Raw genomic sequence first — 115,343 nt, forward strand, 5'->3', positions numbered from 1 at the left:
TCATCTTCACGGAACATCTCGCGGGTGCCGAGGTTCAGTTTGAACTTACCAAAGGCGATAATCGCCTCTTCCTGCGAAGGCGCGCCGGGCAGTTCGTTGGCCTGACGGCGCAGCACCGCGCGGATACGCGCCAGCAGTTCACGCGGGTTAAAGGGTTTAGGGATATAGTCGTCCGCGCCAATCTCCAGCCCGACGATGCGATCCACCTCTTCGCCCTTGGCCGTGACCATGATAATCGGCATCGGATTGCTCTGGCTGCGCAGACGGCGGCAGATAGAGAGTCCATCTTCGCCCGGCAACATCAGGTCGAGCACCATCAGATGAAAAGATTCACGGGTTAACAGACGATCCATCTGCTCGGCGTTAGCGACACTGCGCACCTGAAAGCCCTGCTCGGTGAGATAGCGTTCCAGCAGTGCACGCAGACGCATATCATCATCGACGACCAGAATTTTGTAGTTCTCTTGCATTTTCAACTCCCAAAGGCGCTATTGCCTGAGCCAACATTGTTAAAAAAAGATGCCTTATAGTGACAGTCATTAATGGTTTATATTCTAGCCAAAATTGTTACAAAGCATATTAAACAGCAGCTTATATTTAACCTGAGCCGATTTCAGGCCGGTTATCACGCTTTTTAACAGGATACGCGACGGTTACGGCAAATCTGAAAAAAAGGCCCGTTTTCTTTCTATCGCTGGCGTTACAGATGTGCCAGTTTTTATTCGATGAGTAAATTCAGCAAGTTAACAGACAATTTGACTTAATGATCAGCCATCACCGTGGATAAGCTCCAGATAATCTACCTCATCCGCTGAAACGCAGCACAATATTCCAGCGAAACCGCTTAACGCCCCACGCCTCTCTCGGATTAGTTTGAGAGCCGCCACCAGTGAGGCCAGACGAAATTAAAGCCCTATAAATCAATCAGTAAAGCCAACTTTTCCCCTGCCTCGTTTTCAACCAGACTGCTCAGGCACCATTCGACGTCTCAACGGGGATTACACCATGAAAAAAACGATTTTACTGCTGAGCGCGCTGGCCTTAGGCAGCGTTAGCCCAGGTTATGCTGCCACTGCCACTGGCGAAGCAGCCGGTGCGGCGGCGACCACCACAGCACAAGGCAACTCCAACGCCATCGGCGTCGGCGCTGTTGCCGCGGTTCTGGGCATTGCTCTGGCCACTATGGGTGGCGGCGGCGGTGACGGACACAGCAGCACCTCGACCACCACGGCGACCCACGCCGGAAAATAAGTTTCAACGCATCTTTACTGGCTTCAGACGACTATTCAGCAGCAACCCTTTCGCCGCCGGGGAAAGTCAACGTGGGTTTTTAGCCTTTAAAAACCCTTTCCCCGACTCTTTTTTGCCGCGCCCCCTTTGCCTTACACTGTTGCCCTTTGCATCTCTCTGGCCGGTATAGCATGAAAACCCGACTGATTACCCGCGAAGGCTTCGATAAGCTGAAAGCGGAACTCGACTTTCTCTGGCGCGAAGAGCGACCGGAAGTGACAAAAAAGGTCACCTGGGCCGCCAGTCTCGGCGACCGCAGCGAAAACGCCGACTACCAGTACAACAAAAAGCGGCTGCGTGAAATTGACCGCCGCGTCCGCTATCTGACCAAAAGCCTTGAACAGCTGCGTATCGTGGATTACTCACCCCAGCAGGATGGCAAAGTCTTCTTTGGTGCCTGGGTGGAAATTGAAAACGATGCGGGCGACCTCAAACGCTTTCGCATCGTCGGCTATGATGAGATTTTTGGCCGTAAAGATTACATCTCAATCGACTCGCCGATGGCGCGCGCGCTGCTGAAAAAAGAGGTGGGCGATGCCGCCACTGTTGAGACGCCAGCAGGTCCGGCGCTGTGGTATGTCAACGCCATTGACTATGCGCAATAGCGATTCAGAATATCGCTGAAAGCCGCCCGCATCTCTGGCAATTTCAACCATCAATCCGTATAACTGTCGGCTATTTCTCAACCCGGAAAGCAAGACAGTCCTGATGATGAACGTTCTGAGCCAGATTATTGCCAGTGAGCTACAGGCACGTACCGAGCAGGTTGACGCCGCCGTTCGCCTGCTGGATGAAGGGAATACCGTGCCGTTTATCGCACGCTATCGTAAAGAGGTAACCGGCGGGCTGGATGATACCCAACTGCGCCAGCTGGAAACCCGCCTCAGCTATCTGCGTGAACTTGAAGAGCGCCGTCAGTCGATTCTGAAGTCGATTGACGAGCAGGGAAAACTCACTGACGACCTCGCCCGCGCCATCAACACCACCCTCAGCAAAACCGAGCTTGAAGACCTCTACCTGCCCTATAAACAGAAACGCCGCACCCGTGGTCAGATCGCTATCGAAGCGGGTCTGGAACCGCTGGCGGAGACGCTGTGGCAGGACCCGTCGCACCTCCCTGAACAGCTGGCTGAGCAGTATGTCGACGCCGATAAAGGCGTGGCCGACGTGCGCGCCGCGCTGGATGGCGCCCGCTACATTCTGATGGAGCGTTTCGCCGAAGATGCGGCGCTGCTGGCGAAAGTGCGTCACTATCTGTGGAAAAACGCCCATCTGGTGTCACGGGTGGTGGAAGGCAAAGAGGAAGCGGGCGCGAAGTTCCGCGACTACTTTGATCACCACGAAGCGCTGAGCAGCGTGCCGTCGCACCGCGCGCTGGCGATGCTGCGTGGCCGCAACGAAGGCGTGCTGCAACTGTCGCTGAACGCCGACCCACAGTTTGATGAAGCGCCGCGGGAAAGCTACGGTGAAACGCTGATTGCCGAGCACCTGAACCTGCGCCTGAATAACGCCCCGGCGGACAGCTGGCGCAAGGCGGTGGTGAGCTGGACCTGGCGCATCAAGGTGATGCTGCATCTGGAAACCGAGCTGATGGGCACGGTGCGCGAACGCGCGGAAGATGAAGCGATTAATGTCTTTGCCCGTAACCTGCACGATCTGCTGATGGCGGCTCCGGCCGGGATGCGCGCGACGATGGGGCTGGACCCCGGCCTGCGCACCGGCGTTAAAGTGGCGGTGGTCGACGCCACCGGTAAAGTTGTGGCGACCGATACCGTCTACCCGCACACCGGCCAGACGGCGAAAGCGGCGGCGACGGTCGCGGCGCTCTGCGTCAGGCATCAGGTTGAGCTGGTGGCGATTGGTAACGGCACCGCTTCACGCGAAACCGAGCGCTTCTTCCTCGATCTGCAACAGCAGTTCCCGCAGGTCACCGCGCAGAAAGTGATTGTCAGCGAAGCGGGTGCCTCGGTCTACTCCGCCTCGGAGCTGGCGGCCCAGGAGTTCCCGGATCTCGATGTCTCACTGCGCGGCGCGGTGTCGATTGCCCGCCGCTTGCAGGACCCGCTGGCTGAGCTGGTGAAAATCGACCCGAAATCGATCGGCGTCGGTCAGTATCAGCATGATGTCAGCCAGAGTCAGCTGGCGAAGAAACTCGACGCGGTGGTGGAAGATTGCGTCAACGCCGTCGGCGTGGACCTCAACACCGCCTCAGTGCCGCTGCTGACCCGCGTGGCGGGCCTGACGCGCATGATGGCGCAGAACATTGTCGGCTGGCGCGATGAGCATGGCCGCTTCCAGAACCGTCAGCAGCTGCTGAAGGTGAGCCGTCTTGGACCAAAAGCCTTTGAGCAGTGCGCCGGCTTCCTGCGCATCAACCACGGCGACAACCCGCTGGATGCCTCCACGGTGCACCCGGAAGCCTATCCGGTGGTGGAGCGCATTCTGGCCGCGACCGAACAGGCGCTAAGCGATCTGATGGGCAACGCGGGCAGCCTGCGTCACCTCAGCGCCCGCGACTTCATTGATGAGCGTTTTGGTCTGCCGACCGTCACCGACATCATCAAAGAGCTGGAGAAACCGGGCCGCGATCCGCGTCCTGAGTTTAAAACCGCCCGGTTCGCCGAAGGGGTTGAGACGCTGAACGATCTGACGCCGGGCATGATCCTTGAAGGTGCCGTCACCAACGTCACTAACTTCGGCGCCTTTGTCGATATTGGCGTGCATCAGGATGGTCTGGTGCATATCTCTTCCCTCTCTGACCGCTTCGTGGACGATCCCCATCAGGTGGTGAAAGCGGGCGACATCGTCAAGGTGAAGGTGATGGAGGTCGATCTGCAACGCAAGCGTATTGCCCTGACCATGCGTCTTGATGAGCAGCCGGGTGAAGGCAATGCCCGCGGTGGCGCGAAAAACGGTGCGCCGCGCGAAGAGAAACGCCAGGCCGCGAACAAAGGGCGTCCGCGTCCGGTCAGTGCCGCGGCGGGCAACAGCGCGATGGGTGATGCGCTGGCCGCGGCGTTCGGTAAAAAACGCTAAGTTTTTCAGGGGGCCAGCGCCAGGCCCCCTTTTCACGCCGCCCTCCCTGGTTGAAAATCCCTGTCATAACGCTACGCTAAAAAGACGCCTGTCATAAAAACAACACCTGCTGTGGCACCCAACTCACGATGGAAACGATCACCGATCTAATCGATAAGATTTATGCTGGTAGCTTTCCTCAGGCCACCTTTGCCCGCCTGCTGGCGGATATTGACGAGGCCCGCGCGGCGATCAAGCTGCCGCGCAAGCCGCACTGGGATGAGCAGGATGTGGTGCTGATCAGCTACGCCGATCAGTTTCGCGAACCGGAGCAGCCCACGCTGCGCACCTTTTCCCGTTTCTATCAGCAGCACCTGCAATCCACTTTTCCGCTGGTGCACCTGCTGCCGTTTTTTCCCTGGTCGTCGGACGATGGCTTCTCGGTGATCGATTACCATCAGGTCGATCCGCTGTGCGGCGACTGGCAGGATATTGCGCATCTGCATCAGGAAACCCGGCTGATGTTCGACTTCGTCTGCAACCATATGTCGGCGCACAGCGCCTGGTTCCGCCATTTTCTGGCGCAGGACCCCGGCTGGGACGATTTCTTTATCAGTATGCCGCCCGCCACCGACCTCAGCGCGGTGACACGCCCGCGCACCTCGCCGCTGCTGACGCCGTTTAAGATGGCGGATGGCGATACCCGTTTTATCTGGACCACCTTCAGCGCCGACCAGATTGACCTGAACTTCGCCAATCCTGAGGTGCTGCTGCGTATGGTCAATGTGCTGCTCGACTACCTGAAACGCGGTGCCGACTATGTGCGGCTCGACGCGGTCGGCTATATGTGGAAAACCCCTGGCACCCGCTGTATTCATCTGGAAAAAACCCATCAGCTGGTGAAGCTGTTCCGCGCCATCGCCAATGTGGTTGCCCCTGGCACCGTGATCATCACCGAAACCAACGTGCCGCATCAGGATAACATCCGCTATCTGGGCAATGGCCACGATGAGGCGCAGATGGTCTATCAGTTCTCACTGCCGCCGCTGGTGCTGCATGCCATTCACACCGGCTCGGCGCGGGCGCTGCGCCAGTGGGCCAGCACACTGGATCTCAGCAGCAACGACACCACCTTTTTCAACTTCCTGGCTTCACACGACGGCATCGGGCTGAATCCGGCGCGCGGCATATTGTCGGAGGTGGAAATCGTGGCGCTGGTGCGCGATCTGGCGCTGGAGGGGGCGCTGGTCTCCTATAAAAACAACCCTGACGGCACCACCAGCCCCTATGAAATCAACGTCACCTATCTGGATGCGTTAAACCAGGAAGCGGACGATGACACCACGCGCCTGAAGCGCTTTTTACTGGCTCATGCGATTCTGCTGGCCTTTCCTGGCGTGCCCGCCATCTATATCCAGAGCATTCTGGGCGGTCGTAACCATTATGATGGCGTGCGGGCCGCCGGACATAATCGGGCGATTAACCGTCAGAAGTATGATTTGCCGCAGATTGAGGCGGCGCTGGCGGGCGGTGACTGGCTGCGCCAGCAGATCTACACCCGGCTCGGCCAGCTGATTCAGCTGCGGCGTCGCCAGCCCGCGTTTCACCCCGACAATCCGATGACGCTCTATGAGAGCGAAAACGCCGTGCTGCTGCTCAGACGGTATCAGGCCGAAAGCGACGAGGGGCTGCTGTGCCTGTTTAATCTCAGTGGGCGAACGGTGGAGACGCGGTTGCCGGTGACGCAGAAGATGCAGGATGTGGTGAGCGGAGAAAAAATTGATGGCACCCAGCCGGTGAAGCTGGATGCCTGGCAGTTTATGTGGCTACGCTAATTATTTATAGACGTCAGCCGTGGCGCTGAATTTACCGTGTTCACGACCGGCGATCACCAGGTAGTATTTACCGCCTTTCTCATCAGCGAGCTGCGACAGCACTTTTTTAGCATCCATTGGCGAGGTGGTTTCCGCCGTGGTGTTAACGGTGCCGATTTTTTGCAGGTTCATTGATTTCACTTCTTCTTTAGTGACTTCTTTCGCTGCCATCGCAGAAAATGAAATCGCGCCCATCATCATTGAAGCCACAACCCATTTTAAAACCTTCATTATGTTTACCCTCATTCATGATCCATTGTGAGATGTAAGCAGCCGCTAAACGCGTAAGGCAGTATGGAACGGCATAGTCATTTCCGTGACTAATCACATAAAATTGCAGCGGCCTTGCTCACAGAAAGAAGTATTGCTGCTGTCGGCGATTTTGCCAACAGAATGCGTCATTCTCCTGGTAAATCGCTGATAAAATTAACAAGGTGCTGACAAAACAGCTCAGGATGCGAAATAAAAGGCGCATGTGCTGCCTTATCTATCACCCATGAAGGGGAATCTGGCAACATCTCATCCAGTTCAGCCGCAATCCGGCGCGGCACCAGCCCATCCAGTGCGCCATAGAGTCGCAGGAACGGCAGCGTAATCGCCGGTAGCGCGTCGCGCAAATCCACCTCATGCAGGATCGCCAGTCCGCCCTCCAGCACCGCCACCTCCGGCATCGGCTGCGACAGCACCACCTGCTTCAGCTGCCGCGCATCGGCACGGGCGGTTTCGGTGCCCAGCGTCTGCAAGGCGAGAAAGCGCTCTACCGTGCGCTGAAAATCGCTGCTGAGCAGCTGCTGAAAGTTTTGCAGCGTCTCCGGTTTAATCCCCGGCCAGTTTTCCGTGGCGGTGAAACAGGGAGATGAGGCCACGGTGATCAGCGCCGCCACTTTTTCCGGCGCGCGCAGGGCCAGCTGCGTCGCCACCAGCCCGCCCAGCGACCAGCCGACCACGATCGCCTGGGGCGGCAGCGCCGGCAGCAGCCGCTCCGCCATCTCATCCAGCGTCAGCGCACCGAAATCGTGGCTGCGCCCGTAGCCGGGCAGATCGACCAGATGCAGCCGATAATGCGCGCTGAGTCGCGGAACAATGCTTTGCCACACTTCGGCATTCAGCCCCCAGCCGTGCAGCAGCACAAGATCCCGTTTTCCTTCTCCGCAGGTGTGCCAGTAAAGCGAGGTCATCAGTTACTATCCCGAAAATGATAAGGAGGTCGCTATGCTACCAATGCCTGCCCGCTGTTGGCTATGTCGGCTGCCGTTGCGGTTCGCCCGTCACGGCCTGTGCAGCCTCTGTCTGCGCGGCTTACCGCCGCTGCCGCGGCTCTGTCCGCGCTGTGGCCTGCCCGCCGGATCGGCGCTGGTTTCCTGTGGCCGCTGCCAGCTCACCCCGCCGCCCTGGCAGGCGCTGGTCTGCGTCAACGACTACAGGCCGCCATTGAGTGAGTGGGTTAATCAGCTGAAGTTTTCTCACATAACCGCACTCAGGGTGATGCTGGCGCGGCTGCTTTTGCTAAGCTGGCTGGATGTCTGGCGGCGCGGCGTGGTGCCGCGTCCCGATCTGCTGCTGCCGGTCCCGCTGCATCAACGGCGTCGCTGGCGGCGTGGCTACAACCAGACAGTGTTGCTGGCGGCACCGCTGGCGCACTGGCTGGGATGTGAATGGCGTGAAGGGATCAGTCGTCAGCGTCAGGGCGCGTTACAGCATCAGCTGAGCGCCCGTCAGCGCCGCAGCAACTTGCAGGGGGCGTTCCGTCTGGAAATGGCGGTGCAGGGACGGCATATCGCCCTGCTGGACGATGTGATCACCACCGGCAGTACCGTAGCCGAAATCAGTCGTCTGTTACTGGCGCAGGGGGCGGCCAGCGTGCAGGTCTGGTGCCTGTGCCGTACCTTGTAGAGCGTCGGTGATGGGCGTATAATAACCAACTAAATTAGTCAACTATTGAGCAATCGACATGATCCGAATTACTGATTCTGCCCAGGAACATTTTTCTAAACTGCTGTCTAAACAAGAAGATGGCACCCAGATTCGCGTATTCGTGATTAACCCGGGTACGCCAACTGCTGAGTGTGGCGTCTCATACTGTCCGCCCGATGCCGTTGAAGCTACTGATACCGAACTAAAGTTTGAAAAACTCTCCGCCTACGTGGATGAACTGAGCGCGCCCTATCTGGAAGACGCGGAAATTGACTTCGTCACCGATAACCTCGGCTCACAGCTGACGCTGAAAGCGCCGAACGCCAAAATGCGTAAGGTCTCTGACGATGCGCCGATGGCTGAGCGGGTTGAGTATCTGTTACAGGCTCAGATTAACCCACAGCTGGCGAGCCACGGCGGTCGCGTGTCGCTGATGGAGATCACCGAGGATGGTTTCGCCATCCTGCAATTTGGCGGCGGCTGTAACGGCTGTTCGATGATTGACGTGACCCTGAAAGATGGCATTGAGAAAGAGCTGCTGGCCGCCTTCCCGGAACTGAAAGGCGTGCGGGATATTACCGAGCATCAGCGCGGTGAACACTCGTTCTATTAATGAATAAGCGCGACAGCCCGGCTGCCGCGCTCCTCTCATCAGTCTGACTGACTCTGCTCGCTGACCACCTTCAGCAGCGCATTCACTTCCTTATCCGCGAAGATCTCCTCCAGCGTTTTGCTCAGTTTGCGCCGCCAGTTGGGGTACTGCTCCACCGTGCCCGGCACGTTGACCGGCGTGGTCATACCGAGCCAGTCCTCGGGTTGCAGGCCAAGCAGCGCGCTGTCGGTCGCGGCGAGGAAGCGATGGATCGCCCGGTTCAGCGCCGGGGTCATCGCCAGCTTCTCCGCCTTCTTCTGGCTGCGCGCTGGCAGTGCGCCCGCCTGATGCAGCGCATCCAGCAGCGCCTGCTTCTGGGCGGCACGCTGCTGATGTAACGCTTTCACCGCGTCGCCGGGATAGAGACCAATCTTCTCGCCCAGTTCCAGGTCGCCCTGCTCCCAGAAACCGGTCAGGGTCGGCAGGTCATGGGTACTGGCGCTGGCGATCGACTGGCGCGGATAGTCCTGCGGCGCGCGATAGCGCTCATCCTTCTCCTGCTCAAACCACAGCACCTTCCATGAAAAGACGCCGCTTTTGCGCAGCAGGCTGACAATCTCCGCTGGCACGGTGCCGAGGTCTTCACCAATCACCATACAGCGCAGCCGGTGGCTCTCCAGCGCCAGGATCCCCAGCAGGTCGTTGACCGGATAGGCGACATAGGCACCTTTATCCGCCGTCTCCCCGGCCGGTACCCACCAGAGACGCAGCAGCGACATCACATGGTCGATGCGCAGTGCGCCGCAGTCGCGCATATTGGCGCGCAGCATGTCGATAAACGGCTGATAGCCGCGCGCCTGCATCACATGCGGGTCCATCGGCGGCAGGCCCCAGTTTTGCCCCAGCGGACCGAGGCGGTCAGGTGGCGCGCCGACTGAGGCTTTGAGCCGGTAAAGCTCCGGGTCGTGCCAGGTTTCGGCACTCCCTTCCGCCACACCCACCGCCAGGTCACGATAGAGACCGACGCTCATGCCCAGCGCCTGGCTGTGCGTCCAGCAGCCGGAGAACTGCTGCTGCGCCAGCCATTGCAGCCACTGCCAGAAGGCGATCTCCTCTTCATGCTCCTGACACCACTGCTGCACCTCCGGCAGCTGGCTGTTGCGCCAGCCTTCCGGCCAGGCGGGCCAGCCACCCTGCTGCGTCTTGTCTGCCTGCCGCGCCAGCTGAATGCCGTCATAGGCGGCCTGATACCGCAGGCTGTCGCCGCCTGCACGCACAAAGGCCGCAAAGGAGTGATGCTCTTCGCTTTCGCTGTCGCGTGCCTGAAAGTGCGCCCAGGCGTGGCGCAGTGCCGCCAGCTTCAGCGCCATGACGGCTTCGTAGTCAACCAGATCCGCCGCACGCGCTTTGCTCAGCGCCTTCTGGGTTTTGGCGCTTTTCCACCACTTCTGCGCCGCCGCGCTTTGCTGAAAATCGGCCACCTGACTGACGTCGATATAAATCACGTTCAGCCAGCGGCGTGACGACGGACTATAGGGGCTGGCGAAACCGGCGCTGGCGGGATAGAGCGCATGTAGCGGGTTGAGGCCGACGAAATCGCCGCCGCGTTCAGCCAGCTGCACCAGCAGTGTGTCCAGGTCGCCAAAGTCACCGATGCCCCAGTTCTGTTCAGAACGCACGGTATAGAGCTGCACCAGCGCGCCCCAGCGTTTTTCCCCCGCCTCCAGCGCCGGTGGCAGATAACAGCGGCGTGGCGTGACGATAATCCACGTCTGCCAGCTTTTCTTTCCTTTAGTCAGCGTCAGCTGGTGATAGCCCTGCGCCAGCGGCCCCGGCAGGGTAAAAGGCTCACCCGCGGTCAACTCGCCGCTGAGCTGTTTGCCCTTTTCGGTCTGCAACTGCCAGCGATAGACGCCACTGCCCTGTGGCGTCAGCTGGCGTTTGCCGCTGCCGCTGAAGACCGCGACCGGTGGCAGCGGTGATTTTTTGTCCTGTTGGGGATGGCTCATGACCGCCAGCAGCGCGCGCTTAGTCTCATCGCCGATCTCTGCTTTTTTGCCGTTTACATCGATGTAATCCAGTGAAATCCCCGCGTCACGGGCGGCCTGGTCGAGTGAAGATTGCTTCATTGCTGCTCCTTAGCGCGGTGCCTGCCAGATACGTTGTTGATAGTCATGAATTGAACGGTCCGAACTGAAGATGCCGGTCCGTGCCGTATTGAGGATGGCGGCGCGCGTCCAGCCTTCCGGGTCGTGCCACAGGGTCTCCACCCGCTGCTGCGCCTCGATATAGGCCTGGAAGTCGGCCAGTACCAGCCAGGGATCGCCCTGCTTCGTCAGGCTCTCCAGCAGCAGATTAAACGCCTGCTTATCCCCGCCGCTGAATTTGCCCTTCTCCAGCGATTTCAGCAGATCGTCCAGCGGCTTATTCTGCTTACGCACCTTTTTCGGATGGTAGCCTTTGGCCTTCAGCGCCTTTACCTCCTCCACGCTGTGACCAAAGATAAAGATATTCTCCTCACCCACCTGCTCAGCAATCTCGACATTCGCCCCATCCAGCGTGCCGATAGTCAGCGCGCCGTTTAACGCCAGCTTCATATTACCGGTGCCGGAGGCTTCATAACCGGCGGTGGAGATCTGCTCGGAGAGATCGGCGGCCGGGATCATCATCTCCGCCACGGTGATGCGGTAGTCAGGGATAAACACCACTTTGAGCCTGTCGCCAACCCGCGGATCGTTGTTCACCACCTCCGCCACCTTGTTAATGGCGTAGATAATATTTTTCGCCAGGTAGTAGCCGGGCGCGGCTTTGGCTCCGAACAGAAAGACCCGTGGGGTAAAGGTGAGATCGTCCGGGTTGTGACAGAGCCGCTGATAGCAGTAGAGAATGTGCAGCAGGCTGAGATGCTGGCGTTTGTACTCATGCAACCGTTTGATCTGCACATCGAACAGCGCCGCCGGGTTAACGATAATGCCGGTGTGCCGGGCGATATACTCCGTGAGCTGCGCTTTGTTCTGCTGCTTAATGCTGCGATAGCGCTGCCGGAACGCCTGATCGTCGGCGTACGGCTCCAGACCGCTTAACGCCTCCAGGTTGTTAACCCACTCGGTTTTCAGCGTCTCATCAATCAGCCCGGCCAGTGCCGGATTGCACTGCTTCAGCCAGCGACGCGGCGTAATGCCGTTGGTGACGTTATGGAATTTTTGCGGCCAGAGCTGGTGATACTCCGGGAAGAGATCGCTCACCACCAGGCGGGAGTGCAGCGCCGCCACGCCGTTAACCGCAAAGCCACTGACCACGCAGAGATTGGCCATCCGCACCTGTCCGTCCGCCACCACCGCCAGCTTGTGCCACATCGCTTTGTCGCCCGGCCAGCGCTGCTTCACCTGCTTTTTCAGCCGCTGATTGATCTCTTTGATGATCAGCATGTGACGCGGCAGCAGGCTGCGCATCAGCTTCTCATCCCAGCGCTCCAGCGCTTCCGGCATCAGGGTGTGGTTGGTGTAGGCGAATAAGCGGCTGGTGATCTGCCACGCCGCATCCCAGCTCAGCTGATGCTCATCCAGCAGCAGGCGCAGCATCTCCGGGATGGCGATGGTGGGATGGGTGTCGTTGAGCTGGATCACTTCGAAGTCGGGCAGACTATGAATGCTGCGTCCCGCCAGATGGTGACGGCGCAGAATATCCGCCACCGCACAGGCGCACTGAAAATATTGCTGCATCAGGCGCAGCCGCTTCCCGGCCTGATGATTGTCATTGGGATAGAGCACTTTGGTCAGTTTTGCCGCCTCGATGCCGGGCTGCTCAGCCTGGAGGAAGTGACCGTCATTAAACGCGGTGAGATCGAAAGGCTGAATCGCGGTCGCCTGCCACAGCCGCAGCGGCAGCGTAACGCCGTTGCGATAGCCGATAACCGGCAGATCCCAGGCCTCGCCGCGCAGCGTGAAATCGGGCTGCCAGTGCACGCCGCCCGTCTCCAGCTTCTCGACCCGACCGCCCATCGCCACCGTCACATCCAGCGCCGCGTTGTGGCGGAACCACGGATAGCGATCGCGCTGCCACTCATCGGGCGCTTCAATCTGCTGTCCCTCCAGGAACGACTGGCGAAACAGGCCATACTGATAGTTGAGCCCGTGGCCGGTGGCGGACTGGCCCACCGTCGCCATCGAGTCCATGTAGCAGGCCGCCAGCCGCCCCAGCCCGCCGTTGCCCAGCGCCGGATCGACCTCCTGCTCCAGCAGTTCGGTTAAGTCGAGCTGCTGCTCCGCCAGCACCGCTTTCACCTCATCATACCAGCCGAGATTGAGCAGATTGTTACCGGTCAGGCGGCCGGTGAGAAACTCCATCGACAGATAATTGACGTGACGCTGCCCCTCGGCAGGACGCGGGACGGGCTGCGCGGCCAGCAGTTCCGCCAGTGCGGCGCTGACCGCGTGCCACGCCTGATGCGCGGTCATCTGTTGGGGGGAGGAGAGGCTCAGCTGCTGCCACTGGCGGGTTAACGCGGCGTTAAAACGGGCTTTATTAAATTTTTGCTGCGGCATATTACTCCCTTCTGTTACGCAATAAGGTGAAGCAAAAATAGCAAGCGCACGGGCTGGCAACGGGTTGTCAGCAACCGATTAAGTAAAGACGGGAGTAGGGGAAAAAGCGACAACTATCAAAGAAAAACGCCAGCCGGGCGGCTGGCGTGGCAGAAATCAGCAGAGTTCGAGATGAACCTCATGCTGTTCAATCACTTTCATCACGCTGGCAGGCGGCATCTTGTCGGTGTAGAGGTAGTCCAGCAGGCTCATGTTGCCGAGGTTGACCATCGCATTGCGGCCAAACTTCGAGTGATCCACCACCAGCATCGCGCAGCGCGAATTTTCGATAATCGCCCGCTTGGTGCGCACTTCGTGGTAGTCGAACTCCAGCAGCGAACCATCCATATCAATCCCGCTGATCCCGAGGATGCCGTAGTCGAGCCGGAACTGCGAAATAAAGTCGAGCGTCGCTTCGCCCATCACCGCCCCATCGCGGGTCCGCACTTCGCCGCCCGCGATAATCACCCGGAAGTCGGGCTTGCCCATCAGCAGCATCGCCACGTTGAGGTTGTTGGTGACCACCCGCAGGTCGCTGTGGTTAAGCAGCGCATGCGCCACCGCTTCCGGCGTGGTGCCAATGTCGATAAACAGCGTGGCCCCATCCGGGATCTGGCTGGCCACGCGCTGGGCGATGCGCGCTTTCTCCGCTGACCACATCATTTTACGATCGTGCCAGGCGGTATTCTCAGAGCTGGAGGGAAGCGCCGCGCCGCCGTGATGGCGCTGAATTTTGTTCTGATCGGCCAGATCGTTCAGATCGCGACGAATGGTTTGCGGGCTGACCTCAAAATGATCCACCAGCTCCTCGGTACTGACATATCCCTGACGACGGACTAAATCGATAATCGCATCATGACGTTGCGTCTGCTTCACGTTCCTCTCCTGTTAACCCGCTTAATGCTGCCAGGCCGGTGCTAACGGCGCCTAATATTGCGCGTGTCCACCAGCGCCATCGCCAGTCCCACCAGCAGACCCGCGACGTGCGCCGCGTTAGCAATAGCCAGACCCAATACGCCAAACCAGCCGATTACCAGCCAGACCAGCGCAAAACCGATCAATCCCCGCTCCAGATAAATGCCGCTGTCGGGGTCGCGTTCACCGCGCAGCCAGCAGTAACCCATCAGGGCATAGACCACCCCCGACAGGCCGCCAAACCAGATGCCGCTGAACTTCGCCTGCATCCAGCCGCTGAGCAGCGCCGAAATCACCATAATCACAAACAGCTTGCCGCTGCCGAGCCGCTTCTCCACCGCGCCGCCGAGATACCACCACCACATCAGGTTGAACAGGATGTGCAGCAGAGAGAAGTGCAGCAGCGCATGGCTGAACCAGCGCCAGACCTGAAGATGCTGGTCAGCATCCGGCCAGGCGAGCCACGCCATCACGGTCTGATCGCCCATCACCTGCATCAGAATAAAGACCGCGATACAGAGCAGCATCACCGTCATGGTCAGCGGGCCGGCGCGCTCACGAATATTCGCCCAGATATTGCTGCGCTCATAGCGCAGGCCGCTGTCGGTTTTACCGCTGTGCCAGCTGGCGGCCTGATAGCGCGGATGGTTGGGGTCCTGCATAAACTGCTGAAGTTCGTTTTCGACCATCGGCAGCTGACTTTCATCATCCAGCATGATGACGTAGTGGTTTTCATGCTCAATACGCAGCGTCACGCCGCGCGTGGCCATGTAATCCACAAAGGCCTGCGCCATGCGCGGCTGATTAAATTGGGTAATACGCATCAGTCACTCTTCCTGTGGCGGGCAGCGGGTTATTCACTGCCCTGCGCAACCTGCTGCGGGAACGCGGCACGCCAGGCGTCAAAACCGCCATCAATGCTATAGGTGGCGCTAAAGCCCTGTTGCAGCAGATATTGCGCCGCACTTTTACTGCTGATGCCGTGATAGCACATTACCAGCACCGGCAGGCTGCGATCCGCCTCGCTGACAAACTCGCTGAGGTTGCTGTTGGTCAGATGAAGCGCGCCCGCGGCATGGCCCAGCGCGAAACTTTGCGGATCACGAATATCCACCAGCAGGGCGCCCTGCGTCAGACGCGCCTGCGCCTGCTGCACATCAATACATTCGAACGTTTCCATCGGGTCTCTCATCTGTCGTCACAATGGCAGCTAGTGTAACCCGAGAATCCGCGCCGATAACCCGACAATCGTTACGGCTATCTCTTTTTTTGGTGGAGATAATGTTAGCTATATCACGCAAAATTGTTTTTAGCTGGTTAAATGCTGGCGTAAATGTTGGTTTGCGATTATGATTATGCTCGAAAACGAACATTAGAGAACTATTCCGAACATCGGAGGAGATGACGTGGAAACCAAAGACCTGATCGTGATCGGCGGCGGCATCAACGGTGCCGGCATTGCAGCAGACGCTGCAGGACGCGGACTGTCGGTGTTAATGCTGGAGGCGCGGGATCTGGCTTGCGCGACCTCCTCTGCCAGTTCAAAACTGATCCACGGCGGCTTGCGCTACCTCGAACATTACGAGTTTCGTCTGGTCAGCGAGGCGCTGGCGGAGCGTGAAGTACTGCTGAAAATGGCCCCGCACCTGGCGTTCCCGATGCGTTTCCGCTTGCCGCACCGTCCGCATCTGCGTCCGGCATGGATGATCCGTACCGGCCTGTTTATGTATGACCATCTGGGCAAACGCACCAGTCTGCCAGGCAGTAAGAGCCTGCGTTTTGGCGCGGATTCGGCCCTGAAGCCGGAAATCACGCGCGGATTCGAATATTCCGACTGCTGGGTCGATGACGCCCGTATGGTGGTACTGAACGCGCAGGAAGTGGTGAAGCGTGGCGGTGAAGTGCGTACCCGTACCCGCGTGACCCGCGCCTGGCGTGAAGGCGGTCTGTGGAAGGTGGAAGCGGAAGATGTCGACAGCGGCAAAACCTATACCTGGCAGGCCAAAGGCCTGGTCAACGCTGCGGGCCCGTGGGTCAAGCAGTTGTTCGACGACAGCCTGAAGCTGAAATCACCCTACGGTATCCGTCTGATCAAAGGCAGCCACATTGTGGTGCCGCGCGTTCACAACGAGAAGCAGGCCTATATCCTGCAAAACGAAGATAACCGCATCGTGTTTGTTATTCCGTGGATGGATGAGTTCTCCATCATCGGTACCACCGACGTGGAGTACAAAGGCGATCCGAAAAACGTCCACATCGATGACAGCGAAACCGACTACCTGCTGAAAGTGTTCAATGGACACTTTAAAAAGCAGCTGACCGCTGACGATATTGTCTGGTCCTATTCCGGTGTGCGTCCGCTGTGTGATGATGAGTCTGATTCACCGCAGGCGATCACCCGTGATTACACCCTGGATGTGCGCGACGATAACGGTCAGGCCCCGCTGCTGTCGGTGTTCGGCGGCAAGCTGACCACCTATCGCAAGCTGGCGGAGCATGCGCTGGAGAAACTGGCGAAGTACTATCCCAACGCCGGTCCGGCCTGGACGAAAAACTGCGTGCTGCCGGGCGGCAATATCTCTGGCACCCGTGAAGATTACGCGGCCAGCCTGCGTCGCCGCTATCCGTTTATCAGCGAAAATATGGCGCGTCACTTCTCACGCACCTACGGCAGCAGCACCGAAACCCTGTTAGCCGGGGCGAAAAGTGTGGATGACCTGGGTGAGAACTTTGGTCACGAGTTTTATGAAGCTGAGCTGCGCTACCTGGTGCAGCATGAGTGGGTACGGGAACTGGATGACGCTATCTGGCGTCGCACCAAACAGGGCATGTGGCTGACCAAAGAGCAGCAGGCGCGCGTGGCCGAATGGCTGGCGGCGAAAGCAAAACCGGCGCTGTCGCTGGCGTCATAATCTGGCGTGATCGAATAAATCAGAAAGCAGGCTTCGGCCTGCTTTTTTTATTGTTATTAAACACACTCCCTCCCCACTGCCACCCTCTCTGCGGTCTGACTCTATACTCAACGTTTGCTCCCTGCTCGCTTCGTCCCGCTGCCACGCCATTGTTACCTTAAACATAACGTTTCGTTTTTTTGCTTAATTGAACCACCTATTAAGAAAGCACAGACTTCACTCAGCATAAACGAAACAACAGCTGTTCTAATCAGGAGGTTGAAATGAACACAGGCCAAACGCCTGCCCGGGAATGGAACACACGCCGCAGTGAAAAAGCGCGTCGTCTCGCTTCCTTCCCCCTTGATGGCAAAGTCATTCCTGTAGAAAGAGCCACAGAAGCACTGGAAAAATTAATTGCACCGGGCGACCGCGTGGTGCTGGAAGGGAATAACCAGAAACAGGCTGACTTTTTATCCCGTACCCTGGCGGAGGTTGATCCGGCCAAAGTTCACGACCTGCATATGATTATGCCGAGCGTCGGCCGCAGCGAACACCTCGATATTTTCGAAAAAGGCATTGCCCGCAAACTCGACTTCTCTTTCTCCGGCCCGCAGAGCCTGCGTATGTCTCAGCTGTTGCAGGATGGTCAGCTGGAAATTGGCGCGATCCACACCTATATCGAACTCTATTCCCGTCTCTATGTTGACCTCTGCCCGAACGTGGCGCTGATTGCCGGTTATAAAGCGGACCGCAAAGGCAACCTCTACACCGGTCCGAGCACTGAAGATACCCCGGCGCTGGTGGAGGCCGCCGCGTTCCGTGACGGTATCGTGATAGCCCAGGTCAATGAACTGGTCGATGACGAGACCGACCTGCCGCGCGTCGATATTCCCGGCTCCTGGATCGACTTTATCGTGGTGGCCGACAAACCGTTCTTTATCGAACCGCTGTTTACCCGCGACCCGCGCCTGATCAAGCAGGAGCATATCCTGATGGCGATGATGGCGATTAAAGGCATCTACGCTGAACATCAGGTGCAGTCGCTGAATCACGGTATCGGGTTTAACACCGCCGCAATTGAGCTGCTGCTGCCCACCTACGGCGAACAGCTCGGTCTGAAAGGTAAAATCTGTAAGCACTGGGCACTCAACCCGCATCCGACGCTGATCCCGGCGATTGAGAGCGGCTGGGTGGAGAGCGTGCACTGCTTCGGCGGTGAGCTGGGGATGGAGGAGTATATCCGTGCCCGCCCGGACATCTTCTTTACCGGCAGCGACGGCTCAATGCGCTCTAACCGCGCCTTCTGTCAGCTGGCAGGCCAGTATGCGGTCGATATGTTTATCGGCGCGACCCTTCAGGTTGATGGACTGGCGAACTCCTCTACCGTGACCCGTGGCCGTCTCTCCGGCTTCGGCGGCGCGCCAAACATGGGACACGATCCCCACGGCCGCCGTCACGCCACGCCCGCCTGGCTGAATATGATCACCGAGCCAGACCCGATGCAGCGCGGCAAAAAGCTGGTGGTGCAGATGGTCGAGACCTTCCAGGCCGGGGCGAAACCGACCTTCGTTGAAACCCTTGATGCGGTTGAAGTCGCGAAATCCTCCGGTATGCCGTTGGCGCCGGTAATGATCTACGGCGATGACGTGACGCATGTACTGACCGAAGAGGGCATCGCCTATCTCTACCGCGCCGAGAGCCTGGAAGAGCGTCGCGCCATGGTCGCCGCCGTAGCCGGCATCACCGACATCGGGCTGGGCGTGGACGCGGCACGGGTCGCCGCCCTGCGTAAAAGCGGCAAAGTGGCCTACCCGGAAGATATGGGTATCCGCCGCTCCGATGCCACCCGCTCCCTGCTGGCGGCAGGCAGCGTGGCTGACCTGGTCGAATGGTCAGATGGCCTTTACAACCCGCCCGCTAAATTCCGGAGCTGGTAATGAAACTCCTGTCACAGACCCAAAGCGAGGCGCAGGCCAGTCAGCTGGCAATCCTTGCACGCGATTGTCTGCTCGATGAAGCCCGCCTGAGTCCAAAGCCGGGTCTGGTAGACAGTCGGGGAAACGGCGCGCATCAGGATCTGACACTGGCGCTGATGGAGCGTTCCGCTCACAGCCTGGTGCCGGCCTTTCTGGCGCTGGCCCGCCATAGCTGGCTGCGTCCCGCCGATATTGCCCTGCGTGAAACCGTGGGTCGTCTGGGCCGCGACGGTGAGCAGCAGATGATGGCGGCCACCGGCGGCGTCAACACCCATCGCGGAGCCATCTGGGCGCTGGGGCTGCTGGTCAGCGCCGCCGCGATGCACGGTGGCACTGCCCGTCCCGATCAGCTGACCGCCACGGCGGCAGCGCTGGCCAGCCTGCCCGACCGCGCCGCGCCAAAGCTGTTCAGTAAAGGGTTGAAAGCGACGCACCGCTATCAGGTGCCCGGCGCACGCGAAGAGGCGCAACAGGCGTTTCCTCACGTGATGAAGCTGGCGCTGCCGCAGCTGCTGGGCAGCCGGGCGGTGGGTGCCAGCGAAAGCGAAGCCCGGCTGGATGCGCTGATGGCGATCATGACCTCGCTCAGCGATACCTGCGTCCTCTCCCGCGCCGGCATGACCGGACTGGAGACCATGCAGCAGGGGGCGCGCGCCGTATTACTGGCGGGCGGCTGCCGCACCGTGAACGGCAAGGTGGCGCTGGCAAAGCTGGACCAGCGTATGCTGGCGCTTAACGCCTCGCCCGGCGGGGCCGCCGATCTGCTGGCCGCGACGCTGTTTATCGACCGGGTCTGTTCGACACCCAACCATTCTTTTTTTTAGAGGTCGTTATGGAACACATCACATTATCTATACCTGCCGGTCGCCTGCTCAGTGGCAGAGCGCTGGCCGGGGTTGTCGGTTCCGGTGATATGGAAGTGCTCTACACCGCAACGGAAGGCGACACACTGCGCATTGAGATCACCACCTCACTGGATAACAGCGAAGCCCGCTGGAAAGCGCTGTTTGACCGCCTGAATTTAATCAACGGCCTGCCCGCCGGAGAGCTGGTTATTCACGATTTTGGTGCCACGCCCGGCGTCGCACGCATCCGTATTGAACAGGTTTTTGAAGAGGTGAGCCATGCGTAACGATGCCAGCTTTATTGAATTACGGGCCCGTGAACGCGCCCGGACGCTGCTGGATGCGGGCAGCTACCGCGAACTGCTCGACCCGTTTGAGGGCATTATGTCGCCGTGGCTCGCCCCGCAGGGCGTGGTGCCGCAGTCCGATGACGGCATGGTGGTGGCGCGCGGTACGCTGAACGGCCAGTCTGCCGTGGTGATCGCGATTGAAGGCACTTTCCAGGGCGGCAGCATGGGGGAAGTCTCTGGCGCGAAAATGGCGGCGGCGCTGGAACTGGCGGCGGAAGATAACCGCAACGGCATCCCGACGCAGGCGGTACTCTGCCTGGAGACCGGTGGCGTGCGGTTGCAGGAGGCGAATCTCGGCCTGGCGGCGATAGCCGATATTCATGCCGCGATTGTCGATCTGCGTCGCTATACCCCGGTTATCGGCATTATCAGCGGCACCGTCGGCTGCTTTGGCGGCATGTCGATCGCCGCCGCGCTGTGCAGCTACCTGATTGTGACCCGTGAAGCCCGTCTGGGACTGAACGGTCCGCAGGTGATTGAGCAGGAAGCGGGAATTGAAGAGTATGACTCGCGCGATCGTCCCTTTATCTGGAGCATGACCGGCGGCGAAATCCGCTACGCCAGCGGCCTGGTCGACGCGCTGGTTGACGACGGCATCAACGCGGTGAAAACCGCCATGAACCAGTGCATTGCGCAGGGCGTTCCGGCCCAGCACCGCAGTGATAAATATGCTGATTTCCTGCCCCGCCTGAGCCAGTTCGACACCCGTTTACAGGCCGACACGGCGCAGATTAAACAGCTTTTCGCCCGGGAGGAGAAATAATGAGTCAGACAAACAGCCGCGGTGCAACCTGGCTGGAAAAACTCGCACCCAACGCGCAGCGTCTCAGTGGCCTCTGCGCCTCGGTTCAGGTGGCTGACGGTCAGCTCAATGGCGAAAGCGTACGCTTTATCGCCGTGGTGCCGGACGCAGAGAATCACTATCCCCGCGCCGCCCGCGGTGAAGTCGGCCTGCTGGAGGGCTGGACGCTGGCGAAAGTGGTGAATGAAACGCTGGAAGAGGACAAAAACAGCGCCGTGAAACGCCCGATAGTGGCGGTGATCGACGTGCCGAGCCAGGCCTATGGCCGCCGTGAAGAGGCGTTCGGCATTCATCAGGCGCTGGCCGGTGCCGCCGGTGCCTATGCCAAAGCACGGCTGGCCGGTCATCCGGTGATTGGTCTGATTGTCGGCAAAGCGATGTCCGGTGCGTTTCTGGCGCACGGCTATCAGGCTAACCGTCTGATTGCGCTAAACGATCAGGGCGTGCTGGTGCATGCGATGGGCAAAGAGTCCGCGGCGCGGATCACCCTGCGTTCCGTGGAGGCGCTCGAGAAGCTGGCCGCCACCATTCCACCGATGGCCTACGACGTGAATAACTTCGCCACCCTGGGTCTGCTCTCCGATCTGCTGAATGTGGCGGATCCCGACGCCCCTTCCGACGCCGATCTGGCGATGGTGGAGATTGCCCTGCACAAAGCCATCAGCGATGCGCGTCAGGACCCTACGCTGAAAAACCGCCTGGGTGCCACCAACCGTCACAGCTCCTCCCTGGTGCGCGAGCGGATGCGCGCGACCTGGTAATTAAATAATAAAAAAACCTGCCGAAACCGGTCTGACGGGGCGCGTGTAACCGCGCGCCTCGCAGCAGTGGCCGCTTTCAGAATTATAAAAAATCGCTGTTAGTAGAGAATTCTTTCTTAAATACAGGTGATTTATGATTTATATAATTGTTCATGCTCTTGCTCCAATCTTTGTGATTATGCTGCTGGGTTTCTGGGCCGGTAAGGCCGGAATGGTCAACAATAAAGACGTTTCACTGCTGAATATTTTTGTGATGGATTTCGCCCTGCCCGCCGCGCTGTTCAGCGCCACGGTTCAGACGCCGTGGGCGGGTATTGTGGCGCAATGGCCGCTGATTGTGGTGATTACCGGCGCGATGTGGATCACCTACGCGGCTATCTATTTTATTGCCACCAAAGTTTTCAAAAAATCACCGCAGGATGCGGCCGTGCTGACGCTGACCGTGGCGCTGCCCAACTACGCCGCGCTGGGCCTGCCGATTCTGGCCAGCGTGCTGGGTGAAAATGGGGCGACCTCGCTCTCGGTGGCGGTGGCTATCGCCTGTGGCTCAGTGCTGCTGACGCCGTTTTGCCTGCTGATCCTGGAACGCGAAAAAGCGTTTGCCGCCGGTAACCAGCACGGTTCCACGCTGGCTATGCTGCCGGTGCTGATGTGGCGCTCACTGAAAAAACCGATCGTGATGGGACCGTTGATCGGCGTGGTGCTGTCGGCGCTGGGGGTTAAAATGCCCGACCTGCTGCTGGCCGCGATTAAACCGCTGGGCCTGGCCGCGACCGCTGCGGCGCTGTTCCTGACCGGCGTGATCCTCTCGGCACGCAAGCTGAAATTCAATGCGGTGGTGGGCCTGGGTACGGTGACCAAACTGCTGATTCAGCCGCTGATCGCCTGGGGTCTGGTGCTGGCGCTGGGTCTGCACGGTTCAGTGGCGATTACCGCGATTATGATGATTGCGCTGTCGGCCGGTTTCTTTGGCGTGGTGTTCGGCAACCGCTTTGGCGTTCAGTCGCCAGATGCTGAAGCCGTACTGCTGTTAAGTTCACTGTTGTGTATTTTATCGTTACCTCTGTTCATTACGCTGACATCAGGACTCTGATATGACCTCTGCGCCGCGCCCCCACGATCTGCTCTGGCTGCGTAACAGCAACGCCTTAGCCGCCATTAGTGAGCCCTGGGTCAGCGAGATCTGGCATCCCGGCCTGCCGGTGGTGGTGCGGCGCGACAGGAGTGAAACCGGACTGATTCCGGTGGGGGTTCGCGGTGAGCGACGCGAACAGCGTGCCGCCGGATGGGTCGATGTCGCCGCTGTCGTTCGTGTTTTCACCCCGGAGAGTCTGGCCGCGCGCGCGCTGTTGCTGGCGTCACCGTTTAGCGCTTATGCGCCGGTCAGCGCGGCGCTGGCGCTCAGCGAGCGCCGCTGGCCGTGGCGCTGGGGCATCACCGGCAGTACCGGTTATGCCCTGGCGACGCAGCAGCCCACGCTGCATAGCGCCAGCGATCTCGATTTAGTTATTCGCGCGCCAGAACCACTGGCGCGCGACGCACTGCAACAGTGGCAGAGAGAGACCGACGCCCTGGCCTGCCGGGTCGATACCCAGGTGGAAACGCCGCTGGGCGCTTTCGCACTCAGCGAATGGCTGCGTGCGAGCCGGGTACTGGTCAAAACCGCCACCGGACCGATAGTGACCGCTTCACCCTGGAGCAGGGAGCCGCAATGAAAATACTCTTTACCTTTCCCGGCCAGGGCACTCAGCGTCCCGGCATGTTGCAACAGCTGCCCGACGGCGAGGCGCTGTTAAGCCGCGTGCGGGCGGTGCTGGGCGATGAAACTGACCACCTCGACAGCGCCGACGCGCTGCGCCATACCCGCGCGGTGCAGCTCTCTCTGCTGATCTGCGGCGTCGCCTGGGCGCGTGAGCTTATCCGCCGCGGGCTGAAACCAGACATCGTCAGCGGCCTGTCGATTGGCGCGTTTCCCGCCGCGGTGATCGCGGGTGCGCTCGATTTTAGCGACGCCCTGCGGCTGGTCGCGCTGCGCGGCGATCTGATGGAGCAGGCTTATCCGCAGGGATATGGCCTGACCGCGATCGCCGGCCTCACGCTCGGTCGTCTGGAGAAACTGCTGCCCGGCAGCAACATCTACATCGCCAATCTGAATGCGGAAACGCAGATCGTGATTGCCGGACGGGATGAGGATATGGCGCGGGTGGCGCAGCGGGCGCTGGAGGCCGGTGCAAGTAAAGCGGTTAAACTGGCGGTGAGCGTGCCGTCGCACTGCGCGCTGCTGGCGAAGCCTGCCGCCAGGCTGGCCCAGGCGTTTGCGTCGGTGCGCCTCACCCGCCCCACCTGCGCCTATCTCAGCGGCTCAACCGCGCGGGTTATCTGGCAGCCGGAGAAGATCGCCGACGACCTGGCGTTTAATATGGCGCGCACCGTGCAGTGGAACGATGCCATCGTCTCCGCCAATCAGCGCGACGCCCGGCTGGCGATTGAGATGCCGCCCGGCAATGTGCTGACCGGCCTGACGCTACAGGCTGGCTGGCAGGGTGAAGCGATCTGCCTGGAGCGCAACAGCGTTGAGGTGGCGCTGCATCTGGCTAAACGGCTGAGTCAGTAAGGCTGCGGGCATACATCCGCCCTTCCGCCGCCAGTGCCAGCAGGTCAGCATCGCGTTCGCGGCGGTGCGAGTAGACAATCGAAATCTGCTGACGCATCTGGTAAGGCTCCGCCAGCGGCAGCAGCTGAATACTGGTTTCATAGACTTTCTTCATCCGGCCGGGGATCAGCGCCAGTCCCATGCCCGCCTGCACCAGACTGATCATCGAGAAGATGTCATTCACCCTGGTGACCACCTGTGGTTCGAACCCGGCCACCTGAAACGCCTCCTGAAAACCTGCGTAGGTGGCAAATCCCTCCGCCAGCGAGACAAAATCGCGCCCGGCATAATCACGCAGATCGACCCCGCAGGTTCTGTCGAGCGGCTCCCCGGCGGGTGCGGCCAGAAAGATATTGTCGTCAAACAGCGGGATCACGTCGAAATGGGCGTCGCTGAGTTCACCATCGTCAGTGGCGATCAGAATCGCATCCAGCGCGTCATCCTCCAGCATGTTCAGCAGCATCTGATTCGACCCCATCGTCAGATCCAGCTCCAGCGTGGGGCGGCGCAGCTTCATGCCCATGATCAGCCGGGGGATGGTCTCCAGGGTCAGCGAGTAGAGCGTGCCGAGCCGCAGGCGACCGCAGCCGATGCCCGCGATCTTGCGCGCCTCTTCAATGCCTTTGCCCATCAGGGCGGTGACGTCACGACAATACTCCAGCAGCGTCCAGGCCGCAGGCAGCGGCACCAGATTGCGCCCTTTGTGGATAAACAGCGGGCATTCGATGCCCTCTTCCAGCGTATGCAGGGCGCGATGGACGCTGACGCTGCTCAGTTCCAGCGCTTCCGCGGTGCGGGCGATATTGCCTTTCGCCATAAACATCATAAAAACGCTGAGCTTACGGAAGGTAATTTCCTGGTTGATATTGTCACTCATCTGCTGCGCGGTGCCTGTAGGGTGAGGTGGCTTTCCCGCATGATAGCCATTATCTGAGTGCGGGGGTAATGATCTGGCGCGCAGGGATGAGACTCAGAGGGTATTGCGGGCGGAGAGAACGGCAGAAAAAGCGGCGGCCGGATAAGACCGGCCGCCGCGAGAGGTGATGATCACCGGCGATCAGCCGCGCGTTACAGTCTTACCGGCGAGATATTCCAGATCTCATCGGCATACTCCTGAATGGTGCGGTCTGACGAGAAGTAGCCCATGCCAGCGATATTCTGAGCCGCACGGCGTTGCCACTCTTCCGGTTTGCGGTAGAGCGCGTCCACTTTATCCTGGGTGTCGATATAGCTGCGGTAATCCGCCAGCACCTGGTAGTGATCGCCAAAATTCACCAGCGAATCGAACAGGTTACGGTAGCGGCCTGGGTCCTGCGGGCTGAAGACGCCGGAGGCGATCTGGGTCAGCACCTGATGCAGCTCCTCGTCGCCCTCATAGTAGTCGCGCGGGTTGTAGCCTTGCTGACGCAGCGCTTCGACCTGCGGCGTGGTATTACCGAAAATAAAGAAGTTCTCTTCGCCCACGTGCTCCAGCATCTCGACGTTAGCCCCGTCCAGGGTGCCGATGGTTAAGGCCCCGTTCAGCGCAAACTTCATGTTACTGGTGCCGGACGCTTCCGTACCGGCGGTAGAGATCTGCTCCGAGAGATCGGCCGCCGGAATAATGATCTGCGCCAGACTCACGCTGTAGTTCGGGATGAAGACCACTTTCAGCTTGTTCTTCACCTGCGGATCGTTGTTGATCACCTTCGCCACATCGTTGATCAGATGAATAATCTGCTTGGCGACGTAGTAGGCGGAGGCGGCCTTACCGGCAAAGATATTCACGCGCGGCACCCACTCCGCCTGCGGATCGGCTTTGATGCGGTTGTAGCGGGTGATCACATGCAGCACGTTCAGCAGCTGGCGTTTGTACTCATGGATACGCTTGATCTGCACATCGAACAGCGCGTTCGGGTCGAGTACCACATCCAGATTCTTCGCCACCCAGTCCGCCAGCCGACGCTTGTTCTGATGCTTGGCGATAGCGATTTTTTCAATAAAGGCCGGGTAGTCGAGCTGCGCTTTCAGCTCGCTCAGCTGGCTGAGATCGGTACGCCAGTTGCGGCCGATCTCCTCGTCCAGCACCTCTGACAGCGCCGGATTGGCCAGCGCCAGCCAGCGACGCGGGGTGACGCCGTTGGTTTTGTTGCAGAAACGGCCGGGGAAGAGTCGGGAGAAGTCGGCAAACAGCGACTGCACCATCAGATTGGAGTGCAGCTCTGACACCCCGTTCACTTTGTGGCTGACCACCACCGCCAGCCACGCCATGCGCACCCGACGCCCGTCGTTCTCGTCGATGATCGAAATACGCGACAGCAGATCCCAGTCATCCGGGTAGTAGTCCTGGATGGTTTTCAGGAAGAAGTCGTTAATTTCAAAAATGATGCTGAGGTGGCGCGGCAGGATCTTGCCGATCATATCGACCGGCCAGGTCTCCAGCGCTTCGCTCATCAGCGTATGGTTGGTGTAGGAGAAGACCTGACAGCAGACGTCAAAGGCGTTATCCCAGCTGAATTTATGTTCGTCGATCAGCAGGCGCATCAGCTCCGGGATCGCCAGCACCGGGTGGGTATCATTCAGGTGAATGGCGATCTTATCCGCCAGGTTGTCCCAGGTCTGGTGCATCCGCCAGTGACGATTGAGAATGTCCTGCACGGTGGCGGAGACCAGGAAATATTCCTGGCGCAGACGCAGCTCACGACCGGAGTAGGTCGAGTCATCCGGGTAGAGCACCCGCGACACGTTTTCAGAGTGGTTTTTATCTTCCACCGCCGCAAAGTAGTCGCCCTGGTTGAACTTACCGAGGTTGATCTCGTTACTCGCCTGCGCGCCCCACAGCCGTAAGGTGTTGGTGGCGTCGGTATCGAAGCCGGGAATGATCTGATCGTAGGCCATCGCCAGAATCTCTTCGGTCTCCAGCCAGCGCACCTTCGCACCTTCGTGCTGCACCCGGCCGCCAAATCGCACTTTGTAACGGGTGTTGAAACGCTGGAATTCCCACGGATTACCATACTCAAGCCAGTAATCCGGTGACTCTTTCTGCTCACCTTCCACAATGTTCTGTTTGAACATGCCGTAGTCGTAGCGGATGCCGTAGCCGCGACCCGGCATACCCAGCGTCGCCAGTGAGTCGAGGAAACAGGCCGCCAGGCGACCGAGACCGCCGTTGCCGAGCCCCGGATCGTTCTCCTCTTCCATCAGCTCGGCCAGATCCAGCCCCATCTCATCCAGCGCCTGGTTGAGATCGTCATAGATCCCCATCGCCAGCAGCGCATTGCCGAGGGTACGCCCCATCAGGAACTCCATTGACAGGTAGTAGACCTGCCGGACATCCTGCGACAGCTGGGCGCGGCTGGAACGCAGCCAGCGCTCCACCATGCGGTCGCGCACCGCCAGCAGCGAGGCGTTGAGCCACTCATGCTTATTGGCGATCGAAGGATCTTTACCGATGGTAAACATCAGCTTGTAGGCAATCGAATGCTTTAAAGCATCCACCGTCAGCGTTGGCGAGGCATATGTGAAAGGTGCATTCATATCCAGTATCCCAGTCCGTTACATCAAACGTTGGTAGAGATCGCGGTAGGCTTGTGCCGCCACCTGCCAGCTAAAGTCCATCCCCATCGCCTGGCGCTGAACGTAACGCCACAGCGAAGGACGGGACCACAAGACAAACGCGCGCCGGATCGCCCGTAACAGCGACCAGGCGTTGGCATCTTCAAAGCTGAATCCGCTGGCGATGCCATCGGCGAGGTTCTCCAGCGAGCTGTCGTTGACGGTATCAGCCAGGCCGCCGGTACGGCGTACCAGTGGCAACGTACCATACTTCAGGCCATAGAGCTGAGTCAGGCCGCAGGGCTCGAAGCGGCTCGGCACCACAATCACGTCAGCACCACCGACAATGCGGTGTGAGAACGCTTCGTGATAGCCAATCTGCACGCCGACGCTGCCCGGATGCTCCGCCGCCGCCGCCAGGAAGCCCTGTTGCAGTTCGGCGTCGCCCTGTCCCAGCAGCACCAGCTGACCGCCCTGCGCCAGCAGGCCCGGCAGCGCTTCCAGCACCAGATCCAGCCCTTTCTGTTTGGTCAGACGGCTGATGACGCAGAATACCGGCGCCTTGTCGTCGACCTTGAGACCCATCGCCACCTGCAACTGGCGTTTGTTTTCCGCTTTGGCTTCCAGGGTATCACGGTTATAGCGGGCGTTGAGCAGCAGATCGTGGGCCGGGTCCCAGATAGAGGGATCGACGCCGTTCAGGATGCCGCTGAGGCGGCCTTCCCGCATCCGCTGCGCCAGCAGGGTTTCCATGCCGTAACCAAATTCGGCTGAGGTAATTTCATGGGCGTAGGTCGGGCTGACCGCCGTCACATGATCGGCGTAATAGAGTCCCGCCTTGAGGAAGGAGATCTGACCGAAAAACTCCAGTCCATACATGCTGAAGAAGGACCACGGCAGGCCAATCTCATCCATGTGGTGCGCCGAGAACAGTCCCTGGTACGCCAGGTTATGCACGGTAAACACCGATTTTGCCGGACGGCCACGCGCTTCCAGATAGGCGCAGGTCAGACCGGCGTGCCAGTCGTGGGCGTGGACAATATCGGGACGCCACATAGAGTCCATACCGCACGCCAGTTCACAGCCCACCCAGCCCAGCAGCGCGAAGCGCAGATAGTTATCGACATAGGCAAACTGCGACTCATCGTGGTATGGGCTACCCGGACGGTCGTAGAGCGCGGGGGCATCAATCAGATAGATGCCCACACCGTTAAATTCACCAAACAGTAATCGCACGTGACCAGCAAACGTTTCCCGCTCGGTCACTACCTGAAGATCAGGTATGCCTTTGCGCAATGCGGGGAAAGCGGGCAGTAACACCCGCGTATCCGTGCCACCCGCAATCTGTGCCTGAGGTAATGCCCCGACTACATCAGCCAGTCCGCCCGTTTTAAGCAGCGGAAAAAGTTCTGAACAGACATGTAAAACCTGCATCCTCGACCTCATTAAGTTATCCGGCACGCTCCGCGTGCCGATTGCGTAAGTTCCGCTTATCGCTTACAGCCCCGCTTTGGCTAATTTAGCCAGCATGGCGCGGGTTACCAGTACGATCCCTTCTTCCGAACGGTGAAACCGGCGACTGTCTTCATCCGGGTTTTCGCCAATCACCATGCCTTCTGGTAACTCGCAGGCGCGATCAATCACACAGCGACGCAGACGGCACGATCTGCCGACTACCACATCGGGCAGCAGCACGGTCGAATCAATATTACAAAAGGAGTTCACGCGCACCCGCGGGAACAGCACCGAATTGACCACCACCGAACCGGAGATGATGCAGCCCCCCGAAACCAGTGAGTTCATGGTCATCCCGTGACTGCCGGAACGATCCTGAACAAACTTGGCGGGCGGCAGCGGCTCCATGTGAGTGCGGATCGGCCAGCTGACGTCATACATGTCGAGTTCCGGCATCACCGAGGCCAGATCGAGATTGGCACGCCAGTAGGCTTCCAGCGTGCCGACATCGCGCCAGTAAGGCGGTGCATTGTCGTCATTCTGCACGCAGGAGAGTGCGAAGGAGTGGGCATAGCCCTCACCGCGCGCCACAATTTTCGGCAGAATATCTTTGCCGAAGTCGTGGTTAGAGCCTGGCGTCTGGAGATCTTCTTCCAGCAGTTCGTAGAGATAGTCCGCGTTGAAGACGTAGATGCCCATGCTGGCCAGCGCCTGGGTATCATCACCCGGCATGGTCGGCGGCTGCGCCGGTTTCTCGACGAAGTCGATCACCATGTTCTCTTCATCAACGGCCATCACGCCAAACGCGGTGGCTTCATGCACCGGCACCGGTAAACAGGCGATAGTACATTTCGCCTCATTCACCACGTGGTCCAGCAACATGCGCGAATAGTCCATTTTGTAAATGTGGTCCCCGGCAAGGATCACGATGTATTGCGCCTGGTAGCGGCGAATCACATCAAGGTTTTGCGTTACGGCATCCGCCGTCCCGCGATACCACTGTTCGGTGGAAAAGCGCTGCTGCGCTGGCAGCAAATCCACAAACTCATTCATCTCTTCATTGAAGATCGACCAGCCACGCTGGATATGCTGAGTCAGGGTGTGAGACTGATACTGAGTAATCACGCCAATCCGTCGGATACCGGAGTTGACGCAGTTGGAGAGGGCAAAGTCGATAATGCGGAACTTGCCGCCGAAATGCACCGCCGGTTTGGCACGTTTAGCCGTTAAATCGACCAGTCGCGTGCCGCGTCCGCCGGCGAGGATCAGAGCAACCGTCTGTGTAGGGAGCTGGCGAGCCAGCATCAGGTGATCTGTTCTATCTAACTTAACCATGTCTGACTCCTTATGATTGCTTTTGGAACACGCACACACCGTGTGCGGGACCATGCCAGACAGTCAGCAGGATGGGGTTGTCGTCCCCGGCGAAAGGAGGAAGGGCACGCCATTCTCCGTCTGGTAACACGATGTCGTTCACCGTATCCGTGGCGTTTATTGTTATTAACCAGTGGCCGGACAGCAGGATCTGCAATCTGTGCACCCCCTCTGTCCATTCATCGTATTGCAGTGGCAGGCCACGATTATTGAGCCACTGCACATTACCGTCACCCTCCTGCCACCAGCGATTGGCAATAAGTGCCGGAATACGCTGGCGCAGAGCAATCAGTGCGGCGGTAAACCCGACTAATCCCCGCTCATCGGCCTGCCAGTCGAGCCAGCTCAGGGCGTTGTCCTGACAGTAGGCGTTATTGTTGCCGCGCTGCGTGTGGCCACGCTCATCACCGGCCAGCAGCATGGGCGTGCCCTGCGACAGTAACAGTGTGGTCAGCAGCGCCCGCACGCTGCGACGGCGACGCTCAATCACGTCATGGCTGACGTTGAGCCCCTCTTTGCCGTGGTTATGGCTGTAGTTATCGCCATGCCCATCGCGGTTATCTTCGCCGTTCGCTTCGTTGTGTTTCCGCTCGAAGCTCACCACGTCCCACAGCGTAAAGCCGTCGTGGGCGGTGATCAGGTTGATGGTGGCGTGTGGCGGCCGGTCATCATGCTGGTAGAGATCGCTGGAGGCGGCGAAGCGGCGGGCAAACTCGCCGTTGCTTAACCCGCCGTGCAGCCAGTAGCGCCGCGCGGTATCGCGAAACTGATCGTTCCATTCGGCGAACGGTGGCGGAAAGCGGCCCACCTGATAACCGTCAGGCCCGATGTCCCACGGCTCAGCAATCAGCTTGACCTGAGAGAGCATCGGACAGGCGCGTATCGCCTCAAACAGCGGCGCATCCCGCCGGTAGTCGGGCGTGCGGCCCAGCACCGGGGCCAGATCAAAACGGAAGCCGTCGACGTGACAGACCCGCACCCAGTAGCGCAGCGCCTCTAAAGTCCAGGCCATCACCTGCGGGTGGTGGATATTCAGGGTGTTGCCGCAGCCGGTCCAGTTCTGGTAGCCGCCCTGCTCATCCAGCCAGTAGTAGCTGGCGTTATCGATGCCGCGCATCGACACCGTCGGGCCAATTTCATCCAGTTCGGCGGTGTGGTTGAACACCACATCCAGCAGCACCTCGATCCCGGCGGCGTGCAGGTTCTTCACCGCCTGCTGAAACTCCTGCAACGGCGTGACGCCAGGCTGACCGGAGGCGTAACGCGGGTCGACCGCCCAGAGCGCAAAGGGGTTGTAGCCCCAGTAGTTGCTGAGACCCATCTGTAACAGACGCGGTTCACTGGCGAAGTGGGCAATCGGCAGCAGTTCAATGGCAGTAATACCGAGACGACGCAGGTAATCCACCATAACAGGATGGCCCAGCGCCGCGTAAGTCCCGCGCAGCTTTTCAGGAATTTCCGGGTGTCGCTGCGTCAGACCGCGCACATGCGCTTCGTAAATGACCGTTCTGCCCCAGGGCGTGGCGGGGGCAACGTCGCCCTGCCAGTCAAAGTCTTCCGCCACCACCACAGATTTAGGCGCAATCGCGGCGTTGTCGTGGGGATCAGGCGCACTCTCACCGCCCTGAAACAGCGGATCGTCCGGGATGTCGCCCTCAACCGCGCGGGCGCAGGGATCGACCAGCAGTTTCGCCGGGTTGAAGCGGTGTCCCTGCTGCGGTGCCCAGGGGCCATGCACCCGGTAGCCGTAGCGCTGTCCCGGTTTTAACGCCGGAACATAACCGTGCCAGATATCCCCGCTGCGGCCAGGCAGATCGGCGCGCTGCTCCACGCCCTGCTCATCAAACAGGCAAAGCTCAACGCGCCCGGCATGCTGTGAGAACAGGGTGAAGTTAACGCCTTTGCCATCATAACTGGCACCCAGCGGTTGAGGATCTCCGGCGGTGATGGTCATTCGGCCTCCCGCACCAGCCAGACGGTCGCCAGCGGCGGCAGGTTCAGACTCAGCGACTGAGGCCGGCCGTGGCTGTGCTGCTCATCGGTATGCACGCGCGGGTTGCGCACGTCGCTGCCGTGATAGTCATGCTGGTCGGTGTTCAGCACTTCGCGCCAGATACCCGGCTGGTTAACGCCAAAGCGATACCCCGGACGCGGCACCGGCGTAAAGTTACTGACCACAATCACCTCATTGCCTTCGCGGTCGCGGCGCACAAACGCAAACACCGAATGCTCGGCGTCATCGACCACCAGCCACTCAAATCCATTGGGATCAAAGTCCAGCTGATGCAGCGGCGTGTAGTACTGATAGGTGTGGTTGAGATCGCGCACCAGCCGCTGGACGCCGTGGTGCCAGTTGTCACCGCCCTCCAGCAGATGCCAGTCGAGGCTGACGTCGTGGTTCCATTCGCGGCCCTGAGCAAACTCGTTGCCCATAAACAGCAGTTTTTTGCCGGGGAAGGCCCACATCCAGCCGTAGTAGGCACGCAGGTTGGCAAACTTCTGCCAGGCGTCACCTGGCATGCGGTCGAGGATTGAGCGCTTGCCGTGCACCACTTCGTCATGCGACAGCGGCAGCACAAAGTTTTCGGTGTAGTTGTACATCATGCCGAAGCTCATCAGGTTGTGATGGTGCTTGCGGTAGATAGGATCGACCTGCATGTAGTCGAGCGTGTCGTGCATCCAGCCCAGGTTCCACTTGAACCAGAAGCCCAGCCCGCCGCCTTCGGTCGGACGGGTCACGCCAGGATAGTCGGTAGACTCTTCAGCCATCGTCACTGAACCGGACGCCACCGTGCCGAGGGTGCGGTTGGTGTAACGCAGGAATTCGATCGCCTCCAGGTTCTCGCGGCCACCGTACTGATTCGGCACCCACTCCCCTTCGCTACGGCTATAGTCGCGGTAGATCATCGACGCCACCGCATCGACGCGCAGGCCATCGATGCCAAAACGCTCCGTCCAGTAGAGCGCATTGCCCGACAGGTAGTTGCTCACTTCCCGGCGGCCAAAGTTGTAGATCAGGGTATTCCAGTCCTGGTGAAAGCCTTCACGCGGATCGCTGTGCTCATAGAGTTCGGTGCCGTCAAACTTCGCCAGACCAAAGTCATCGCTGGGGAAGTGGCCTGGCACCCAGTCGAGCAGCACGTTCAGACCGGCGTCATGGGCCGCATCGATAAAGGCGCGGAATTCATCTCGGGTGCCGAAGCGACGGGTTGGCGCATACATACCCAGCGGCTGGTAGCCCCAGCTGCCATCAAACGGATGCTCGTTGATCGGCAGCAGTTCAATATGGGTAAAGCCCATCTCTTTGACGTAGGGCACCAGCTGTTCAGCCAGCTCTTTGTAGCTCAGCCAGAAGTTGTTGTCGGTGTGACGTCGCCAGGAGCCGAGATGCACTTCATAGATAGAGATCGGCGCGTCAAAGCCGTTGGCGGCCTTGCGCTCCGCTTTCATCTCGACCGGTTCAGGCAGGCCACAGATCATCGAGGCGGTTTGCGGCCGCATCTGTGCTTCAAAGGCGTAAGGGTCCGCTTTGATGCGCAGCTCGCCGTTAGCATCAATGATCTCAAACTTATAGAGCTGGCCGTTGACCGCACCCGGCACAAACAGCTCCCAGATGCCCATTTCCAGTCGCAGACGCATCGGATGACGACGGCCATCCCAGAAGTTAAAATCGCCGACCACCGAGACGCGCCGGGCGTTCGGGGCCCAGACACAGAAGCGGGTGCCGGTGACGCCGTCGATCACCGCGCCGTGTGCGCCCAGCGTCTCGTAAGGACGCAGATGGGTACCTTCAGCCAGCAGCCAGAGATCCATCTCCTGCAACAGCGGTCCGAAGCGATAGGCATCATCCACCAGGTTTTGCTGGCCATGCCAGTTGACCGCCAGCTGGTAGCGGAAAGGATTTTTACGACGCGGGATCACCCCGCTGAAGAAGCCGCGGGCATCTTCACAGGCCAGCTGGGCGAGTTTACGCCCGGTGGAGGTTTCGATAACCCACACCTCAAGCGCTTCGGGAAGCAACGCCCTGACTTCAAGGCCCTGCTGAGTTCGGTGCATCCCTAGTAACGAAAAAGGGTCGGCATAATTACCCGCAAAAAGGGCATTGATCGCCTCGCGATCGGGAAGCTCTGACATGACTTTCTTCCTGTGATAATTGGCAGCCGAAATGAACGCGACACAACCTGTCGCGCTTCACCTGCGCTGCTCTTCATTGAGCCATACGTACGACGACAAAAGATGTCAGGCCATTCCATGGAAAAAGTGTTTTTGCCGTGTACCACAACCAGTTAGTCCGAAAAGCAAAAGAGTCACCTGTGGCGCATCATTGTTAAATCATAGCTTGGTCGCGGCAGATGCCATGGCTGAAAGCAAAAATTTATTCACCGACCGGCAAAAAGAGGGAAGCCGATCACTGCGTAAGCGAAACGACAGACTGTTTAGTGTACTGCAAACACAAAAAAGGCCGGATAAATCCGGCCTGAGAAGAGATAAACGGGTTAGTCGATTAACAACCGCAGCATGCGGCGCAGCGGTTCCGCCGCCCCCCACAACAGCTGGTCGCCAACCGTGAAGGCGGAGAGATATTCCGGCCCCATATTGAGTTTACGCAGACGTCCCACCGGCGTAGTCAGCGTGCCGGTGACGGCGGCTGGCGTCAGTTCACGCATCGTCAGCTCACGGTCGTTTGGCACCACTTTGACCCACTCATTGTGAGAGGCCAGCAGCTGCTCAATCTCCGCCAGCGGCAGATCACGTTTCAGCTTCAGGGTAAACGCCTGGCTGTGGCAACGCAGCGCACCGACGCGCACGCATAAGCCATCAACCGGAATGACCTTAGAGGTGGCGAGGATCTTGTTGGTCTCCGCCTGGCCTTTCCACTCTTCGCGGCTCTGGCCGTTCTCCAGCTGTTTGTCGATCCACGGAATCAGGCTGCCCGCCAGCGGTACGCCGAAGTTATCGGTCGGCAGCGTGCCGGAACGGGTGAAGTCCGTGACGCTGCGTTCGATGTCGAGGATCGCGGAAGCGGGATTCTGTAGCGCCGGTGCGACGTGGTCGTGCAGCATACCCATCTGGGTCAGCAGTTCGCGCATGTGGCGCGCACCGCCGCCTGAGGCCGCCTGATAGGTGGCGACCGAGGCCCACTCCACCAGATCCTGCGCAAACAGACCGCCCAGCGACATCAGCATCAGGCTGACGGTACAGTTGCCGCCGACAAAGGTTTTAATGCCGCGGTCGATACCCTGACGGATCACCGCGTGGTTGACCGGATCAAGGATAATGATGGCGTCATCTTTCATGCGCAGCGTGGAGGCCGCGTCAATCCAGTAGCCCTGCCAGCCGCTGTCACGCAGCTTTGGATAGACGTCACTGGTGTAGTCGCCGCCCTGGCAGGTGATAATAATATCCAGCGCACGCAGCGCCTCAATATCAAACGCATCCTGCAATGTGCCCTGCTGTTTGCCTGCAAACGCAGGAGCCGCCTGACCATGCTGCGACGTCGAGAAGAAGACCGGATTGATTGCATCAAAATCGCGTTCTTCGCTCATGCGGGACATCAGCACTGAGCCGACCATACCGCGCCAACCAACAAAACCTACATTCTTCATGTCGTGTCCGTCTCAGGCAGTTTTACACCTGCTTTTCATTTCAGAGGAGAGAGCGTCATGCTATTTTCACGCCGCTCTGCGTAATAATAAGATTTACCTGTGGCTACTCACTCTACAAAATGCAGGCCCGCTGGCAAGTGAATTAATTCGATTACGCTAACTTTTTCAGCAGCGTAACTAATAACGGCTCTTTTTCGAAACGGGATGACGTAACTCCGATGACTGAAATGATCTCAGCAACCATATTATTGTTGTTAATTATGGATCCACTGGGCAATCTGCCGATTTTTATGTCGGTTTTAAAGCATCTGGAGCCGAAACGACGGCGAGTGGTGCTGATCCGTGAAATGTTGATCGCCCTGATCATCATGCTGCTGTTCCTGTTTACCGGCGAACGCATTCTGGCCTTTCTTAATCTGCGCACCGAAACGGTGTCGATTTCCGGCGGCATCATCCTGTTTCTGATCGCCATCAAAATGATCTTCCCCTCCACCGAAAGCAGCAGTACCGGCTTACCGGCGGGCGAAGAGCCGTTCCTGGTGCCGCTGGCGATTCCGCTGGTTGCCGGCCCCTCGCTGCTGGCGACGCTGATGCTGCTGTCGCATCAGTATCCGAATCAGATGTCGCATCTGGTGGGCGCGCTGCTGCTCGCCTGGGGCGTGACGGTGGCTATCCTGCTGTTGTCTGGTCTGTTTCTGCGGCTGCTGGGCGATAAAGGGGTCAATGCGCTGGAACGGCTGATGGGACTGATTCTGATTATGCTGGCAACCCAGATGTTCCTCGATGGGATTCGGGCCTACCTGAAGCTCTAGGTTATCCGCGCTTCCCCACTGAACGGGGAAGCGCGGATGTGAAATATCCTTTAAACCTCACTCCGCCGGTACATCCGTCGCGGATGGCCAATTTTTCCATAGCGCATCTCTACCCGCAAAAAGCCGGCCTCGACACAGTGTTCCAGATAACGCCGCGTGGTGGTTTTGCTCAGCCCCGTGTTACTGACCACCTCGTCGACGGAGAAGCTGACTCTGTCACTTTCATTAAAGAAGCGCTGCACCCGTGCCAGCGTATTCTCCTCGATGCCTTTGCTGCCATTATCCTGCCGGTAGTTTTTCGCCTGCAACTGATAGAGTAAATCTACGTTTTGCTGATCGACAATTTTCCAGGTCCGCTGCTGTTCAGCAAATTGCACAAAGCGCTCCAGTGACTGGTTCAGCCGCCGCCAGGAGACGGGTTTGAGAATGTAATCAAACGCACCGTTGCGGATCGCCAGACTACAGGTGTCCATATCACTGGCGGCGGTGATAAAAATAACCGAACAGTTAGCGTGCATCAGCAAGGAATCACTGAACAGAGCAAGCCCTTTACCGTCGGGCAGGTAATTATCCAGCAGCACCAGCTGCGGCTTTACGCTGGTCATTAAGGTTTGTGCCTCGGCAAGTGAAGCGGCAATGCCCACCAGCCGAAGACGTGGGTGTTTATCGATAAGCTCGGCATGAAGCTGTGCCAGCTCTTTCTCATCTTCAACAATAAGTACATCGATAGATTCATGTTGCATAGTTGTTCTCTTCCATTTCCTGAGAGAGGTGCCGCGCGGCCCCGGTGACAGGAATAAAAAGCGAGAAAATAGTACCCCGGGGTGTGTTATCAGCGACTTCAATCAAGCCACCTGCATGGGTGACATAGCGCTCAATCAGGTACAGGCCAATGCCGTGATCGCCCTGTGTTTTCGTGGTGATGCCACGCTCAAATATTTTGTCGCGAACTTCCGGCCGGATACCTGTGCCCTGATCCGCGACCTCAATGATCAGTTCGCGCGCGTTGAGTTTTATCAGTATCTCAACAGGCTGATAGGGGAGCGGAGCGCGCTGGGTCGACTCAATCGCGTTATCCAGCAAATTTCCGATAATCGAGACCAGCTCGGCTTCCGGCATGGCAGTGAAAGGTTGATCCAGCTGGCAACCGGGATCAAAGTGCAACTCGACGCCTTTCTCCCGGGCCTGGGCGGTTTTTCCTGACAGCAGGCCACACAGCATCGGTGAACAGAAGCGTGACGAGATAAAATCCAGCAGCTCCTGCTCATGCGCCGACAGCGCCTGAATAAAGCCTATCGCCTCCTCATAGCGTCCCATGTGCAGCAGACCCGACAGTATTGTCATGAGGTTAAGCTGTTCATGACGCATCACCCGCAGATTATCAACGTAGCGCTTTACCTGACTGAGCTGGGCGCTGAGGGTGTCGATTTCGTTGCGATCGCGAAAGGTGATCACCCAGCCCTGTAGCGAATTTTCCAGCATGATTCTCACGCGGCTGGCAATTACCGTCAGGTCGTTAAAATGGCACACCTCATCGTGGGTATCTTTGCTGAGCATGGTTGAGGAGCTGAAGAAGGAAACGGGGCGAATCACCTGGCTTATCAACTGACCCCGCAATGCCTGCGCGGTTTGGGGCAACCCCAGCAGCTTGCGTGCCGCCTGATTAATCACCTCAATCTGTAAGTCACGATCGATAACGATGACGCCTTCGTAAATTGATTCCATCATGGCTTTTTGCTGGCGTACCAGTAATCCGATCTCACGCGGCTCCAGCGAGAAGATCTGTTTCTTGATACTGCGGGTGAAGAACCATGAGAAAACAAACAGGGCAATCAGCAACAGCACGGCAGCAATCAGAATGTTTACCACCTTGCTGACGGTGATGGTATTGAGATAGCTGGTCAGATAGCCGACGGAAACGATCCCCACAACCTGCCCGGCCGCATTAAAGACAGGCGCTTTACTGCGCAGTGAAATACCGAGCCCGCCTTCGCGGATGGTCGTGATGCTTTTTCCCTGCAACACCGCGTCGTTATCGCCCCCTACCAGGGTGGTGCCGACCCGCTCGCCGAACACCGAATGAAACAGATGTATTCCTCTGTTATCGCCAATCACAATAAAGCTGGCGTCACTGTGCGCGGCGATTTGGGACATAAACGGACGGATTGCCGCGCTATTTTTTTCCTCCACCGCTTTACGCAACTCAGGAATAAGTGCGATTTCCTCCGCCTGTATTTTCGCCCGGACGCTGATTTCTTTATACAGCTCCCGCGCGACATCGAAATAATAATAGCCTGCCAGCAGCAGAAAAAGGCCGGAGAAAAATATCACCAGTGAAATAAACAACTTTATCTGGAATGAAACCTTCATCTGAAAAGAGATTCTCATCACTGCCACGCAGGGTATCAACGGGAGTGGCAAATATATCATCTTTTCGCCGCGTAATTAGCGAATTAAATGAAAGTTGCGATCCCTTGCACAGAGCCAATTTCAGAGAGGACAATAAAAACAATCTTGAAAAGAGATAAAATAAGAAATGTTATGTAGTTGTTCAGCAATGAAAAAAAACCATTAAGACCACAAGAATAATTAGAAGCAAAATCACATTAAACTAAAAAAACCTTTAAAACCATACAGACCATAAAAACTTCAATTTTATTATAGTTCAGCCTCACAAAAATTAAATTTCTGAGAATTTAAACTTAATCCCTCACTAATTAAGAGGCTTACTTATGAGTACAACTGACGATACGACCCCAGCCATTCATGACCCGACAAATATCAGGCAACCGTCACTCAAAGAGCGCTGGTGGCACATTATGGACACCTGGAAAGTGGGCATTATTCCGCTGCCCCTGTTTGTATTAGCGGGTGTGCTCATCGCCATTGACTGCATCAGCGGCAAACTACGCAGCGACATCGTGGTGATGGTGGCGACGCTGGCCTTCTTCGGCTTCGCCTGTGGTGAGTTTGGCAAGCGCCTGCCGGTTATCGGTAAAATCGGCGCGGCGGCCATTTGTGCGACCTTTATTCCGTCGGCAATGGTCTATTATGGCCTGCTGCCTGATGTGGTCGTCGAGTCCACGACCCGTTTTTACAAATCCACCAATATTCTCTATCTCTACATTTGCTGCATCATTGTCGGCAGCATTATGAGTATGAACCGTACCGTCCTGATTCAGGGTTTCCTGCGCATTTTCTTCCCGATGCTGTGCGGTGAAATCGTCGGTATGCTGGTTGGCATGGGCGTGGGTATCGCGCTCGGTCTTGAGCCCTTCCAGATCTTCTTCTTTATCATTTTACCGATAATGGCGGGAGGCGTCGGCGAAGGCGCCATTCCCCTTTCAATCGGCTACGCGACGCTACTGCACATGGATCAGGGCGTTGCGCTTGGCCGCGTACTGCCAATGGTCATGCTGGGCAGCTTAACGGCCATTATTATCTCCGGCTGCCTGAACCAATTCGGTAAGCGCTTCCCGCATCTGACCGGTGAAGGCCAGCTGATGCCAGACAGTGCAAACGTGGAAGCGACCCCTGCTCAGCCCACCCTCTCTGGCAAAATGGATGTCACCACCATTGCCTGCGGTGCGCTACTGGCGGTGCTGCTCTATATGCTGGGGATGCTGGGCCATGAACTGATCGGCCTGCCAGCCCCGGTTGGTATGCTGTTTATAGCCGTACTGGTAAAGCTGTGCAATCTGGTGTCACCGCGCCTGCTGGAAGGCTCACAGGTGGTGTACCGGTTCTTCCAGACCTCAGTCACCTACCCGATTCTGTTCGCGGTGGGCGTGGCAATCACGCCCTGGCAGGAGCTGGTCAACGCTTTCACTATCAGCAACCTGCTGGTGATTGTCAGCACCGTCTCTGCGCTGGTGGCGACCGGGTTCATGGTGGGGAAAAAAATCGGTATGTACCCGATTGATGTTGCCATCATCTCCTGTTGCCAGAGCGGGCAAGGTGGTACGGGCGACGTCGCCATTCTGACCGCTGGCAACCGGATGAGCCTGATGCCTTTCGCCCAGATTGCCACCCGTATCGGCGGCGCAATTAACGTCTCCGTTTCTTTGCTGATTTTGGGCAACTTCCTCGTTTAAGTCTTCAGGAGATCACCATGAAACTTGCAAGCTATATCCATAAGGGTAAACGCAGCTACGGCATTGTAAAAGCCGAAGGTGTGGTGGATTTGGGCCAGCGGCTGGGCGATCGCTATGTCGACCTGAAAGCACTGCTACAGGAGAACGGGCTCAGCGAAGCGATGCGCTACCTCAGCGCTACCGGTGACCTGCCAGCAGATGAAATCACCTTTTTACCGGTTATCGAAAATCCAGGGAAAATCCTCTGCGTGGGCATGAACTACGCCGCAAAGCGCGAGGAGTTTGACCAGCATAATCCGGCCCCAACGCTGTTTGTCCGCTTCCCGGACTCTCAGACCGGCCATAAATCACCGGTGCTTAAGCCACCCCACTCCAGCGAGTTCGATTACGAAGGCGAGCTGGCGGTAATCATCGGAACCGGTGGCGAAAACATCCGTCGCGACGTCGCGCTGAACTATGTGGCCGGGTATAGCTGCTACATGGATGGTTCTGTGCGCGACTGGCAGCATAGCTGGTATACCGCCGGAAAAAACTGGCGTCAGACCGGCGCATTCGGTCCCTGGATGGTGACGACAGATGAGATCCCCGATCCACAACAGCTGGCGATCCGCACCTGGCTCAATGGCCGCCAGGTGCAGGAGGACAACACCAGCAGCATGATCCACACCGTCGCTGAACTGATCGAATATATCAGTACGTTCACTCACCTGAGTCCGGGGGATGTGATCATCACCGGATCGCCCGGCGGCGTAGGTAAAAAGCGTAACCCACCGCTGTTTATGCAGGCAGGCGATTGCATAGAGGTCGAAATCGAAAAAATTGGCCATCTCAGCAATATGATCATGGAAGCGCCAGCCAGTCTGCTGACGACTGCGCATTAGGTCACACCTTATGGACAGACAACCTACTCCCGATTTTCGCCTGACGATGGTGGCAAAACACCCGGAGCGATTAACCGCGATCTGCCGTTTACTGGCAGAGAGCGGCCTGGAACTGGACCAGGATGTCACGCTGTTTGTTGAGGCCTGGTGCGGTACGCAGCTGGTGGGGTGTGCAGGCCTGGCGGATAACGTGATCAAGTGTGTGGCGGTCAATGAACCGCTCAGGGGGATCAATCTCAGCAGTCAGCTGCTGACAGAAGTCGAAAACGCCGCGCTGGCGCGTGGCCATTTTCACCTCTTCCTTTGCTGCCGACTGGCTAACAAAGAGCGTTTTTCACACTGCGGTTTCTGGCCGATTGCGCAAAGCGGTAACGACGTGGTGCTGATGGAAAACACCCCGCAGGGAATCAGGCGTTACTGCCGTTCGCTCCGCGCCCTGCGCAAACAGGGGAACAGTATCGGGGCGATTGTGATGAATGCGAATCCCTTTACCCTGGGACATCGCTACTTAGTGGAGCAGGCGGTAAAGCAGTGCGATTGGTTGCATCTCTTTGTGGTGCAGCAGGACGCCTCATTTTTCTCGTTTGCTGACCGGATGAAGATGGTGCAGGCCGGTGTTGCACATCTGCCGAATGTCTCGGTGCACCCAGGCTCTGAATACATTATTTCCCGCGCCACCTTCCCGGCCTATTTCCTGAAAGAGAGCGGCAAAGTACAGCAGGCGTGGAGTGAAATCGATGTCCTGATCTTTCGTGATTATATCGGCCCCGCACTAGGCATTACCCGGCGTTTTATCGGCTCAGAGCCGTTCTGTGAAGTTACCCGTCACTACAACCAGACCCTGCATCAGCTGCTCTCTTCGCACATCAGGGTCGTTGAAATTGAGCGGCTCAGGGTAAATGACAACGCTATTTCAGCGTCCGAAGTCCGTCGACGACTCAGGGCAGAACAGTTTTCCCGCATTCAGGAACTGGTTCCGCAATCCACGCTGGCGTACCTCAAAACGCACTCTGGTCCGCGTAAAGAGACAGCATAATTATCAGGAAATTAAGATGAATATTGTAAGAGAAGCGCTAGCCGGTACCCAGGAGTCCAGCGATCTGATGGTGAAGATCGCCCCGGCGGCTGGCGAGCTGGAAATTATCATCAACAGTGAAGTCATCAAGCAGTTTGGTGAGCAGATTCGTCAGGTCGTAGAGGAGACCTTACACAGCCTCAACGTGCGCGAAGGGCTGATTATCATTCAGGATAAAGGCGCACTGGACTGCGTGATTCGTGCCCGTCTGCAAAGCGCGATTGTTCGCGCAGCAGACGAACCCTCCCTCGACTGGAGGAAAATGCAATGAGCCAGCTCCGTCGCAGCATGCTGTTTTTGCCGGGTGCCAATGCCGCCATGCTTTCTACCGCTTTTATCTATCATCCCGACGCCATCATGTTTGATCTTGAAGATGCTGTCGCCCTGCGCGAAAAGGACAGTGCGCGCCTGCTGGTTTTCAATGCACTGCAACATCCGATGTACCAGGAGATTGAAACCGTGGTGCGGATTAATCCGCTGAATACCCCCTTTGGTTTACTGGATCTGGAAGCCGCCGTCTGGGGCGGCGCGGATGTGATCCGTCTGCCAAAAACGGATACGCCTGAAGAGATTGCTGAGCTTGAAGAACATCTGGTCCGTATTGAACGCGAATGTGGCCGTGAGGTGGGATCGACGCGCGTGATGGCGGCCATCGAATCTGCCACTGGCGTGATTAACGCCGTGGCGATTGCCCGCAGCACCCCGCGCCTGATCGGTATCGCACTGGCTGCGTTTGATTATGTGATGGACATGCAGACGGAGCGTGGTGATGGCAGCGAACTCTTTTATGCCCGCTGTGCCGTGCTGCACGCCGCGCGTGCCGCCAGAATTGATGCCTTTGATGCCGTGTGGTCGGACGTCAACGACGAGGCTGGCTTCCTGCGTGAAGTGGAGCTGATCCGCAAAATGGGCTTCAACGGTAAATCACTGATTAACCCTCGCCAGATCGATCTGCTGCATAACGCTTATGCGCCCACCCAGGCAGAGGTCGACCACGCCCGGCGGGTGACAGAAGCGGCCAAAGAGGGTGAACGCAATGGCCTCGGCGTCGTGTCACTCAACGGCAAAATGGTGGATGCACCGATTATTGAGCATGCGCAAAAGGTACTGGAACGCGCGGCTGCCTCAGGCTTACGTCGTTAAGGATTTCACATGAATCAGACAGAATTACTCCATACCCGCTTTCCCCGGCTGCGCAGCTTAACCGCGTTTGATAGCGCTTCTCGTCACACCCCGTGGCTCGCTGACGCTGAAGCGAAAAAGCGCCACAAACTCTGTCACTCCCTGGAAGAAGCCGTCATCCGTAGCGGCTTGCAGGATGGGATGACCATCTCCTTTCATCATGCCTTTCGTGAAGGCGATCGGGTCATTAATGGCGTGGTTGCCCTGCTGGCCGGGATGGGTTTCAAAAATCTGACGCTGGCTTCCAGCTCACTGATGAGCTGCAATGAAAGCCTGATTGAAGCCATCCAGAATGGCGTGATCAGCCGAATCTATACCTCAGGCATGCGTGGCAAACTTGCCGATGCTATCTCGCACGGGCTGATGGATGAACCGGTGCAGATTCACTCACACGGCGGGCGCGTAAAACTCTTACAGGAGGGAGAGCTTCAGATCGATGTGGCGTTCCTGGGCGTCCCCTGTAGCGATGAGCTTGGCAACGCTAACGGTATTCACGGTAAATCCTGCTGTGGCTCACTGGGCTATGCCATGGTGGACGCCCACTTTGCTAAAAAAGTCGTACTACTCACTGAAGCGCTGGTCCCCTTTCCCAATATCCCCGCCAGCCTGGTGCAGGATCAGGTGGATTACATTGTAGAGGTTGAAAGCGTGGGCGATCCGGCGAAGATCAGCGTGGGCGCCGCTAGGGTCACCCGCAATCCCAGAGAGTTGATGATTGCCCGCTACGCGGCCGAGGTCATTGAATTTTCAGGCTACTTTAAACCCGGCTTTTCGATGCAGACCGGCTCTGGCGCAGCCGCAACCGCCTGCACCCGCTTTTTAGGCGATAAAATGGAACGCCAGGGAGTCAAAGCGCGTTTTGCGCTGGGGGGCATCACCGGCAGCCTGGTGGATCTGCATAAAAAAGGGCTGATCGAAACGCTGCTGGATACGCAGTGCTTTGACAGTGAAGCGGCGGCCTCGCTGGCAACCAGCCAGAATCATATTGAAATCTCCACCAGCGTGTATGCCAATCCGGGCAGCAAGGGCGCGAGCTGCGACCGGCTTGATGTGGTGATCCTCAGTGCACTGGAGATCGACACAGATTTCAACGTGAACGTAATCACCGGGTCAGACGGGGTGATGCGTGGCGCGTCTGGTGGCCACTGCGACGTCGCCGCGGCGGCAAATCTCACCATTATCGTCGCGCCATTAGTGCGAAGCCGAATACCGACGGTAGTGAAACGGGTGACTACGCGCCTGACGCCAGGGGAAAGTGTTGACGTGTTAGTCACCGATCATGGTATCGCCGTGAACCCGGCGCGCCCGGAGATCCGTGAGCGGCTTGAGGCGGCGGGTTTAAACATTGTGACGATAGAGACGCTGTATGCCCTGGCGACTTCGCTGGTCGGCGTACCGACACCGATTGAGTATACCGACCGCATCGTGGGGGTGATTCGCTACCGGGACGGCAGCGTGATCGACATCGTCCGACAGGTGAAGGAATAACCGTCATGTCGACAGAGAAACCGGCATCAGCAGCCATCAGCCTGGAGGCGCTGCTGACGGCACGAGAGCAGCGCGCAGCGCGCCAGGCTGACTGGCTCAGGCGCTATAAACAGCCCCTTATTTCCCTGACGCTGGTCACACCCGGTGCCGTCAAAGACGGCCAGCGCTATCGCAACTGTATGGGCGTGGCGCTGCAAATGTGCGATCAACTGCTGCGACAGCATCACTGGCGAGTGTCTGACCATCAGGTTCTGTGGCTGCCAACCGGACCGGAGGCCCTCTGGTCTGTGGCTCATCCCGCGGCAGAAATCAAAGCCCACTGCGCTGAACTGGAACAGACTCATCCCCTTGGCAGACTGTGGGACCTGGATGTGATCTGCCCGGTCAGCGGACACGTCGGACGACGCTCTTTGGGAAGCAATCTGCGCCGCTGCCTGATATGTGACCAGCCCGCGCATGTCTGTTCCCGCGCACGGCGGCATCCGGTTGATCAGGTCGTCACTTGCGTGGAGAAGATCATTAATGACTGGTTTTCTCGCGACTGAATCCTGCGCTCCTGACGTAGCCGGGCTTGCGGAAGAGGCGTTATGGCTGGAACTGGCGCTTACGCCTAAACCAGGGCTGGTAGACCGGCTTAATAACGGTTCGCATCGGGATATGGACCACGCGATGTTTGCCCGCAGTATTATCGCCATCGCGCCCTGGTTTCCACGGTTTACCGAGCTGGGGTATGAGCATGCCGATAAACCCGCAGAGCAGCAGCTCCGGCTGATTCGCCCGATGGGAATCGCCTGTGAACAGGCGATGTATGCAGCCACCGGCGGCGTGAATACCCATAAAGGCGGAATATTTGCCCTGGGGTTACTCTGCTTTGCCGCCGGACGAGTCTCTTATCCGAATGCCCGCCGGCTCTGCACAGAAGTCAGTCGTCTGTGTCAGGGTCTGGTCGCGCGCGAACTCGCCAGCGGCAGCGGGCTGGCGACAGCAGGCGAGCGGCAATATCAGCAATTTGGATTAACCGGTGCACGCGGCGAGGCGGAGAGCGGATTTGCCACGGTACGCCAGGTGCTGGCCTGCTGGCAGGGAGGGACGCTTCATGAACTGTTGTTACATCTGTTAGCCGTGAATCAGGATACCAATCTGGTAGCGCGTGGCGGCATGGAGGGGCTGCGCTACGTGCAGGGGTATGCTCGTCAGCTATTGGCTCAGGGCTGGGATCGGCAGGCGCTGTCAGAGATGGACCAGGCACTGATTGCGCGCAACCTGAGTCCGGGAGGCAGTGCGGATTTACTGTCGGTAGGCTGGGTTCTGGCAGGCTGCGGATGATCGCCCGGCGGCTGGCTGAACGAGTGCAGCCGCATCATAAGCGTGCCGAAACAGCGTGTGAGGTGAGCAAGCCGCCCTGCTATACAGGGACGGCTTTGCCTCGGTGGCAATATGATGAACAGTGAAAGCGGCTGGGTGCCCGGTGCAGACTGGCCGGGCACGCTCCCGTTCGCCGCGCGGTTAAGACAACAGCGTAAAGGCGATCATCCCCACCACCGCGCCGACGGTGCCGAGAATCGTCTCCATCAGCGTCCAGGTCTTCAGCGTTTCCGCTTCGCTGGCCCCGGTGAAGCGACCAAACAACCAGAAACCGGCATCATTCACATGACTGATAATGATGGAACCACCGCCGATGCAGATCGACAGCGCCGCCAGCTGGGCGCCGCTGTAGTGCAGCGGCTCAATCACCGGCATGATCAGGCCAACCGTGGTCAGACAGGCGACCGTGGCCGATCCCTGAATCACCCGCACCGCGCCCGACAGAATAAAGCAGGCCAGCGCAATCGGCAGTCCCGCGCCGATCAGCGCGTGGCCCAGTACCGGACCGACACCGGAATCCACCAGCACCTGCTTGAAGACGCCACCGGCACCAATCACCAGCAGAATAATCCCGGCTGGTTGTAGCGCACTGCCGCACACCTGCATCACCCGCTCTTTATCCATGCCCTGACGGTAAGCCAGGCCATAGATCGCCACCAGCAGCGCCAGCAGAATCGCGGTAAAGGGGTGACCGATAAACTCCAGCCACTGATAGAGGGAGGTGCCTTCAGTGGTAAAGCGCGCGCCGATGGTTTTCAGGCCGACCAGCAGCAGCGGGAAGAGGATCAGCGAGAGGCTGAAGCCAAAGGAAGGCAGCTTGCTCTCATCGACATCCGGTTGATGATCTTCCGGTGGTGCGCTGAAGGAGACGTGATTGCCGATGAAATTACCAAACAGCGGTCCGGCAACCAGCATCCCGGGGATCGCCGCACAGAGACCCAGCAGGATCATCCAGCCAAAGTCCGCATGCATCTGCGACGCCAGCAGCATCGGCGCGGGACCGGGCAGCAGGAAGGCCGCCGCCGCCGCGACCCCGGCAAACAGCGGGATCACCAGCTTGACCAGGTTGCCACCGGTACGGCGTGCCACCGCAAACGCGATGCTGATCAACAGCACCACCGCCACCTCGAAAAACAGCGGCAGCGCGCAGATCAGACCGGCAATCCCCATCGCGTAATGGGCGCGGCTCTGACCAAAGGTTTTCAGCATACGGATAGCGATCTGATCAACAGCGCCGGTTTCATGCAGGATTTTGCCGAACATCGCGCCCAGCGCCACCACAATCGCCAGGAAGCCGAGCGTGCCGCCCATCCCCTTCTGCATGGTTTCCGCAATCTGATCCAGCGGCATCCCGGAGAAGAGACCGGCACCGATCGACACCAGCATCAGCGCGACAAAAGCGTGCATCCGCGCTTTCATCACCAGAAAAAGCAGCAGCAGGACAGAGCCTGCTGCGGTCAAAATAAGTGTTGCGGTATTCATCTCTAACCCTGGCTGATGGCGTCCCTGATAGTCGCAACCGTAGCCGCCACAACCTCGTCCAGTGAATGGGTAATATCCACCACCAGTACATCCTCTTCATCACGGCCCGGCTCTTCCAGCGTGGCAAACTGCGTGACCAGCATCTGCGGCTTGAAGAAGTGCCCTTTGCGCGCTTTCAGGCGGGCTTCGATGGTATCGAAATCCCCTTTCAGGTAGATGAAACGCAGGTTGTCATTGCCCTGACGCAGAATATCGCGATAACTTTTTTTCAGCGCCGAACAGACAATGATCGAAATCGCCTGAGTGCGCTGCATGGCAAAGGCGGCGTCGTTCAGCGCCTGTAACCACGGCTGACGATCGCTGTCCTCCAGCGGATGACCGTCGGCCATCTTCAGGATGTTGGCGCGCGGATGGAGAAAATCACCGTCGAGGAAGGCGGTATTCAGTTGATGGGAGACCTGATTGGCGACGGCAGATTTTCCACTGCCTGAAACGCCCATCAGGATAAAAACGTGATGCGACGGGGATTGCGATGTCATTTTTCTGCTCCGGCAGGGATGAATGTGCCAATGTTACCGATAACAATGTTGTTTCTCATTCTCCTGGCCGTTAATCACCCTGGCAACCTTTTTACCGGGAAAAGGCTGAAAGTGTGAGCTGACTCATAAAATCACCACAATCAGATACTGCCACCTTCACTGATTTCAAAACCAACATCCAGCGGCTCGCAGCTCTCCTGTTCACCGGCGATGCGGGCCAGCAGTAAGGCGGCGGCTTCACGTCCCATGCGGTCGCGCGGCGTCAGTACCGTCGCCAGCTGCGGCGTCACCACCTGGCTGATGTCATGCCCGTGGAACCCGGCGATCGCCATCTGCGTCGGCACCTGTAATCCCTGACGCTGGCACTCAAACATCGCCCCGACCGCCAGGTCATCATTGGTACAGAACAGGCTGTCGGTTTCAGGATAGAGACGCTGCGCCTCGCGCAGCAGATCGCCACCGGCGCTGAAGGAGGAGGCATCTTCCATCATCACGCTGCGTGGCGTCAGCCCCGCCGCGCGCATCGCGGCTTCATAACCGCGCTGCTTCTGCAAGGTACGTTCATCCAGACGCGCGCCCAGGTAGACCGTATGACGATGGCCTTTACGCAGGATCGCCTGGGTCATCTGCCGGGCCGCTTCGACGTTATCAAATCCCACCGCCATATCGAGGCAGGGCGTGACGCTGTCCATCATCTCAATCACCGGAATACCGGCCACCTGCAACATCCGCAGCGTGCCGGGGGTGTGGGTGCGTTCGGTCAGAATGACGCCATCAATGTTCCAGCCCAGCAGCGAGCGCAGCTGTCGCTCCTCTTTGTGCGGATTGTAGCCAAAGTGGGCGACCAGCGTCTGATAGTTCGCTTCATCGGTGACGGCTTCGATGCCGCGCAGCACGTCGGCGAACACCTGGTTGGTGAGGGACGGCAACAGCACGCCAATGGCGCGGCTGGTGGCGTTAGAAAGCATATCGGGGGCGCGATTGGGGATATAACCCAGCTCATCCAGTGCCACGGCGATCTTATCCCGCAGGGCAACGGAAACCTGCTCAGGATTGCGCAGGTAACGGCTGACGGTCATTTTAGTAATGCCGACGCGATCGGCAACATCCTGTAATACCGGTCTTTTCTTCTTCATCGTAGCGCCTGAGATCGCTCTTAAAGCTAAAGTACGATGAGTCTATCACTTTTCTGTCACGAAATTGCCAACCGGGCGCGACGATGCGCGCCCGGCGATCAATCAGACCGGTGGCAGATCAAACAGCAGCACTTCTGCGGCGGCGCTGGCTTCAAGGGTCAGTGCGCTTTCGTCCCAGATCGCCAGCGCATCGCTGGTGGTGACGGCATGACCGTTGACGCTGATATCCCCTTTGACCACCTGCACCCAGATACGGCGTCCGGCATCAATGGTGACGCTCTGCTGCTCACCCGCTGCCAGCACCCAGCGCGACAGGGTCATATCCTGATAGACCTTCAGCGATCCGTCACGGGCGTCGGGGCTTAATACCAGCTGACGGCCCTTCACATCCGGGAAGCGGCGCTGGTCATAGCGTGGCTCAATACCGGCACGCTCAGGAATGATCCAGATCTGATAGAGGTGCAGCGGCTCTGTTTCACTGGCGTTATATTCGGAGTGACGGACCCCGGTGCCGGCGCTCATGATCTGGAACTCACCTGCCGGGATCTGCTCTTTGTTGCCCATGCTGTCCTGATGCTCAACCGTACCGGAGAGCACATAGGTCAGGATTTCCATATCTTTATGGGGATGGGTGCCGAACCCCTGACCGCCATCAATCACATCTTCGTTGATCACCCGCAGCGCGGAGAAACCCATAAAGTTCGCGTCGTGGTAGCCCGCGAAAGAGAAGGTATGCCAGCTATCCAGCCAGCCGTGATTAGCGTGACCGCGTTCTTCTGCTTTGCGTACATAGATCATGTTCAAATCTCCTCAATGTTTTTTATAGTCTGTTCCTGAGGCGGTTTGATTGATAGCTGAAAAACTTCACGCCTCTGTTCAAATTCGTTGAACGAGTGCAGGTCAGTGACTGAAAAGCATTGAAGGAGAGCAGGCAAAAAAAAGCCAGCATCTAAGCTGGCGAAATCATACTGGAAGCAATGTGAGCAATGTCGTGCTTTCCCGGACTGTCAGGTGACCTCCCGGGACCGCATGACAATAATAATCATTATCATTCGCGTCTGTAAAGGGATTTCCCCGTTTTTTTTGTTGACCCGTGCCGTGAATCCCTTGATGTTAAAAGGGAATTATTCTTTCAGCGAGGAAGGGAGTTGCCATGAGTGAGATAACGATTCGCCACGTTATGCCAGAGGATGCGGCCGCCCTGCACCGCATTTACAGCCAGCCAGATACTCAGGCCAGCACACTGCATCTGCCCCACTCATCTCTACAGATGTGGCATACCCGTCTCGCCACTCCTCAGCCCGATGCGCACCGGCTGGTGGCCTGTATTGATGATGAAGTGGTCGGTCACTGTGCGCTGCATGTGGAAGAGCGCGCCAGACGCCGTCACGCAGCCTCACTGGGAATGGGCGTGGATGAACGCTATCGGCAGCGTGGTGTCGGAACCGCACTCATGGGTGAAATGGTCGCGTTGTGTGACAACTGGCTCCAGGTGAGCCGGATGGAGCTGACGGTATTCGTTGATAATGGCCCGGCCATCGCCCTTTATCAGCGTTTCGGTTTTGAAATTGAGGGAACGGCGAAAGGCTTCGCCGTGCGGCACGGTCAGCTAATCGACGCGCATTATATGGCGCGGATTAAAGCCTGATGTCTGAGCGTCAGAAGGGTACCTTCCAGTGCCCTTATGACTGATGACAAACCCAAAGTAAGGTGAATCTGACAGCAACTTATTAGCCTGACGCGCAGGGAACACGGGCAGAAGAGGAAAGCGTCCCGCGCCAGGGACAAAAACGCCGGGAGCGTTTTTGAACAACGCAACGCGTTGGCCCGGTTACGGGCGCACCTCAGGGATGAGGTGCGTAATCGCGCGGGCCGGGCAGTCAGGGATGACGCTTTTGCGTCTTTCCGATCTGACCGTGTTCCATGAGCAAGCTCGATCTCACAGCGAGTCAGTTCTGACTTTATTCTCAGCTATCAATAACCCGCACTCAAATCATCCACACTGCGCGGATCGGAGGCACCATAGAGCATGCCATCCGGCCCAATCATAATGCTCTGCGTACTGCCCATCGACGGCAGCACTTTCACATGCTGGCCTTTGGCTTCCAGCAGGCGCAGCGTGTCGGGACTGAAGCCTTTCTCTACCCGCAGCTGATCCGGCAGCCACTGATGATGGAAGCGCGGCGCGTTGGTGGCTTCCGCCACGTTCATCCCGAAATCGATGCTGTTCACCACCATCTGCAATACCGTGGTGATAATGCGGCTGCCGCCCGGGCTGCCGGTGACCAGCCAGGTTTTACCGTCTCTGGCGACGATGGTTGGCGACATAGAAGACAACGGACGTTTCGCCGGCTGCACCGCGTTCGCTTCACCGCCCACCAGCCCATAGACGTTTGGCGTGCCGGGTTTGGCGGAGAAGTCATCCATCTCGTTATTCATCAGGATGCCGCTGTTACCCGCCACAATCCCGCTGCCGAAATAGGTGTTAAGCGTGTAGGTGACTGCCACCGCGTTGCCCTGCTTATCCACCACCGAGAAATGGGTGGTCTGGTTGCTCTCGTAGGGTTCGAGTTTGCCGGGTTTAATCTCGCTGGAGGGCCGCGCTTTCGCCACATCGATCTGCTGTGCCAGGGTTTTCGCATAGGCTTTGCTGGTCAGCGCCTGCCACGGCACTTTCACGAAGTCAGGATCGCCGAGATATTCCGAGCGGTCGGCATAGGCATATTTCTCCGCCTCCGCCATCACCTGCATCGCGTCCGCGCTGCCAAAGCCCATCTTCGCCAGATCGAAGTTCTCCAGGATATTGAGGATCTGCACGATATGGATGCCACCGGATGACGGCGGCGGCATTGAAAAGACTTCATAGCCGCGGTAGGTGCCGCTGACAGGCGTTCGCTCCACCGCGTGATAGGCCGCCAGGTCAGCCTTGCTGATCAGGCCGCCGTGCCGGGCCATCTCGCCCGCGATTTCATCGGCGATCTCCCCTTTGTAAAAGGCATCCGGTCCCTGACGGGCAATCAGTTGCAGGCTGTGCGCCAGGTTTTTCTGCACCAGCCGATCGCCCTTCTGCCACGGCGTGCCGTCCGGTTTATAGAAGATCGCTTTACTGTTGGGATGGGTGATCAGCACCTCTTTGCCGTAGGTTTTCAGGTCATCCGCCAGCGCGTCGTTAACCAGGATCCCGTCACGCGCCAGTTTAATCGCCGGAGCCAGCAGCGTGCTCAGCGGCAGCGTGCCATATTTGTGCGCGGCCAGCGCCAGCCCCGCCACCGTGCCCGGCGTACCGGAGGCCAGATGGGAGGTCAGCGACAGCTTGCTGTCGGCGTTACCCTGCTTATCCAGGAACATATCGCGGGAGGCGTGGCCCGGTGCCATTTCACGGAAATCGATGGCAGTCGCACGGCCAGAGGCGGTGCGCAGCAGCATAAAGCCGCCGCCGCCGAGGTTGCCCGCCTGCGGATGGGTCACGGCCAGCGCAAAGCCCACGGCAACTGCGGCATCCACCGCGTTACCACCCTGACGCAGAATCTCCACACCAACCTGGGTCGCCATCGCATCGACCGAGGCCACCATGCCGTGCTGCGCTTTGACCGGGTGAAAAGTGTCGCTATCTACGCCATAAGAGACCGGCGGGGTCTGCACCGGCGCAGCGTTCGCCCCGGCGACGACGGTAAAACTCATCACCAGCGACCAGCTCAGCTGTCGCACCTGTTGCTGCATTTTCATCCTGTCACCACCCCATATTGTTATTTACATTTTTTTATCATTTCTGCAAGTCGCTACAAATACAGCAAAATAGTCAGGGTTAAGTCAAATCAGGAATACATCTGAAGGTAAGGTCTGTGATATTGCGTAAACTTATGACTGCGACACTGACGTCGGTGCTCGATGTGATGCACCCGGAACCGGTCGCGGTGAGAAAGGAGGAATCATGAAGAAGTGGATTATTGTTTTGGCCGCCCTGCTGCCTTTTGCCAGCCAGGCGAATACGCTGAACAGCACCAACGATCCGAATAAGCCAGGCTATAACCCGAGCCAGCAGCGGATGCAGTCGCAGATGCAGTCACAACAGCAGCAGCAAAAGCTGAAGCTGCGCCAGGATCAGCAGCGTCAGACGCAGGATATGCAGCGTAAGATGCAGGAGCAGCGTAACAGCGCCCAGCAGCGGGTAATCACCACGCAGCCGGGCCAGCAGAATCAGAACCAGAACTAGCTGAAATCGGGGCCGATGATGTCGATGGCATCCGTGCAGATGGCATCAACGCCCCATTTAAGCAGCTCCCTGGCCCGATCCGGGCTGTTGACGGTATAGACCAGAATCTTCAGGCCAGCGGCCTTCAGCTCGGCGACCCGCTCCGCCGTAAGCACCTTGTGATTCAGATGAATCGAGACGCAGCCCAGCGCCGTGGTTTTTTCCCGCCACTGTGCATCCCAGCTGTGCGACAGCAGGCCGCGCGGCAGCTGCGGTTCCGCCTGCATCGCCGCTTCCAGCGCGTCAAAAGAGAAGGAAGAGAGCAGCGGTGCGGTCTGATCCTGCCACAGCACCGCGGCGGCCTGCGCCACCGCGCGCCCGGTTTCCGCTTCGCTGCCGGTGGTCGGTTTGATTTCGATATTCGCCATCATCTGATGCTGACGGCAGCGTGCCGCCACCTGATCCAGCCGCGCCAGTTTTTCGCCGCTGAACGCATTGCCAAACCAGCTGCCAGCATCGAGCTGTGACAGCTTCTCCCACGGCAGCTGACCCGCCACGCCCCAGCCGTTACTGGTGCGATCCAGCGTATCGTCATGCAGCAGGAAGATCTGCGCATCCAGGGATAATTTGGCATCAAACTCAATCATCTGATGGCCATACTTTGCCCCGACGTCGATCGCCGCCAGGGTGTTTTCCGGTGCCAGTTTACCGCCGCCGCGATGGGCGACGATGCGGGGATAGGGCCAGTGTTGTGTGCTCATTCCAGACGCTTTCCGTGGGTTGAATCGAAGAAGTGTAACGCATCTGACGGCAGATGCAGCCACAGCGTGCTGCCGGGCTGCGGCCGCTCGCTGTGCGGCAAGCGTACCACCAGCGGCGTCTCGCCGATGCGACCATGCGCCAGATTATCCGCGCCCAGCATCTCCAGCGTCTCGACCCGCAGCGGCACGCCGCCCTGCTCGCGGCTGCTGAGCTCAATATGTTCCGGCCGGATGCCCAGCACCACCGGGCGGCTGGCCCACTTCGCACGGGTTTCACTCAGCGGCAGCGCGTGCGAGGCGTCGAGGTCAAAGCGTGCTCCGTCGCTGCTGAACTGCCCTTTCAGCAGGTTCATGGCGGGCGCGCCGATAAACGACGCCACAAACTGGCTGGCGGGGCGCTCGTAGACCTCAACCGGCGTACCGATTTGCTCCACCACCCCTTTATTCATTACCATCACCCGCTGCGCCAGCGTCATCGCCTCCACCTGATCGTGGGTGACATAGAGGCTGGTGGTTTGCAGGCGACGATGCAGCTGCTGAAGTTCCAGCCGCATCTGCACCCGCAGACGCGCATCGAGATTCGACAGCGGCTCATCAAACAGAAACACCGCTGGCTCACGCACAATCGCGCGACCCATCGCTACCCGCTGACGCTGACCGCCCGACAGTTCGCGCGGCCGCCGTGTCAGCAGGTGATCCAGCTCCAGACTGCGCGCCGCCTCCAGCACCCGCTGGCGGATCTGCTCTTTGCCCATGCCGCGGATTTTCAGGCCATAGGCCATGTTCTCCTCCACCGACATGTGGGGATAGAGCGCGTAGTTCTGAAACACCATCGCAATGCCGCGATCTTTCGGCTCCTGCTGGGTGACACGCTGGTTGTCGATGTAAATATCGCCGGAGCTGACGCGCTCCAGCCCGGCCACCATGCGCAGCAGGGTCGATTTACCGCAGCCGGAGGGACCGACCATCACCATAAATTCGCCGTCGTTAATCGTGACGTTCAGCGGCTGAATGATCTGATTTTTACCATCATAGGACTTGGTGACTGCCTGAAGGGTTACGCCTGCCATCTTATTTCTCACTCTCCACCAGGCCGCGCACAAAGGCGCGCTGCATGACTAACACCACCAGCAGCGGTGGGATCAGGGTTAATAACATTGCCGCCATCACTTCGTTCCACTGGGTCGGCGATCCGCTGGAGGAGATCATGCTTTTGATCCCCGCCACCGCCGTACCGAGGCTGGCGTCGTTGATGATCAGCAGCGGCCAGAGATACTGGTTCCAGCCGTAGATAAAGGTGATGACAAACAGCGCCGCCAGATTGGTTTTCGACAGCGGCAGCACAATGTCGATAAAGAAGCGCATCGCGCTGGCTCCGTCGATGCGCGCCGCCTCGACCAGCTCATCCGGCAGTGACATAAAGAACTGGCGGAACAGAAAGGTGGCGGTGGCCGAGGCCATCAGCGGCAGGGTTAAGCCGCTGTAGCTGTCGAGCAGGTTGAGGTCGGCAATCACCTGCACCGTGGGAAAGATACGCACCTCAACCGGCAGCATCAGGGTGACGAAGATCAGCCAGAAAAACAGGCTGCGCAGTGGAAAGCGAAACCAGACCAGCGCAAACGCCGACAGCATCGAGACGGTGATTTTGCCGAAGGTGATGCCGAGCGCCATGATCATGCTGTTGAGCAGCATCAGGCCAAACGGCGGGCCACTGCCGTTGACGCCCTGGGTCCAGATGTGGGAGAGGTTCTGCCACAGATGCGTACCGGGCAGCAGCGTCATCGGCACCTGATAGACCGCCTCGTTATCCAGCGTCGCGGCGACAAAGGCGACGTAAAGCGGAAACAGGATAGTCAGCACCCCCAGCGCCAGCACCAGGTGGCTGAAGATGTCCAGTCCGCGTCGATTCTCAATCATTGGTATTGCACCTTACGTTCAACAAAGCGGAACTGGAGCACCGTCAGCCCGATCACCAGCAGCATCAGCACCACCGACTGCGCGGCCGAGGAGGAGAGATCCAGACCGGTAAAACCTTCGCGATAGATTTTGTAGATCAGCGTGGTGGTCGCCTGCACTGGCCCGCCGCCGGTCGCGGCATCGATCACCGGGAAGGTGTCGAAGAAGGCGTAGATCAGGTTCACCACCAGCAGGAAGAAGCTGACCGGCGTGATCAGCGGCAGGGAGAGGTTGAAAAAGCGGCGCACCGGCCCGGCACCGTCAATGGCGGCGGCTTCCACCAGCGATTTGGGGATCGATTGCAGCGCGGCGAAGAAGAACAGAAAGTTGTAGCTCATCTGCTGCCAGATCGAGGCCAGCACAATCAGGAACATCGCCTGACCGCTGTTCTGCGCGTAGTTCCAGCTGTAGCCGAGATGGTTCAGCAGATAGCTGAACAGACCGAGGCCGGGGTTAAACAGAAACATCCACAGCACCGCGGCCACCACCGGGGCAACGGCATACGGCAGCAGCAGCAGTGTCTGATAGAGGCGGCGCAGCCGCACCACATAGTCGACCAGCGCCGCCAGCAGCAGCGACAGCAGCATGCCGAACACCGTGACCATCCCGCTGAATTTTATCGTGGTCCAGAAGGCGTCGAGATAGTAGGGATCGGCCAGCAGCCGCCGGAAGTTCTCCAGCCCGACAAAGCGGCTGGAGAGGCCAAAGGGATCGAGGCTTTGCAGCGAATACCACAGCGCTTCACCGGCGGGCCAGAGAAAGAAGATGGCGGTAATCAGCAGCTGCGGCAGCACCAGCAGATAGGGCAACAGGCTGGTGCGAAACACCGGACGAGATGAAGACATAGCGCACTCAAATTCAGCAAAAGAGAGGGCCAGCCTGCGCCAGCCCTGGGGAATGGATTACTTCACCTGCTGCTGGAAGCGGCGCAGCAGTTCGTTGCCGCGCTTGACCGCGTTATCCAGTGCGCTTTGCGGCGTCTGCTTGCCGGTCCAGACGCTTTCCAGCTCCTCGTCGATCACCGTGCGGATCTGCGGCATGTTGCCGAGACGCATCCCTTTGGTAAACGGCAATGGCGGCTTGTTCAGCATCTGACGGGTGGCAATATCCGCCCCCGGATTTTTGTCGTAGAAGCCCTGCTGTCTGGTCAGCTCATAGGCGGCGGTGGTGATCGGCAGATAGCCGGTTTTCTGGTGCCACTCCGCCGCGATCTCAGGCTGCGCCAGGAACTGCATAAACTCCGCCACGCCTTTATAGGTGGCCGGATCTTTGCCTTTCATCACCCAGAGGCTGGCCCCGCCGATAATGGCGTTCTGCGGTGCGTCGGGCACCGTGTCGTCATACGGCATCATGCCGACGCCGAAGTTAAATTTCGCATAGTGACGAATATCCGCCAGCGAGCCGGATGAGGCGGTGGTGATGCCGCAGTCGCCGTTGTAGAACTTGGCGGTGGACTCATCCTTGCGGCCAAAGTAGGTGAAGTCCCCTTTTTTGTTCATCGCCTCCAGCAGCGCGATATGGCGCACCTGTACCGGCTTGTTGAACTCCAGCACCGCGTCAGTGCCGTCAAAACCGTTGTTTTCGGTCGCCACTGGCAGCGCGTGCCAGGCGCTGAAGTTTTCGATCTGGATCCAGCCCTGCCAGCCGCTGGCGTAGCCGCAGCTCAGGCCCGCTTTTCGCAGCGCGTCGGCGTCTTTCGCCAGCTCCTGCCAGGTTTTCGGCGGCTGCTCCGGGTTGAGGCCCGCTTTTTTAAAGGCATCTTTGTTGTAGTAGAGCACCGGCGTCGAGCTGTTGAACGGCTGGGAGATCAGCTGGCCTTTGCTGTCGCTGTAGTAGCCCGCCACGGTCGGCACGAACTGCTTCTCGTCAAAGGCGATGCCAGCGTCTTTAAACAGCTGATGCACCGGCACAATCGCCTGCGACGCCATCATGGTCGCGGTCCCGACCTCATAGACCTGTAAAATGGCCGGTGCCTTGCCGCTGCGCACCGCCGCGATGCCAGCCGCCAGGCTCTGCTCGTAGTTACCTTTGTAGGTCGGCACAATTTTGTAATCGGGATGGGTCTGGTTAAAGCGCTGTGCCAGCGAATCCACTTCTTTGCCAAGCTCGCCTTCCATAGAGTGCCAGAAAGGGATCTCAGTAGCGGCCATGGCATGGCTGCTGAGCGTCAGACCGAGCAGCGCGCTCATCAGGCTACGACGAAAGGTAACGACAGACATAGAATTTTCCTGTGCAGGTAACTATGCGCGAAATCACGCATTTCTGGTTCGCGAAGTAACATGACACGGGAAAATGACGGAATAATAACGGGCAGATGACAGCCGGATGACAGGCGAAAGAGAGGAAAAGGCGATACTGACGGCGCGGCGGCAAAACGCCTACGCCACCAGCTGTGACTTAAAAGCAGGGGTCCGTTCTAATCTGGTTTTCACTTCACCGCGCGCAAAGGCCGTCAGCGGCGCAGCCAGGCCTTTAATCACCGAGCGCAAAGGCCGTCGGCGGCGCAGTCAGGCCTCTAATCACCGCGCGCAAAGGCCGTCGGCGGCGCAGTCAGTTCGGCACCGGCCAGCGCACAGCATCCGGAGCGTACTGAAGTACGTGAGGAATGCGAGCACTGCCCGGTGTCGAAATGGCAAGCAAGCCAGGCCGTGCCCCATCAGGCACCCAGGTAAGCGCTGCGGACGGCTTCATTGGAAAGAAGTGCTGCCCCGGTATCTTCCAGCACCACGTGCCCGTTCTCCAGCACATAGCCCCGATCCGCCAGCTTCAGCGCCTGATTGGCATTCTGCTCCACCAGGAAAATCGTCATCCCCTCGCTGCGCAGCTGCTCAATGGTGTCGAAGATCTGCTGAATAATGATCGGTGCCAGCCCCAGCGACGGCTCATCCAGCAGCAGCAGGCGCGGCTGGCTCATCAGCGCACGGCCAATCGCCAGCATCTGCTGCTCACCGCCCGACATGGTGCCGGCGCGCTGGATTTTACGCTCCTCCAGCCGCGGAAAGAGTTCGTAAACGCGCTTAATCCGCTCCAGATAGTGCTGACGGCTGGCAAAAAAGCCGCCCATCGCCAGGTTCTCCTCCACCGTCATGCGCGAAAAGACCCGCCGCCCCTCCGGCACGATAGCGATCGCCTCACGCATGATGCGCGAGGTTTGCCAGTCGGTAATCGCTTTGCCGTCAAAGGTGATGGTGCCCTGCGTCGCGCGCGGTTCACCGCACAGCGTGCCGAGCAGCGTGGTTTTTCCGGCACCGTTGGCCCCAATCAGGGTGACGATCTCGCCCTGATTGATATAGAGGCTGACGTTATGCAGCGCCTGGATTTTGCCGTAGTGGGCGCTGACGTTCTCAATGGTTAACATCGCATTTGCCATCTCAGGCCTCTCCCAGATAGGCCCGGATGACATCCGGGTTGTTACGAATCTCTTCCGGCGTACCGTTAGCCAGTGGCGTTCCCTGATTGACCACATAGATACGGTCAGAAATGCCCATCACCAGTTTCATATCATGCTCAATCAGCAGCACCGACACCTTGTGTTCGCCACGCAGTTCGGCGATCAGCTCATCCAGCTCATGGGTCTCTTTCGGGTTGAGGCCCGCCGCCGGTTCATCCAGCATCAGGATTTCCGGGCGCGTCACCATGCAGCGCGCAATCTCCAGCCGACGCTGCTGACCATAGGCCAGATTGCCCGCCTGACGGTTAGCCAGGTCGAGCAGGCCGACGCGCTCCAGCCAGGTGGCGGCACGATCCAGCGCCTCGTTCTCGCTGCGGCGAAACGCCGGGGTTTTCAGCAGACCGGAAAAGACGCCGCTTTTCAGATGCTGATGCTGCGCCACCAGCAGGTTCTCAATCACCGTCATCTCACGGAACAGACGCACATGCTGGAAGGTGCGCACGATACCCATCTGCGCAATCTTCTGGCCGGGCAGCCCTTCCAGATGCTGCTCACGCAGTCTGATGGTGCCGCCGGTCGGTTTGTAGAAGCCGGTGAGACAGTTAAACACCGTGGTTTTACCGGCGCCGTTCGGTCCAATCAGCGAAACGATCTCCTGCGGACGCAGCTCCAGCGCCACATTGTTCACGGCTAACAGGCCGCCGAAGCGCATCATCAGGCCTTCAACGGCTAATAAAGGCTGACTCATGCCTGTTCTCCTTGTTTACCGGTTCTGAGCTTCAGATGCGGACGCTTCATCGGCAGTAATCCCTGTGGACGCCAGATCATCATCAGCACCATCAGGCCACCCAGCACCAGCATGCTGTACTCGTTGAGATCGCGCATCAGCTCGCGTGACACCACCAGCAGGATAGCCGCCAGAATCACCGCAAACTGCGAACCCATGCCGCCCAGTACCACAATCGCCAGCACAAAAGCTGACTCGACGAAGGTAAAGGATTCGGGGCTGACAAAGCCCTGACGCGCGGCGAACAGCGTGCCAGCGAAACCGGCGAACGCAGCGCTGATGGTAAAGGCGGTCAGCTTGATGCGGGTCGGACTCAGTCCGAGCGAGCGACAGGCAATCTCATCCTCACGCAGCGCTTCCCAGGCGCGGCCCAGCGGCATACGCAGCAGGCGGTTGATGACAAACAGCGTCAGCGCCACCAGCAGCAGCGCCACCAGATAGAGGAAAATCACCCGGTCGCTGGGGTCATATTTCAGGCCGAAGAACTCATGGAAAGTGCTCCAGCCGCCCTCGGAAACTTTGCGGCCAAACTCCAGGCCAAACAGCGACGGCTTGGGGATCTGGGCAATGCCGTTAGGGCCGCCGGTGATCGCCGTGTTATTCAGCAGCAGAATACGCACAATCTCACCGAAGCCGAGGGTGACGATCGCCAGATAGTCACCGCGCAGCCGCAGTACCGGAAAGCCGAGCAGCAGCCCGAACAGCGCCGAAACGATGCCCGCCAGCGGCAGACACTCCCAGAAGCCGAGGCCAAAGTAGTGGTTGAGCAGCGCGAAGGTGTAAGCGCCAATGGCGTAGAAGCCGCCGTAGCCCAGCACCAGCAGACCCGACAGCCCGACCACCACGTTCAGGCCCAGACCGAGCATTACGTAGATCAGCGTCAGCGTGGCAATATCGACCGCGCCGCGCGACACGAAAAAGGGCCAGGCGACCGCCACGATAATCAGCGCCAGCATAAACAGCTTCTGCTTCGGCGTTGAGCCGTCGATACCGGGCAGCACCAGCGCCGGACCGGAGATCTTTTTCAGCCCGCGCTGCCAGACCGGACGCAGCAGCTGGAACAGAAAGACCACGGCGCAGCCGACGAAAATCCAGTTCCAGCGCACTTCACCGGCGCTCTGCACCACCAGTCGGGTGCCGTCGAGACCGAGGCGCATACCCATAAAGAAGCTGGCCAGCACCAGCAGCATCACGGAAGAGAGCAGCGCGTTGATAAAGGAAGATTTCATACTTTCTCCACCTCCGGGCGACCCAGAATTCCGGTCGGCATCACCAGCAGCACCACAATCAGCAGAGCAAAAGAGACCACATCTTTATATTCAGTGCTGAGATAGGCCGAGGTCAGCGCTTCAGCGATGCCGAGCACCAGGCCGCCGATCATCGCGCCCGGAATGCTGCCGATGCCGCCCAGTACCGCGGCGGTAAAGGCTTTCATGCCCGCCATAAAGCCGATGAAAGGGTTGATCGAACCGTAGAACTGGCCGAGCAGCACGCCCGCCACCGCCGCCATCGCCGCGCCGATCACAAAGGTCAGCGAAATCACGCGGTCGGTGTTAATGCCGAGCAGACTCGCCATTTTCAGATCTTCGGCGCAGGCGCGGCAGGCGCGGCCCATGCGCGAATAACGGATAAACAGCGTCAGCGCCAGCATCGCCAGGAAGGTCACCAGCCAGATCACAATCTGCATGGTCGACACCGTGGCGGCGAAGCCGTTGCTCTCGCCCAGCGTCCACTGTCCGGTGATCAGGCTGGGCAGCGCCAGGTCGCGTGAGCCCTGCGTCAGGCTGACGTAGTTTTGCAGGAAGATCGACATGCCGATGGCGGAGATCAGCGCGATCAGCCGCTTCGACGATCGCACCGGCTTGTAGGCGACGCGCTCAATGCTCCAGCCGTAGGCGCTGGAGATCAGGATCGCCATCACGAAGCCAGCGGCGATCATCAGCCAGCCGGTGTCGATGCCCATCATCATCAGGGCGGCAATCACGATAAAGGAGACATAGCTGCCGATCATATAGACTTCGCCGTGGGCGAAGTTGATCATGCCAATAATGCCGTAAACCATGGTGTAACCAATGGCGATCAGCGCGTAGGTGCTGCCGAGAGTGACCCCGTTAAGCATCTGCTGAATGAAATAAAGAAACTGCTCGGACATAGTGAAGACCTGCATGAGAACGGGAAAATCCCCTGCCGACGCGGCAGGGGATTGGTCTGTCGATGGAACGATTACTTAACTGCGGTAGATGAACCGTCTTTGTGCCATTTGAATACGCCAAACTCGAAGCCTTTCAGATCGCCCTTCTGGTCCCAGCTCAGGTTGCCCATCACGGTCGGTACCGGCTCGCCGCCCTTCAGGTTTTTCGCGATCGCTTCCGGCTCGTCGCTCTTGCTGCGTTCGATGCCCGCTACCAGCGACTGGATTGCCGCATAGGTGGTCCAGACGAACGGACCGGTTGGATCTTTGCGGTTCTGCGCGCTGTTGGTTTTGATCGCTTCGACAATCGCCTTGTTCTCTGGCAGCTGGTCGTAGCGCTTCGGCAGCGTCACGTAGATGCCTTCTGAGGCGTCACCCGCGATGTTAGAGAGCGAAGCGTTACCCACGCCTTCCGGTCCCATAAAGCCCGCTTTCAGACCAGCCGCTTTCGCCTGGCGCAGGATCTGGCCCATTTCCGGGTAGTAGCCGCCGTAGTAAACGAAATCGACGTTCTCTTTCTTCAGACGCGCGATCAGGGTGGAGAAGTCTTTATCACCGGCGGTGATCCCTTCAAACAGCACCACGTTGCCGCCTTTGGCTTTCAGGGTTTTCTGCACGGACTCCGCCAGACCCTGGCCATACTGCTGCTTGTCATGCACCACGGCGATACGTTTCGGCTTGATCTCAGTGAGGATGTAGTTGGCGGCGGTCGGGCCCTGATCGGAGTCCAGACCGGTAGTACGCATAATGGTTTCGTAACCGCGCGCGGTCAGCTCCGGTGCGGTGGCCGCCGGGGTAATCATCAGCACGCCTTCATCGTTATAGATGTCGGAGGCGGGCTGGGTCGAAGAGGAGCAGAGATGGCCGATAACATATTTAATGCCGTCGTTGACCACCTTGTTCGCCACCGCCACCGCCTGTTTCGGGTCGCAGGCGTCATCATATTCCACGCCCACCAGCTTGTTGCCGTTAACCCCGCCTTTGGCGTTGATGTCTTTGATGGCCTGTGCGGCACCGGTAAACTGCATATCGCCATACTGCGCGACCGGGCCGGTTACGGCACCGACGATAGCGATTTTGATGTCAGCAGCCAGGGCGGCGTGGCTCATTGCCAGCGCAACGCAACCCGCCAGTAATGCGCGGCCTTTACTCATTTTCATGCGGACTTCCCCATCTTGTTGTGTCTGTGAGTTGTGGTTTGCAATGGCTACCGGATAAAGCCGAAAAATGATGTTTATGAATGATTTAGCGCACTTTTCCGGTATTTTTTCGTAATAAGGCTTTATTTTTCAGGTTATTAAACAGGAAGTTTCTTCTGTAAATCAACTGACACATTGGGAAATAGCCCGCTGAAACAGCATAATCATCTGGTTGTTATGCAGGCCATTCTGCCCGTTCTCCAGCGCGTTATGCTGGCTTCTGCACCGCTTATTGTTCTTTATCTCCTCTATCCTGGCATCCAGGCCATCTTTTGACCTGTTTTTAACTTAAAAAAGTGACGGCGCTCTGACTGTATAAATTCGCTACACTATGCCCTTTCGACTAGTACAGGTGTTTGTTATGAAACTCACTATTCTGCGCCTGACCACGCTGAGCGCGCAGGACCGCATCGACCTTGGGAAAATCTGGCCCGATGAAGATGTCACCACGCTGGAAAGCCACCTGGGTGAAAACCACCGTCTTTACGCCGCACGCTTCAACGCGCGGCTGCTGGGCGCGCTGAAGTTAGAGATCGTCGGGACGCAGGGAAAGATTTCCCGGCTGGAGGTGCGCGAGGTCACGCGACGGCGCGGTGTCGGTCACTATCTGGTGGAAGAGACGATAGCGCAGAACGGCTCGGTCTCAGACTGGTGGGTGGCGGATGATGGCAGCGCGGATCAGGGCGAGCGCGCCGCGTTTATGCAGGCCTGCGGTTTTCGGGCGCAGGCGGATGGCTGGGTTAAATAGCGGGCAAAAAAAGGGCGACTTCGCGTCGCCCCTTCTCTTTATGCTTCTATCGCCATTCGCAGCTTTTTCATGGCGTTCTTTTCCAGCTGTCGCACACGTTCGGCTGACACGCCGTACTGGTCAGCCAGCTCCTGAAGCGTGATTTTGTTATCTTCGTCCAGCCAGCGGGCGCGAATGATGTGCTGACTACGCTCATCCAGACCTTCCATCGCATAGCTCAGCTTATCCGCCGCGTGCGCATCCCAGTTATCCTCTTCAATGCCGTCAGCAAAGTCTGAGGTTTTATCCTGGAGATAGAGCACCGGTGCCATCGAACGGCCTTCACCGCTTTCGTCGTCGGCTGACATATCGAAGGTCATATCCTGCGCCGCCATACGTGATTCCATTTCACGCACGTCTTTGCTGCTTACGCCCAGTTCACGCGCAACCATCTCGACTTCATCCTGATTGAACCAGCCCAGACGCTGCTTGGTTTTACGCAGGTTAAAGAACAGCTTACGCTGTGCTTTGGTGGTCGCGACTTTCACGATACGCCAGTTACGCAGCACGTATTCGTGGATCTCGGCTTTAATCCAGTGCACGGCGAAGGAAACCAGACGCACGCCCACTTCAGGATTGAAGCGACGCACCGCTTTCATCAGGCCGATATTGCCTTCCTGAACCAGGTCAGCCTGTGGCAAGCCGTAGCCGGAGTAATTACGAGCGATATGAACTACAAAGCGTAGGTGAGACAGGATCAGCGTCTTTGCCGCATCCAGATCGCCCTGGTAATGCAGCCGTTCAGCCAACGCTTTTTCCTCTTCTGCCGACAGCATCGGCCAGGTATTGGCAGCCCGAACATAGGATTCCAGGTTACCCAGAGGAGCAATAGCTAAAGTTTGCATTTCTTTGGTCATTCAAACCCTCACAATGGTTATTAAGTTGCTGCGTCTTCCCTTTGAGCAGACGTTACCTTAAGTCAACGTCCGGGAAAATCCGAAAGCAATCTGTGCTACTTAGATTAGCAAAGTTATCCACAAGTTCAATTGTAGCAGTGAATATTTTACACACAGATGACGACACGGGAAGAGAGGCGGTTCCTCTGCGCGCATCGTCGGCAGCAGAGGAACATTATACCAAAAAAACGTTGCAGGCGGTTACTGAGGCGTAAATCGACGTAAATGTTGCACCGTTGCCAGCCAGGCCGCGACCCAGCCGATAATCGCCGCGATCAGCAGCAGCAGCAGCGCTTCATCCCACGAAAAGCCTTCCAGCGAGAAGGTGGTGCCAAACACGGTCGCGACACTCGCCACCACCGATTGCAGCCGCAGCACCAGTACTTCAGAGAGAATAAGTGACAGCACCGCGCCGCTGAAGCCGAGCAGCGCCCCGCCATAGAGGAAAGGACGCAGGATAAAGCCGTCGGTCGCACCAATCAGTTTCTGCACGTTGATGGTGTCGCGTCGGGCAAAGATGCTGAGCCGCACGCTGTTACCGATCACCAGGAACACCGCCACAATCATCAGCACGCCAATCATCGACGCGATCTGCCCCACCAGCCCGGTGAGCGCCGCCAGCCGGGCAAACCAGCTGTCATCCATGCGGACTTCATCAACGCCCTGCACCTTGGTCACCCGGTCGCGCAGGCTCTGCATGGTGTCCGAGTTCTGGAAGTTGAGCTTCGGAGTAATGATCGCCACCGCCGGCAGCGGGTTCTGCTCCAGCATATCCATCGCGCCGCCAAAGCCCGACCAGTTGCGGAACTCGTTCAGCGCCTCTTCCCGCGTCAGATAGTTGACGTTATCCACGCCCTCCACCTGCTTGAGCTGCGCCACCACGTTTTCCGCCGCCGTGTCATCCAGCGTTTTGGAGAGGTAGACAGTGAGCTGCGGCGCCGGATACCACTGGGTCGCCGCCTGGCTGACGTTTTTCCACACCATGTAGCAGACGCTCGGCAGCGTCAGGGAGATGGCGATCACCATCACCGTCAGCAGCGTCGCCAGCGGCTGACGCCACATATCGGAGAGCGTGCCGCGCAGCGCATAGCGCCACTGCTCCTGCCAGCCGCCCTTCAGCGCTTTACTCTTCGACGGCTGCTTCGCTTTCGGCGCAGCCGGGCGTTTAATGCGTTTATTGACCATCGTGGCCTCCGTGCAGGCGACCCTGATTCAGCGTCATCACCCGATAGTTACGCCGGGCGATCAGGCCGTTATCATGTGTTGCCATCAGTACCGTCACGCCAACGCGGTTAAACTCTTCGAACAGGCGCAGAATGTCTTCCGACAGCGCTTCGTCCAGGTTACCGGTCGGTTCATCCGCCAGCAGCACCGCCGGTTTGTTGACCACGGCGCGGGCGATACCGACGCGCTGCTGTTCACCGCCAGAGAGCTGAATCGGATAACTTTTCGCTTTGTCGAGCAGGCCCACTTTATCCAGCGCCGCCGAGACGCGGCGACGAATATCTTCGCCGCTGGCACCGGAGATAATCAGCGGGATCGCCACGTTGTCGTAGACCGAACGATCCATCAGCAGGTGGTGATCCTGGAAGATCATGCCGATCTGACGACGCAGAAACGGCACCTCGCTGTTACGCAGACGAGAAATGTCATGGCCGCTGAACCAGATTTTTCCGGCGCTCGGGCGCTCAATGCCACAAATCAGCTTCAGCAGGGTACTTTTACCGGCACCGGAGTGGCCGGTCAGGAACGCCATTTCGCCGGGCCGCAGACGGAAATCTACTCCCTGTAGCGCCTGACGTCCGCCGAGATATGCCTTACTGACCTCTTCAAAGCGAATCATCCTAATTAGTCCTCTCGGGCAAACAGTGCCTCAATAAAATCTTCCGCCTTAAACGGCCGTAAATCTTCAATGCCCTCACCGACGCCGATATAGCGAATCGGGATACCGAACTGATCGGCCACCGAGAAGATCACCCCGCCTTTGGCGGTGCCATCCAGTTTGGTGAGCGCGATACCGGTCAGCCCCACGGCTTCATTAAACAGTCTGGCCTGGCTGACCGCATTCTGCCCGGTGCTGGCATCCAGCGTCAGCATCACTTCATGTGGCGCTGAATCATCCAGTTTTTTCATCACACGGGTGATCTTTTTCAGCTCTTCCATCAGGTGCGATTTATTTTGCAGACGACCCGCGGTATCGGCGATCAGCACGTCAACGCCGCGCGATTTAGCGGCCTGAATCGCATCAAAGATCACCGACGCGGAATCCGCCCCGGTATGCTGGGCGATCACCGGGATGTTGTTGCGCTGGCCCCAGACCTGCAACTGCTCAACGGCCGCGGCGCGGAAAGTATCGCCCGCCGCTAACATCACCGATTTGCCTTCCGCCTGATACTGGCGCGCCAGCTTACCGATGGTGGTGGTTTTACCCACGCCGTTAACGCCCACCATCAGGATGACAAACGGCGTTTTGCCTGAAACATCCAGTGGTGAATCCACCCTGGCCAGAATCGAAGCCATCTCCGCTTTCAGCAGACCATAGAGCGCCTCGGCGTCACGCAGCTGTTTGCGGTTGGCCTGCTGGGTCAGATGGGTGATGATGCGGCGCGTGGTATCCACCCCGACATCGGCAATCAGCAGCTGCTCTTCAAGTTCGTCGAACAGGTCATCATCAATCTTTTTGCCGCGGAACAGGCTGATAAAACCGGAACCCAGGTTCTGACGGGTTTTCACCAGGCTGCGCTTCAGGCGGGCAAAGAAGCCCTCTTTGCTCGGGCGCTCCTGCTCCTGGGCGATCAGCGGCGCGGCGGCCAGCGGTAAATCGCTGACGGTATCGGCTAAAGCGGGAGCGTCAGCCTCGGCAGGCTCAACCTCCGCCTCATCCAGCGCCAGCGCGGTCAGCTCGTCGTCGCTTAAGGGCGCTTCCGCGTCAGCATGCGGCGCCTCAGCGATTTCAGCGTCGCCCAGCGCCAGTGCGGCCAGCTCGTCGTCGCTTAAGGGCGCTTCCGCCTCAGCGTGCGGCGCCTCAACGATTTCAGCGTCGCCCAGCGCCAGCGCGGCCAGCTCGTCGTCGCTTAATGGCGCGTCATCCTGTGGCGCGTCGCTGACCGGATTGATCACCGCGTCGGCGTCGATAACCGGTGAGGCGTCATGTTCAGGTGCGGTGGCTTCCAGCAGGGCTTCAGGATCGGCGTCAATCGGCGCAGCTTGATCCAGCGCCTCAGGTGCCGCTTCATGCGGTGCCGCGGCGCTGACTTCCGCCTCGCGCTGCTCTCTGGCCACCGTTTCAGTGATGGCGACATGCTCTTCCGCCTGCGCTTCAGCCTGGCTTAATGCCGGCTCAGACTGCGCCTGCGCGGGTTCAGCGGCCTGTTGCGCCTGCTCCTCCGCTGAAGGTTGTTTCTCTTCCTCTTTGCCAAATCCCAGCCAGGAAAAAAAGCCACGTTTTTTCTCTTTTGCCATTGTGTGACTACACTCCTCGATGGCTTTGTCCCGGTCGCGCGTCGTTTCCAGGGGTAAATCAATGAAAGTTGGTTCCACGCCAGATCGGCGTAAAACCGCAGAATAATGCATGACTTCAGCAACTCAGTAGTCTAACACTTTCCAGCCAGCTCACCACAGCACCCTTTTTTAACGTTTCTTCTCACCGATTCGCCCGTTAAACTACGCAACAAATTATGACGAGTTGTGAGCAAAATGAATAAAAACCCCCGCAGCAGAGGCGGTGCCGGGCAGATCCGCATCATTGGCGGACAGTGGCGCGGTCGTAAATTGCCGGTGCCAGAGAGCGCCGGACTGCGCCCCACCACCGACCGGGTGCGTGAGACGCTGTTTAACTGGCTGGCCCCGGTACTGACGGACGCCCGCTGCCTCGACTGCTTTGCTGGCAGCGGCGCGCTGGGACTGGAAGCGCTGTCGCGTTATGCCGCCTCGGCGACGCTGCTGGAGCTGGAGCGTCCGGTGGCGCAGCAGCTGACAAAGAATCTTCAGACGCTGCACGCCAGCAACGGCAGCGTGGTTCAGACCAATGCCCTGACCTGGCTGGCCCAGCCGGGTGAACCGTTCAACGTGGTGTTTATCGACCCGCCGTTTCGTCAGGGGCTGCTGCAACAGACATTACAGCTGCTGGAGCAGAATCAGTGGCTGGCTGACGACGCGCTGATCTACGTCGAAAGCGAAGTGGAGAATGGCGCGCCGCCGGTGCCGCCAAACTGGGATCTTTATCGCGAGAAAATTGCCGGACAAGTGGCTTATCGTTTGTATCAACGTCAACAGGAGACGCAGGATGTTACTTAATTTGGGGCGTCTGTTGATGCTATGCGTGTGGGGATTTCTGCTGGTCAACGTGGTGCATCCCTATCCGAAACCGCTGACCTACTTTATCAACGTCGCGCTGTTTTTCATGATCATGATGCATGGGCTGCAACTGGTGTTACTGCGCGCGACGCAGACCAAAGATGCGCCGCCGATTGATCGCCTTACCCAGGCCAAAGTGTTCCTGTTCGGGGTGTTTGAACTGGTCGCCTGGCAGAAAAAGCACTTCCCTCGCAAAAAATAGCGCTGAGCGGGCGTCCTGCCCGCCGCTTAAGATCGGGGCGTGAAGCTGATAAAGCGCGTGCCCTGCATCTTCAGCTCCCCGGTCGCCCCTTTATCCAGCCCGTCATACTGCTGCTGTTTAAGCTGCACTTTAATATCGCCTGCGCCATTGAGCGGCTGAAACAGCGCCTCATAACGCATCTCTTCCCCGGCGATCACCTCGCGCTGCCGTGAGCGGCGATTGGGTGACGGAAACTCACGTTTGGTTTTCACCTCGGCCAGCAGCACGCGCGGTGGCGAGGCGTCATTCACCGCCCCTTCACGCCGTTGCTTAATAAACTGACGGGTCGCCAGCACGGCAATAATGGCAATCACAATACAAAAGAAGAGTGGCGGTTTACTCATGGCTCTCTCATCTCCGGGCAGCGGGGAGGTTATTCATCAGGCGGCAAAGCATACAACCAGAGTTGCCTGATTGTCACATCGTCGGGACGTAACCTAAACTGGAGGGGATACTTTGGGATCTTTCACCGTTTTGGCTCAAAAAGGGAGAAACAATGCTCTGGTCTTTCCTCGCTGTACTTTTCTCCGGCTGGCTCTATGTCGACGCCACCTACCGTGGTCCGCAATGGCAACGCTGGCTGTTTAAGCCGGTCACGCTGCTGCTGCTGGTTGGGCTGGCCTGGCAGGCGCCGGTGCTGCATACCACGGACTACCTGATTCTGGCCGGACTGCTCGCCACGCTGACGGGGGATGCGTTAACGCTGCTGCCGCGTCAGCAGATGCTCTACGCCATCGGAGCCTTTTTCCTGTCGCACCTGCTCTACACCCTCTGTTTTGCCGCCAGCATGACCATGACCTTTTTCTGGCCGATTCCGCTGACGCTGTTAATCATCGGCGCGGTGCTGATTGGCGTAATCTGGAACCGACTGGAAGATCTGCGCTGGCCAATCTGCACCTTTATCGGCATGACGCTGGTGATGACCTGGATCGCCACCGAGCAATATTTCTTCCGTCCAACCGATTACAGCTTCTCTATCATGGTGGGTGCCGGTCTGCTGCTGCTGGCGAATATCATCTGGTTTGTGACCCATTATCGCCGCCGCTTTACCGCGGATAGCGCACTGGTCGCCGCCTGTTACTTTGCCGGTCACTTTATGATTGTCCGTTCGCTGTGGGTAGTCTGAAAAAATAGCCTTGACTCTGGAGTTCACTCCAGAGTGTAGGATAGGGGGATGGGCAGCGTTGCTCATCCCTTTTTTTCGGAGGTCATATGCATCACCCTCACGCCTGTGGCTGTGGTAAATCCCAGGCCCGCCACACCCCGGTTAAACCGCAGTGTCAGCTCTCCCAGCCTCGTCCCCATACGCTCTCGATCCACGCCGCGACACCCGTGACCCCGGAGAGCGCCGGCTGCTGCTGTGACAATAACAGCAGTCCCGGCAGCGACCCGGATGAGGAAGGCGAGCGGCGACCCGGCGGCAGCTATCCCTTTAGCTGGCAGGTCAGCGGTATGGATTGCCCCAGCTGCGCCCGCACCATTGAAACCGCCGTGCGGCAGATTAGCGGCGTGACCGACGCCCGCGTGCTGTTCAGCAGTGAAAAACTGGTGGTCAACGCCGACAGCGACGTGCAGAGCGCGGTGGAACAGGCGGTGAAAAAAGCGGGCTTCCAGCTCGCCGCGCCGCAGAAGAGTGCGGCCGACAGCGACAGCCAGCCCTCACGCTGGCAGCAAAACCGCATGCTGATCACACTGGCGCTGCTGGTACTGGCCAGCAGCCTTCTCAGCCACTTCGCGCCAGCATGGGGCGACCGGCTGTTTATTCTGACCACGCTGTTTGGCCTGGCACCGATAGCGCGCAGCGCCTGGCAGCGTCTGCGCAGCGGATCGCCGTTTACCATTGAAACTCTGATGACGCTGGCGGCGGCGGGCGCGCTGATTATTGGCGCGCACGCCGAGGCGGCGATGGTGCTGGTGCTGTTTCAGCTGGGTGAACAGCTGGAGGGCTACGCCGCTGCCAGAGCACGCAGCGGCGTCACCCGCCTGATGGCGTTACGGCCCGAATCGGCGACGCGCCTGCAACAGGGCCAGCGCAGCGAGGTGCCGCTGGCGGCGCTGCAACCGGGCGACGTGATTGAAGTGGCGGCGGGCAGCCGTCTGCCGGTGGATGGCCGCTTAATCAGTCCGCTCGCCAGTTTTGATGAGAGCGCGCTGACCGGTGAATCGCTGCCGGTGACGCGCGCCAGCGGCGAAACCCTCCTCGCCGGTGCCACCAGCGTGGACCGGCTGGTGATGCTGGAAGTGGTGTCGAAGCCGGGCGAAAGCGCCATCGACCGCATCCTGCAACTGATTGAGGAGGCGGAAACCCATCGCGCCCCGGTGGAGCGTTTTATCGACCACTTCAGCCGCATCTATACGCCGCTGGTGATGCTGCTGGCCCTGCTGGTGATGGTGGTTCCGCCGCTGCTCGGCATGGGTGAGTGGCAGCCCTGGATCTACAAAGGGCTGACCCTGCTGCTGATTGGCTGTCCCTGCGCTCTGGTGATCTCGACGCCAGCGGCGATCACCTCCGGGCTGGCGGCGGCGGCACGCCAGGGCGCGCTGATCAAAGGCGGCGCGGCGCTGGAGCGGCTCAGTTCGCTGCGCAGAATGGCGTTTGATAAAACCGGCACCCTGACCATTGGCAAGCCGCAGCTGACGCAGATCCTCGCTTTTGGCAGCGCCAGCGAGTCAGAGATGCTGGCGCTGAGCGCCGCAGTAGAACAGGGGGCCACCCACCCGCTGGCCAGCGCCATCGTGGCGGCTGCGCAGGCGCGCAATCTCACTCTTCCCATCGCCCAGGATCAGCAGGTGCAGGCGGGACGCGGTATCCGCGCCGAGGTAGCTGGTCAACAGATCCAGCTGCTGACGCCCGGCCACACCCCCGGCCTGACGCCGCAGCAAAGCGCGCAGATTGCGCAGCGGGAAGCGGAAGGGGAAACCCTGGTGGTGCTGCTGCGCGATGGCGAAGCGCTGGGTGCGCTGGCGCTGCGCGACCAGCTGCGTGACGATGCGGTGGCTGCGTTGCAGGCGCTGAAAAAGCTGGGCATTGAGAGTCTGATGCTGACCGGCGATAACCCGCGCGCGGCGGCGGCGATTGCCGGTCAGCTCGACATAGATTATCGCGCCAGCCTGCTGCCCGCCGACAAAGTCGCGGCGATCCGCGAGCTGAGTCAGCAGCAGCCGCTGGCGATGGTCGGTGATGGCATTAACGATGCGCCGGCGATGAAAGCCGCGACGCTGGGCATTGCGATGGGCAGCGGCACCGATGTGGCGCTGGAGGCGGCCGATGCCGCTCTGACGCGCAACCAGCTCAGCAATCTGGCCCCGATGATTGCGCTGGCACGCCGTACCCGCCGCATTATCCGCCAGAACATCACCATTGCGCTGGGGCTGAAGGCGATCTTCCTTGTCACAACCCTGCTGGGGCTGACCGGACTCTGGCTGGCGGTGCTGGCGGATTCCGGGGCGACCGCGCTGGTGACAGCCAACGCCCTGCGCTTACTGCGTCGCCGCGGCCACTGACCCGCCTGGCCGGGCGTTAACGGCGACCTGCGCGGTCGTCGTTAACCGGCGATGCCTTTGCGGATCAGAAACTGGTAGGGCAGATGGTCAGTCTGCTGCGCCAGCAGCTGGTGCTCCATAAAGCGACAAAAGCCGGGAATATCGCGGGTTGTGGCGGGATCATCGGCGATGATCAGCAATGTCTCACCCTCTTGCAGGCTGCGGACGGTTTTGCGCACCATCATTACCGGCTCCGGGCAGCGCAGGCCACAGGCATCCAGCTGATGGTCGGCAGAGGAAAAAAGATCGCTCATAATGGACTCGCTTCAGGTCAGGGGCGCTCATTCTAGCGCGTGCTGGCGGTGACGCAAGGCGATAACGATTGCGCTAAAATTAACCATTGCATAAAAAGCACAACGCGGTAAGATGCCGCCGCTTTTTGCTCATGAAACTGCCAGGCGCCGCCCGAACGGCGTCCCGCAATGGGTTCCCTCACCCCAACATTAAAAAGGTTGATTATGCTCGCATTCTCTTCGCGTCAGCGCATGCATGCGCTCTTCTGGTTATCGCTGTTTCACCTGCTGGTGATCACCTCCAGTAACTATCTGGTTCAGCTGCCGATTTCGGTCTTTGGCTTCCAGACCACCTGGGGTGCGTTCAGCTTCCCGTTTATCTTCCTCGCCACCGATCTGACCGTGCGTATTTTTGGCGCACCGCTGGCCCGCCGCATTATTCTGGCGGTGATGATCCCGGCGCTGTTTATCTCCTACGGGGTGTCCGCGCTGTTTTATCAGGGCGAGTGGCAGGGCTGGCAGGCGCTGCAAGTGATGAACCTGTTTGTCGCCCGTATCGCCTGCGCCAGTTTTATGGCTTACGCGCTGGGCCAGATCCTCGACGTGCATGTGTTTAACCGTCTGCGTCGTCTGCCGCAGTGGTGGGTGGCACCCGGCTGCGCCATGTTCCTCGGCAATATCAGCGATACGCTGGCCTTTTTCTTTATCGCCTTCTACAAAAGTCCCGATCCGTTTATGGCCCAGCACTGGGTGGAGATCGCCCTGGTGGATTACAGCTTCAAGGTGCTGATCTGCATGATCTTCTTCCTGCCAGCCTATGGCGTGCTGCTCAACGCCGCGCTGAAGCGTCTGGCGGAGCGCCAGCGCGCCAGCGTGGCAAATTTCGGCTAACCGGACATACAGTTTTTCGCCATTACCCGCTAAGATCTGCTGACAATCATCAGGTTGCGTTTGCAACCTGATTCCTGTTCTATTACTGGCTGACTGGAAACTTAAAAGGGATTCTGATGCGCAACCTGGTGAAATATGTAGGTATGGGGATTCTGGTGCTGGGCTTAGCCGCCTGTGACCAGAAGAAAGATGAAGCTGCAAATGACAACGGCGTCAGCGCCAGTCAGTCGGCGCAGACCGTCACCCTGATGGATGGCAAACTGAGCTTCTCACTGCCCGCGGGCATGTCAGACAAGAGCGGTAAACTGGGTTCGCAGAGCACCAATATGCACGTTTACGCCGATGAAACCGGCGCACGCGCGATTATTGTGATTGCCGGTGAGCCGACCAATGAAGGGCTGGATGTGCTGTCGCAGCGTATGGAGCAGCAGCAGCGCAACCGCGATCCGCAGTTGCAGGTGGTTTCTAACAAATCGGTGACGCTGAAAGATCAGCCGGCACAGCAGCTGGACACGGTGATTTCCGCCAACAACCAGACCTCATGGTCGTCAGTGATTCTGGCGAAGGTGGACGGCAAACTGGTGACATTGCAGATTACGCTGCCCGGCGATAATCAGCAGCAGGCGCAAAGCGATGCGGATAGCATTGTGAAAAGCATCACCCTGAAATAAGCCTTCATGCTGGCTTCCCCCACTCGGCGGTGAAGCCAGCGTACTCTCTGTGACAAGCCTGCGTTATAAACCGGCCGTCTCGCGAATATATTTCCGCGCTTTCACCGCATATTCGAACGGATTGGCCAGCGCCGGGTCCTGCTCCGCTTCCACCACCATCCAGCCCTGATAGCCATACTCGTCGAGCAGTTTAAACACCGGATTGAAATCGATGACGCCATCGCCTGGCACGGTGAAGGTGCCCTTTTTCACCCCTTCCAGGAACGAGAGGTGATTCTCACGCACTTCGGCCACCACCTCATCCCGCACATCCTTGAGATGCACATGGAAGATACGCGGCAGATACTTCTCCAGCACCGCCAGCATCTTCTGCTGGGAGCCTTCAGAGTAGTAGACGTGGCCGGTATCATAGAGCAACCCAACCTGCGGGTCGGTCAGCGCCATAAACCGGTCAATCTCTTCCGTGGTCTGAATGCCGGTGCCCATATGGTGATGCAGCGTTACGCGCATCCCCTTCTCCGCCGCGATACGCGCCAGCTCGTTATAGCCCTCTGCCGTTAAGCGCCACTCTTCATCGCTGAAGATCGGCTTCTGCTCAAACACCGCCAGCGTGGTGCCCTGAATACTTTTGCTCTGTTCTGAACAGCCAATCACCCGCGCGCCCATCGCGTGCAGGAAGTTCATATGTTCGGTGAACTGGCGGAGAGTCTGCTCCCGGTCGCCGTTGGCAAAAAAGGTGCTGAACCAGGCGTTACAGATCTCAATGCCGCGAATCTCGAGCATCGGTTTCAGAATCGCCGGATCGCGCGGGTATTTACTGCCCACTTCGCTGCCGGTAAAGCCCGCCAGCGCCATCTCACTGACGGTCTGCTGAAAGGTGTTTTCACTGCCGAGATCCGGCATGTCGTCGTTGGTCCAGCCGATGGGGGCAATCGCCAGTTTTACTTTCTCTTTGTTCATTATCTTCTTCCCAGGCAGAGCGCGGCGCGGCCGCGTGGAGAGGCGGACTCAGCGATAGAACGCGGGACGTGGCGGCATGGTGATCGGCTCAATCGCCCCGCTGTTTTGCGCTTTGATACAGGCATCGGCGGCGACCGAGGCGGCGAAGCCATCCCAGGCGGAAGGTCCGGTCAGCTCACCCACCTTGATGTCGTTGATAAACGCCTGCAACTCCACGTCATACGCCTCGATAAAGCGATCTTTCCAGTCCACCAGGATGGTGTTCGACAGCCGGGCCTCTTTGCGCAACTGCACCGAGGAAGGCTCTGGCAGGCGGGCAATCCCCTCTTCACCTACCACTTCACACTGAATGTCGTAGCCGTAGGCGCAGTTAACGAAGATCTCAACGTCGATGCGCACCCCTTTCTCGGTTTCGAACAGCACGATCTGCGGATCTTTCAGCTGAGCGTGTGACTTCGAGGTGACGCGCGGGAAGATCACCTGCACGCTCTTATAGTCATCGCTGGTCAGCCAGCGCAGCACATCCAGCTCATGGATCAGGGTGTTGGTGATCGCCATTGGCGTGGTGTAGTTCTCCGGCACGGTCGGGTTGCGGTGCGCACAGTGCAGCATCAGCGGCTCGCCGATGTCACCGTCGGTGATCACTTTTTTCAGCGCGCGATAGCCCGCGTCATAAGGCCGCATAAAGCCGACCTGCACCAGACGTTTACCCGCCTGGATCTCCGCGTCCACCACCCGGCGGCATCCCTCGGCGCTCATCGCCAGCGGCTTCTCACAGAACACCGGTTTACCGGCGGCGATCGCCGCCAGGGTGAACTCTTCATGCGTCGGGTCCCATGAGGTGACCAGTACGGCATCCACATGGGGTGACTGAATCACATCATGGCCATTCTCAAACACCTCGGCCTCAATATTGAGACGTTGCAGCGCCGCTCGCGCCCCTTCAACGTTGATGTCAGAGACCGCCACCACCTGCGCGCCCTGTAACACATGGCTACAGCGACGGATATGTTCCTGACCAATTGCACCTGTACCGATGACGCCAAGTTTCAAAGTCATAATTACACCTGTGTAGGGTTCGTTCGGAGAAGAGGAAAAGAGGCCGCAGCGCGGCCCGAAAATTAATATTTCCGCGCCTGATCCAGATGGCTGTTGAGCTTGTCCGCCACCGCCTGGGCCCGCTCGGTTTTCGACGCCTGCGCCACGCCAACGTGCCACCAGCTGAAATATTTGTGGATCATGGTTTTCGGCAGCACTTTGATGTCGATAAGGGTGGAAACGGTCTGGGTGCGGGCATCTGCCAGCGCCGCGCTGAGCTGTTCCAGCGTGGTGACCCGATAGGTTTTGCAGCCATAACCGGCGGCGATCGCGGCGAAGTCGATCGGGATAAAGCCGCCATCCAGTTTGCCGCTTTCAGGATTACGGAAGCGGAATTCGGTGCTGAAGCTGTCCATGCCGTGTTCCATTTGCAGGTTATTGATGCAGCCGTTGGTCATGTTATCCAGCAGCACCACGTTGATTTTCGCCCCTTCCTGAATCGACGTGACCAGCTCAGAGTGCAGCATCATAAAAGAGCCATCGCCGACCAGCGCATAGACCTCACGCTGCGGCTGCGCCAGCTTCGCCCCCAGCGCGGCGTTCACTTCATAGCCCATGCAGGAGTAGCCATACTCAACGTGGTAGGCGTTATAATCTCTGGTGCGCCAGACCCGTTGCAGATCGCCCGGCAGGCTGCCCGCGGCTGCCACAATCACTGCGTCTTTCGGCAACTGCGCGTTTAAGGTGCCGAGCACGCTGCTCTGCGTCAGCAGCGACTGCGTCAGCCGGTTAAACTCAGCAAACACCGCGTCGCGGTCGAGATGGTCTGCGATCTCCGGCACAAAGCCGTCGTCGTGCCAGGCCACCTGATAAACGCGCTGCGTCTCCTGCAACAGCTGGCTCCGCGCCCCGGCAATCTGGTCGCCCCAGTCGTTGCTGTAGTGCTGGGAGGCCAGCGCGGCGGTAAGCGAGGTGAGCGCTTCGCGCGCATCGGCCAGCAGCTGCATGCCATCCAGCTTGTAGCTGTCGAAGTTGCTGACGTTGATGTTCAGAAAGCTGACGTCGGGATGCTGGAAAATCCATTTTGAGGCGGTGGTGAAATCGGTGTAGCGGGTGCCGACGCCAATAACTAAATCAGCCTCTTTCGCCAGCAGGTTGGCCGCCAGTGAGCCGGTTTCGCCTATGCCGCCGAGATTCAGCGGATGGTCCGAGATCAGCGTGCCTTTGCCCGCCTGGGTCTCGGCAAACGGGATCTGATAGCGTTCAGCAAACTGGCGCAGCGCTTCGCCCGCTTCGGAATATTTCACCCCGCCGCCGCAGATAATCAACGGCTTGCGTTTGCGGTTGATCAGCGTCAGGGCGTCCGCCAGCTGCGCCGCCACCGGCAGACGGCGATCCAGCCGGTGCACCCGCTTCTGGAAGAAGTAGTCGGGATAGCCCCAGGCTTCGCCCTGCACATCCTGCGGCAGCGACAGCGTCACCGCGCCGGTTTCTGCCGGATCGGTCAGGACGCGCATGGCGTTGATACAGGCGGACATCAGCTGTTCCGGGCGGCTGACCCGATCCCAGTATTTGCTGACGGCGCGGAAGGCATCGTTGGTGCTGATGCTGAGATCGTAGCTCTGCTCAATTTGTTGCAGCACCGGATCGGGCTGGCGGCTCGCGAAGACGTCACCCGGCAGCAGCAGCAGCGGAATGCGGTTCGCCGTGGCGGTGGCGGCGGCGGTGATCATGTTGGCGGCTCCCGGTCCCACCGATGAGCTACAGGCGATAATCTGACGACGCAGCGACTGCCTGGCGAAGCCGGTCGCCACATGCGCCATGCCCTGCTCATTACGCCCCTGCCAGACCACCAGATCGCCGCTCTCCTGTTCCAGCGCCTGGCCCAGCCCCAGCACGTTGCCGTGGCCGAAAATCGCGAAGATGCCTTTGACGAACTTTGTTTCCACGCCGTCGACATCGAGATATTGATTATCCAGGAATTTAACCAGCGCCTGTGCCGTGGTCAGTCTGATTGTGCCCATTATGCTCATCCTTTACCTGCTGGTGGACCCCGGCTTCCGCAACCCCGCGCCAGGCGGGGTCTGAAAGCGGAAAGGCGACCGGAATAACTGAAACGTGGGGCGATTATAAACAAATATATTTTTCATAAAATACGATTACAGAAGAAACATTTCATTTTGCGAGTGAGATCAAATTTAATCCACGCTGCGGCTCTGGCGGATCATTCAGGCGGGGAAATCTGGAACGTTTAACGGCGCGAGGTCAGTTATGAAAAATTTCATTTCACCCTGGCAGCCTGCCCGATTGCCGTGCTGATTCCTGCGATCATCTTCACAACCCTGACAGGCCGCCCTCTGTGACCACCGATTCAGCGCACGCTGACCGCCATCAGGAGTTTTACCTGGTTCACAAAATCGCGACGGATGTTTCATTTCATATTGAACATGGAATTTTTATTCCTCATACTGCGATCATAGCCAGTCAGACCTTACAGAGCCGGTAGCAGAGCGCGTCTCGCCCGTCGTCTTTGCTCATCACAGAAGGAAACCACAGGTATGCGTACACAACAGAAGCGGCTTGATGTGATTTGTATCGGGCGCATCGCCGTCGATTTTTATGGACAGCAGATCGGCGCACGGCTGGAAGATGTCACCTCTTTTGCGAAATATCTCGGCGGATCGTCGGGCAACGTCGCCTATGGCACCGCGATTCAGGGACTGAAATCGGCGATGCTGGCGCGGGTGGGAGATGAGCACAATGGTCGCTTTCTGCGGGAAGAGCTTCAGCGGGTCGGCTGTAACACCGATGCGCTGATCACCGATGCGCGGCGTCTGACCGGGATGGTGATCCTCGGTATTAAAGATGAAGAGACTTTTCCGCTGATCTTCTACCGCGACAACTGCGCAGATATGGGACTGGTGCCGGAGGATATTGATGAAGAGTTTATCCGCTCTGCGCGCGCGGTAGCGGTGACCGGCACCCATCTTTCCCATCCTCAGACCCGTGCCGCGGTGCTGAAAGCGCTGGATATTGCCCGCCAGCACGGACTGCGTACCGCGCTGGATATAGACTACCGTCCGGTGCTCTGGGGGCTGACCTCGCCGGGCGACGGTGAGACCCGTTTTATTGAATCGTCACGGGTGACGCAGCAGTTACAGGAAGTGGTGCACTATTTCGATTTAATCGTCGGCACCGAAGAGGAGTTTCATATTGCCGGCGGCAGCACCGACACGCTGACCGCGCTGAAAAATGTGCGGCAGGCGAGCCAGGCGACGCTGGTCTGTAAGCGCGGCCCGCTGGGTTGCGTGGTGTTTGAAGGTGAGATCCCGGATAGCTGGCAGGAGACGCGGCTGCACAGCGGCGTGCGGGTCGATGTGCTCAACGTGCTGGGCGCGGGCGACGCCTTTATGTCTGGCCTGCTGCGCGGCTGGCTGAATGACGAGGGCTGGGAGCAGGCGTGCCGTTACGCCAACGCCTGTGGCGCGCTGGTGGTGTCACGCCACGGCTGCGCGCCCGCCATGCCGACCAAAGCGGAACTGGATGATTTCCTGAGCCGTGAAACAGCGGTGCAGCGCCCCGATCTCGACCCTCGCCTCAACCATCTGCACCGCGTCACCAGCCGTAAACAGTCATGGCCGGAGCTGAACGTTTTCGCCTTTGACCATCGTAAACAGCTGCTGGAGATGGCGCGCGAAGCGGGCGTGGATGAAAGCCGGATCCCGCCGTTAAAGCTGCTGCTGCTGAGGGCGGCGCAGCAGGCGGCTGAACAGGCCGGACTGGCACAGCGCAGCGGCATTCTGGCGGACACCACCTATGGCCAGAAAGCGCTGAACGCCATTACCGGCCAGAAGTGGTGGATTGGCCGTCCGATAGAGCAACCCGGCTCGCGCCCGCTGCGTCTGGAGCATGGCAGCATCGGATCACAGCTGATCGACTGGCCCGCCGAGCACGTGGTGAAATGCCTGGTCTTTTACCATCCTCACGACAGCGCTGAACTGCGTAAAGAGCAGGACGACCTGCTGCTCGAAGTCTGGAATAGTTGCAACAAAAGCGGCCACGAACTGCTGCTGGAGGTGATCCTGCCTGACAGCAACCCGGATCGTAACGAGCGCTATTACCTTGATATGCTGACGCATTTTTACAGTCTGGGCATTCAGCCAGACTGGTGGAAACTGCCGCCGCTCTCCGCCGGGCTGTGGCAGGCGATCGGCGCGCTGATCGAGCAGCAGGACCCTTACTGTCGCGGCATTCTGCTGCTCGGGCTGGATGCACCGGAAGAGACGCTGAAAGCGGGCTTCGCCGCCGCGGCTAAAGCGCCGTGGGTGAAGGGTTTTGCGGTCGGTCGTACTATCTTTGGTCAGCCTTCACGCCAGTGGTTGCAGGGCGAGCTGGACGATCAGGCGCTGATTGAGACGGTGAAAGCCAACTACCTGCGGCTGATTGAGTACTGGCGCGCAGCACGCGCCTGATACCTCACCGGCCCCGACCAGACGCCACCCCAGCGGGTGGCGTCTTGTTATCATCAGGCCGCAAGCCGGGAGCGGCACCGTTGTGGCGCGCGGTTTTGTCGCCCTGCGGCCCCGGATAAAGGCCGCCAGCCCGCCCGGCGGTTAATCTGTGAACCATTTCATAAAGCCATGAAATAAACCGCGCGTTTAACGCAAACAAATGAAATTTTCCATCCATCTGGTACTATAGCGCTCATTATTCTTATGACATGGGCAGAAGTAATGAACAATAATCCTACCCAACTCTCTCTTTTGCAGGACGATATTCGTCGCCGCTACGAAACGCTGAGCAAGCGTCTGAAACAGGTTGCGCGCTACATCCTTGATAACAGTAACAGTATTGCTTTTGACACCGTCGCCTCTATTGCCCAGCAGGCCGATGTGCCGCCCTCGACGCTGATCCGCTTCGCCAATGCTTTTGGCTTCAGCGGCTTCAACGAAATGAAACAGGTTTTTCGTCAGCACCTGATGGAAGAGACGGTTAACTACACCGAACGCGCCCGGCTGTTTCGCCAGACCTCCACCGATGACAGCGCCAGCGCCCCGGAAAGTCCGGCAGAGATCCTCAACGTCTTTACGATGGTCAACAGCCAGGCGCTTCAGCAGCTGGCGATGCAGGTCAATCCTGAGCAGCTGAACAAAGCGGTCAAGCTGCTGAATGAAGCGGAAAATATCTATGTGATTGGCCTGCGCCGCTCCTTCAGCGTCGCCTCCTATCTGGTCTACGCGCTGCGTCACCTGGAGCGTCGGGCCTTTTTAATTGATGGTTTGGGCGGAATGTTCACCGAGCAGCTGAGCCTGGTGAACCCGAAGGATGTGGTGATTGCCATCAGCTACTCGCCCTACGCGCGGGAAGCGGTGGAGGTGGTGGAGATGGGCGCCAAGCGCGGCGCGCATCAGATCGCCATTACCGACAGCCAGGTCAGCCCGCTGGCGGCGTTCAGCGATGTCTGCTTTGTGGTGCGGGAAGCGCAGGTCGATGGCTTCCGTTCCCAGGTCGCCTCACTCTGTCTGGCGCAGACGCTGGCGGTTTCGCTGGCCCTGAATAACGCCGACGCCTGAGTCGCGGCCAGAAAACAGGGTGGCCTGTTCCACCCTGGTTTTTACTGACCCGCCTCAGCTCAGCGGTTGCGCCGCCTTAGCCAGCCGCTGTTTCATCCGCTGATAGCTCTCCGTGACATAGTGTTCCGCCCAGGCCGCATCCTCAATTTTCTCCAGTCTCACCGCGCAATATTTTAATTCCGGCGTTTTGGCTACGGGATCGAGGCTGTCAATCGTCAGCTCGTTACAGGCACCAATCCACCACTGATAGGTCATATAGACCGCTCCCTGATTAATGCGATCGCTGATCTCCGCGCGGCTGATCACTTTGCCCCGGCGTGAAGCGACCCACACCAGCTCATCCTGAACAATGCCCGCCAGCCGCGCATCCTCGGGATTGATCTGCACCCTTCCCGGCTCATCCGCCTGCGCCGTCAGGGCATGGCAGTTACCGGTCATCGAGCGGCAGCTGTAATGGCCGACTTCCCTGACCGTACAGAGCGCCAGCGGCCAGGTTTTATCCACCGTTTCCACGGGCGGTCGCCAGTCGCAGGCAAACAGCAGCCCTTTCCCTGAAGGGCGGGAAAAGCGGTTGCCCTCATAGAGATAAGGGGTGCCGGGATGCGACTCGTCCGGGCAGGGCCACTGCACGTAGCCGAAATCCGCCATTTTTTCCCAGGTCGCGCCCTTGTAGAGCGGACAGAGCAGACGCAGCTCATTCCAGATCGCTTCGTTGCTGGCGTACTGCATCGTGTAGCCCATCGCCCTGGCCATGCGGCTGATAATCTCCCAGTCGGGCAGCACCTCTCCCTGCGGCTCCACCGCCTTGTAAAAACGCTGAAAACCCCGGTCGGCACTGGTGTAAACCCCTTCATGCTCGCCCCAGCTGGTCGCAGGCAGCAGCACATCGGCCATCTCCGCGGTTTTGGTCATAAAAATATCCTGCACGATAACCAGATCCAGCTTCGCCATCGCCTTGCGCATCAGCGCCAGATCGGGTTCGGTTTGCAGCGGATCTTCCCCCATAATCCAGTAGGCGTGCAGCTTGCCCTCCAGGGCGAGGTGAGGCACATCAGTGATGGCATGACCCACTTTATCGCTCAGGCTTTTCACCCCCCAGGCCGCGGCAAACTTCTTGCGGGCGGCCGGGTCGGTGACCGGCTGATAGCCGGGGAAAAGGTTTGGCAGCGCGCCCATATCACAGGCTCCCTGCACGTTGTTCTGCCCCCTGACCGGCCCCACGCCCACACCAGGCCGCCCGAAGTTGCCGGTCGCCAGCGCCAGACTGGACAATCCCTTGACCACATCGACACCTTGGCCCCACTGGGTCACGCCCATTCCCCACAGGATGGTGGCATTTTTCGCCCCGGCATAGAGGTGCATCGCCTGACGGATTAACGCTGGCTCCAGGCCGGTGATCGCCTGGACCGACTCCGGCGAGTAGCGCGATACCACCTCGCGCCACGCCTCCTCGCCCTCAACGTGCTGCTGCATATAGCTCTGATTGCAGAGCTTGTCCGCAATCAGCACATGGGCGAACGCATTCACCAGCGCCATATTGCTGCCATTCTTCAGCGGCAGCCAGAGATCCGCCAGCCGCGCACTTTCGATATAGCGCGGATCGCAGACGATGATTTTCGCGCCTCGCTGTTTCGCCCGGACGATCCGCCGCGCCACAATCGGGTGAGAGTCGGCGGCGTTGTAACCGAAAATAAGCAGACAGTCGCTGTTCTCAATATCTTCCAGCGAGTTGCTCATCGCGCCATTGCCGAGCGTCGCCTGGAGTCCGGCGACGCTCGGGCCGTGGCAGACGCGGGCGCAGCAGTCGATGTTGTTGCTGCCGAGTACGGCACGAACAAACTTCTGCATCACATAGTTGGTTTCATTGCCTGGCCCGCGTGACGAACCGGTCACCATGATGCTCTCGGGGCCGAAACGTGCCTTAATCTCCTGCAACCTTGTGCTGGCAAACGCGATCGCCTCCTCCCAGCTGACCGCCTCAAAGGGGCCGCCGCGCTGACGACGGATCGCCGGATGTTGCAGCCGGGGCGTCAGCAGCCGGGTGTTATTCAGAAACTCCCAGCCAAAGTAGCCTTTCAGGCAGAGTTCGCCCTGATTGGTGACGCCCTCTGCGCCTCTGGCACCGATAACTTTGCCCGCCTCGGTTTGCAGCGCGATTTTGCAGCCACAGCCGCAATAGGGACAGACGGTGATGACTTCATCCATAGTTCAGTTTCTCCTGCAAAAGCAGCCCATTCAGACGGCCTCGCTGCGCGACGCTGTGTTGTTTTTCCTGCTGCTGGCGATGGAGTTCAGCCGCACTTACCCGCGTGAGCGCGTCAGTGGGGCAGACGGTGACGCAGGCCGGCCCGCTGGCGTGACCGCTGCACAGGTCACACTTGACGATCAGCGGATTGCCCTCGCCCTCGCTGGGCTGGCTGACGATCTCAATCGCGCCGAACGGGCAGGCGACCACGCAGCTTTTACAGTCGATGCAGCGGCTGTTGATCGCCTCCACCTCTTCGCCCTGTTTGCGCAGCGCCCCCACCGGACAGACCGCGACGCAGGGCGCGTTCTCACACTGCCGGCACATAACCGGCACGCTGATGCGGCTGAGCCGGATAACCTTAAGGCGGGGGAAATAGTGTTGCGCGGTCTGGCTGACGGTTCCCGAGTGGACCACCGCGCAGGCCACCTCACAGGTATGGCAACCGATGCACTTGTCGGCTGACGCGACGATAAAACTCATGATGCACACTCCCTGAGCTGTTGCTGCTGGTCAAACATCCGCAGAATTTCACTGGCGCTGCGGCGGCCTCCCGCGATGGCGGTGACCACCAGATCGGCGCCATGCACCGCGTCGCCAGCCGCATAAACTTTTGGATGATGCGTCTGCGTTTCCGATCCGGTTTCACCGGTGATAATCATTCCCCAGCGGTCAAACCGGATACCGTGCCCGGCAAGCCAGGGCATCTCATGCGCCTGAAAACCAAACGCCAGTATTAAAGCGTCGGCCGCCAGCAGACACTCTGAGCCGGGGATGGGCTGAGGCCTGCGTCGCCCGTCACGGCCGGGCGGTCCCATTTCGGTGCGGATCAGCCTGATGCCGTTCAGCCGTCCGGCCTCATCCAGCTCAATCGAGAGCGGCTGGAGATTAAACCTGAACTCCACGCCCTCCTCGCGGGCATTGGTGACCTCTTTTTTCGAGCCGGGCATACTTTTCTCATCCCGGCGATAGGCACAGATGACCGATTCAGCCTGCTGGCGCACCGCCGTTCTCAGGCAGTCCATCGCGGTATCACCGCCGCCCAGCACCACCACTTTTTTACCTTTGAGTGAGACATAGGGCAGCTGCTTATCCTCCTCCAGCCCCATGATCTGCCGCGTATTCGCTATCAGATAGGGCAGCGCCTGCATGACCCCCGGCGCATTTTCATGCTCCAGCCCGGCCCCCACCAGTCCGTAGGTGCCAACGCCGAGGAAAACCGCGTCGTACTGCTGTAGCAGTTGAGAAAAGGCGATGTCCCGGCCGATTTCACAATTGAGATGAAACTGAATCCCCATCTCACTGAACAGCGCGCGCCGGGTGATCATCACCTGTTTATCCAGCTTGAACGAGGGGATGCCAAAGGTCAGCAGGCCGCCGATTTCCGGGTGGCGGTCATACACCTCCACGCTGACGCCGTGGCGAATCAGCTGGTCGGCGCAACTTAACCCTGCCGGTCCCGCCCCGATTACCGCTACCCGTTCCGGGCGGCGCGCCACCGCGCGCATATCGGGCCGCCAGCCCAGCGCCAGGGCTTCATCGGTAATGTAGCGTTCGATATTGCCGATGCTGACGGCATCGGGCTGGCCGTTGAGGGTACAGGCCCCTTCACAGAGACGATCCTGAGGGCAGACCCGGCCGCAGACTTCCGGCAGGCTGCTGGTCTGATGGCAGAGTTCGGCGGCCTCGACGATTTTTCCCTCCGCCGCCAGCCGGATAAAGCCGGGAATGGCGTTATGCAAAGGGCAGGTCCAGTTACACCAGGCTTTTTGCGCGCAATAGAGGCAGCGTTCGGTTTCATAGCGCGCCTCAGCGTCGCTGAGCCGCTGATAGATTTCACTGAAGTGCTGCTTTCGCTGCGGCGCGCTGAGCTTCGTCGCGCCGACACGGGGGGTGACATCAAGCCGCTGCGCGGCTCTGGAGCGCTGGCGCGCCGGGGGCTCGCCGGCGGTGAGGCGCTGGCGATGCTGCCGCAGCCGTTGCAGTCCCCCCGCGTCCATCAGCTGAAGCGCCTGCGTCGGACACTGTTCCACGCAGGCCGCCTGCCCGGTCTCGCTGTGCTGGCAGAGGTCGCACTTCAGGACTGCGGCGAGTCCGCTTATCTGCTCAATCGCGCCAAACGGACAGGCCAGCAGACAATTACTACAGCCGATGCAGTAGGCGGCCCGCAGCTGAATCGCGCCATTCTCTGCAACCAGCGCCCCGGTCGGGCAACTGGTCACACAGGGCGCGTTATTGCAGTGACGACAGGTAACCGGCACCGGACGACCCGCAGCCGGCGTAATCAGATGAATACGTGGCTGAAACTGCTGCGGGCTGGCGGGCCAGGCCTGCTGATTATGTGACACCACACAGGCCACTTCACATACGTGGCATCCAATGCATTCGCTGGGGTTAACAACAACGAAGCGATTCATATTTCTTCCTTTTGCCATTGCTCCTGCAACAGCAATGCAAGAAAGGGGCTACTTTGCCAAAACAGGCGAAAAAGAGCGGGTTATGTGAACCGGTTCGCACTCTGCCGCCCGGAAGCGCTCAATTTATAGACAGCGTGACCCGCCGCGGCCCTGCCGATTCTCAATTTGAGAATAAGCGCGTCAAAATGAAAATAAATGGCGGGCGTTCCGGCCGGTGACCGGGCCCGGAAGGCCGTTTTTCTGCGTGCCATCACAACTTCTTCGCGACAATCGCCCGCTATTCGTCTCTGGCACACCCTTTGCTTTGTGAGCGGCATCAACGCATCTCTGGAGGGTAAGGCCTGATGAATACGTTATGGGTTGGCAGTGAGGTTCCGCGCGTCGACGGAGCGGCCAAGGTCAAAGGTGCCGCCATTTATGGCGACGATATTGTGCTGAAAAATATGCTGTATGGCGTCTGCCGTTACGCCGACATTGCGGCGGGCCGGATAGAAAAACTCGACCTGAGCGAAGCGGAAAAGGTGCCAGGCGTGGTGAGAATCGCGACCTGGGACGATATTCCCGGTCAGAAGCAGATCGGGGTGGTGATCCCCGACTATCCCCCGATTGTCGATCGCGAAATCGCCTTTCGGGGCGATGTGATCGCGGTCGTGGCGGCGGAGAGTTATGAAGCCGCCTGCCTGGCAGCGGAGAAAATCCGGGTGGTCTACACCCCCTGGACGCCTCTGACCTCGGTCAGGGAGGCGCTCCGTCCCGGCGCGCGGCTGGTTCACAGTGACAGAGAGAACAACATTATCAATCATCACCATACGGTGAAGGGCGATATTGAGGCGGGCTTCGCCGCCTCCACGCATATTTTCGAACGCGACTATGAGGTGGGATTTCAGGAACATGCCTACATCGAGCCGGAGTCGATCACCGCGGGCTATGATGACAACGAACAGATTCTGAACATCTATGGTTCCATTCAGAACGCGCACCGCGTCAGGGGAATGGTGGCGAAGTATCTCAATCTGCCGCAGGCCAAAATCAACGTCAAACGCTCGGTGCTGGGCGGCTCTTTCGGCGGTAAGGATGACATTATCGATCACCTGGCCTGCCGTGCCGCTCTGCTGGCTCAGCTCACTTCCCGTCCGGTTAAAATGACCTACAACCGCGAGCAGTCGATGCGGGAGAGCTACAAACGCCATCCCTATCAGATGCATTACAAAATCGGCGTGGATGACCAGGCGCGGATTCAGGCGATAAAAATTGACGTACTGGCCGACGGCGGCAGCTACGCCGGGCAGACGGTGTTTGTTACCTGGCGCAGCTCGGTGCAGGCCGCCGGTCCCTATAGCATCCCCAACGTCCGGGTGGATGTCACCGGCGTCTACACCAACAACAACTACACCTCAGCCTACCGCGGATTTGGCGCACCCCAGGTGATTTTCGCCAATGAGTCGCTGATGGATGAGGTCGCGGAAGCGCTGGGTCTGTCACCGCTGGAGTTCCGCCTGCGCAACATCCTGCAACAGAACGACACCAGCATGGCGGGTCAGGTGCTGAGCGACCACTGCGTCTCCGCGCAGGAGGTGCTGATGAAAGCGGTGACCCGCAGCGAATATCTGGAAAAAAGAGCCCACTATCAGCAGCTCAATCAGCAGGGCGGCCCTATCCGTTATGGCATCGGGCTGGCACTGAGCCACCGCGGCTGCTCACTGGGTGCCGAGGGGCTGGATGCCTCGTCGGCGCTGATTCAGGTCAACGCCGATGGCAGCATTAACATCTCCACCTCGGTGTCGGAAAACGGTCAGGGATTGCAGACCACCATGTCGCTGATTGCCGCCGAGGCGTTCGGGGTCAGTCTGGATCGCATCAGCTTTTCTGAGCCCGCTACCGCCATGATTGCCGACGGGGGCTCTACCGTGGCGTCGCGCGGCACGCTGATGGGAGGCCAGGCGATTCTCAGCGCCGCCAACAAAATCAAGCGCCGGATGGGCGAGGCCATAGCGGAAAAGCTGGCGGTAAAAGATATTCAGGATCTGGTCTGGGAGGACGGCAAGGTATTCAATCGCCTCGATCCCTGGCGGCATCTCGATTTCCAGCAGGTGGTCGACCTCACCAAAGCCACCGGTGCGAACCTCTCCGCCTACGGCTGGCATGTCGCCCCGGAGATCTACTGGGATGAAGAAAAAGGCACCGGCAACCCCTATTTCACCTGGGTGTATGGCTGCCAGGTCGCCGACATCACTCTTGATACCCGTACCGGCAAGATCGACGTCAATCACGTCACCGCGGTGCACGATGTCGGCAAGGTGATCAACAAAGTGGGCTTTGAGGGACAGGTTTACGGCGGCGTGGTCCAGGGAATGATCGGCTACGGCATGCTGGAGGATTTTAATATTCAGCAGGGCGAGGTGAAGTCAGAAAACTTTGATACCTATCTGCTGCCGACCATTAAAGATGTGCCCGACATTCAGGTTATCGCCGTGGAAAATCACGATAAAGCGGGGCCGTATGGCGGCAAAGTGATTGGTGAACCGGTGCTGGAGCTGGGCGCTGCCGCACTGAATAACGCGGTCAGTTTTGCGCTGGAGCGGCGCAACTACACGCTGCCGCTGAGCTTAGAGCAGGTGCGTCTCGGCTATCCGCTCAAAAAACCAGAAAGACAGAGTGAACAGCTGGCGGAAGAGGCGGGCGGGAAAAAACAGCTGTTACGGCTCAACACCCTTCAGCTTAGCCGGGCCACCACGCTGCCTGAGGCGCTGAAAGCGCTGGCGGCGGGCAGCGCCAGACCGATTGCTGGCGGCACCGATCTGCTGGTGCAGGCAAGGCTGAAATCCGCTGCGGTGCCGCTGCTGGATATTTCCGCTATCGCGGAGCTGCAACAGATTGTCGAAGTTGATGACGGTATCTCCATTGGCGCGGGGGTCTGCTTCAGCGATCTGACGACGCATCCGCTGATCAAAGCGCGCTACCCGCTGCTGATTACCGCCTGCAACACCATTGGCTCGTTGCAGCTCCGTAACCGCGCCACCATCGGCGGCAATATCGTCAACGCCGCCCCCTGTGCCGATTCCGTGCCGCCATTGATTATCTATGACGCGACGGTGGTGTTGCAGAATCATCAGGCAACCCGGCAGCTGCCGCTGGAGGAGTTCATTACCGGCGGCTATCAGACTCAGCTGCAACCTGATGAGCTGCTGAGCGCGATTATTCTGCCGCCGCCGTGGCAGGAAAGCGGCCTGCAACAGCGTTATCTCCAGCTGGGCCGCCGCAATGCGCTGAATATTACCCGTCAGAGTTTTACCGGCCAGTTCACCGTCAATCCATCCGGCATCCTGACCCGCTGCCGCCTGGTGGATGGCGCGTTGTTCAGCAAACCCCAGCGGCTGATCGCCATTGAAAAAGTGCTGACCGGGAAAAAACTGACTGCTCAGTTGATTGAGGAGGGCTGCAAGGTGCTGGAGACCCTGCTGACGGAGGCGATCGGTAAACGCTGGTCCGCTGCCTACAAAGTGCCGGTGGCTATCGATATGCTGCGCCAGATGTTGCAGGAAGCACAGAACAGCCAGACTACACAGGAAAAATAAGATGCATACCATCAAGTTAAAAGTAAATGGCATTCGGGTGGAGAAAGCGGTGGATGACAATCGCCGCCTGCTCGATTTTCTGCGGGAAGATTTACAGCTGACCGGCACCAAAGAGGGCTGCTCGGTCGGGGAGTGCGGGGCCTGTACGGTGATCCTCAACAGCAAAGCGGTCTGCTCCTGCCTGCTGCTGGCGGCGCAGTGTGACGGCGCGGAGATCACCACCGTTGAAGCGTTGCAGAAGGATGAGGTGGGCCGACGGTTGCAGCAGGCCTTTGTGCGCCACGGCGGCGTGCAGTGCGGTTTCTGTACGCCGGGCGTGCTGATGAGCACCAAAGCGCTGCTGGATAAGAATCCGAATCCCGATGATGAGCAGCTCGCCGAGGCGCTGGAGGGCAATCTTTGCCGCTGCACCGGCTACCGTCCGATTATCAAATCGATCAAAGCCGTCCTGAAGCCGTCATAACGGCCGCGCGCGTCCTGCCTGTTAGCGGGCAGGACAAGGAGTTAACGCCATGAAAACCGCTATTATGCTGGCGGCGGGTTTCTCGTCGCGGATGGGCAGCTGGAAAATGATGCTGCCCTGGAACCAGGGAACCGTGCTGGACAGTGCGTTACAGAATGCGCTGGCTTTCTGTGACCAGGTTATTCTGGTCACCGGCTTCCGCGGCGCAGAGCTGCACCAGCGTTACGCGCATCACCCCGCCATTCAGATCTGTCATAACCTGAACTTCAGCGAGGGGATGTTTTCCTCATTGCGCTGCGGGGCGGCGGCGCTGACCGGCGGCCACTTTTTTGTTGTGCCCGGCGATATGCCCGCCATTGACCCGGCGGTTTACGCCCGCCTGTGGCAGCACGCCGCGGCGGATTGTTGTCTGCAACCGTTCTATGATGGCGGCAATGGGCATCCGGTTTTACTGCCTCCGCCACTTATCAGCCGGATCCTGAACGCGCCACCGGAGAGCAACCTGCGGTCACTGATGCAGGCTTTTGGCCGGCGCAGCATCCCGGTTAACAGTAAAACCATCCACTGGGATCTCGACACCCCGGCGCAGTATCAGCGGCTCAGGGCGCTCCCGGCGCTCAGTACGAGTCCGTGAGATGGTACTTTTTGATCTTGCGATAGAGCGTGGCGACCCCGATGCCCAGCTCGTCGGCGACCTGCTTTTTATTGCGGCAGCGCCGCAGCGCCTCTTCGATGATGGTTTTTTCCATCGATTTAAGGTTCGCATTGTTTTCTTCGCTGGTGCCGTTTTCGGCAAACGCCACGCCCTCTTCAGGCTGCGAAACGCCTGCCGCGGGCGCCTCCCGGGGGGGAGTGGCTGGCGAAGCGTGAAACACCGGCGGCAGCAGCGCGCTGTCAATCAGCTCCCCATCGGGCACGATGTTGACCAGATACTCCACCAGATTACTCAGCTCGCGCACATTTCCCGGCCAGCGATAGTTCTGTAGCAGCCTGACCACCTCCTGACTGACGCCCGGATAAGTGCAGCCGATCCGCAGCGAGTGATAATTCAGGAAGTAGTGCAGCAGCAGTTCCACATCCCCCGCTCTTTCGCGCAGCGAAGGGAGTTGCAGCGGGATCACATTCAGCCGGTAATAGAGATCCTCACGAAATCGTCCCGCGCTGATAAATCCCTGCAAATTCTGATGGGTGGCGGAAATAATGCGAATATCCACCGGAATCGGGCGACTGGCCCCCACCGGCAGTACCTCGCGGGTCTCGATAGCGCGCAGCAGGCGCGCCTGCAAGCTGAGCGGCATATCGCCAATCTCATCCAGAAACAGGGTCCCGCTGCTGGCGGACTGAATCAGCCCCGCCCGGCCGCCCGGCGCTGCGCCGGTAAAGGCCCCTTTCACATAGCCAAAGAGTTCACTCTCCAGCAGGTTCTCCGGGATGGCGGCGCAGTTGATGGCGACAAACGGCTTATCATGCCGCTTGCTCAGGCGATGAATGGCTCTGGCCACCACCTCTTTCCCGGTGCCGCTCTCCCCCAGGATCATCACGCTGGAGGGGCTGGAAGCGATGCGCAGGATCATGCGCTTCAGCTTCTTCATCGCTGGCGATTGCCCCACCAGCCGTTCAATACCAGGCGGATCGTCCTCCAGCGGCTGCGCGACCGGCGAGGCGCTCTGGTGAAACGCCAGCAGGAACAGCGAATTGTGTCCGACCGGATGCAACTGCCCGGTCAGCGTCATCGGTTTATCCTCCAGCCTCACCCGATGCTGGATATGTCCTTCATGGGCATCCCGCAGGCGGTTGAGTGGCTCAATCAGCAGCGAACGGCCCAGCACCGCCTCCCGGCTCAGATGCAGCAGCGCCAGCGCCCGATCGTTGATAATCCTGACTTTAGACTCATGATCCCGAACGATAACCCCCTGATCGATGTTATTCAGCAGGATCCGCCATATCGCTTCGTTTTTAGTTTCTTTGTGCTGGGCGCTGGAGAGGTTAGCCACCAGCAGCCGGGAAACGTGCCAGATATATTGCGTGAACATCTCCGGGTTTTCGCTTAGCCGGCGATGTTGTTCACTGTTGACGGCGATCAGGCTGATCACCCCCAGGCAGCGCTGCCGATCGAGGATCGGCACACCGATAAAGCCGCGCTCTTTACAGCTTTCGCGGTTCTGGCAGGCGCGGCAAAGTGGGTTGAAGCGGGAGTCGACGATCACCGCTTCCTTCTGGGTTTCAATCACGCTTCTGAGCAGATGGGTGCTGCTCTCAGGCGTACAGCCAAAGCCGCAGCCATAAGGCCCGGTCCCGGCAATGCGTATCAGCTGGTTGTCGACAACTTCGACCTCCATTTTTAAGACGCTGGCCAGCAGGCTGCTGAAGTTAAGAATGGTGGACTGTATGGTCATCAGTGCAGATGGCGATTGTGGCGCTTCACTCATAAACCCTCCTTTTTGTCCTGTTTCAGGTTCTTCTCATCCCGGAGCAGCGGGTTTCTATCATTTTGAGACAGGCCGCCAATTTTCTCATTTTGAGCTCCTCCGGCTCACCGCGGCGGTGGCTCATTCCCTCCCCAGCATGACGTCGCCAGCCCTGAACAGGACATGACGGGTGACAACAAAGGCTTTTTTTCCCTGAAAATCCGTCAAAAGTAAGCGCGCGATCATGTTTTATCCGCCCGGTTAACCCTGGCGGGCGGGTTGGCACAGAATTTGATTAAGGGTGGGCGATGAATACCTTTCCCTGCTCTTTTCGGGTTCGTCCCCGGCAGGGGTTGTCTTTAACGTCCTGAGGAACCGCCTGAAATGGATGAAATCTCTACGCTGTTGCAAGCTATCCGCCAGAGAAAAACTGACCTAGCAAACAAAGACTTCCTGCTGACCTGGGAGCAGACCCGGCCAGAACTGGAGCAGATTCTGGATATTGCCCAGGCCATCAAATCACTGCGGGCGAAAAACATCGACACCCGCGTGTTCAACAACGGACTGGGTATCTCCGTTTTTCGTGACAACTCCACGCGCACCCGCTTCTCTTACGCCTCCGCGCTCAATCTGCTTGGCCTGACGCAGCAGGATCTGGATGAGGGGAAATCGCAGATCGCCCACGGCGAAACGGTGCGTGAAACCGCCAATATGATCTCGTTTTGCGCGGATGCGATCGGTATCCGCGATGATATGTATCTCGGTGCCGGTAACGCCTATATGCGCGAAGTCGGCGCGGCGCTGGATGAGGGATTCGCGAAGGGCGTGCTGCCTCAGCGTCCGGCGCTGGTCAATCTGCAATGTGATATTGACCACCCTACCCAGTCGCTGGCCGACCTCGCCTGGCTGAAAGAGCATTTTGGCAGTCTGGAAAACCTGAAAGGCAAAAAAATCGCCATGACCTGGGCCTACTCCCCCAGCTACGGCAAACCCCTCTCTGTGCCACAGGGAATTATCGGGCTGATGACCCGCTTCGGAATGGATGTCACCCTCGCGCACCCGGAAGGCTATGACCTTATCCCTGATGTGCTGGAGGTGGCCCGCGCCAACGCCGCCGAGTCAGGTGGCCGCTTCCGCCAGGTCGCCAGCATGGACGAGGCGTTCCGTGACGCCGACATCGTCTACCCCAAATCCTGGGCGCCGTGGCAGGTGATGCAGCAGAGGACCGCCCTGCTGCGCAGCCAGGACAGCGCCGGTCTGAAAACGCTGGAGCAAAACTGTCTGCAACAGAACGCCCTGCACCGCGACTGGCACTGCACAGAAAAAATGATGTCGCTGACCCGCCAGGGCAAAGCGCTCTACATGCACTGTCTGCCGGCGGATATTACCGGCGTCTCCTGTAAGGCCGGGGAGGTGGAAGCCAGCGTATTCGAACGCTACCGCATCGCCACCTATAAAGAGGCCAGCTGGAAGCCGTGGATCATCGCCAGCATGATCCTGGCGCGCAAATTCGCTGACCCGGCCGCCGTGCTGACAAAACGACTCGAAGAGGCCCTGCCGCGCATCAAAGGCTGAAACCGGACGTATCCCCTTCATTTCCTGAACAAAGGTGAGTCATGTCACAATTTATTCTTAAGATGAAAATCGCCGATAACAGCCGATTTTCACCGGGCGATTCTCCCTTCTTTGACCACGACGCGGTGGAGGCCGCCAGGGCCTTCCACCGTTCACTGCCGGGGTATAAACCTACCCCGCTGCGGCTGCTGCCGGCGTTTGCCGCCGCGCTGGGCGTAGAGCAGGTGATGGTGAAAGATGAGTCTTATCGCTTTGGTCTCAACGCATTCAAGATGCTGGGCGGCGCCTGGGCCATCGCCTGTCTGCTGTGTGAGGAGTATCAGCTCGATATTCGTCAATTCTCCTTTGAGTCCTTTCGCCGTGAGCATCCCCAGCCGCTGACGTTTGCCGCCACCACCGACGGCAATCATGGCCGCGGTGTGGCCTGGGCGGCAAAGCAACTGGGTCAGCAGGCGATCATCTACATGCCGAAAGGCTCCTCGGCGGCCCGCGTTAAGCACATCACCGACCTCGGCGCGCAGTGCATCGTCACCACCATGAACTACGACGACACCGTGCGTCTGACCATGAGTAACGCGGAAAAAAATGGCTGGAAAGTGGTGCAGGACACCGCCTGGGAAGGCTACACCCAGGTCCCCACCTGGATTATGCAGGGCTACGCCACCATGGCCGCCGAGGCGGTTGAGCAGATTGCCGCGGCAGGCGAGAAACCACCGACCCACCTCTTTTTACAGGCGGGTGTGGGCGCGATGGCGGGCGGCGTGCTCGGCTACCTGAGCGATCTCTATGGCGCCGGAAAGCTGCATACCGTGGTGGTTGAACCGGACAAAGCTGACTGCCTGTTCCGGTCGGCTGAACGCGGCGAAATCGTCAACGTGGCCGGTGAGATGAACACCATTATGGCTGGCCTGGCCTGTGGCGAACCCAACCCCCTCTCATGGCCGCTGCTGCGGGACTGCGTACAGCATTTTATCTCCTGCGAAGACCGGGTGACGGCCCTGGGGATGCGGGTGCTGGGAAACCCGCTGAAAGAGGACCCGCGCGTCATCTCCGGTGAATCGGGCGCGGTCGGCGCAGGGGTGCTGGCCGCCATTCTGCATCACCCACATTCACAGACACTCAAAGACAAACTTAACCTCACCCCTGCTTCACGTGTGCTGCTCTTCAGTACCGAAGGCGATACCGATCCTCAACATTATCGTGAAGTGGTGTGGGAAGGAAAAGATGGGATTACCCCCAATAATTAACAGGAGTTTGAAATGGTAAAGCCTATTCCGTTTGAGGAAATTCTTGCCCAGGCTAAACGCTATCAGCCTGAAATGACGCGCTTTCTGCGCGATATGATTGCGATCCCCAGCGAAAGCTGCGATGAGAAGCGGGTTATCGAACGTATCCGCCAGGAGATGGTAAAAGTCGGATTCGATAAGGTCGATGTCGACCCAATGGGCAATATTCTGGGTTATATCGGGCACGGTCCGCGCCTGCTGGCGATGGATGCGCATATCGATACGGTCGGTATTGGCAATATCAAAAACTGGCAGTTCGATCCCTATACCGGCATGGAAGATGAGACGCTGATTGGCGGACGCGGCGCGTCGGATCAGGAGGGCGGCATGGCCGCGATGGTCTATGCGGCGAAGATCATCAAAGATCTGAAACTGGAAGATGAGTATACGCTGCTGGTGACCGGCACCGTGCAGGAAGAGGACTGCGATGGCCTCTGCTGGCAGTACATTATTGAGCAATCCAACATCCGGCCGGAGTTTGTGGTCAGTACCGAACCAACCGACTGTAAAATCTATCGCGGCCATCGCGGTCGCATGGAGATCCGGGTCGAGGTGCAGGGGGTCAGCTGTCATGGTTCAGCCCCTGAACGTGGCGATAACGCCATCTTTAAAATGGCCCCGATCCTCACCGAATTGCAGCAACTGGCTGGCAGACTTGGTAACGACGACTTCCTGGGAAAAGGGACGCTGACCGTTTCAGAGATCTTCTTTACCTCACCCAGCCGTTGTGCGGTGGCTGACAGCTGCGCGGTCTCCATTGACCGTCGCCTGACCTGGGGAGAAACCTGGGAAAACGCGCTGGAAGAGATCCGCGCCCTGCCAGCGGTGAAAGCCGCGAAAGCGGAGGTGTCACTCTACCACTACGAGCGCGCCTCCTGGACCGGTCTGGTCTACCCGACCGAATGTTATTTCCCCACCTGGAAAGTTGAAGAGGACCATATCACGGTAAAAACCCTGAGTGCTGCCTATAAGGGCCTGTTTAAACAGCAGCCGGTGGTCGACAAATGGACCTTCTCAACCAACGGGGTCTCCATCATGGGCCGTCATGGTATTCCGGTGATTGGCTTTGGTCCGGGGAAAGAGCCTGAAGCCCACGCGCCGAATGAAAAAACCTGGAAGGATCACCTGGTGACCTGTGCCGCAATGTATGCGGCGATTCCTCTGGCATGGCTGCAACAGCTGAACAGCTAAGTCGTTTTGAAGCTGGCGCTTGCTTTAAGCGCCAGCGGGAGAGAGACGATGAGAAAACTTATCAAGGGCGGCACCCTGGTCGATGACGCTGGCGAATACCGGCAGGATCTGCTGATTGAGCAGGGGAAAATAACCCGACGAGCGGAGCATATCAGCGTTGATGACAGCATGGAGGTCATTGATGCACAGAGACTGCTGGTGATGCCCGGCGGTATCGATGTGCATACCCATTTCAATATCGATGTCGGCATCGCGCAGAGCTGTGACGACTTTTTCACCGGTACGCGGGCAGCGGCGTGTGGCGGCACCACCACCATCGTCGATCATATGGGCTTTGGGCCAGCGGGCTGCTCGCTGCACCATCAGCTGGAAAAATATCACCACGACGCCAAAGGTCAGGCCGTGATCGACTACAGCTTTCATGGCGTGATCCAGCACGTCGATCAGGCGATTCTGGAAGAGATCGAACCGATGGTCCACCGCGAGGGGATCAGCAGCTTTAAATTCTATCTGACCTACAACTACAAACTGAACGACGGGGAGATCCTCCGGGTGCTGCAACGGTTCAATGAGTGTGGCGTGCTGGCGACGGTCCACCCGGAAAACGATGCCGCGATTCAGTGGCGGCTGGCGCAGTTTAAGCAGCAGGGAAAAACCGCTCCCATCTGGCATGCGCACAGTCGTCCGCTGGCCTGTGAAGCGGAAGCGATCTCCCGCACCATCAATCTGGCGCGACTGGCCGATAACGCCCCGCTCTATATCGTTCACCTGTCGAACGGCCTCGGACTCGATTATGTCCGTCTCGCCAGGGCCGCCGGACAGCCGGTATGGGCGGAAACCTGTCCACAATATCTGCTGCTGGATATTAACCACTATCAGCGCGCGGATGGCCTGAAATATATGCTCAGCCCGCCGCTTCGCCCGCACAGTGAACTCGATAAAATGTGGGTGGGTATTACCGACGGCACCCTATCAACCGTCGCCACCGATCACTGCAATTTCCCTTACAGCCAGCGTCAACAGATGGCGGCCAGCGACTTTACCCGCTGTCCAAACGGGCTGCCCGGCGTAGAGAACCGCATGGCACTGCTGTTTTCCTTTGGCGTGACGACCGGACGGATCAGCCGCTCACGGTTTGTTTCGCTGACCAGTACCGCTCCGGCAAAACTTTTTGGCCTGTGGCCGGAAAAAGGCAGCCTGCTACCCGGAGCCGACGCGGACCTGGTGCTGTTCGATCCTGACCAGCAGGAGACCATCCGCCATGCGGATCTGCACGACAACGGGGATTACTCACCCTATGAAGGCATTCGCTGCCAGGGCTGGCCCGTTATGACTCTCTCGCGCGGCGAGGTGGTCTGCCGGAAAGGACAGTTTACCGGCAAGGCCGGACATGGCCGGTTTGTTTCCCGTAAACCTTTTATCAACAGGGAGTGAACAATGAAAAAAAGAATCGTAATGGCGCTGGGCGGCAACGCGCTGGGCAGCGGACTGGCTGGCCAGATGAAAGCGGTACAAAGCACGGCGCAGACGATTGCCGCGCTGGTGGCAGAGGGGCACCAGCTGGTGATTACCCACGGCAATGGCCCGCAGGTCGGGATGATCCATCAGGCGTTTGAAGCGGCGGCCACCACCTACGCCCACTCGCCGGTGCTGCCGATGTCGGTCTGCGTGGCGCTCAGTCAGGGCTATATCGGCTACGATCTGCAAAATGCGCTGCGTGAGGCGCTGCTTGATGCGGGCATCACCAAAAACGTGGTCTCCCTGATCACCCAGGTGCGGGTTGAGGCGCAGGACCCTGCGTTTAACCATCCTGATAAGCCGATCGGATCTTTTCTGCCTGACGAAGAGGCGGCGAAACTGCGCAAAACCGGCGTCCTGCTGATGGAAGATGCCGGACGCGGCTGGCGGCGGGTGGTTGCCTCGCCGAAACCGCAGGAGATTATTGAGTCGCAGTCGGTGAAAACGCTGCTGGAGGCGGGGCAGATTGTGATTACGGTGGGCGGTGGCGGTATTCCGGTTATCGCCACCGATAACCGCCTGCACGGGGCGAACGCGGTGGTAGATAAAGACTGGGCCAGCGCGGTGCTGGCGAAAGAGATCGATGCCGACATGCTGATTATTCTCACCGCGGTAGAGAAGGTCGCCATTAACTACAATCAGCCCGATGAACGCTGGCTGGATACCCTCTCCCCTCAGCAGGCCCGTCGCTATATCGCCGAGCATCAGTTCGCTCCTGGCTCGATGCTGCCGAAGGTCGAGGCGGCGGTCTCCTTTGCCGAATCGAAACCGGGGCGTCAGGCGCTGATTACCCTGCTCAGCAAAGCCGGGGAAGGCATCGCCGGGCGCACCGGCACGCTGATCCAGCAGTAAGCGGTGTGACGGCGGCGTCTGCCCGGTTACGCTGCCGTCGATTTAGCCGTCGCCAGCGCGCCTGTTTTGCGCTGGCGCTGCCGGTAATGCTGAACCATCTCCGCCAGTATACTCACCGCAATCTCCTCCGGCGTCTCCGCCTCAATATTCAGCCCGACAGGACTATGTAATGTAGCCAGCTGCGCAACCGTGACGCTCAGCTCCTTCTGCAATAGCTGGCGGAAATGCTGCGCCTTGCGCCGGCTCGCCAGCAGCCCCAGATAGGCGAGCGGCAGCGGCATCAGCTGTTCCAGCACCTCCCGGTCCTGATGATTGGTGGCAACCACCACATAGCTGTCGCGGGTCAGTTTCAGCTGGCGGATAATCTCGGTGAAACTCTCACCGCCCGCCCGTTCACAGCACGCGGGCAGGTCGGGATGCTGAAGATTCTCCGCCCAGGGATCGGCCAGGGTAACGGTGAAGCCCAGCGGAACGGCCAGCTGCGCCAGTGCGCGATTGACATGTCCCGCCCCCATCAGAAACAGCTCCGGGCGACGGGGATAAACCGCGATATGGATGGTCATGGCTCCGCCGCAATCCGCGCCCACCGCGTCCGCGCCCTGGCGGGCCAGCTTGCCATGAAACACCCTTGACGAGCCCTCGGCCAGCGCCGCTCTGGCCTGCTCAATCGCCAGGCGCTCCATCATGCCGCCACCGATGGTGCCGGTGGTCGGTCCCTGTTCCGGTACCAGCATCGTGGCTGAATGGCGCGGCACCGAGCCACGGTGCTCGATGATTTGCAGCAGGGCGAACGCCTGATTTTCACTTTCCAGCTGGCTGGCCGCGCTAAAAATACCCATTTTTGCCTCCTCATTTTTTTAACCATTGCCACGGTTATGCAACCTGTGTGCCGTAATTAAAATCAGGCTAATCAGGCAGATAGAAAGCGTGCCGTCGCTCATTTCTCATAATGAGAGAGATATTCTTAAATTGCGAACATTCTCGCCCCGCCGGGCGTGGAGGCTGGCGCTAAATAAAACTCATTATCAGCTACCCGCTCTCGTCCGCAGCGACCCGGCGCAGAATGGGAGCCTTATCACGAAATGATGGCGAATGATGCGCTCTGCGGCGAGAGTGGCGCACATGTTGCTATGGCTCAGCCAACCCCTCTCCACACCGGAATTCCCCCCTGTGGATTAATCGCTCAGTGATGAGGAGCAATTTATGGCTGACATTATGCGTCCCATTCCCTTCAGTGAACTGCTGGAGCGGATTTGTGCGGAATATGAAGAGAATCACTCTATTTTTGGCATCCCGGAAAAGGAGTTCTATCACCGCGATCCCCGGCGGCAGATTGCGCTGTTTGGCGAAACCTGTGACACCCCCATTGGCCCGGCGGCCGGGCCTCATACCCAGCTGGCGCAGAATATTATTGTGTCATGGCTGACCGGCGGCAGCTTTATCGAGCTGAAAACCGTGCAGATCCTCGACCGGCTGGAGCTGGAAAAACCCTGTATTGACGCCAGTGATGAGGCGTTCAATACCGAATGGTCCACCGAATTTACCCTGCCAAAAGCCTGGGATGAATACCTGAAAGCCTGGATGGTGCTGCATCTGCTGGAGGCGATCTATTCGCCGCGCCAGGGCGGCCAGCGGCGTTCGTTTATCTTTAATATGAGTGTGGGCTATGACCTGAAAGGCATTAAACAGCCCGCGATGCAGAAATTTATTGATGAAATGCTGGATGCCGGTAAAACCGAGAAATTCCCGCACTATCAGCAGCAGCTGCGCAACTTCCTCTCCTCAGCCCGCTGGCGGTTGCTGGCAAAAGCTGACCCGGCGGCCCTGCTGGCGCTGCCGATGCAGATTTCCGCCCGCATGGTTAACAGCGTCACGCTTTCAACCATGCATGGCTGCCCGCCCGATGAGATCGAGTCGATTTGCCGCTATATGCTGACCGAAAAGCATCTGCACACCTTTGTAAAACTCAACCCAACGCTGCTGGGGTATCAGCGGGTCAGAGCGATCCTCGACGGCAACGGCTTTAACTATGTCTCGCTCAATGAAGAGTCTTTCCAGCACGATCTTCAGCTAAACCGCGCCTTAGCGATGCTGGAGCGTTTGATGGCGCTGGGCAAAGAACAGCAGAAAACCTTTGGCGTGAAGCTCACCAATACGCTTGGGGCTCGTAACCATAAGCAGCGACTGCCTGGTGAAGAGATGTATATGTCAGGGCGCGCACTCTATCCGCTCTCGATTAATGTCGCGGCCGTGCTCTCTGAGCACTTCGCCGGTGAGCTTCCCATCTCCTACTCCGGCGGGGCGAGCCAGTACAATATCGCGGATATTTTCGCCACCGGTATTCAGCCGATTACTATGGCGACCGATTTACTCAAGCCCGGCGGCTATCTGCGCATGAAAAAATGCGCGCAGCTGTTAGAAAGCAGCGACGGCTGGGAGCGCAAAAAGATCGACGTGCCGCGCCTGAAGCTACTGGCTGAGGCCGCCCTCAGCGTGAGCTGGGCCCAGAAAGCGTGGAAAAGCCGTGATGAGATAGACGCTGGCGGGCCGCTGCCGCTGACCGACTGCTATGTCGCGCCCTGCGTGACCGCCTGCGCCATTCATCAGGACATCCCGGAGTATCTGCGTCTGGCTGGAGAGGGACGCTATACCGAGGCGCTGGAGCTGATTTATCAGCGTAACGCCCTGCCCGCCATCACCGGCCATATCTGCGACCATCAGTGCCAGAGCAACTGTACCCGTCTCGATTATGACAACGCGCTGAACATCAGAAAGATCAAAGCCATCGTGCGGGAGAAAGGCTGGGAGGATTATCGCCAGCGCTGGCATAAACCGGCCGGTTCCGGCAACAAACATCCGGTGGCGGTACTGGGTGCCGGGCCTGCCGGCCTTGCCGCGGGCTATTTTCTGGCGCGGGCGGGCCATCCGGTGACGCTGTTTGAGCGCGAAGCCAGCCCCGGCGGAGTGGTCCGGCACATCGTCCCGCGCTTCCGTATTCCGGCCAGCCTGATAGAGCAGGATATTCAGTTTATTGCCGACCACGGGGTGAAATTTGTCTACAACTGTGACCCGCAGCTGACCCTCGATCAGCTGCGTCAGCAGGGCTTCACCTATGTCTGTGTGGGTATCGGTGCCGGTAAAAGCAACTCGCTGACGCTGCCTGGCGGCCATCCGCAGATTTTCAACTCCTTTGATTTCCTGCGCCAGTTCAATCAGCAGCGCCTGCCCGCCACGCTGCATGGCGCCGTCGCGGTGGTCGGGGCTGGCAACACGGCGATGGACTGTGCCCGCGCCGCGCTGAAAGTGAAAGGCGTCACCGCGGTGACGATTATCTATCGCCGGGAACCGCAGGATATGCCCGCCTGGCCGGAGGAGATCGCCGCCGCCCGCGAGGAGGGCGTCACCTTTGCGACCCTGCTTAACCCTGAGCATTTCGATCCGGCAGGCAACCTGACATTACGGGTGATGCAGCCGGGCGAAGCGGATGAGCAGGGACGCCGCCGTCCGCTGCCCACCGATAAAACCCAAATCCGCCACTTTGACGCATTAATCACCGCCACCGGGGAAAAACCGGACACCGCGCTCTTGCAGCAGATTGGCCTGCCCTTAACCGCCGCCGGTTCGGTAGAGGTGAACCCGCAGACGCTGGAAACCGCGCTGCCAGATGTTTTTCTGGTGGGCGACGTGCAGAGCGGCCCCGCCTCGATCGTTGCCGCCATCGCCGGCGCGCGTAAGGCGACCAACGCGATTCTGCATCGGGAAAATATCCGCTCCGATAAAGATGACAAGCGCTGGCTGAACAGCGATCCGGCCGCGGTCTATACCCGCCGGGGCGTGGTGGCGGTTAAGCAGATTGACGCCAGCAATGAGGAGGCGTTTGCCCGTCAGGAGGCGACCCGCTGCCTGGAGTGCAACTACGTCTGTGCGAAGTGCGTGGATGTCTGCCCCAACCGCGCCAACGTGGCGCTGAGCGTGCCGGACTTCCACAACCGCCAGCAGATCCTGCATCTCGATGCGTTGTGTAACGAGTGCGGCAACTGCGCCCAGTTCTGTCCGTGGCAGGGCAAACCCTATAAAGACAAAGTCACCGTCTTTAGCCGTCAGGATGATTTCGTTAACAGCACCAATCCTGGCTTCCTGTTTGACCAGCAGAGCGTGCAGGTCCGCCTGCGGGATCGCGTCTGGCGACTGAATCTGGACGCACAGGGAAACATCAGCGACCAGACACCGGATGAGTTACAGGAGATGGTGCGGATGATCAATTTCACGCGCCAGCATCACTCTTATCTGTTGGGTTGTGTGGAGGAATAGTCATGTTGATTCTGAAAAATGGTACTACCGTCCAGTTTGCCCCCTGCCGGGTAGAAGAGGGACGCGATATTGCGATTGAAGATGACAAAATTGTGGCCGTGGGCACCCATCTGGCGGAACAGTATCCGGCGGCGGAGTGTAAAGAGCTGCACGGAAAGCTGGTGATGCCTGGCCTGGTCTGCGCCCATAACCACTTCTATTCGGGTCTGTCGCGCGGCATTCTGGCCCCCATTCCGCCCAGCCCGGACTTTATCTCTACGCTGAAAAACCTCTGGTGGCGGCTGGATCGGGCGCTGGATGAGGAGTCGCTCTACTACAGCGGGCTGATCTGCTCTCTGGAGTCGATTCGCAACGGCTGCACCGCGGTGATTGACCATCACGCCTCGCCCAACCTGATCAAAGGCTCGCTGAATATTCTGCGCCGCGGCTTTCTTGACGCGGGTCTGCGGGGAATGACCTGCTTTGAAACCACCGATCGCAATTTCGGCATGAAAGAGCTGGAAGCGGGCGTGGAGGAGAACGTGGCGTTCGCCCGTCTGATTAAGGCGGAATATAACAGCAGCCCGCTGAATAAACTGGTGAAATCGCATCTGGGGGCACACGCTCCCTTCACCCTGCCCGACGCCGGTCTGGAGCTGCTGCGCCAGGCGAAACAGGAGACCGATCTCGGTTTACACATTCACGTTGCGGAAGATCGCTACGATGTGTCACGCAGCCACGACCTCTACGGTATGGACCCGATCCTGCGGCTGGATCAGTTCGAACTGCTGGATGAGAAAACCTTAATCGCCCATGCCCTGTGGCTCTCTCCCGATGAAATCACCCTGCTGAACGAACGTCAGGCGGCGGTGGTGCATAACGCCCGCTCGAATATGAACAACCATGTCGGCTATAACCATCACCTCGCCCGTTACCAGCTGGCGGCGCTTGGCACCGACGGTATCGGCACCGATATGTTTGAAGAGCTGAAGTTCGCCTATTTCAAACATCGCGATGCTGGCGGACCACTCTGGCCAGATAGCTTTATGCGTATGCTGCAAAACGGCAACGTGCTGCTGGAGCGCAATTTTGGTCAGCGGTTTGGTCAGCTCGCCGCTGGCTATACCGCCGATTTAACCATCTGCGATTACTCCGCCCCCACTCCTCTTCAGGCGGAAAACCTGGCCGGGCATCTGGCCTTTGGGCAAAGCAGCAGCAGCGTGCACAGCGTCATGATTGCCGGACGGATGGTGTATGAAGATCGCCAGTTCCCCTTCGACGTGGCTCCGCTGTACGCCAGCGCGCGCAAAGCCGCCAGCAGATTGTGGAAGAAAATGGGAGATATCGCCTGATGAAGAGTTCTGCGCTTCCCAACCCCTCAGCCCCGGCTGCCGTGCAGGCGGTGGATGAGGTATTGCCTCTCGGGCAGATGATCCTCTATGGCTTACAGCATGTGCTGGTGATGTATGCCGGGGCGGTCGCCGTGCCGCTGGTGGTCGGCTCGGCCATCGGGTTAACTGACGCTCAGATAGTGATACTGATCGGCTGTGACCTGGTGGTGTGTGGCCTGGCCACCATCGTACAGACGGTCGGCATTGGCCGCTGGCTGGGCTGCCGTCTGCCCCTGATCCAGGGGTGTACCTTTGCCGCGCTCATTCCTCTGGTGCTGATCGGGAAAGAGTATGGCATGGGCGGCATTTCGGGTGCGGTAATGATTGCCGGACTCTTTACGCTGCTCAGTGCGCCGTGGATCTGTAAGCTGGTGCGCTTTTTTCCCAAAGTCGTGATGGGCTCGATTGTCACGCTGATTGGCCTCTCTATTATGCCAGTGGCGGGAGAGTGGATCGGCGGCGGCAGCGGCATGCCCAACTTCGGCAACTTTCTGTCGCTGGCGCTGGCGGCCCTGACGCTGGTGATCATCCTCAACATCTACACCTTTGGTTCCGGCCTGATTAAAAATATCGCCGTGCTGATTGGGCTGATCATTGGCTCGGCGGTGTGGTACTTCATCGACTCTCTCGACTTCAGCCGCGTCAGCGCCAGCCCGTGGATCAGCGTGCCGGTGCCGATGCAGTTCAGTCACCCGGAATTTCATCTGGTGCCGATTCTGCTGCTCTGCATGGTGATGGTGGTGGTGATGGTTGAAACCATGTCCTCGATGATGGCCATCGGTGAGATCGTCGGCAGGAAAGCGGACAGTGAGACGCTGAAGAGGGGGTTGCTGGCCTGCGGACTGGCCACCTTCTGCGGCAGCTTTTTTAATCTGTTTCCCTATGCCGCCTTTGCTCAAAATGTCGGGCTGATTGGCCTGACCGGAGTAAAAAGCCGCTTTGTGGTTGCCACCTCGGGCTGTCTGCTGATCCTGATGGGGCTGTTTACCAAAATAGCCGCGCTGGTGGTGATCGTGCCAAAACCGGTGCTGGGCGGTGCCGGGGTGGTGATGTTCGGCATGGTGGCGGTGTCCGGGATCCGTACCCTCGGCCAGGTCAACTACCGTAACAATAACAACGGGATGGTGATTGCGCTGACGCTGGGATTAGGGCTGATGCCGGTGCTGGTGCCGCAGCTTTTCTCGCAGTTGCCCGAGCTGGCACAAATGTTCCTGCACAGTGGGATCACCGTCGGAACCTGTGTCGCCATCGTCGCCAATCTGATCCTGAACGGCAAAGGATTTCACTTCAAAAACCGTCACTTTGAGGTTTGCGAGCCTGAAGATCCGACCGTGGACGAGGTGCAGTCGACCGCCGCACGGCGGGTGGCGATTAAAACCGTCAGGGTCTGGTTGCTTCTGCGCCGGGCCAGGGAGCAGAAAGAGAAAGAACAGCTGTAAAAAAACGGCCGCTCAGGTTCAGAGCGGCCGTTCATCTGAAGGCCGTTTTTTAGCGCGTAAAGGCCGATTGCTGGCCTTTACGCTCTGCCGCTCCCGATTCAGGCCGGGCTGCCGGGACGCGGATAGTCGTCACTGTTTACCCAGGCGTGATCTTTCTCCCAGCTGAACTTCCACAGCCGCACCGGTCCTGCCATCACGTTCAGGTAGTAGTTGTTATAACCCGCCAGCGTCGCCACCGGATGATAGCCGCGCGGCACCATCACCACATCGCGATTGTAGGGGGCCATACAGAGATCGAGCGAGCGGTCGTCGGTATAGACGCGCTGCATGGCAAAACCGGGTTCCGGGTCGAAACGGTGATAGTAGGTCTCTTCCAGATAGGTTTCGTTTTCACTCTCTTCCTGATCGTGCTTGTGGCTGGGATAGGAGCTGGTGTCACCCTCATTGGTGTAGACCTCCACCACCAGCAGGCTGTCAGCCGGTTCAGTGTCGGGCAGGATATTGTGCACCAGCCGCTGGTTGCGACCTTTTCCGCGATGCTCAACGCCCACCTCCGCTGGCGCAATCAGGCGCGCAGGCAGATCGCCCTGCCCCGGTGCGTTGCAGACCGCCAGCTCCAGATCGCTGTCAGCATAGACTTCGACCTCATCATCATGCGGCACATAGACCGAATAGGGCGGCACGCGCTCAAACGGCGACATGCGCTGACCGATGCCGGGAAACGTTGCATGGCGGGTTTTCACCGAAGCCAGTCCCGCCACCAGTACCAGGCAAAGTTCTTTATCACCGCTGCTGAGACGCAGGGTTTGCCCTTTTTTCAGCAGGTAAGCGTCAAACCCCACATAGCGCCAGCCCGCGCGCTCCGGCGTCACATGCTGAATACGACCCTGCGCGTCAGGGGCCTGTGCTTTCGACAGTAAAGACATCCTCTCCTCCTCTCTGTCACGATTGGCGCTGCGGCGGCATCAGCGGCGCGGATCTGATCCACCCCATGAATAGGGCGACCGGCAGATCATTCCGCCGGTCGCCCGCCGTCTCAGCGTTAAAATAGATTAGCCCAGGGTGGGCATACTGAATTCAGAGACCGTCTGCTGCCCGGACGGCCAGCGCACAGTGGCGGTTTTCATCCGGGTGTAGAAGCGTACGCCATCCGGTCCGTGGACGTTGAGCGCGCCAAAGACGGAACGTTTCCAGCCGCCGAAGCTGTGGAACGCCATCGGCACCGGAACCGGCACGTTGACCCCGACCATGCCTGCTTCCACGTTCTGCACAAAGTCGCGCGCGGTGTGGCCGTTGCTGGTGAAAATGGCGCTGCCGTTGCCGAACTCATGGCTGTTCACCAGCTTCAGCGCACTGGCGTAGTCAGGCGCGCGCATAATGCTCAGCACCGGACCAAATATCTCTTCACGCCAGATCACCATCTCAGAGGTGACGTGATCGAACAGCGTGCCGCCAACGTAGTAGCCTTCGGCGTGACCGGGCACCTGTACGTTACGGCCATCCACCACCAGCGTCGCCCCCTCCTGCTCGCCTTTATTGATGTAGCCCAGCACCTTTTTCTGGTGCGCCGCCGAGACGACCGGCCCCATCTCATTTTCCTCTGCGCCCTGACTCATTCCCGGACCGATGCGCAGCGCCTTCACCAGCGGCGTCAGACGGGCGATCAGCTTGTCGGCGGTGTCATCGCCCACCGCGACAACGACCGGCAGCGCCATGCAGCGCTCACCGGCGGAGCCAAACGCGCCGCCCATAATGGCGTTGACGGTGGCATCGAGATCGGCGTCGGGCATTACGATGGCGTGGTTTTTCGCCGCGCCAAACGCCTGCACCCGTTTGCCGTGTGCGCTGGCGGTTTTATAGATATGTTCCGCCACGCCCGATGACCCGACGAAACTCACCGCGGCGATGCGCGGATCTTTATAAAGCTGCTCAGCATCTTCATTGCTGCTGTGCACCACGTTGAAGACGCCATCCGGCAGGCCCGCTTCGGTCAGCAGTTCCGCCATGCGCACCGAGGCGGAAGGATCCAGCGCCGGGGGCTTCAGCACAAAGGTATTACCGCAGGCCAGCGCAATCGGGAACATCCAGAGCGGCACCATCGCCGGGAAGTTAAAGGGGGTAATACCCGCGACCACGCCGACCGGCTGCATCAGCGAGAAGCTGTCGACCCCGCCGCCGACGTTGGGCGAATACTCCCCTTTCAGCAGGTGCGGGATGCCGCAGGCAAACTCAATCACCTCAATGCCGCGGGTCAGCTCCCCCAGCGCGTCGGACCAGACTTTGCCATGCTCTGAGACAATCAGCGCCGCCAGCTCATCGCGATGCTGCTCCATCAGCGCTTTAAAGTTAAACAGCACGCGGGCGCGACGCAGTGGCGAGGTGGCCGACCACTCGGCAAAGGCGGCGTGCGCCACACCAATCGCCTGGGCCACTTCATCAGCATTACTTTGCGTCAGCTCACGGACCACTTTGCCGGTGGCGGGATCGTAAACAGGAAGGGTTTCGTTGCTGGCGCTGAACGTGATTTTACCGCCAATAAAGTTACCGATGATTGTCATGATGCTGCCTCTTAAGATGGTTAAATACCCTGCGGACTGCCCCTGCGACCTGCCACACTGCCTGACCCGGCAAACCTGAAAGCATGCTCTGAAGCTATTACAGTGGAATAAATTTTTCAAATAGTTATTTTTGGAAAATTTCCTTTTAGCGGCACAGATCGCATTTTCCTCATGGGCCACGGCGGAGCTGGCTGGCGGCAGCGGAGAGCGGCTCAGCGGCGGCCAGCCTGATGGGTGGCTGCCGCTCTCTGGCACGGCAGCTCAGGGCTTCGCTGCGAAGCCGATCCCCCTTTTCTGCGTCAGCCTGAAACGAAATATGAAATTAATGCGAGGCCGATCTAATAATTTGTATTTCACAATTCACTATTAATGAAATAAATGTTTTCTTTAGCCGCATCTTCCCCTGCTGCCGGAGCTACCGCATGGCCATCGATCCCACTCGTTTCTGTCTCAATCGTAAAATTGCGCCCCGGCTTTCGCTTGAGGCCTTTTTTCAGCTGGTTCAGCGCCTGGGGCTGAATAAGGTTGAACTGCGTAACGACATGCCGGGCGGCAGGGTCACTGACGATCTCAGCGCCGATCAGCTGCGTGCGCTGACGGACAGATACCATATCGAGATCGTGACCATTAATGCGCTCTACCCGTTCAACCGGATTGATGATGCGCTGCTGAGCCGGGCCGAGGCGCTGTTGCAGGAGGCGCAGCAGATCGGCGCGAAGGCGCTGGTGATGTGTCCGCTCAATGATGGCGTCGCGCTGTCGTCAGCGCAGACGCAGGCGGCGATGGTGCAGCTGGCACCGCGCTTTGCCCATTACGGTATTCAGGGTCTGGTGGAGCCGCTGGGCTTTCCGGTCAGCTCACTGCGCTCCGCCGTCACGGCCCAGCAGCTGATCGCGGCGGCGCAGCTGCCCTTTAAGCTGGTGCTGGATACCTTCCATCATCATCTTTATGAGCAGGCTGAAGAGGAGTTTCCGGCGGGCATTGATATTAATCAGATTGGGCTGGTCCACCTGTCAGGCGTGGAGGATCTGCGTCCCACCGCTGAACTGACGGATGAGCAGCGCGTGATGCTGAGTGACCGCGATGTGCTGAACAGCGTGGTACAGGTGAAACGGCTGGAGATGCTCGGCTATCGGGGTGTTTACGCCTTTGAGCCTTTCTCCAGCCAGCTCGACAGCTGGACACCGGCGGAGATTGAACGCCAGGTGCGCCACAGTATCGAATTGCTACAGGCCTGACGGCGGGCGGTAGTAGCCAGGGTTTATCTGTGTCTGTCAGCCTTTGTGGCCCTGTTGCGGGGCCACTTTTTTACGGCGACGCCTCATCCGTCACCGGCGACAGCCGCTGGATACGTTGCAGCCGCAGGGTACACAGGCAGGCGACACAGACCAGCAGCGCCGTGAGCAGATAGACCCGGGAGACGCCCGCGTAATTCATGATGAACCCGGCAATCGGCCCGGTGATCCCCAGCGACAGATCCATAAAGGCGGTGTAGGTGGCCAGCGCGCTGCCCTGATTCTGCTGCGGCACCACTTTCACCGCGACCACACCCAGCGCCGGGAAGACCAGCGAGAAACCGGCACCGGTGAGAAACGCGCCCGCTTTCGCCATCCAGGGATCGCCCGCCGCCGCCACCAGAAACAGGCCAGCGGCTTCCACCGCCAGACAGAGGGTAGCGACCCGCAGCCCGCCGTGGCGATTGATGGCGTTGGGGAACAGCAGCCGCGCCCCGACAAACGCGCCGCTGAACAGCGAGAGCGCGAACGCCGCCCCTCCCCAGCCCTTATCCTGATAGAACAGGGTGATAAAGGTGGCGATGACGCCAAAACCGGCGGAGCCCAGCGCCAGTATCGCACCGAATCCGGCGATTTTTCCCAGCACGGCACGAAACGGCAGCGGCCTGGCCCGACTGGCTTTCACCGCCGGACGCGGCACGGCGCAGACGATGGCCAGCACACAGATAGCGACAATCACCAGTGACAGCCACAGCAGACCGCCAGCCCGGAAGATCACCACGCCGAGCGGTGCGCCGATCGCCATCGCGCCATAGGTGACGATGCCGTTCCAGGAGATGACCCGGCCAATGTGCAGCGAACCGACCCGCGCCACGCCCCACAGCGAGGTGCCGGTGCCGGTAAAACTCTGGCCCACCCCCAGAATCAGCCGCCCCACGCAGAGCAGCGTCAGGCTCAGCATCGGTGATGCGATCAGCGCCGCCAGCAGAATACAGAGCCCGCTGATCAGACAGCCCACCAGCCCCGCCACCACCACTTTTTTCGGTCCCCAGAGATCGGCATAGCGCCCGGCGTGCGGTCGGCTCAGCAGCGTCGCCACATATTGCAGGCTGATCACCACCCCCGCCCAGAACGCGCTGAAGCCGAGCTGGTCATGGACCCAGCCCGGCAGGACCGCCAGCGGCAGACCAATAGTGAGATAGCTGGCAAAGTTATAGGCTACGATCGAGAGGATCAGCAGCGAGATGTTCAGGCTACCGGTTGGAGTTTCCGGTGGCGCAGCGGGTTGGTCAGGCATCAGGCGTCGCGCTCGTAGTCGGCTGAATGATAAGGGTTATCCCTTAACTATATCCGTTTTCGCCGCGGGCGCATCAGGATAGCGCGCTTATCGGACTGCCGGTCGCCCGTTTGCGGCGGCGGCAGGCGGGGGAATCTGGCGGGCGGCGCAGCCACTGACGCTGAGTGCGGTGGTACGCATTCCACCGGCCATCACCTGCGCTGCTGTTACCGTTTCTCTGATAAATCAGTTTGTTAATTTTCTTTCAGCTACACTTGCATCAGCCAATTGACGTCACAGGAGAGGGCATGAGCGAGCTGCAACGGGAAAAGATCGGACAAAATATTCTGATAAAACTGGCGATGCTGGTCATCATCCTCGCCGGTATTCGGGCTGCGTCCGACATTCTGGTCCCGCTGCTGCTGGCGGCGTTTTTTGCCATCGTGCTTAACCCGCTCGTCACGATGCTGATGCGGCGCGGCTTCCGGCGCGGGCTGGCCATCGGGCTGGTCATCTCGGTGATCTTTTTTGTTATCGTGCTGCTGGGGGCGATCCTGGCCAGCTCGATGAGCGAGTTCTCGGAGCTTTATCCGCAGCTGCGGGCCACCATGGAGCAGAAAATGACGGTGCTCCAGCATCTGGCGGCGGGCTTTCACCTCAACATCTCCACCAATGCGCTGGTCCAGCACTTTGACCCCAACACCATGATGAATCTAGCGTCGGTGGCGCTGAGCGGCTTTTCCGGGGCGATGACCAACACCGTGCTGCTGGTGCTGACCGTGGTCTTTATGCTGTTTGAGGTCCACCACCTGCCCTACAAAATGCGCAACGCGCTGGTGAATCCGAAGATCCGCATCGCCGGGCTGCATAAAGCGCTGAAGGGGGTGACGCACTATCTGGCGCTGAAAACCCTGGTCAGCCTGATAACCGGCCTGTCGGTCTGGCTGAGCCTCTCTCTGCTGGATGTGAAATTCGCGCTGCTGTGGGGCGTGGTGGCGTTTATTCTCAATTTTATTCCCAACATCGGTCCGATTATCGCTGGCATCCCGCCCTTTTTGCAGGCGCTGTTGCTGAACAGCGTGTTTGACGCGGCGATGGTGGCGCTGCTGTTCAGCGCGATTCACATGGTGTTTGGCAATATGCTGGAGCCGCGTCTGATGGGGCGCGGCCTCGGGCTCTCAACCCTGGTGGTGTTCCTGTCGCTGGTGTTCTGGGGCTGGCTGCTCGGCCCGGTCGGAATGCTGCTGTCGGTGCCGCTTACCAGCATTACCAAAATCCTGATGGAGACCACCCCAGGCGGCAGCCGGCTGGCGATTATGCTGGGCACCGGCCGCCCGAAACGGGCGCGGGGATTAACCAAGTAGCCGCTGCCGGACCTGGCGCAGATGATTTTCCATCGCCTGGCGGGCCGCCGCCTCATCGCCCGCCACAATGGCGCTGGCGATCTGCTGATGGTCAGCGTTCATCTCCT

Annotated in this window: 98 protein-coding genes (2 of these 98 running past the window's edge); 48 read left to right on the forward strand and 50 right to left on the reverse strand. The window is 58.9% G+C overall.

Going from position 1 to position 115,343, the window contains the following annotated elements; translation table 11 throughout:
* A protein-coding gene (gene ompR / locus ACCW71_RS09000; RefSeq protein ID WP_003853014.1) for an osmolarity response regulator transcription factor OmpR crosses the window boundary here: on the reverse strand, positions 1–470 show its 5' portion. It extends 250 nt beyond the left edge of the window; 470 of the gene's 720 nt are visible here — the first part of the coding sequence; the start codon lies at positions 468–470; the stop codon falls past the left edge of the window.
* A gap of 535 nt (positions 471–1,005) precedes the next feature.
* Here ompR and yjbE point away from each other — a divergent pair.
* The 4 genes from yjbE (at position 1,006) to ACCW71_RS09020 (ending at position 6,140) form a co-directional block, all read left to right on the forward strand.
* Complete coding sequence (gene yjbE / locus ACCW71_RS09005; RefSeq protein WP_436370848.1) at positions 1,006–1,251, forward strand: exopolysaccharide production protein YjbE; 246 nt, start codon at positions 1,006–1,008, stop codon at positions 1,249–1,251.
* Positions 1,252–1,421: 170 nt separating this feature from the next.
* On the forward strand, positions 1,422–1,895 hold the full coding sequence (gene greB, locus ACCW71_RS09010) for a transcription elongation factor GreB (protein ID WP_436370849.1): 474 nt from the start codon (positions 1,422–1,424) through the stop codon (positions 1,893–1,895).
* 103 nt (positions 1,896–1,998) lie between these two features.
* A complete protein-coding gene (locus ACCW71_RS09015; protein ID WP_436370850.1) occupies positions 1,999–4,326 on the forward strand; it encodes a Tex family protein in 2,328 nt (775 codons plus the stop codon).
* Positions 4,327–4,454: 128 nt separating this feature from the next.
* Positions 4,455–6,140 (forward strand): alpha-amylase family glycosyl hydrolase, encoded by a 1,686-nt coding sequence (locus ACCW71_RS09020; RefSeq protein ID WP_436370851.1) that lies wholly within the window; start codon positions 4,455–4,457, stop codon positions 6,138–6,140.
* On the opposite strand, the gene ACCW71_RS09025 is transcribed toward ACCW71_RS09020, so the two are convergent.
* Positions 6,141–6,410 (reverse strand): YdgH/BhsA/McbA-like domain containing protein, encoded by a 270-nt coding sequence (locus ACCW71_RS09025; RefSeq protein ID WP_436370852.1) that lies wholly within the window; start codon positions 6,408–6,410, stop codon positions 6,141–6,143.
* 167 nt (positions 6,411–6,577) lie between these two features.
* Positions 6,578–7,357 carry a pimeloyl-ACP methyl ester esterase BioH gene (bioH, locus tag ACCW71_RS09030; protein WP_436370853.1) on the reverse strand — a complete coding sequence of 260 codons (780 nt, stop codon included), beginning with the start codon at positions 7,355–7,357 and terminating at the stop codon, positions 6,578–6,580.
* A 34-nt stretch (positions 7,358–7,391) separates the two neighbouring features.
* On the opposite strand from bioH, the gene gntX reads away from it, so the two are divergent.
* Complete coding sequence (gntX, locus tag ACCW71_RS09035) at positions 7,392–8,072, forward strand: DNA utilization protein GntX (RefSeq protein ID WP_436370854.1); 681 nt, start codon at positions 7,392–7,394, stop codon at positions 8,070–8,072.
* Positions 8,073–8,130: 58 nt separating this feature from the next.
* Positions 8,131–8,706, forward strand: coding sequence for a Fe-S biogenesis protein NfuA (gene nfuA / locus ACCW71_RS09040; RefSeq protein WP_436370855.1), 576 nt, complete (start codon positions 8,131–8,133; stop codon positions 8,704–8,706).
* 38 nt (positions 8,707–8,744) lie between these two features.
* On the opposite strand, the gene malQ is transcribed toward nfuA, so the two are convergent.
* The 5 genes from malQ to glpE form a co-directional block, all read right to left on the reverse strand.
* Entirely contained in the window at positions 8,745–10,814 is a 2,070-nt protein-coding gene (gene malQ, locus ACCW71_RS09045; RefSeq protein ID WP_436370856.1) for a 4-alpha-glucanotransferase, read from the reverse strand.
* Positions 10,815–10,823: 9 nt separating this feature from the next.
* Positions 10,824–13,229: a maltodextrin phosphorylase gene (gene malP, locus ACCW71_RS09050; RefSeq protein WP_436370857.1), complete on the reverse strand. Its 2,406-nt coding sequence runs from the start codon at positions 13,227–13,229 to the stop codon at positions 10,824–10,826.
* Between the two features lie 156 nt (positions 13,230–13,385).
* On the reverse strand, positions 13,386–14,144 hold the full coding sequence (locus tag ACCW71_RS09055; protein WP_090966799.1) for a DeoR/GlpR family transcriptional regulator: 759 nt from the start codon (positions 14,142–14,144) through the stop codon (positions 13,386–13,388).
* A gap of 41 nt (positions 14,145–14,185) precedes the next feature.
* Positions 14,186–15,007, reverse strand: a complete 822-nt coding sequence (gene glpG / locus ACCW71_RS09060; RefSeq protein ID WP_436370858.1) for a rhomboid family intramembrane serine protease GlpG — start codon at positions 15,005–15,007, stop codon at positions 14,186–14,188.
* Positions 15,008–15,036: 29 nt separating this feature from the next.
* On the reverse strand, positions 15,037–15,363 hold the full coding sequence (gene glpE / locus ACCW71_RS09065; RefSeq protein WP_436370859.1) for a thiosulfate sulfurtransferase GlpE: 327 nt from the start codon (positions 15,361–15,363) through the stop codon (positions 15,037–15,039).
* A 226-nt stretch (positions 15,364–15,589) separates the two neighbouring features.
* Between glpE and glpD the strand changes: the two genes are divergently transcribed.
* The 9 genes from glpD to mdcH all read left to right on the forward strand — a co-directional run bounded on the left by glpD (position 15,590) and on the right by mdcH (position 24,425).
* On the forward strand, positions 15,590–17,095 hold the full coding sequence (gene glpD / locus ACCW71_RS09070; protein ID WP_436370860.1) for a glycerol-3-phosphate dehydrogenase: 1,506 nt from the start codon (positions 15,590–15,592) through the stop codon (positions 17,093–17,095).
* 263 nt (positions 17,096–17,358) lie between these two features.
* Positions 17,359–19,014, forward strand: coding sequence for a malonate decarboxylase subunit alpha (gene mdcA / locus ACCW71_RS09075; protein WP_436370861.1), 1,656 nt, complete (start codon positions 17,359–17,361; stop codon positions 19,012–19,014).
* On the forward strand, positions 19,014–19,877 hold the full coding sequence (locus ACCW71_RS09080) for a triphosphoribosyl-dephospho-CoA synthase (RefSeq protein WP_436370862.1): 864 nt from the start codon (positions 19,014–19,016) through the stop codon (positions 19,875–19,877). The genes mdcA and ACCW71_RS09080 overlap by 1 nt, the downstream gene beginning before the upstream one ends.
* An 8-nt stretch (positions 19,878–19,885) precedes the next feature.
* Positions 19,886–20,185, forward strand: coding sequence for a malonate decarboxylase acyl carrier protein (mdcC, locus tag ACCW71_RS09085; RefSeq protein ID WP_436370863.1), 300 nt, complete (start codon positions 19,886–19,888; stop codon positions 20,183–20,185).
* Positions 20,178–21,011: a biotin-independent malonate decarboxylase subunit beta gene (locus ACCW71_RS09090; protein WP_436370864.1), complete on the forward strand. Its 834-nt coding sequence runs from the start codon at positions 20,178–20,180 to the stop codon at positions 21,009–21,011. Before mdcC ends, ACCW71_RS09090 begins: the two co-directional genes overlap by 8 nt.
* Positions 21,011–21,811, forward strand: coding sequence for a biotin-independent malonate decarboxylase subunit gamma (mdcE, locus tag ACCW71_RS09095; RefSeq protein ID WP_436370865.1), 801 nt, complete (start codon positions 21,011–21,013; stop codon positions 21,809–21,811). The genes ACCW71_RS09090 and mdcE overlap by 1 nt, the downstream gene beginning before the upstream one ends.
* Positions 21,812–21,944: 133 nt before the next feature.
* The gene (locus ACCW71_RS09100) at positions 21,945–22,904 is read left to right on the forward strand and encodes an AEC family transporter (RefSeq protein WP_436370866.1); all 960 of its coding nucleotides are present in this window, start codon (positions 21,945–21,947) and stop codon (positions 22,902–22,904) included.
* A gap of 1 nt (position 22,905) precedes the next feature.
* On the forward strand, positions 22,906–23,526 hold the full coding sequence (locus ACCW71_RS09105) for a malonate decarboxylase holo-ACP synthase (protein ID WP_436370867.1): 621 nt from the start codon (positions 22,906–22,908) through the stop codon (positions 23,524–23,526).
* The gene (gene mdcH, locus ACCW71_RS09110; RefSeq protein WP_436370868.1) at positions 23,523–24,425 is read left to right on the forward strand and encodes a malonate decarboxylase subunit epsilon; all 903 of its coding nucleotides are present in this window, start codon (positions 23,523–23,525) and stop codon (positions 24,423–24,425) included. The genes ACCW71_RS09105 and mdcH overlap by 4 nt, the downstream gene beginning before the upstream one ends.
* Here the strand turns inward: mdcH and ACCW71_RS09115 are convergent.
* The 7 genes from ACCW71_RS09115 to asd all read right to left on the reverse strand — a co-directional run bounded on the left by ACCW71_RS09115 (position 24,406) and on the right by asd (position 36,433).
* The gene (locus tag ACCW71_RS09115; protein ID WP_436370869.1) at positions 24,406–25,341 is read right to left on the reverse strand and encodes a LysR family transcriptional regulator; all 936 of its coding nucleotides are present in this window, start codon (positions 25,339–25,341) and stop codon (positions 24,406–24,408) included. The genes mdcH and ACCW71_RS09115 overlap by 20 nt on opposite strands.
* Before the next feature lie 191 nt (positions 25,342–25,532).
* Positions 25,533–27,980, reverse strand: a complete 2,448-nt coding sequence (glgP, locus tag ACCW71_RS09120; RefSeq protein WP_436370870.1) for a glycogen phosphorylase — start codon at positions 27,978–27,980, stop codon at positions 25,533–25,535.
* Positions 27,981–27,998: 18 nt separating this feature from the next.
* Positions 27,999–29,432 carry a glycogen synthase GlgA gene (glgA, locus tag ACCW71_RS09125; protein WP_436370871.1) on the reverse strand — a complete coding sequence of 478 codons (1,434 nt, stop codon included), beginning with the start codon at positions 29,430–29,432 and terminating at the stop codon, positions 27,999–28,001.
* A gap of 63 nt (positions 29,433–29,495) precedes the next feature.
* Positions 29,496–30,788 (reverse strand): glucose-1-phosphate adenylyltransferase, encoded by a 1,293-nt coding sequence (glgC, locus tag ACCW71_RS09130; protein ID WP_436370872.1) that lies wholly within the window; start codon positions 30,786–30,788, stop codon positions 29,496–29,498.
* A 10-nt stretch (positions 30,789–30,798) separates the two neighbouring features.
* Positions 30,799–32,781 (reverse strand): glycogen debranching protein GlgX, encoded by a 1,983-nt coding sequence (gene glgX / locus ACCW71_RS09135; protein ID WP_436370873.1) that lies wholly within the window; start codon positions 32,779–32,781, stop codon positions 30,799–30,801.
* Positions 32,778–34,961: a 1,4-alpha-glucan branching enzyme gene (gene glgB / locus ACCW71_RS09140; protein WP_436370874.1), complete on the reverse strand. Its 2,184-nt coding sequence runs from the start codon at positions 34,959–34,961 to the stop codon at positions 32,778–32,780. Before glgB ends, glgX begins: the two co-directional genes overlap by 4 nt.
* Positions 34,962–35,323: 362 nt before the next feature.
* A complete protein-coding gene (asd, locus tag ACCW71_RS09145; protein ID WP_436370875.1) occupies positions 35,324–36,433 on the reverse strand; it encodes an aspartate-semialdehyde dehydrogenase in 1,110 nt (369 codons plus the stop codon).
* Between the two features lie 218 nt (positions 36,434–36,651).
* Between asd and ACCW71_RS09150 the strand changes: the two genes are divergently transcribed.
* Positions 36,652–37,245, forward strand: a complete 594-nt coding sequence (locus ACCW71_RS09150) for a YhgN family NAAT transporter (RefSeq protein ID WP_436370876.1) — start codon at positions 36,652–36,654, stop codon at positions 37,243–37,245.
* Positions 37,246–37,295: 50 nt separating this feature from the next.
* On the opposite strand, the gene ACCW71_RS09155 is transcribed toward ACCW71_RS09150, so the two are convergent.
* Together ACCW71_RS09155 and ACCW71_RS09160 are read right to left on the reverse strand one after the other, a co-directional pair.
* A complete protein-coding gene (locus ACCW71_RS09155; protein ID WP_436370877.1) occupies positions 37,296–37,988 on the reverse strand; it encodes a response regulator in 693 nt (230 codons plus the stop codon).
* Positions 37,978–39,615, reverse strand: coding sequence for an ATP-binding protein (locus tag ACCW71_RS09160; protein ID WP_436370878.1), 1,638 nt, complete (start codon positions 39,613–39,615; stop codon positions 37,978–37,980). Before ACCW71_RS09160 ends, ACCW71_RS09155 begins: the two co-directional genes overlap by 11 nt.
* Positions 39,616–39,977: 362 nt before the next feature.
* On the opposite strand from ACCW71_RS09160, the gene ACCW71_RS09165 reads away from it, so the two are divergent.
* Genes ACCW71_RS09165 through citG form a run of 8 tightly spaced genes read left to right on the forward strand, consistent with a single transcriptional unit; the run spans position 39,978 to position 47,291 of the window.
* Positions 39,978–41,339 carry a 2-hydroxycarboxylate transporter family protein gene (locus ACCW71_RS09165; RefSeq protein WP_436370879.1) on the forward strand — a complete coding sequence of 454 codons (1,362 nt, stop codon included), beginning with the start codon at positions 39,978–39,980 and terminating at the stop codon, positions 41,337–41,339.
* Between the two features lie 17 nt (positions 41,340–41,356).
* Positions 41,357–42,220, forward strand: a complete 864-nt coding sequence (locus ACCW71_RS09170; protein WP_436370880.1) for a fumarylacetoacetate hydrolase family protein — start codon at positions 41,357–41,359, stop codon at positions 42,218–42,220.
* A gap of 10 nt (positions 42,221–42,230) precedes the next feature.
* A complete protein-coding gene (gene citC, locus ACCW71_RS09175; protein ID WP_436370881.1) occupies positions 42,231–43,256 on the forward strand; it encodes a [citrate (pro-3S)-lyase] ligase in 1,026 nt (341 codons plus the stop codon).
* A 16-nt stretch (positions 43,257–43,272) separates the two neighbouring features.
* Complete coding sequence (citD, locus tag ACCW71_RS09180) at positions 43,273–43,566, forward strand: citrate lyase acyl carrier protein (RefSeq protein ID WP_436370882.1); 294 nt, start codon at positions 43,273–43,275, stop codon at positions 43,564–43,566.
* Entirely contained in the window at positions 43,563–44,438 is an 876-nt protein-coding gene (citE, locus tag ACCW71_RS09185) for a citrate (pro-3S)-lyase subunit beta (protein WP_436370883.1), read from the forward strand. Before citD ends, citE begins: the two co-directional genes overlap by 4 nt.
* 9 nt (positions 44,439–44,447) lie before the next feature.
* Positions 44,448–45,965, forward strand: a complete 1,518-nt coding sequence (citF, locus tag ACCW71_RS09190; RefSeq protein ID WP_436370884.1) for a citrate lyase subunit alpha — start codon at positions 44,448–44,450, stop codon at positions 45,963–45,965.
* A gap of 5 nt (positions 45,966–45,970) precedes the next feature.
* Positions 45,971–46,510 (forward strand): citrate lyase holo-[acyl-carrier protein] synthase, encoded by a 540-nt coding sequence (citX, locus tag ACCW71_RS09195; RefSeq protein WP_436370885.1) that lies wholly within the window; start codon positions 45,971–45,973, stop codon positions 46,508–46,510.
* Positions 46,488–47,291, forward strand: coding sequence for a triphosphoribosyl-dephospho-CoA synthase CitG (gene citG / locus ACCW71_RS09200; RefSeq protein WP_436370886.1), 804 nt, complete (start codon positions 46,488–46,490; stop codon positions 47,289–47,291). The genes citX and citG overlap by 23 nt, the downstream gene beginning before the upstream one ends.
* Before the next feature lie 180 nt (positions 47,292–47,471).
* Here the strand turns inward: citG and gntU are convergent, their stop codons facing one another.
* From gntU to ACCW71_RS09220, 4 genes are all read right to left on the reverse strand, one after another.
* Entirely contained in the window at positions 47,472–48,812 is a 1,341-nt protein-coding gene (gene gntU / locus ACCW71_RS09205) for a gluconate transporter (protein WP_436370887.1), read from the reverse strand.
* A gap of 2 nt (positions 48,813–48,814) precedes the next feature.
* Positions 48,815–49,351, reverse strand: a complete 537-nt coding sequence (gntK, locus tag ACCW71_RS09210) for a gluconokinase (RefSeq protein ID WP_436370888.1) — start codon at positions 49,349–49,351, stop codon at positions 48,815–48,817.
* A gap of 140 nt (positions 49,352–49,491) precedes the next feature.
* Complete coding sequence (gntR, locus tag ACCW71_RS09215) at positions 49,492–50,487, reverse strand: gluconate operon transcriptional repressor GntR (protein WP_436370889.1); 996 nt, start codon at positions 50,485–50,487, stop codon at positions 49,492–49,494.
* Between the two features lie 102 nt (positions 50,488–50,589).
* On the reverse strand, positions 50,590–51,285 hold the full coding sequence (locus tag ACCW71_RS09220; RefSeq protein ID WP_436370890.1) for a pirin family protein: 696 nt from the start codon (positions 51,283–51,285) through the stop codon (positions 50,590–50,592).
* A gap of 328 nt (positions 51,286–51,613) precedes the next feature.
* Between ACCW71_RS09220 and ACCW71_RS09225 the strand changes: the two genes are divergently transcribed.
* Positions 51,614–52,135 (forward strand): GNAT family N-acetyltransferase, encoded by a 522-nt coding sequence (locus ACCW71_RS09225; protein WP_436371013.1) that lies wholly within the window; start codon positions 51,614–51,616, stop codon positions 52,133–52,135.
* A gap of 326 nt (positions 52,136–52,461) precedes the next feature.
* Here the strand turns inward: ACCW71_RS09225 and ggt are convergent, their stop codons facing one another.
* Positions 52,462–54,213 carry a gamma-glutamyltransferase gene (ggt, locus tag ACCW71_RS09230; RefSeq protein ID WP_436370891.1) on the reverse strand — a complete coding sequence of 584 codons (1,752 nt, stop codon included), beginning with the start codon at positions 54,211–54,213 and terminating at the stop codon, positions 52,462–52,464.
* Between the two features lie 205 nt (positions 54,214–54,418).
* On the opposite strand from ggt, the gene ACCW71_RS09235 reads away from it, so the two are divergent.
* Positions 54,419–54,700, forward strand: coding sequence for a DUF2756 domain-containing protein (locus ACCW71_RS09235; RefSeq protein WP_436370892.1), 282 nt, complete (start codon positions 54,419–54,421; stop codon positions 54,698–54,700).
* On the opposite strand, the gene ugpQ is transcribed toward ACCW71_RS09235, so the two are convergent.
* The 10 genes from ugpQ to ACCW71_RS09285 form a co-directional block, all read right to left on the reverse strand.
* Positions 54,697–55,440 (reverse strand): glycerophosphodiester phosphodiesterase, encoded by a 744-nt coding sequence (ugpQ, locus tag ACCW71_RS09240; RefSeq protein WP_436370893.1) that lies wholly within the window; start codon positions 55,438–55,440, stop codon positions 54,697–54,699. The genes ACCW71_RS09235 and ugpQ overlap by 4 nt on opposite strands.
* Entirely contained in the window at positions 55,437–56,510 is a 1,074-nt protein-coding gene (locus tag ACCW71_RS09245; protein ID WP_436370894.1) for a sn-glycerol-3-phosphate import ATP-binding protein UgpC, read from the reverse strand. The genes ugpQ and ACCW71_RS09245 overlap by 4 nt, the downstream gene beginning before the upstream one ends.
* 1 nt (position 56,511) lies before the next feature.
* The gene (gene ugpE / locus ACCW71_RS09250; protein ID WP_436370895.1) at positions 56,512–57,357 is read right to left on the reverse strand and encodes a sn-glycerol-3-phosphate ABC transporter permease UgpE; all 846 of its coding nucleotides are present in this window, start codon (positions 57,355–57,357) and stop codon (positions 56,512–56,514) included.
* Positions 57,354–58,241, reverse strand: a complete 888-nt coding sequence (ugpA, locus tag ACCW71_RS09255) for a sn-glycerol-3-phosphate ABC transporter permease UgpA (protein ID WP_436370896.1) — start codon at positions 58,239–58,241, stop codon at positions 57,354–57,356. The genes ugpE and ugpA overlap by 4 nt, the downstream gene beginning before the upstream one ends.
* Positions 58,242–58,298: 57 nt before the next feature.
* Entirely contained in the window at positions 58,299–59,615 is a 1,317-nt protein-coding gene (ugpB, locus tag ACCW71_RS09260) for a sn-glycerol-3-phosphate ABC transporter substrate-binding protein UgpB (protein WP_436370897.1), read from the reverse strand.
* Between the two features lie 437 nt (positions 59,616–60,052).
* Positions 60,053–60,766 (reverse strand): high-affinity branched-chain amino acid ABC transporter ATP-binding protein LivF, encoded by a 714-nt coding sequence (gene livF, locus ACCW71_RS09265; RefSeq protein WP_436370898.1) that lies wholly within the window; start codon positions 60,764–60,766, stop codon positions 60,053–60,055.
* A 1-nt stretch (position 60,767) separates the two neighbouring features.
* Complete coding sequence (gene livG / locus ACCW71_RS09270) at positions 60,768–61,535, reverse strand: high-affinity branched-chain amino acid ABC transporter ATP-binding protein LivG (RefSeq protein WP_436370899.1); 768 nt, start codon at positions 61,533–61,535, stop codon at positions 60,768–60,770.
* The gene (locus tag ACCW71_RS09275; protein WP_436370900.1) at positions 61,532–62,803 is read right to left on the reverse strand and encodes a high-affinity branched-chain amino acid ABC transporter permease LivM; all 1,272 of its coding nucleotides are present in this window, start codon (positions 62,801–62,803) and stop codon (positions 61,532–61,534) included. The genes livG and ACCW71_RS09275 overlap by 4 nt, the downstream gene beginning before the upstream one ends.
* Complete coding sequence (gene livH / locus ACCW71_RS09280) at positions 62,800–63,726, reverse strand: high-affinity branched-chain amino acid ABC transporter permease LivH (RefSeq protein ID WP_081136662.1); 927 nt, start codon at positions 63,724–63,726, stop codon at positions 62,800–62,802. The genes ACCW71_RS09275 and livH overlap by 4 nt, the downstream gene beginning before the upstream one ends.
* A 71-nt stretch (positions 63,727–63,797) precedes the next feature.
* A complete protein-coding gene (locus ACCW71_RS09285; protein ID WP_436370901.1) occupies positions 63,798–64,925 on the reverse strand; it encodes a branched-chain amino acid ABC transporter substrate-binding protein in 1,128 nt (375 codons plus the stop codon).
* Positions 64,926–65,325: 400 nt separating this feature from the next.
* On the opposite strand from ACCW71_RS09285, the gene panM reads away from it, so the two are divergent.
* Entirely contained in the window at positions 65,326–65,712 is a 387-nt protein-coding gene (gene panM / locus ACCW71_RS09290) for an aspartate 1-decarboxylase autocleavage activator PanM (protein ID WP_436370902.1), read from the forward strand.
* A gap of 38 nt (positions 65,713–65,750) precedes the next feature.
* Here panM and rpoH read toward each other — a convergent pair whose 3' ends face one another.
* The 4 genes from rpoH to ftsY all read right to left on the reverse strand — a co-directional run bounded on the left by rpoH (position 65,751) and on the right by ftsY (position 70,109).
* Complete coding sequence (gene rpoH / locus ACCW71_RS09295) at positions 65,751–66,608, reverse strand: RNA polymerase sigma factor RpoH (RefSeq protein WP_436370903.1); 858 nt, start codon at positions 66,606–66,608, stop codon at positions 65,751–65,753.
* A 240-nt stretch (positions 66,609–66,848) separates the two neighbouring features.
* Positions 66,849–67,832: a permease-like cell division protein FtsX gene (ftsX, locus tag ACCW71_RS09300; protein WP_436370904.1), complete on the reverse strand. Its 984-nt coding sequence runs from the start codon at positions 67,830–67,832 to the stop codon at positions 66,849–66,851.
* Positions 67,822–68,490 carry a cell division ATP-binding protein FtsE gene (ftsE, locus tag ACCW71_RS09305; RefSeq protein ID WP_436370905.1) on the reverse strand — a complete coding sequence of 223 codons (669 nt, stop codon included), beginning with the start codon at positions 68,488–68,490 and terminating at the stop codon, positions 67,822–67,824. Before ftsE ends, ftsX begins: the two co-directional genes overlap by 11 nt.
* 5 nt (positions 68,491–68,495) lie before the next feature.
* Positions 68,496–70,109 carry a signal recognition particle-docking protein FtsY gene (gene ftsY, locus ACCW71_RS09310; protein WP_436370906.1) on the reverse strand — a complete coding sequence of 538 codons (1,614 nt, stop codon included), beginning with the start codon at positions 70,107–70,109 and terminating at the stop codon, positions 68,496–68,498.
* 234 nt (positions 70,110–70,343) lie between these two features.
* Here ftsY and rsmD point away from each other — a divergent pair, with 234 nt between their 5' ends.
* Positions 70,344–70,943 carry a 16S rRNA (guanine(966)-N(2))-methyltransferase gene (rsmD, locus tag ACCW71_RS09315; protein WP_436370907.1) on the forward strand — a complete coding sequence of 200 codons (600 nt, stop codon included), beginning with the start codon at positions 70,344–70,346 and terminating at the stop codon, positions 70,941–70,943.
* Positions 70,933–71,205: a DUF1145 family protein gene (locus tag ACCW71_RS09320; RefSeq protein WP_436370908.1), complete on the forward strand. Its 273-nt coding sequence runs from the start codon at positions 70,933–70,935 to the stop codon at positions 71,203–71,205. Before rsmD ends, ACCW71_RS09320 begins: the two co-directional genes overlap by 11 nt.
* Positions 71,206–71,231: 26 nt before the next feature.
* On the opposite strand, the gene ACCW71_RS09325 is transcribed toward ACCW71_RS09320, so the two are convergent.
* Positions 71,232–71,588, reverse strand: coding sequence for a DUF2500 domain-containing protein (locus tag ACCW71_RS09325; RefSeq protein ID WP_436370909.1), 357 nt, complete (start codon positions 71,586–71,588; stop codon positions 71,232–71,234).
* Positions 71,589–71,740: 152 nt separating this feature from the next.
* Here ACCW71_RS09325 and ACCW71_RS09330 point away from each other — a divergent pair, with 152 nt between their 5' ends.
* Together ACCW71_RS09330 and ACCW71_RS09335 are read left to right on the forward strand one after the other, a co-directional pair.
* On the forward strand, positions 71,741–72,370 hold the full coding sequence (locus ACCW71_RS09330; protein WP_436370910.1) for a lysoplasmalogenase: 630 nt from the start codon (positions 71,741–71,743) through the stop codon (positions 72,368–72,370).
* Between the two features lie 86 nt (positions 72,371–72,456).
* Positions 72,457–74,748: a zinc/cadmium/mercury/lead-transporting ATPase gene (locus ACCW71_RS09335; RefSeq protein WP_436370911.1), complete on the forward strand. Its 2,292-nt coding sequence runs from the start codon at positions 72,457–72,459 to the stop codon at positions 74,746–74,748.
* A 41-nt stretch (positions 74,749–74,789) separates the two neighbouring features.
* Here the strand turns inward: ACCW71_RS09335 and tusA are convergent, their stop codons facing one another.
* Positions 74,790–75,041 carry a sulfurtransferase TusA gene (gene tusA, locus ACCW71_RS09340; RefSeq protein WP_436370912.1) on the reverse strand — a complete coding sequence of 84 codons (252 nt, stop codon included), beginning with the start codon at positions 75,039–75,041 and terminating at the stop codon, positions 74,790–74,792.
* A gap of 204 nt (positions 75,042–75,245) precedes the next feature.
* Between tusA and ACCW71_RS09345 the strand changes: the two genes are divergently transcribed.
* The gene (locus tag ACCW71_RS09345) at positions 75,246–75,911 is read left to right on the forward strand and encodes a 7-cyano-7-deazaguanine/7-aminomethyl-7-deazaguanine transporter (RefSeq protein WP_436370913.1); all 666 of its coding nucleotides are present in this window, start codon (positions 75,246–75,248) and stop codon (positions 75,909–75,911) included.
* A gap of 116 nt (positions 75,912–76,027) precedes the next feature.
* Complete coding sequence (locus ACCW71_RS09350) at positions 76,028–76,582, forward strand: DcrB family lipoprotein (RefSeq protein ID WP_436370914.1); 555 nt, start codon at positions 76,028–76,030, stop codon at positions 76,580–76,582.
* Positions 76,583–76,645: 63 nt separating this feature from the next.
* On the opposite strand, the gene iolE is transcribed toward ACCW71_RS09350, so the two are convergent.
* From iolE to iolD, 3 genes are all read right to left on the reverse strand, one after another.
* Positions 76,646–77,542 (reverse strand): myo-inosose-2 dehydratase, encoded by an 897-nt coding sequence (gene iolE, locus ACCW71_RS09355; RefSeq protein WP_436370915.1) that lies wholly within the window; start codon positions 77,540–77,542, stop codon positions 76,646–76,648.
* A 48-nt stretch (positions 77,543–77,590) separates the two neighbouring features.
* On the reverse strand, positions 77,591–78,601 hold the full coding sequence (locus ACCW71_RS09360) for a Gfo/Idh/MocA family oxidoreductase (RefSeq protein WP_436370916.1): 1,011 nt from the start codon (positions 78,599–78,601) through the stop codon (positions 77,591–77,593).
* Between the two features lie 62 nt (positions 78,602–78,663).
* Positions 78,664–80,604, reverse strand: a complete 1,941-nt coding sequence (iolD, locus tag ACCW71_RS09365; protein WP_436370917.1) for a 3D-(3,5/4)-trihydroxycyclohexane-1,2-dione acylhydrolase (decyclizing) — start codon at positions 80,602–80,604, stop codon at positions 78,664–78,666.
* 534 nt (positions 80,605–81,138) lie between these two features.
* Between iolD and ACCW71_RS09370 the strand changes: the two genes are divergently transcribed.
* A complete protein-coding gene (locus tag ACCW71_RS09370) occupies positions 81,139–83,052 on the forward strand; it encodes a bifunctional 5-dehydro-2-deoxygluconokinase/5-dehydro-2-deoxyphosphogluconate aldolase (RefSeq protein ID WP_436370918.1) in 1,914 nt (637 codons plus the stop codon).
* A 261-nt stretch (positions 83,053–83,313) separates the two neighbouring features.
* Positions 83,314–84,153, forward strand: coding sequence for a MurR/RpiR family transcriptional regulator (locus tag ACCW71_RS09375; RefSeq protein ID WP_436370919.1), 840 nt, complete (start codon positions 83,314–83,316; stop codon positions 84,151–84,153).
* 54 nt (positions 84,154–84,207) lie between these two features.
* Here the strand turns inward: ACCW71_RS09375 and fdhF are convergent, their stop codons facing one another.
* The 3 genes from fdhF to ACCW71_RS09390 are packed head-to-tail and all read right to left on the reverse strand — an operon-like array spanning position 84,208 to position 88,815.
* Complete coding sequence (gene fdhF / locus ACCW71_RS09380) at positions 84,208–86,358, reverse strand: formate dehydrogenase subunit alpha (RefSeq protein WP_436370920.1); 2,151 nt, start codon at positions 86,356–86,358, stop codon at positions 84,208–84,210.
* Positions 86,351–86,884, reverse strand: a complete 534-nt coding sequence (locus ACCW71_RS09385; RefSeq protein ID WP_436371014.1) for a 4Fe-4S dicluster domain-containing protein — start codon at positions 86,882–86,884, stop codon at positions 86,351–86,353. Before ACCW71_RS09385 ends, fdhF begins: the two co-directional genes overlap by 8 nt.
* Entirely contained in the window at positions 86,878–88,815 is a 1,938-nt protein-coding gene (locus ACCW71_RS09390; RefSeq protein WP_436370921.1) for an FAD-dependent oxidoreductase, read from the reverse strand. Before ACCW71_RS09390 ends, ACCW71_RS09385 begins: the two co-directional genes overlap by 7 nt.
* 344 nt (positions 88,816–89,159) lie before the next feature.
* Between ACCW71_RS09390 and ACCW71_RS09395 the strand changes: the two genes are divergently transcribed.
* Genes ACCW71_RS09395 through ACCW71_RS09405 form a run of 3 tightly spaced genes read left to right on the forward strand, consistent with a single transcriptional unit; the run spans position 89,160 to position 93,487 of the window.
* On the forward strand, positions 89,160–92,390 hold the full coding sequence (locus ACCW71_RS09395) for a molybdopterin cofactor-binding domain-containing protein (protein WP_436370922.1): 3,231 nt from the start codon (positions 89,160–89,162) through the stop codon (positions 92,388–92,390).
* A 1-nt stretch (position 92,391) separates the two neighbouring features.
* Entirely contained in the window at positions 92,392–92,853 is a 462-nt protein-coding gene (locus ACCW71_RS09400; RefSeq protein ID WP_436370923.1) for a (2Fe-2S)-binding protein, read from the forward strand.
* Between the two features lie 49 nt (positions 92,854–92,902).
* Entirely contained in the window at positions 92,903–93,487 is a 585-nt protein-coding gene (locus ACCW71_RS09405) for a nucleotidyltransferase family protein (protein ID WP_436370924.1), read from the forward strand.
* Here ACCW71_RS09405 and ACCW71_RS09410 read toward each other — a convergent pair.
* Complete coding sequence (locus tag ACCW71_RS09410) at positions 93,471–95,282, reverse strand: sigma 54-interacting transcriptional regulator (RefSeq protein WP_436370925.1); 1,812 nt, start codon at positions 95,280–95,282, stop codon at positions 93,471–93,473. The genes ACCW71_RS09405 and ACCW71_RS09410 overlap by 17 nt on opposite strands.
* Before the next feature lie 363 nt (positions 95,283–95,645).
* Here ACCW71_RS09410 and ygeW point away from each other — a divergent pair, with 363 nt between their 5' ends.
* The 5 genes from ygeW to arcC are packed head-to-tail and all read left to right on the forward strand — an operon-like array spanning position 95,646 to position 101,683.
* A complete protein-coding gene (gene ygeW, locus ACCW71_RS09415) occupies positions 95,646–96,836 on the forward strand; it encodes a knotted carbamoyltransferase YgeW (protein WP_436370926.1) in 1,191 nt (396 codons plus the stop codon).
* Positions 96,837–96,877: 41 nt separating this feature from the next.
* Positions 96,878–98,083, forward strand: a complete 1,206-nt coding sequence (dpaL, locus tag ACCW71_RS09420) for a diaminopropionate ammonia-lyase (RefSeq protein WP_436370927.1) — start codon at positions 96,878–96,880, stop codon at positions 98,081–98,083.
* Positions 98,084–98,095: 12 nt separating this feature from the next.
* Positions 98,096–99,313 (forward strand): YgeY family selenium metabolism-linked hydrolase, encoded by a 1,218-nt coding sequence (locus ACCW71_RS09425; RefSeq protein ID WP_436370928.1) that lies wholly within the window; start codon positions 98,096–98,098, stop codon positions 99,311–99,313.
* A gap of 48 nt (positions 99,314–99,361) precedes the next feature.
* Positions 99,362–100,747, forward strand: coding sequence for a dihydropyrimidinase (gene hydA, locus ACCW71_RS09430; protein ID WP_436370929.1), 1,386 nt, complete (start codon positions 99,362–99,364; stop codon positions 100,745–100,747).
* A 3-nt stretch (positions 100,748–100,750) separates the two neighbouring features.
* Positions 100,751–101,683, forward strand: a complete 933-nt coding sequence (gene arcC / locus ACCW71_RS09435) for a carbamate kinase (protein WP_436370930.1) — start codon at positions 100,751–100,753, stop codon at positions 101,681–101,683.
* A 26-nt stretch (positions 101,684–101,709) separates the two neighbouring features.
* Here the strand turns inward: arcC and ACCW71_RS09440 are convergent, their stop codons facing one another.
* A complete protein-coding gene (locus ACCW71_RS09440; RefSeq protein WP_436370931.1) occupies positions 101,710–102,522 on the reverse strand; it encodes an XdhC family protein in 813 nt (270 codons plus the stop codon).
* Between the two features lie 364 nt (positions 102,523–102,886).
* Between ACCW71_RS09440 and ygfK the strand changes: the two genes are divergently transcribed.
* Genes ygfK through ACCW71_RS09455 form a run of 3 tightly spaced genes read left to right on the forward strand, consistent with a single transcriptional unit; the run spans position 102,887 to position 108,803 of the window.
* Complete coding sequence (gene ygfK, locus ACCW71_RS09445; RefSeq protein ID WP_436370932.1) at positions 102,887–105,994, forward strand: putative selenate reductase subunit YgfK; 3,108 nt, start codon at positions 102,887–102,889, stop codon at positions 105,992–105,994.
* A 2-nt stretch (positions 105,995–105,996) separates the two neighbouring features.
* Positions 105,997–107,325, forward strand: coding sequence for a putative aminohydrolase SsnA (gene ssnA / locus ACCW71_RS09450; RefSeq protein ID WP_436370933.1), 1,329 nt, complete (start codon positions 105,997–105,999; stop codon positions 107,323–107,325).
* The gene (locus ACCW71_RS09455; RefSeq protein ID WP_436370934.1) at positions 107,325–108,803 is read left to right on the forward strand and encodes a nucleobase:cation symporter-2 family protein; all 1,479 of its coding nucleotides are present in this window, start codon (positions 107,325–107,327) and stop codon (positions 108,801–108,803) included. The genes ssnA and ACCW71_RS09455 overlap by 1 nt, the downstream gene beginning before the upstream one ends.
* Before the next feature lie 98 nt (positions 108,804–108,901).
* Here ACCW71_RS09455 and iolB read toward each other — a convergent pair whose 3' ends face one another.
* The gene (iolB, locus tag ACCW71_RS09460; RefSeq protein ID WP_436370935.1) at positions 108,902–109,729 is read right to left on the reverse strand and encodes a 5-deoxy-glucuronate isomerase; all 828 of its coding nucleotides are present in this window, start codon (positions 109,727–109,729) and stop codon (positions 108,902–108,904) included.
* 126 nt (positions 109,730–109,855) lie between these two features.
* Positions 109,856–111,361, reverse strand: a complete 1,506-nt coding sequence (locus tag ACCW71_RS09465) for a CoA-acylating methylmalonate-semialdehyde dehydrogenase (RefSeq protein WP_436370936.1) — start codon at positions 111,359–111,361, stop codon at positions 109,856–109,858.
* 422 nt (positions 111,362–111,783) lie between these two features.
* On the opposite strand from ACCW71_RS09465, the gene ACCW71_RS09470 reads away from it, so the two are divergent.
* Positions 111,784–112,599 carry a TIM barrel protein gene (locus ACCW71_RS09470; protein WP_436370937.1) on the forward strand — a complete coding sequence of 272 codons (816 nt, stop codon included), beginning with the start codon at positions 111,784–111,786 and terminating at the stop codon, positions 112,597–112,599.
* 70 nt (positions 112,600–112,669) lie between these two features.
* Here ACCW71_RS09470 and ACCW71_RS09475 read toward each other — a convergent pair whose 3' ends face one another.
* Positions 112,670–113,893 (reverse strand): MFS transporter, encoded by a 1,224-nt coding sequence (locus ACCW71_RS09475; protein ID WP_436370938.1) that lies wholly within the window; start codon positions 113,891–113,893, stop codon positions 112,670–112,672.
* A 287-nt stretch (positions 113,894–114,180) separates the two neighbouring features.
* On the opposite strand from ACCW71_RS09475, the gene ACCW71_RS09480 reads away from it, so the two are divergent.
* Positions 114,181–115,236, forward strand: a complete 1,056-nt coding sequence (locus ACCW71_RS09480) for an AI-2E family transporter (RefSeq protein ID WP_436370939.1) — start codon at positions 114,181–114,183, stop codon at positions 115,234–115,236.
* Here the strand turns inward: ACCW71_RS09480 and ACCW71_RS09485 are convergent.
* Positions 115,225–115,343, reverse strand: the end of a protein-coding gene (locus tag ACCW71_RS09485; RefSeq protein WP_436370940.1) for a FadR/GntR family transcriptional regulator. The gene runs 565 nt beyond the window's last position; 119 of the gene's 684 nt are visible here — the last part of the coding sequence; the start codon falls outside the window, past its right edge; it ends in the stop codon at positions 115,225–115,227. The two genes, ACCW71_RS09480 and ACCW71_RS09485, sit on opposite strands and share 12 nt — an antisense overlap.

It is taken from the genome of Pantoea sp. C2G6 (assembly GCF_051336815.1).
Taxonomy (GTDB): Bacteria; Pseudomonadota; Gammaproteobacteria; order Enterobacterales; family Enterobacteriaceae; genus Pantoea.

Bases quoted from the DNA above. Each gene is read 5' to 3' on its own strand.
- yjbE (WP_436370848.1), top strand. From the start codon at position 1,006: ATGAAAAAAACGATTTTACTGCTGAGCGCGCTGGCCTTAGGCAGCGTT.
- greB (WP_436370849.1), top strand. From the start codon at position 1,422: ATGAAAACCCGACTGATTACCCGCGAAGGCTTCGATAAGCTGAAAGCG.
- ACCW71_RS09015 (WP_436370850.1), top strand. From the start codon at position 1,999: ATGATGAACGTTCTGAGCCAGATTATTGCCAGTGAGCTACAGGCACGT.
- ACCW71_RS09020 (WP_436370851.1), top strand. From the start codon at position 4,455: ATGGAAACGATCACCGATCTAATCGATAAGATTTATGCTGGTAGCTTT.
- ACCW71_RS09025 (WP_436370852.1), bottom strand. From the start codon at position 6,410: ATGAAGGTTTTAAAATGGGTTGTGGCTTCAATGATGATGGGCGCGATT.
- bioH (WP_436370853.1), bottom strand. From the start codon at position 7,357: ATGACCTCGCTTTACTGGCACACCTGCGGAGAAGGAAAACGGGATCTT.
- gntX (WP_436370854.1), top strand. From the start codon at position 7,392: ATGCTACCAATGCCTGCCCGCTGTTGGCTATGTCGGCTGCCGTTGCGG.
- nfuA (WP_436370855.1), top strand. From the start codon at position 8,131: ATGATCCGAATTACTGATTCTGCCCAGGAACATTTTTCTAAACTGCTG.
- malQ (WP_436370856.1), bottom strand. From the start codon at position 10,814: ATGAAGCAATCTTCACTCGACCAGGCCGCCCGTGACGCGGGGATTTCA.
- malP (WP_436370857.1), bottom strand. From the start codon at position 13,229: ATGCCGCAGCAAAAATTTAATAAAGCCCGTTTTAACGCCGCGTTAACC.
- glpG (WP_436370858.1), bottom strand. From the start codon at position 15,007: ATGCGTATTACCCAATTTAATCAGCCGCGCATGGCGCAGGCCTTTGTG.
- glpE (WP_436370859.1), bottom strand. From the start codon at position 15,363: ATGGAAACGTTCGAATGTATTGATGTGCAGCAGGCGCAGGCGCGTCTG.
- mdcA (WP_436370861.1), top strand. From the start codon at position 17,359: ATGAACACAGGCCAAACGCCTGCCCGGGAATGGAACACACGCCGCAGT.
- ACCW71_RS09080 (WP_436370862.1), top strand. From the start codon at position 19,014: ATGAAACTCCTGTCACAGACCCAAAGCGAGGCGCAGGCCAGTCAGCTG.
- mdcC (WP_436370863.1), top strand. From the start codon at position 19,886: ATGGAACACATCACATTATCTATACCTGCCGGTCGCCTGCTCAGTGGC.
- ACCW71_RS09090 (WP_436370864.1), top strand. From the start codon at position 20,178: ATGCGTAACGATGCCAGCTTTATTGAATTACGGGCCCGTGAACGCGCC.
- mdcE (WP_436370865.1), top strand. From the start codon at position 21,011: ATGAGTCAGACAAACAGCCGCGGTGCAACCTGGCTGGAAAAACTCGCA.
- ACCW71_RS09100 (WP_436370866.1), top strand. From the start codon at position 21,945: ATGATTTATATAATTGTTCATGCTCTTGCTCCAATCTTTGTGATTATG.
- ACCW71_RS09105 (WP_436370867.1), top strand. From the start codon at position 22,906: ATGACCTCTGCGCCGCGCCCCCACGATCTGCTCTGGCTGCGTAACAGC.
- mdcH (WP_436370868.1), top strand. From the start codon at position 23,523: ATGAAAATACTCTTTACCTTTCCCGGCCAGGGCACTCAGCGTCCCGGC.
- ACCW71_RS09115 (WP_436370869.1), bottom strand. From the start codon at position 25,341: ATGAGTGACAATATCAACCAGGAAATTACCTTCCGTAAGCTCAGCGTT.
- glgP (WP_436370870.1), bottom strand. From the start codon at position 27,980: ATGAATGCACCTTTCACATATGCCTCGCCAACGCTGACGGTGGATGCT.
- glgA (WP_436370871.1), bottom strand. From the start codon at position 29,432: ATGCAGGTTTTACATGTCTGTTCAGAACTTTTTCCGCTGCTTAAAACG.
- glgC (WP_436370872.1), bottom strand. From the start codon at position 30,788: ATGGTTAAGTTAGATAGAACAGATCACCTGATGCTGGCTCGCCAGCTC.
- glgX (WP_436370873.1), bottom strand. From the start codon at position 32,781: ATGACCATCACCGCCGGAGATCCTCAACCGCTGGGTGCCAGTTATGAT.
- glgB (WP_436370874.1), bottom strand. From the start codon at position 34,961: ATGTCAGAGCTTCCCGATCGCGAGGCGATCAATGCCCTTTTTGCGGGT.
- asd (WP_436370875.1), bottom strand. From the start codon at position 36,433: ATGAAGAATGTAGGTTTTGTTGGTTGGCGCGGTATGGTCGGCTCAGTG.
- ACCW71_RS09150 (WP_436370876.1), top strand. From the start codon at position 36,652: ATGACTGAAATGATCTCAGCAACCATATTATTGTTGTTAATTATGGAT.
- ACCW71_RS09155 (WP_436370877.1), bottom strand. From the start codon at position 37,988: ATGCAACATGAATCTATCGATGTACTTATTGTTGAAGATGAGAAAGAG.
- ACCW71_RS09160 (WP_436370878.1), bottom strand. From the start codon at position 39,615: ATGAAGGTTTCATTCCAGATAAAGTTGTTTATTTCACTGGTGATATTT.
- ACCW71_RS09165 (WP_436370879.1), top strand. From the start codon at position 39,978: ATGAGTACAACTGACGATACGACCCCAGCCATTCATGACCCGACAAAT.
- ACCW71_RS09170 (WP_436370880.1), top strand. From the start codon at position 41,357: ATGAAACTTGCAAGCTATATCCATAAGGGTAAACGCAGCTACGGCATT.
- citC (WP_436370881.1), top strand. From the start codon at position 42,231: ATGGACAGACAACCTACTCCCGATTTTCGCCTGACGATGGTGGCAAAA.
- citD (WP_436370882.1), top strand. From the start codon at position 43,273: ATGAATATTGTAAGAGAAGCGCTAGCCGGTACCCAGGAGTCCAGCGAT.
- citE (WP_436370883.1), top strand. From the start codon at position 43,563: ATGAGCCAGCTCCGTCGCAGCATGCTGTTTTTGCCGGGTGCCAATGCC.
- citF (WP_436370884.1), top strand. From the start codon at position 44,448: ATGAATCAGACAGAATTACTCCATACCCGCTTTCCCCGGCTGCGCAGC.
- citX (WP_436370885.1), top strand. From the start codon at position 45,971: ATGTCGACAGAGAAACCGGCATCAGCAGCCATCAGCCTGGAGGCGCTG.
- citG (WP_436370886.1), top strand. From the start codon at position 46,488: ATGACTGGTTTTCTCGCGACTGAATCCTGCGCTCCTGACGTAGCCGGG.
- gntU (WP_436370887.1), bottom strand. From the start codon at position 48,812: ATGAATACCGCAACACTTATTTTGACCGCAGCAGGCTCTGTCCTGCTG.
- gntK (WP_436370888.1), bottom strand. From the start codon at position 49,351: ATGACATCGCAATCCCCGTCGCATCACGTTTTTATCCTGATGGGCGTT.
- gntR (WP_436370889.1), bottom strand. From the start codon at position 50,487: ATGAAGAAGAAAAGACCGGTATTACAGGATGTTGCCGATCGCGTCGGC.
- ACCW71_RS09220 (WP_436370890.1), bottom strand. From the start codon at position 51,285: ATGATCTATGTACGCAAAGCAGAAGAACGCGGTCACGCTAATCACGGC.
- ggt (WP_436370891.1), bottom strand. From the start codon at position 54,213: ATGAAAATGCAGCAACAGGTGCGACAGCTGAGCTGGTCGCTGGTGATG.
- ACCW71_RS09235 (WP_436370892.1), top strand. From the start codon at position 54,419: ATGAAGAAGTGGATTATTGTTTTGGCCGCCCTGCTGCCTTTTGCCAGC.
- ugpQ (WP_436370893.1), bottom strand. From the start codon at position 55,440: ATGAGCACACAACACTGGCCCTATCCCCGCATCGTCGCCCATCGCGGC.
- ACCW71_RS09245 (WP_436370894.1), bottom strand. From the start codon at position 56,510: ATGGCAGGCGTAACCCTTCAGGCAGTCACCAAGTCCTATGATGGTAAA.
- ugpE (WP_436370895.1), bottom strand. From the start codon at position 57,357: ATGATTGAGAATCGACGCGGACTGGACATCTTCAGCCACCTGGTGCTG.
- ugpA (WP_436370896.1), bottom strand. From the start codon at position 58,241: ATGTCTTCATCTCGTCCGGTGTTTCGCACCAGCCTGTTGCCCTATCTG.
- ugpB (WP_436370897.1), bottom strand. From the start codon at position 59,615: ATGTCTGTCGTTACCTTTCGTCGTAGCCTGATGAGCGCGCTGCTCGGT.
- livF (WP_436370898.1), bottom strand. From the start codon at position 60,766: ATGGCAAATGCGATGTTAACCATTGAGAACGTCAGCGCCCACTACGGC.
- livG (WP_436370899.1), bottom strand. From the start codon at position 61,535: ATGAGTCAGCCTTTATTAGCCGTTGAAGGCCTGATGATGCGCTTCGGC.
- ACCW71_RS09275 (WP_436370900.1), bottom strand. From the start codon at position 62,803: ATGAAATCTTCCTTTATCAACGCGCTGCTCTCTTCCGTGATGCTGCTG.
- livH (WP_081136662.1), bottom strand. From the start codon at position 63,726: ATGTCCGAGCAGTTTCTTTATTTCATTCAGCAGATGCTTAACGGGGTC.
- ACCW71_RS09285 (WP_436370901.1), bottom strand. From the start codon at position 64,925: ATGAAAATGAGTAAAGGCCGCGCATTACTGGCGGGTTGCGTTGCGCTG.
- panM (WP_436370902.1), top strand. From the start codon at position 65,326: ATGAAACTCACTATTCTGCGCCTGACCACGCTGAGCGCGCAGGACCGC.
- rpoH (WP_436370903.1), bottom strand. From the start codon at position 66,608: ATGACCAAAGAAATGCAAACTTTAGCTATTGCTCCTCTGGGTAACCTG.
- ftsX (WP_436370904.1), bottom strand. From the start codon at position 67,832: ATGGTCAATAAACGCATTAAACGCCCGGCTGCGCCGAAAGCGAAGCAG.
- ftsE (WP_436370905.1), bottom strand. From the start codon at position 68,490: ATGATTCGCTTTGAAGAGGTCAGTAAGGCATATCTCGGCGGACGTCAG.
- ftsY (WP_436370906.1), bottom strand. From the start codon at position 70,109: ATGGCAAAAGAGAAAAAACGTGGCTTTTTTTCCTGGCTGGGATTTGGC.
- rsmD (WP_436370907.1), top strand. From the start codon at position 70,344: ATGAATAAAAACCCCCGCAGCAGAGGCGGTGCCGGGCAGATCCGCATC.
- ACCW71_RS09320 (WP_436370908.1), top strand. From the start codon at position 70,933: ATGTTACTTAATTTGGGGCGTCTGTTGATGCTATGCGTGTGGGGATTT.
- ACCW71_RS09325 (WP_436370909.1), bottom strand. From the start codon at position 71,588: ATGAGTAAACCGCCACTCTTCTTTTGTATTGTGATTGCCATTATTGCC.
- ACCW71_RS09330 (WP_436370910.1), top strand. From the start codon at position 71,741: ATGCTCTGGTCTTTCCTCGCTGTACTTTTCTCCGGCTGGCTCTATGTC.
- ACCW71_RS09335 (WP_436370911.1), top strand. From the start codon at position 72,457: ATGCATCACCCTCACGCCTGTGGCTGTGGTAAATCCCAGGCCCGCCAC.
- tusA (WP_436370912.1), bottom strand. From the start codon at position 75,041: ATGAGCGATCTTTTTTCCTCTGCCGACCATCAGCTGGATGCCTGTGGC.
- ACCW71_RS09345 (WP_436370913.1), top strand. From the start codon at position 75,246: ATGCTCGCATTCTCTTCGCGTCAGCGCATGCATGCGCTCTTCTGGTTA.
- ACCW71_RS09350 (WP_436370914.1), top strand. From the start codon at position 76,028: ATGCGCAACCTGGTGAAATATGTAGGTATGGGGATTCTGGTGCTGGGC.
- iolE (WP_436370915.1), bottom strand. From the start codon at position 77,542: ATGAACAAAGAGAAAGTAAAACTGGCGATTGCCCCCATCGGCTGGACC.
- ACCW71_RS09360 (WP_436370916.1), bottom strand. From the start codon at position 78,601: ATGACTTTGAAACTTGGCGTCATCGGTACAGGTGCAATTGGTCAGGAA.
- iolD (WP_436370917.1), bottom strand. From the start codon at position 80,604: ATGGGCACAATCAGACTGACCACGGCACAGGCGCTGGTTAAATTCCTG.
- ACCW71_RS09370 (WP_436370918.1), top strand. From the start codon at position 81,139: ATGCGTACACAACAGAAGCGGCTTGATGTGATTTGTATCGGGCGCATC.
- ACCW71_RS09375 (WP_436370919.1), top strand. From the start codon at position 83,314: ATGAACAATAATCCTACCCAACTCTCTCTTTTGCAGGACGATATTCGT.
- fdhF (WP_436370920.1), bottom strand. From the start codon at position 86,358: ATGGATGAAGTCATCACCGTCTGTCCCTATTGCGGCTGTGGCTGCAAA.
- ACCW71_RS09390 (WP_436370921.1), bottom strand. From the start codon at position 88,815: ATGAATCGCTTCGTTGTTGTTAACCCCAGCGAATGCATTGGATGCCAC.
- ACCW71_RS09395 (WP_436370922.1), top strand. From the start codon at position 89,160: ATGAATACGTTATGGGTTGGCAGTGAGGTTCCGCGCGTCGACGGAGCG.
- ACCW71_RS09400 (WP_436370923.1), top strand. From the start codon at position 92,392: ATGCATACCATCAAGTTAAAAGTAAATGGCATTCGGGTGGAGAAAGCG.
- ACCW71_RS09405 (WP_436370924.1), top strand. From the start codon at position 92,903: ATGAAAACCGCTATTATGCTGGCGGCGGGTTTCTCGTCGCGGATGGGC.
- ACCW71_RS09410 (WP_436370925.1), bottom strand. From the start codon at position 95,282: ATGAGTGAAGCGCCACAATCGCCATCTGCACTGATGACCATACAGTCC.
- ygeW (WP_436370926.1), top strand. From the start codon at position 95,646: ATGGATGAAATCTCTACGCTGTTGCAAGCTATCCGCCAGAGAAAAACT.
- dpaL (WP_436370927.1), top strand. From the start codon at position 96,878: ATGTCACAATTTATTCTTAAGATGAAAATCGCCGATAACAGCCGATTT.
- ACCW71_RS09425 (WP_436370928.1), top strand. From the start codon at position 98,096: ATGGTAAAGCCTATTCCGTTTGAGGAAATTCTTGCCCAGGCTAAACGC.
- hydA (WP_436370929.1), top strand. From the start codon at position 99,362: ATGAGAAAACTTATCAAGGGCGGCACCCTGGTCGATGACGCTGGCGAA.
- arcC (WP_436370930.1), top strand. From the start codon at position 100,751: ATGAAAAAAAGAATCGTAATGGCGCTGGGCGGCAACGCGCTGGGCAGC.
- ACCW71_RS09440 (WP_436370931.1), bottom strand. From the start codon at position 102,522: ATGGGTATTTTTAGCGCGGCCAGCCAGCTGGAAAGTGAAAATCAGGCG.
- ygfK (WP_436370932.1), top strand. From the start codon at position 102,887: ATGGCTGACATTATGCGTCCCATTCCCTTCAGTGAACTGCTGGAGCGG.
- ssnA (WP_436370933.1), top strand. From the start codon at position 105,997: ATGTTGATTCTGAAAAATGGTACTACCGTCCAGTTTGCCCCCTGCCGG.
- ACCW71_RS09455 (WP_436370934.1), top strand. From the start codon at position 107,325: ATGAAGAGTTCTGCGCTTCCCAACCCCTCAGCCCCGGCTGCCGTGCAG.
- iolB (WP_436370935.1), bottom strand. From the start codon at position 109,729: ATGTCTTTACTGTCGAAAGCACAGGCCCCTGACGCGCAGGGTCGTATT.
- ACCW71_RS09465 (WP_436370936.1), bottom strand. From the start codon at position 111,361: ATGACAATCATCGGTAACTTTATTGGCGGTAAAATCACGTTCAGCGCC.
- ACCW71_RS09470 (WP_436370937.1), top strand. From the start codon at position 111,784: ATGGCCATCGATCCCACTCGTTTCTGTCTCAATCGTAAAATTGCGCCC.
- ACCW71_RS09475 (WP_436370938.1), bottom strand. From the start codon at position 113,893: ATGCCTGACCAACCCGCTGCGCCACCGGAAACTCCAACCGGTAGCCTG.
- ACCW71_RS09480 (WP_436370939.1), top strand. From the start codon at position 114,181: ATGAGCGAGCTGCAACGGGAAAAGATCGGACAAAATATTCTGATAAAA.